This is a genomic window from Flavobacterium sp. UBA7680 (assembly GCF_002482975.1).
In the GTDB taxonomy this organism is placed as follows: Bacteria; Bacteroidota; Bacteroidia; order Flavobacteriales; family Flavobacteriaceae; genus Flavobacterium.
The window spans coordinates 10,408-92,244 of sequence record NZ_DLHA01000019.1; the positions used below are offsets into that span (position 1 = coordinate 10,408).

Genomic DNA, 81,837 nt, shown 5'->3' on the forward strand with positions numbered 1-81,837 from the left:
GTTTGAATCCAGTCGAGGTCACTACTCGGGACAAAAGAAAAATATCATCTTTTGTCCCGTTTTTTTTTGCCCGCAATCTATTGTTTACCAGATAGATACAGTTAACTATTTCATTGACTCGGGCGGTGCGGATTTTCTGATCTTGAAATGTGAAATTTTCGGGAAAAATTAAACCAATTAATTCTCTAGAATCAGCTAAAGTCCCACCATCAAAGGCTTCACCTAGCTTTAAAAGGTTTTCCAATCCAGTCGTCGTTAAATGCTCTATACTTGCCCTGTCGTCCTCTACATTACCCATCTCTTTTTCCAGATTACTGATAATCTCATTGTATTCGGTTTTCATGAGATTGTAATCTTCAGCATCGATTTTCTCGGTAACTAATAAATTTCTGGCCACAGATAATTTCTTTTCATAAACTGCAATCTGGTCAAGGGACTTCTTTTTTTCGTTTGCTATTACTCCAGTATGCTCTCTATAACCTTCAAGTAAAACTGCGGTATATAGCTTCTTAACTTCTTCTAAAGGTTTAAATTTATTTAAATGTTCTTTAAAAATCTTGTTAGCTATTTCAGAATTCACTCTCCATTTACATACTTTATCACAGTGATAATAGTAGTAATATTTATTCCTTCCTTTACATTTACTTCCTGTTAACTTCTGACCGCACTTTGGACAAAGAAAAAAACCTCGCAAAGGAAAATTCTCAATAGTTTTAATTTTCGGCCGGTAGGTTCTTGCTTTACTATCAAGAACGTCTTGAACCCGATAAAATAATCCCTCACTGATAATTGGCTCATGCTGTCCATTGACCCACCTTTCCTCTTCATCTCTGTACTTAGGAACAACAATCTTTCCACAATAAAGTGGATTTCTTATGATAAGCCACAAGTTATTCTTAGAAATGTCAAAACCTTTTTCTTTGGCCATTTGATAAATTGATTCAGTACTAAAAATATTTTTAGCAATCTGCTCAAAAATCCATATAACTTTTACAGCTTTAACCGGTACAATGGCAATATACTTTTTCCCATCCTCAGTTATTTTATTAGCGTAACCATAAGGAGCCATTCCCATATGCCTCCCCTCTTTTTTGCCACGTCTAAGTCCCTGAAAGGTATTTAATGCTCGTCGATCATTTTCAACTTCGGGTGCAGCCAGGTAAAATGCCAGCATCATTTTGTTTTCCGGTACACTTAGGTCAAGTGGCTGTTCTATAGCCTGCGGCTCCACACCAAGTTTTCTTAATACATTAATCATTTGGTAAGCATCACCGGCATTACGACTAAACCTGTCCCACTTCATAAAGAGAACCAGATTAATTTTATTTTTGTGTTTTTTTACTTCAGCCAGAAATTTTTTCCATTGTGGCCTGTTAAAAGTCTTTGCCGAATGATCTTCATAAATTACATTACGTATCTGTATTTGGTTTATACTGCAATATTTTCTTAACATCTCTTCCTGATTACGCTGCGAGAAGCCTTTTTCTGCCTGCTCATCGGTACTCACTCTAATATATAAGTCGGCTATCTTACTCATTTTCTTTTATTTAAATGTTTCAACACAGCGATATTAGCAATTATTCTTAAGAAATACAAGATTTCCTCTGCCTGTTCAATAGTAACATCTAACCCCTCAGATCGAAGCATTTGCAAAGCTTTCTCCGGGGTCAACTTTGAATTACTGTACTCAATATCTTTCTCCATAATCACACTTTTGAAAATTCAAAAAATGTAATTTAAATACAGAAATGCTTTTAAAATGCTGACTGAGGATATTTGGCATTAATTGGAAGTTTATTTCCTCATTAAGTAAAAATTGCATTAGTAAAATACTATATTCACTACATTAAAATCGATGGTATTCCAGAATTAAAAAAATCTATTATTTTTAATTCTTTTGTCCAGTAAATTTTATTTAAAACTTTGATAAATTAATTGATGCTTAAAATAAGTTCTTGTCTTTGAGATCTGGAAAATGATCCGGCACGAAATACACCAAATTATTCAAAAAATAAATATAAATTCTCTCAACCTAAAATGTTTTACAATTTTAAAATAATGTCTTTACTTTTTTGTAGTGTTTTATTTGATAACTTAGGAACTTAAATCACCTTAAATATGTCTGAATCAATTCTACCTAAATTGGAAGCATCTCGTAAAGAACTTTTAGATCTTGGATTGCGTAATACATTACTTAATTATAAGACTTCTAAAGTTAAAGGATTGCAGATTGTGCAAGAACAATCCTCATCCATTTATGACATTTTAGTGAGACAGAACAAAGGAATGACTTTTTTAGGACGCCCAGGCAAAGATGACGATGATGAATTATTAGAACTTCCGGAACTTACTGAACCGGAAATACAAGATGCTTATAATGATACCAGATTACAGACCAATGAAACAGAAGCCAAGCTTCAGAATAAAATACTAAATACGTATTATTTTGCTAGAACGAGTATTGAAGAGCAAGGTGTCAACATGTTATATCTTGCATTAGGAATACTGAATTGGTATGAAAAAGGAAATAGTGAAGATACAAGAAAAGCACCATTAATTTTACTTCCTGTAGTTTTGGAGCGTTCCAGTGCAAATGAACGTTTTCGTTTAAGGTACAGTGGTACTGAAATTGGAGCAAATCTGTCATTGCAGGCAAAAATGATGGTAGATTATAACATTACTATTCCTGATCTCCCGGAAGAAGAAGAACTGGATCTTAAAACATATTACAACATTATAAAAGAACGGATCAGCCACATTGAAAATTGGAAAGTTGAAGAGGATGCTATAGAATTAGGGTTCTTTTCTTTTGGTAAGTTTATGATTTATCATGATTTAGACAGTGAAAAATGGCCAGAAGATAAAAAACCATTCAACCATAATATTTTACAATCTTTATTCAATACTGGATTTAATGAGCCTCAACCATCAATTGGTGAAGAACATCATCTTGACAATGATACGAATGCGGATGAGCTTATGCAAGTCGTAGATGCCGACAGTTCACAAGTTATTGCAATGCTTGCTGTGCATGAAGGGCGTAACATGGTAATACAAGGCCCGCCAGGAACAGGGAAATCACAAACCATTACAAATCTTATAGCAAATGCTGTCGGAAATGGAAAAAAAGTGCTTTTTGTTGCTGAAAAAATGGCTGCTTTAGAAGTTGTAAAACGACGCTTAGACAGTGTTAACTTAGGAGAAGCTTGCTTAGAATTACATAGCCATAAAGCAAACAAAAGAGAATTACATAATGAATTAAAACGAATACTTGATTTAGGCAGGCCAACAATGACTCGTTTGGAAGAGGAAATTAGATTTCTTCATCCTATGATAAACGAACTTAATCAATATTGTGCTTCGGTAAATTCTGAAATTTCAAAAAGTGGTTACTCAGCACAAGAAGTGATGGGGAATTTACTAAAGATAACAACTCATAATAAAGATTATAAATTTCCTAAAATACACGTTGAAAATATTAGCGTATGGGATTCTATAAAGATGAAAGAAGTTGAACAGATGGCTGAAAAAATACAGGTAAGGCTAGAAAAAATTGGACAACCTGAAAACTTGCTGTTTTATGGAACTAATATAAAAATTTTCCTCCCAATAGATGAAGAAACCTCAAAAGATTTATTAGAAATTGTACTTAAAGATACAAATGAAGCAATAACTCTTATTACTTCTATTTCAAATTATGTTGAAATTAATCCGTCCACAGAAATAGATGATGTTAACCTATTATTAAAAACTATAAAAACTGCATCTGAGAATCCAGGTCTCACATCCATGAATATAACCGATTCTGCTTGGCTCAATAATCAAGCTGATATTGCTGAATTATTAGAAACTGGAATTCGACTACAGGAGCTGCATACACAATATGATAATTTAGTTATTCCAGAAGCTTGGGATTATGATCTGCTTGAAATCAGGCAAAATTTAATTGTACATGGCAGTAAGTGGTATAAATTTTTAATAGGAGATTATAAAAATAGTGTAAAAAAATTGTCGGCACTTCTCACAACTCCTGTTCCTTCAGATTTAAACACAAAATTAGAGCATGTTAATGCTTTAATGGAAGGAAAGCGTCTTACAGCCTCTCTCCTATCTTTAGAGCCTTTAGCGCAAAAATTATTTGATAGCAGATATCAAAAGAAACGAACAGATTGGGAAACTGTTAAAAAAGCAGTTCAATATCTACAAGGGGTACACCTCCTTATTCAGGATGAGGTAATATCAAACACGTTTCTATCATTTCTTAGCAAAAACCAGGAGTCTTCTATTGCGGCTGACTTTTTAATTGATTTAGAGAATGCTTTAGAAAAACAAAATATTTCATTAAAGTCACTTTTAGAAAAACTGGATTTAAAAGATAATCAAATACTAAATACAAGTTTATCCAAACAGCAAGGCTTAATAAAAAAATGGTTCGAAAACCTACCTGAGATACATCAGGCAGTATCTTGGAACGTAATGAAAGAAGAGATTGAAAGAAATGGAGCCGATTATTTGATTAGAGCAGTTTATAACTGGCCCGACGCTGCTTTGCATTTAAAAACAGCTGTACAAAAAACTTGGTATGAACATTTGATTGAGCAGGCAATGACTAATAGTGTAGAGCTTCGAAAATTTGAAAGATCAAGTCATGAGGAAGTCATTGAAAAATTTAAACGACTCGATGTACTTAATCAGTTCTATAATCGCGCCAAAGTTGCTCTTAAACATTGGGAAAGTTTGCCAAAACAGGAAGGTGGCGGACAAATTAATGTACTTAAAAGCGAATTCAACCGCAAAGCCAGACATATGCCGATTAGGAAACTTATGCAGGAAGCAGGATTGGCAATTCAAGCAATTAAACCTGTTATAATGATGAGTCCAATGTCAATTGCAAATTTTCTCCCTCCAAATAGTATTGATTTCGATCTGGTTATTTTTGATGAAGCCAGCCAAGTACGTCCTGTTGATGCTTTGGGTGCTATTTTACGAGGAAGACAAGTAGTTGTTGTTGGGGATACAAAGCAAATGCCTCCAACAAGTTTTTTTGACAAACTAAATACCGATACTGAAGATGAAGAAAACGTAACTGCTGATATGCAGAGCATCCTTGGAATGTGTGATGCTCAAGGTGCTCCTCAACGTATGCTGCGCTGGCATTATCGCAGTAGACATGAATCCTTAATTAACTTGTCAAACCAGGAGTTTTATGAAAACAAATTAATAATTTTTCCAAGTCCCGGATCTAAAAGCAAAATGGGTTTAGCATTTAATCACCTGCCAGATACTTATTATGACAAAGGTAAAACACGTACCAACCCTAAAGAAGCAGAAAAAGTTGCGGAAGCTATAATTAGCCATGCTTTACACAATGCAAAACTAAGTCTTGGAGTTGTAGCCTTTAGTACTGCACAAATGCAGGCTATTCAAAATGAACTTGAAGTAAAAAGAAGAAAAAATCCTGAAGTTGAAAGTTTCTTTAGGAGCCACCTTACCGAACCTCTTTTTATCAAAAATCTTGAAAATGTTCAAGGAGATGAACGAGATGTCATTTTTATTAGTATTGGTTATGGAAGAACAGAAGACGGTAAAGTACCTATGAGCTTTGGACCTCTAAATAATGAAGGGGGTGAACGAAGACTAAATGTTTTAATTACAAGGGCAAAAAGCAGATGTGAAGTATTCACAAATATTACAGCCAATGATATGAATCCTGGACCAAATGCAAAATTTGGTATTCGGGCATTAAAAAGTTTTCTTTATTATGCACAGCATGGGAAGTTTGAAAGCGACAAGGAAGAAATAATAACTAAACCCCAGCCATTTGAGGAAATTATTGCTCAAAGTCTTCGCGATAATGGTTATATCGTGAGAGAAAAAGTCGGCTCAGCAGGATTTTATATTGACTTGGCAATAGTGGATAGTGATAATCCTGGAAGATATATTCTTGGAATATGCTGCGATGGAAAGTCTTATGAAACTGCAAAATCAGCTCGGGATCGAGATAGATTAAGAACTATAGTCCTTGAAGGCATGGGCTGGAAATTATTTAATGTATGGAGCACTGATTGGTTCCGCAATCCCCAAGGAGAGCTAAGACTCTTACTAGAAACTATTGAAAATGCTAAAAATCAAGTTGAACATAATGATGCACTTGAAGAAGAATTAATGGACGATTTAAAAAATCTTGTCCGAGAAGAACCTAAATAAATTGATAATTCAATCCCCCGTTATATAAAAGCTTCTCTTCCGATTGAGGTTTGCCATCAAGAAATTCATACTTATTCCCTTGGAAAACTTGGAGCATGGATACATGAAGTCGTCAAAGTAGAAAGTCCTGTTCATTTTGAAGAAATGGCTCGTCGAATTGCAGATGCAAATGGCATTTCAAAAATTGGAAGTCGTGTCAGAGCATCTATTACAGATGCATTAAACTATGCAATTAGAACTGGCTTAATTAAAAAGAAAGATGAATTTCTTTGGCATTTTGAAGATCATTTACCAGTAATAAGAGATCGTAGTTTACTTAGTCCAAATTCAAAAAAATTAATTCTTATTTCTGATGAAGAGATGAACTTGGCAATCATTAAAATTGTTGAAAGTTCTATCGCTATTCAGCCAGATAATGCTGTTACCTTAATTGCGAAACTTTTTGGATTTGCAAGAGTTACAGAAGATATGCGAAAACATATTTTACAATCCATTAAAAAAGCAGTAAAATCTGAAATTGTAAAAAAAGATGGAGAGTTTTTAAAATTGATATAACAATTTAATTTAAATCTTACAAACAAATGCAAACTAGAATCAAATAAACTGTAACCTAGATTATCGACTTGTAACATTAACACCACTTTAATTTATCAAATATCATCTTACATTTCACTTACTCCGGCAATGTTAATTAATTCTTTTATATTTGTCTAACTTATTAAATTTAATAATGAAAATCTTTATTTCTCATTCGTCAAAAAACGCGAATTATGGACAAGCACTCGTAGATTTGTTGATAGCGGTTGGTGTTAATAACGAACAAATTATATTCACCAGTAACGACGCATTTGGAATTCCTACTGGTCAGAACATATTTAATTGGTTGAGAGCTAGAATTACTGAAAAGCCATATGTAGTTTATCTCCTTTCTTCAGAGTATTATTCGAGTATTGCCTGCTTGAATGAGATGGGAGCCGCTTGGGTTGTCGAAAATGAACATACAATTATATTCACACCTGAATTCAAAGCTTCAAGCCCTGAATTCCAAAGCGGAGCTCTCGACCCTAGGGAGATGGGATTCAAAATAAATAATCACGATAGAGTAACAGGCTTTATTGAAACTCTTCGCGTTTTATTTCCAATTTCGACCAAAGCCGTTTTTGTAAGTCAAAAAATACGAGAATTTATCGAAAAGGTCAATTCGTTCGAAGTTCCCAAACAAAGTTTACCAATTACACAAATTGTAAAAAATGAGAACCGCGTAAATCCAATTTTAACAACCATAAAAGAAGAAAAAATAATAGTTGAAAATTCTCCAAATAAAATAGTTGACAGCAACAGCAAAACTTCCCAAGTTGATAAGCTATTTAAGGATCTACAAGAAGGAAAGTTAAAGGATGAGGAGATAATCTTACTTCATTATTCTATTGACACCGCAAGATTCAAACTAGGAGTTGGATGGAAAAGTTCAGGTGAAATTGAAAATATCAAAACTTGGGAAGATGTTAATTCATTAAATTCAAAATTATCATTAGGATATGACGAAGTTATACGTCGTTTCGAGTTAAAAAAGTTAACTAAAGTTACTGAACTAACAAGTAGCAATAACCCTAGAGAGGTTGCGTTTATATCAGATTTAACAAATTTATTACTTGGACTACCTGAAGAAGGCAATTTAAAAATTAAAGAAGCTTTAGCGAGAAATGAAAGTGTAATTCCAAAATCGTGGAATATTTTTGAAAAGAAAGATGATTTACCTTTTTAAATAGAAATTGCCTATAATAACACCTAATAGAATTACCAGTCTTGCATATTTAGCTTGATATAAATTCGGATTATATTTATGATTTTGTTGAGTACAAAAATGATAAAAAACCTTCTCTGAGGAAATTCTTTTATAATTGGTTAGTATAAAAATGAAAACGATTGTAGAAAAGTATATTATTTTGAACTATCAGGTAAAGATGAAAACTTTTAAGCTCGTGAATATTATTACATTCCTCCACATAGAATAACTCTAGTCAAGCACTAAAGATTACAATAACGAAATATGCTAAATCATATTAGCCTAATCTCGCCATTTTGCCAAATGTCTGTTGTGTGCCGTTGCATTATTTCCATTTAAAATCGTCATTAATCACATAATGAACAGAATCAGCATTTAAAGATAAGCAGTAAACAGACGCTAATATTAATGCATACTCATATTTCATTCTTTCACCTTTAATCAAATACTCCTGTGTTTCTACACTCATTGTAGTTTCGTTATATGAAATAAAAGCAATATCATTTGCCTTATCCATACCAATTTCATTAATTTGAAGTAATATGTAGTTATTACTAATTGGTATATTATTAAATACAAAGCTGTTTTCAGCTATTTTAATAACTTCTTTCTGAAATATAGGCAAAAGAGAAGTTCCAATATCTTTAAAACTAAATGGAGAAGGAATTTTACTTAGTTCTTCTTTTGAAACTTTTATCGCTACTATTGGTTTTAAAAAATCATCATTTTCAATTCTTTCCTTTTCTATACATTTAAGGTAATCCTCCAAATTATTTTTAAGCAAATAACTATCAAAAACATTAATGTTTTCTTTAACAAAATTATAGCTCTCTAAATCAAAGATAGGCATAACAACTCCAACTGGAGGACATGATTCCATCCCTGTTGTGTCAAATCTAGGCCTTCCTTGTTTTCCATAAAAATTAGATTCTTTTCCCCATTGAATATGAGGTTTTACATATCTAATATTATTTAACTCAAAATAAATATCTTTAATGGGTGGCTTCGTTCTTTCTATTTCATTACTTACGATTTGTAGTGTCATATATTCATTAACCTTCATATTCCAAGCCTCTCTTAATTTATCAATAAAATCAAGAGGCTTTTCTTTATTTTGTATTTCAACATCTTTAAACACCGCTGTTGCAATTGTTTCAAAGCCGTCTGAAAAATGATAAATTCCACAAATAATGAGCAGGTCAATATTTGATGTGTCATTTTTTGCTCGCCTAACAGCTATGTCAAAAAACTCATCAGGCATGGTCATCGATAAACCATTATTCACAATTATAGTAATCTTATATTCGCCATTTTCTGACGAAATCCTGAGTTGTTGAGATGCTTTTTTTATTGCAGTCTTAATAGGCGTAGAAAGCTCATTGTAATATTTCTTTTTGTTTTCAAAATCAAGGTCTAATGGATTTATAATTACCGTTTTTATATCAGACCGAAACAACGCAGCTAGTTTATTTTGTTTTGATTGCTTTTCAATAGGCTCCTCCTCAATGATTTTTAGTTCAATAAGAATATTTCCATATTTATAATCGCAATTTTTAGTTTTAATTGATGGATCATATGTAAACCTTTCACCATCGACCATGGCAATTATATCATCGAAGTCGTTTTCATTTAAGCGTGAAAAAACTAAATATTCCATATGTTGCATTTATTTATTGGTGGTGGTTTCGCATGGAAATCAACGTTCTGGCACTTGGAGAGGTTGGCGAATAAATACGCAATATTTTTCGATTAAAAACAAAATAAATATAAAAATATCTTTAAATTCAGGCTTAAATCCCAATCTCGCTAAACGGCTTTAGCCGACCTATTTTTAACCAACTATTCTTAATTGTGCATGTACTTTTTGATCAATAAGCTCAGGATATTCTTCCTCGAATTTTTCCTTAACGGATTTGTCTTTTATTGTCAATTGTTTATGTAAATATCCTAATTTTCTTTTATTCAATTCAATAATTTCAGACCAAGTCATAACATAAACTTCTATGTTTTTATCTGTTTTTTTATCAAATAAAAATGGAATTTCTTTATAAATTTCTCTTTGCGATTTTACCTTTGACTTTGCATATGCATTTAACTTTGAAGATATAAGAATTAGTTTGTATTTAACTTTTTCGGCCGGTAATGCTGAATGTTGTTCAAGTGTAAAAGCATATCTATCTATTTGATTGATTTCTTTCAATCCTATAGCGCATTTAGGTGATTTTAGTTCTACAACCATTATCTCACGCTCATCTGAATCTGTTATTTTTTCATTGTAAAAAAACAAGTCTGTTATATCATCTAGATTATTTTCTTCGATTAAATTTTCGTCTTCTTTAGTTGGTTCGTAATTTAAAAATGTATCGTGAAGTTGATTTAAGATATTTCCAATTTTTTTATCTGACCAAAGGTGAGGTGTTCCATTGTAATTTTCACCGAAAACCCATAATTCATTTTCAATTATTTTATGTAATTGACTTCTTTCTTTGAGAACTTTAGAAATTTCACCATATGCTAATTCATGTAAAAAATTTAAAAATTCTAATTTTTCACTTACTTGAGATGCAAATTGAATTACATCTTCAAGATCCGTTTTCTGTAATAACGAATTGAATTTTAGTAAACTTTCATCTGATAGTTTTAAAATTTTACTAAATAGATATTCAATGTTTCCATCAGAAATAGCTTTGTCTAATAGTGGATATAAAAAATTTCTAATTTTATTATCTTCCTTTATTAAGTGATGTTCGTCTTCTAATAAATATGCAATTTTTTTAAAAACTACTTCTTGTGAGGTTGATGCTGGTTTTCTTTCTTTGTAGGGGTAGAATTTATCATTCTCTAAGTTGCTGATAAATTTATCAAACTTTTGATTTCTACTTTTGAAAAACTCATTAATAGTGTCTTTTATTTCATTTTTTAGTTTTTTGATTTCTTCTTCACCTAAAGTTTCTAAATCAAGATTTCGAAATAAATCTAAATCAAAAAAATCAGAATCAACATAAATAAACCATGTGCCTAAATCGGGTGTATACCAATCTGATGAATAAGTATATTCATGTGCTACTGATTTTACACCTGCGTTATCTGTTTGAAAAAAAACTTTTACTTTCTTTAAGTTAGATTTTATATTGTAGAAGTAAAAATTTATTAAATGATTAGTTCCTTTTTTGTCTGTGTACGTAATTGTTTTTATTGATGGTTTTTCAAGTACAAAGTTTTCTTTTTCAAGTTTATTTCCATTTACGAAGAAAGAAACAGTATTATTGAATATCTCGTATGGATAGTTCTCAAACAAACTTTGAGCAATGTTATTTTCTAAAAAATTGCTTGTTATTTTATTTTTATTTAATGGCTTCGTTTGAATATTGTGATGAAGATTTTCAATTTCAACTTTATAATATGAATTATGATTCTTGCCATCTAAATAATCATAATCAACTTTTAACTCAACATTTTCTAAAGATATATCTTTCAAATCAGTAGTATCAATACCAAATAATACTTTACTGAATTTATTTTCATTTTCATCAAATGCTACGGTGTCAATTTTCATTAATTCGCCTATTTGAAATGAACTAAACCTTCCAATACCTTGTCCTTTTTCTTTTACATTCGTTCCAATTTCTAAAATAGTATTTTTAAAATTATTCTTTGAGACACCATGTCCATCGTCTATTATGGTAATTTTTTCAATACTGGATTTACAGGTTAATGAGTCGTTGTATTTAATCTCAATACGAATATTTTTCGAGTTAGCTTGAATCGAATTATTTAGTAGTTCTTTAAAAGCTTTAAATGTATCACCATACTTGGTAAAATGACTTTTAATAACTCTTGTATTTGTGGTTATTTTCTCAGATGTTGTTTTCATAATGATTTTTGGTAATATTTCTTCTAAAGTTCCGCTGCTTGGCGAAGTCGCGACATTTTAATAATTTACTCTAAAGATATTAAAACTTCAACTTAATAGTTTCCGGCTAACGAGAAATAAACCAGTCATTTTGCCAAAATGCTATTAACGTATGTTTCTTAACTATTAAACGAATTTGCTAACCTATGATTAATTGTATCTTCATTAGGAATAAATGAATTCATTTTTATTAATAATTTAAAAATCTGTTCTTGTAGTAAAATCATGTCTTCAAAACTTACACTATTTGTTGAACTTATAAGTTTGATTTCCACTCTTTTTTTATTAAATAATGAACTTCTGTCATGAAGTACTAAAGTGCTATCGCCTCTTGTCTGAAAACCTAAACTGTGTATAGTATTCCTTAAATAACAATAAAATGTAAAAAGACTTAAGTCATCGTTAGTTAGATTTGTGAAAAGAGTAGTTTTATTTTGAATTAGTAAATTTTTAAATGTCTCAAGAATAGCTGTTTTATTTATATCACCTCGAGTTCTCTCGTAATTAATTGCAATTTGTCTTAGATGATTTTCAACATTTAGAAAGAAACTATTAAAAAATGCGTCTCTTACAAATCCATTAAAATTATAATTAAATGTTGCTAAATGTACTTTTCGTACATTAGATGAAATTTCTTCTTTACAATAATTTAAGTCTAATAATTTTTTAGAAAGTGTTAAAGAGAAAATGAAATTCTGTACAGTTAATCCTAATGCGTTTATTGATATACTTCTAATATCCTCTTGATTTTGGAAAGTATCATTTGAGACAATGAAATTTGATAACTTCCTTAAAAGGATTATTCTGCGCTCTGTTTTAGTCATATATTCTCATAATTACCTAAAGTTCTTTAAATTTCCGCCAATATTCTGGTTCACAGCGGGTGTGGAATTAAATTAATCCATTATTCAGATTTGTCAAATCATCCCGAATATAAAACCAACTGTACTAATCTACTTGCCCAAATCCGCTATAGCAATTGATGGTTGGTACTTTTATTTATTATTAATTTCGTCAAACACTTCATCTAATTTTTCAAATTTCAAAACACTAAAATTTTTGCTTGGAAGCCACATTCCGTTTTGTTCTTCATAAAGAATTGAAAAATCTTCACTATCTAAGTATTTTTTCAATATTTCTTTTGCTTTACCCCGATTAATTTTCACGGTTTGTTTGTATTTTTCAAAGTATTTTTTCGGATTATCATTAGAATTTGGGACTGAAGTAATCGTTAATTCATTAATGGTTGTTTGAGCAAAAGTTTGGTATGCAACATATATTATATCTCTTTTAACTATTTCATTTTTCACTCTCTCTAAATCATTTTCAAGAACTGGTTTTGAAATTTGAACGTGTAATTTTTTTTCGTCTAATGATATAAATTTTAGTGTTCCACCATCTTCGTTAAAATCGCGCGAATCTGCTAACATTTCTTTTAAAGTTGAAAATTTTTTAAGTGCATTTCCACTTTTACAATTTCCAGTATTTTCTACCGTATTTGTTTCTTCATATTGTGCTTCTTTATTTTCAGTTTTACAACTTACAATTACAATTACAGATAAAATTAGTAATATTTTTTTCATATTTTCTTTTAAGGATATTCTTTCTTACACGGGTTGCAATGCCCACCAACGTTGCGCGGTTTTGCGCGGTTGTGAACTTCTCAGGGAGAATTTTCGGGTAATGTAAAATTTCTTGCAAACGTAAAGACAATTTAACACTAAATTCGTAATCTTGCCAAATGACTTTTATTCGCAGTTATTTTAGTACGTGTACTAAATGATCCTTTATGTCATAAAGATTCATTCCGAAATTTTGAGCGTCCTCGGGTCGAATAGCAATAATCAATTTACTTGAAAATTTATGTTGCAAAGATGCTTTTGCAAATGATTCTGCAATTAAAGCAATCATCTTCTTTCTAGAAATTTTTACCCGCCCTCTACCTGATATTCCTTTTCTCCCTCTTCCCCTTTTAAGATAAGCAGATGGGTGTTCCATTCCCCTACTGCCTCCCTTATGATGGCTACAAGCTTTTGGGCGTACTTTTTTTCGGCTGTCTGGCTTTTTTTTGAAAGCCCCACTTCTATATACTTGTCCAAAATATGCCAATACATACGGGCTTCCTTGCCTGTACTGCGGTGTTTGCTGACAAATTCATTGTAGAGATACAGTATAAACTCAAAATTGTTGCTGTGCTTCCTTGCCATAATTCCTGCGCTTTATGTTATTGAATTGTGCAGATGTCAAGCCCTGCTACCGCATCACTAGCTCCTGATTTTAAAGGCTGTCACAGTTTTGCAACAGCCTTTGGTTTATCTGCCTTGCTAATTCAGGTTAAGGATTTCTGCTCCATCTGCCTGAAAAGCCGTGCACAGTTCAAATGCCTTTTGGGCTTTTCCCTGGGCTGTTCCTCCCATGACAATGGACTGCAGTTTGGCTTCATTGTCCTTGTATTTACGCACATTCTGATAGTAGCCCGTAACTCCATTGTAAGCCCCGAAAAGCGTGCCTTTGGTCGTGTCCATCTGCTGTGATTCGCTTGCCATAGCGTACGCAAAAGCATCTTCTACGGTATTTTTAAACACGGTAGACACTTCATCCTCTGCCCCTTTTTTGATTAAAGCGAGTGTTTCGGTATTGGGACATAACGCCAATTGAATCAGTTTCTTAACTTCTATGTCTGTTACTTTTACTTTAGACCATTCATTAAAGATGCCCTCTAACTGACTACTGAGTCTGTCCGCCAGTCCCATTACTTTATGGGCATCGTCTAAGCGCTGTTTAGCACCTGATGTATGGCGGATGCGCACCACGTTGCTCATAGAGCGCAAAGAAGCGTTAAGAGTGTTTTGGCATACGATGCGGATGGGCGTAAAAGCCGCAGTAATACTTCCGCTCCCGTCGTGGGAGGTGGTCAGGAAAATGTACTTTTCGGTCACATCATCCCCGTTTCCAACACGAATATAGTCAGGGAGTTTGGCGGTAATAAAAATGCGTTCCCCCTGCCCGAGCGCCCCTGCTGTTTCGTACAGTATACCGTCACCCCCGCCTACAATGGCATCAAAAAAGCTGAAAGCTTCACGGTTCTGCACGATTTGGTAGTCTTTCCCAACCACGCCCAAAACGGCATTGCTGTCGGTGCGAATGGTGGCAAAGCAGTCAGGTACTGCCAGTTCAGTACTGCCTATTTCAATACCGCCCGAAGTTTGGATAATGCCTGATGCTTTTGTATATAGAGAGCTTTTAACCACCTCATAATCAAGCCCTGCATGTCTAATGGCTTCTGAGCTTGTCGGGTACTTCTCCACAATCTGCCCGAGCCCGTGCCATGCTTTTTCCTTTACGCTGAAAAAAGAATACTTTCCTGTCTCGCTGTTGTAATTGATATTATGTGCCATGATATTTGATTTTAAAAGTTTGAAAATAAAATTATTTAGAACCCTTTAATGCCTGCTCAAAACGGGATGTCGTCCTCAGGCTCTTTTAAGGTGGCTTTTTTGTTTTCTCCCTGCTCTGCAGTCTGCCCTGTTTTCACCGCCTGCACCCCTTCGGATTTCTTCCCGCCCCCGTGCAGTTTGATATTCGAGGTATTGAAGTTCAGCCCCGCGCGAGGCTCACCGTCATTCCCTGTCCATGCCCTTGCGCTTACCATACCAGTGAGCTCCACCACCGTGCCTTTGGTCAGCCACTCGGCAACCCTTGGGCTTATCCAGTAAGCGCACTCGAAAAAGGTGGTCTGCTCCACCTTGTCGCCTTTTTTGTTTTTGTAGCTCTCGTTGATGGCTACTGAAAAATTTACTACCTGTCTGCTGTCTGACAATGTGCTTACTTTCGCATCTTTTGTCAATCTTCCTGTAATATTCATGATTTCTAGTTTTTAAAATTTTTACTTTATTTTTCCCGTCCCGCATTTTTACTTTTTACTTTTTTTTACTTTTCTTTTTTTTTGAAATTTTATTCGGCAATGAGAGCAGGCGCTGTTTTGTTTCATCATTGCTTTTTTCAATATTTCAATTCTCATTTCTGACATTTTTTTTTATTCGTCTAAAGAGCCGCAGTATGCTATGTTTTGTTTCATGAGCATAAAAAGGTGAGTGTCCGGCAAAAGCAAGGCTCTGGCAAAAAATACAACCCGGAGGGGGTGGAGATTTTTTGGCAAGACCTGAAAGGCCCGGCCTTGCTTTTGCTAAAGGACACGGACTACCTTTGCTCCTGAAATAAGACAAAAGCATACAGGGTCTTTGATAAAAACTAAAAGGGAAGCAACAGGGATATTATGGATAAAAAGCCGTTAGGAAGAAAAGCAAACAGCTTGGGGATGAATTCTAAAAAGAATTATTAAATTAATTCATTAAAATAAATTAAAATACTTTATTTCTTTTATCGAAAAACACGTATATATACCTACCCCTTTATACAACATAATTGATATTTTTGAGAAAATATGTAGAAAGAAATATGGTTTTCCGTAAAATAAGTACAAATCAATCCTGCACCTTTGTTTTGGAATTTGTAGTACTGATTAAACATTCAATATGTTGTGTTACGCAAATTTGCCTTGAAATATTATTAAAACGATCTGATACTCAATTATTAATAACTAGGAATCAATAATTTAACTACTTTTATTACTTGTTTACATACCAACAATTTCAAATTGATCTCCTATTTTATTAATCATCAGCTGTCCCAGTTATATTTTTTCACATTGATAAAAACATTTTATAATTATGAGTGGATATAATATTGTTGATCATCAAATGATTGATAAACACATAATTTTTATTCGTATTAATCCCACTGAGATCGCATTAACCTTGAAAGAAGTTTTCGATTCACTTTCGGACTTGGCATGGATAAGTGCATTTGACGGACATTATCTGCAGACTGGTTATAAGACCAGGGCAGAACTCTCCATTGCTTATATCGCCGCAAATATTATTGGTCCACATGATGATGCAGTTACATCTGAATCAGGAGAATATGTTGTGTCAGAATTGGCACGTAAGACAGTTGTAGATTATTTAAAATACTTGCACATTCCATTAGGTGACTTAATAAAAGAAAAAGAAGCGGTTAACCACGGTTTTGATTTTTTTTCAAGAAATCTAAATGAAGTGCTCCTGTTTGGAGAAGCTAAATATAACAAACGCGATAATGCATATGGTACGTCCTTTGAGCAGATCATTAGATTCGAAAATGAAAAACGTGACCATTCAGACCTTATAGATATCGATAGATTTTGCTGTGAAAATTCTAAAAATAATTTTTCAAAAGGGATGAAAGGTTTTATTGCGGCATTTGCCAGCAAGAAAACAAGCACGCCAAAATTAATCGCAGGAATTAAAAAAAATCGCCATTTTATAGCCGCATCAAAGTTTACGGAAGTAATTTGTATTGCCGTTAACATATGAAGGATGTCATTAAAAATATTCAGAACAACGTTGATATTGACGGGATTTTCAGCTTCGTTTTAAATAATCTATATCGAAATGGGCCCGTTTCTGTTACTGATATGGAAATTTTAACTTATTTATCATTATACCGTCCTGAAGAATTTAAAACTCATACTAATACCATATTAAATTATATGGCAATTTTTTATAAAGAGACAGAACGCAATACGCTAAAGGAAGTAGTATTTGGTCAATACAAGCGTTACATTATTGATACCTATCACAAATCATATACTCCAATTCAAGCCGATATTGTAAAAGGGATCAACTCGAATAAATGTTTTAGCTTTTCGGCGCCTACCAGCACAGGAAAGTCTCATGTATTTATGAATTTAATTCAAGATTGTAAAAATGATATCGTTGTAATTGTGCCTTCAAGGGCATTGATTAATGAATATTATTTAAGATTGAGCAGTGCAATTTTAAACAAGGAGGTTAATATATTAACTTTTATTGACAAGATAAATACCAACTTTGCTACTAAAAATATTTTTATTGTTACCCCTGAGAGATGCAGGGAGCTATTTAGACAGAAAGAATTATTCAATATTGATTTGTTCTTATTTGACGAAGCACAATTAAGCAATGAGGATTCTAAGCGTGGATTGTATTTTGACAGTATTGTACGACGATGCTATAAAGCTTTTCCTGACTCTAAATTTGTTTTTGCTCATCCATTTGTAAAAAATCCTGAATCACAAATCGAAAAGAATCATTTTAATAGGGAAAGTTCCTATTCAATTCAATATACTCAGAAAAACGTAGGACAAATGTTTTTATGTAAAGATGCAAATTGGAATTTTTACCATTTTGGTATTGATACTGCAGTTATGGGAGCGAGAAAACAACTTGCAGACTTTGATCCAATCTCAAAAACAATAAAAAACGGAGGATCGGTTCTATTTTATGTGTCAAAAGCTAAAATTTATAAGGGAGGCATATTAACCAATTTTAGCAGATATATTGACCTTTGTCCTGAGATTAAAGGTAGTAAAATTGATTCTTATATTGAACGGTTAAGCCACTATACAGGCGGTGAAACTTCGCCAAATAAAAGCCATTATTCATTACTTCTGGCTCTTTTAAAAAGAGGAATTGTCATTCATCACGGTTCTCTGCCACTGCAGACGCGGCTTATAATTGAGGAATTTACAAAAGAAGGTCTATGCAAAATGTGTTTTGCAACATCCACCCTTGAGCAAGGAATTAATATGCCTTTCGATGTTGTATTTTTGGACAGGATGGAAAAAAGCAAACCGCTTTCTGTAAAAAATTTAATAGGGCGCGCTGGAAGATCATCAATTGATTCAAAATTTGATTATGGCTACGTTATAGTTAACTCACCATCGCGAATGGGAAATTTTAGATCCATAATGTTACAGGACGAGATACTGGATCGGGTATCTTCTCTGGAAAAATCAGATAAACATGATGAGGATTTCAACGAATTTAAAGAGGCCATATTAAATGACACTTATTCTGATGAATATAACCTGTCTGAGAAAGATCTTGAAAAGTTAACTTCAATCAACATAGAGAAGATAATAAATGAGATATTAGATTCACTCTTTTACGGAAATAATTTAATTTCCCTATCAGATATTAATGAAGACAATAGTTTCAAAGTATTATTGTATGACAGATTTGAAACACTATATTCTATTTATCTTGGACGCGATTTAGAACGTGGTGAAAGCAATGTATTAAATACCGCAATTAAAATAATTTTGTGGAAAATCCATGAAAAAACCTTCAAGAATATCTGCTGGTACAGATATGCATATGCAAGTAAGTCACATGAGCGGGAGATTTTGAAAAAAAACGGGATGCTTACAGACGATATAGAAGCCGCTTTTTTTACTGAATATAGCGACATACCCAACAAGAATCATCCAGTATATAGCTTGTTCCCGATTGGCACTAAAGCGAAAGATGTTTCTTACGATCTTATAATGTACGATACTTATGACTATATTGACAAACTTATCGGTTTTAAACTAAGTGATATTTATTATGCGGCACTTTTAAAATTCTATAAAAAAAATGGAGATGAAAGATCCAATAAACTAGCAAAATATATCAAATATGGAACAGATAACGATCGTCATATATGGATGTTAAGATATGGTCTTTCATTCGAAGATATCGAGATACTGGATGAACATATTGAGCGAATTGGCTCTGATCAAATTACATTTAAAAGTTCAATTATAAATGTTCCAGACATACAAAAAGAGTCTGTTCAAAGATTTTTAAATTAATAAACTAAATATATGCTTGAAATTTTAAATAAAGCAATTGGCTTTATAAATACCTACGGATTGGCGTCAGTTATAATATTAATGATTATTGCTCTGTATAAAATTTACGTATCAAGAATAAATTTGTGGGCCAAAAGAGAGGAATACTATAAAATTATGCTAAATAATTTAGGAAGGTGGAGTGAAGGGCTTTCTATAGGCCTAGAATATTTTATAGAGCCTGGCTCAGAATATAGTAATGATTATAGAGATAGTTATAATTGCAAAAAATGTAATGAGAATAGTATCCCAGCACGGCAAGAACTCAAAGATAATATGCATTTCGGTCGTCTTTTTTTATCTGTAGCAGCTACAGAAAGTATTGATGAATTGTTAAGTGAGGAATGGCACCTGTCCAATTTTGGTTCAATTTGTGAAAAGGACTATTTAGAATCTACTCTGAAAATTGTAACCAAGACTTATGAATTGATTCTAAAAGATGCGAGAAATGATTTGAAAAAGTCGCATACTAGGGAATTAATAACTGGGCTATTTAATAGCTCGTCAAATTAAATTATCTTATTATTAACTCGCTTAAAAAGCGTACTGAAAACGACACGTGAATCTACTTGATACAAATACCAAAATTGAAAATAACCTAAAGCAAATTGAATTTTATCAATCGCTTTATCAAAAAATACAGAGCAAGTTTTCATTCTTAATTGTTGTATATTCATTTATTGGACTTTACATTGTTGAAATAATCAAATTTCCATTTAGAAAGTTTGATTACACTTATGTAATTTTTAGTATTATATTTATAATAACCTTGGCAATTTCATTATACCGAACGTATTGTTTAGTTCAGCCTGAAAATGTTTCATATTTAAATGAGCCAAAGTATTTTTACAATGATATTCTGAATGATTATCAAGAGAAATTAAGAACAGATGATGAAGAAATTCTGAACGAATATTTAAAAGTTACCTACCTATTAGAACTTGAGGATGTGTTAGAAAATAACACGAAAGTATATCGAAAGAAAAGTAATGATTTTTATAAAGTGTTTAAAGTACTAATTCCAACTTTAATTCTTTATCTAGGCTTATCAAGTTTTGTAATAATTCAAAAAAAGGAAGAACAAAACAGTATTTCAATTCAAAACTATAAAGAGATTTTAAATTATATAATAGAAAAAAATATGAGTGAAGATAAAAAGCCTGCTGATAAAAAGGTTGAAAAACCTAAAATCGACCTTAAAATGGTCATAAAAACAGCACCAATAGTTGTAAAAGAAAGTGTAATGCTGAATAAACATATTAGTGATAGCAAAGATAAGGGTAAGAAAAAGTAGTTGACATAGTTTGCATTTTGAACTGTGCTTTAATAAGCAGTCAGGAAGAAAAGCAGTGGACATCGTTATGAATTCGAAAAACAGTCCTCTAAACCTAGTTATTACTGTAGAAAAAGCCCGCTAGAATTAATTAACGAAGCCACTGCTGTACAGCTGAAAAGATTTGGTATTTATTCTTATATTCGCCTAAAAATCTTACTAATACACAAAGCCAGCTAGAAAAATCCGTATTGTCGCCATTGTATGTCTAATATAAATTAGCCAGCGGCGAGTGTATAAAGACAATAACAAATAGAAAACGATGAGCGAGTTATTCAGAAAATATTATTTAGGTGATTTTGTAAATGAATACAGAAAATCGCTTTTTGAACGAATTGACAAATTGGAAATAACTGATAATACAAATATTTCCGAACTTGTTGAAATACTAAAATCTGAATTCACTATTTATCCAATTGTTATAGGGCAGCCAGAACCTTCACCACCTAGAGAAACAACCAAACAAATGTACAATGATTGGGGCCAATTGTATAACCAAAAAGTTCTCGAGATTACTGTTACGATTCCATTTGAAGGCAACTATAACTTGTTTTATTGTATACCGTCACGATCCACGATAGTATATCTTGAGGATAATGTTGTCATTGGTCAGTCTAATATTAAGGCGATAATCACATTGACGCAGTTTGACCAGAACGCTTATTTTTCAGAAGTAAATGAAATTATCAGCACTGTAAGCACAAACTTACCTACAATAAATGCTGAAACTAAACCTTGGAATGACAGACTTGAAAATTTAATTCAGCAAGCCTTAGAAAACAGAAAAGGAATTGTGTCAAAGAAGTTTGATTTTATGGAAAAAATTGGATTGAAAGTTAATCCAAAATCTACAGAATATTTAGTGCCGCCAACTATTACAAAAAAAGCAATTCCAACCCCGGCGACAGAAACAAGTAAAACAGTAGCAAAAGAAAAAGTTCCGATACTTCAACAAGAAGTTTATACAGATATTAGAGAAGTTTTATATAATGTCGGAAAAGCAATTGAACGAAAACCTTCATTATACAAGGATAAGTATGAAGAGGATTTACGAGATATTTTCTTGTTGTTTCTTGAAACAAGATATGAAGCTACAGCCGGTATTGGCGAAGCTTTCAATAAAAAAGGGAAGACAGACATTCTTCTCAAGTACGCAAAAGACGGAACTAATCTCTTTGTTGCCGAATGCAAGTTTTGGAAAGGACAAAAAAAATTAACTGAAGGCATAGACCAATTATTAGGTTACTTGACACATAGAGACACTAAAACAGCATTAATATTTTTTGTAGACCAAAAAGAAATGACAACTGTTGTAAGCACAATAAAAACTGAAATTATTAAGCACGAAAATTATAGCAGACATATCAAGGACACATATGAACATTCCATTAATTACGAATTTACTTTACCTGACGATAACGACAAGAAAATTCAAGTCGAAGTAATGCTTTTTCACTTTCCTAAAGTATAATGAATAAAACACCGAGCCCCTACCAGATACTACAAAGGATTTGGGCATTTGATTTAAATGGAAAGTTGGGTTTGTATTTGGAAGATTTGGGTTTAACCGAAAAATGCCGCATCTTTATTCCCCAAACCCGCCAAGCTCCAGAACGTTAGGGGTGATATCCCGTGTTGACAATAAAAATTTATTTTAAAATGAAGTATAAATTAAACAAAAAAGAGTTAGTTTTTATTAGTGTAGCTATTTGTTTAATAGCATTTTTATTTCCTTGGTTATTTATTGAAAAGGGAAATATCCTTTCCGTTCTTTCTACCGCATTTACAGCACTTGGGGCTGTAGCGACAGTTTTCACACTTTTTATTGCATTATCATTATATCAAAAATTTGGATTGGAATCACGCTTTAAAGAAAAACAAACAAATAAAGTATTTGAGCTAATTAATCATCTAAAAGGAAGGGTTTTATATTTAAAAACTACAAAATTTGAATATTTCTTGAGATTTAAAGTTGACGATATAAAAAGATTAGAAATAGAACCATTTTATAATTATATGAAAGGAAAAACCATTATAATTAAACGATCAGGTTTTGAAAAATTCACCAAAAACATTTTGGCACTTCAGTCCAGTTATTGGTTACCGCCAGAAATTGAATCTAAATTAAAATTTTTAGACATTGCTGGCTACCTTTCGAATGTTGAAAATGCAAATGACGAGCAATATGCGAGATTAGATTTTGGTTCTCCAAAAGACGAAGAATATGTTGCTACTTTTCCTAATCAATTTTCTGTAGAAGAATTTATTAAAAATAAAAATGAACTTATTATGGAAATTGAAAAATGGTTATCAAAACATTCTGAAATTAAAGTCAATCTAAAAATGGATATTGGTGAAATTGAATTAAAGGAAAATTGATGCCACCGCAGTTGATGGCAATTCAAAAAAAGAAAGAAAAAATTGAAATTTGTTTAAAAAATTTAATTCACATTTAATTCAGAATAAATTAAAGGATGACAGAAATTCCATATAAAGAAATATCACTATTAATTTTAGGTACATTAAGTACATTTTTGATTTGGAGAATTCAGTATCAAAAGGATAAAATTAAGAATATTGAAAGCCAACTTTCAGATAGAAAATACAAAATGTATTCAGAACTTATTTACTTAATTTTTGACATAACTAATGCTGAAAAATTAGGCGAAGAAATAACTCAACAAGATATATTAAAACGAATTTTAGGTATTAAAAGAGATATGTTTTTATATGCCCCAGATGAAATGTTCAAAACATTTACAAATTGGACACTTGATCTCAAAAATCAGACAAATGGGACAAGACATTTTAAAACATATTTTGAGTTAATGAAATTAGCAAGAAAAGATATGGGGCAAATAAAAACAAAAATAAAGTTAGACGATTTTATGCTTTTTTATATGCAAGATGAATTAGCATATAAAGAATTTAAAAGAATAAATGGTTGGTAAAAAGAACTGCCACCCAAAGCCGCGACAAGAGATTTGGGTATTTAGCTTAATTTAAAATGGATTGTACTTGGGAAATTTGTACATAATGAAAAAACTCTCATCTTTACTCCCAAACCTAGCGTAGTGCCAGTAGGTTGCTAGCTATTGTAAAAAACCTTGAAATTAATAACATTCTCCGATGAAAGTATTATATATATTATTTTTTATCATTCTTATTGCTTGTAATTCCAAAGAAACTAATCTTAAAAATAAAACAGCAATTATTGACTCCATATCAACAGATAACACTAACTCTCTTGGTACAAAATTATTTTTAGATTTCCGCAAAAATATGTCCCCAGAAGAATATTTCAAGTGTGTTAATAATTTAGTTCAGCAAAAAAAAATATCTAGTGAAAGTGGTTCTCAATATTACTTAACAGGGGATTGTAAAACATTCCTAAAACCAGTTTTTGAAAATAATATTTTAAAGCGAATTGAACTTGGAGGAATTGAATGTATATATCCGCAATATGTTAAGAAGTATGGAATTCCAAATATGATTTCCAAAAACCTTACTGAAGAATACATAGAAAACAATCCTGATTACAATCCACAATTCTTTTACGTAGATGAAAAAAAACAAACTATAAAATTACCATCCGCTTTTACTGATAATGCACAAAAAATTAAGCCAGGCGAAAAAATTCTTTTACAAAATAATCAAATGACAAAAGTACTTGTTAAAGATAAGATTGAAATTTTAAGAGATTCAATAGCAATAATAATTGAACAAGAATTTTCTGAAAATCCCATTGGAAATTTCGAATCCTATTCTTTGTCTGAAAGTCCTGAAATATTAGAATATCAGAAAAGTGAAATTGGTAAGAAAAATATGGGGATGTTCGGTATTGAAAACAAGTTCATACAGTCAAATTCTAAACTTAAACATGTAATAAGAAATCCATTTTTGTTAACAAAAATAATTTATATCGCACGTGAAGATTATGTTACTGAAAAACAAAAATCAGATACTAATGAGAAGTTACAGCAAGTAAAGGAAAAAGAAAAGGTGAAACGTAATTCAAATGTGACTAATGAAATATAAAAACAACAGCTGGTAACAGCTATTACAACATTAGCGGTAATGCAAAAACAGCACTCAATTTAAATTCAACTATGGAAAATAATTACGAAAATTTCCTTCAAGAATATAACTTATTTCAAGCGAATAGAGAAATACTTCGAAATAGAATATTTGATAATTTTGAAAATGAAATCGAATTAGAAAGACTTCAGAGAATTTTTTATGAGTATCAAAATTTAGACGTTAAAATAAGGTTGGCTTTTGGCATTAGAGAAATAAGACTAAATAATTTCTTTGTTTCTGATAAAGAAAATGATTTAAAACTTTGTCATTTACTATATTATAAATTAGCTGACCTTTGGTTTGCTTATGAAACTTACATAAAATTTTATACGGAAACGGTTGGTGCATCAAAAAACAAAATCGAATGGATAGATAGTATTATTCATTTAAATTATGCTCAATCAATCGAAATTTCTCATTCGCTAGAGTTAATACAAGAAAAACTAAGTGAGATATATTCTATCCAAGCAAAAAGAGAATTGCTAATAGAATATTTAAATTATTCTTTAGAAAACTCAATTCATGGTCAACGAAGAAGATTAATTGAAATTATTGAGAAAGTAGAAAACTCACAGTTTAACTTAACAAATAACGAAATTTTGACGATTATTTATGCAGTACGGAATAACTTTGTTCATAATGGAGAAACAACTGTTGTTCCTGAAATATTTGGTTATCAAAACAAAGTAGAACTTCTTAAAATTTTATATCCATATTTAGCGGTTTTTACTTTGAAAATAAGCAATTTGACTTTCGCAAGAGTATAATGCTTTACCGCTAAAAGCCACTACAACGGATTTGTGCATTGTGCTTAATGGTAAAATGTTTTTTGTATTTTGTAGTTTTGGCATAACCGAAAGACTACGCATTTTTTAATCCAAAACCCGCTATAGTGCCATAGCGTTAGGTACAATGGCAAAAAAACGAATTTATAAATGACAGTAACTCGAAAATACTATGAAAGTTTAATTGGACTATTTGCAAAGATAAATTCGGTTAAGCACAATGAAGTTGAATTGTTTTTGGAAACAAAAACTGATTTATCTAATCTAATTGATAGGATTGTAAAATTTAATTTATTTCCATTAAGTTTTACAAACTTGTTTTTTGAAACACTCCATAAAAGAACAATTGAAAACTTCTCAAAAGAAAAAATAATATTGTCAAATGAACTGCATTATGAACTTAATGAATGCCTTTGGACAACTAGATTAAGATATGGTGGAGAATTATTATTTTATATTTATGAAATAAGAATTGCCTACTTGAATCTGTCGATTGAAGAAATTGATGAGTTTGAAAAAGATAAAAAAGAGCCAATCCATTATTTTATGCCTGAGGTTTTAAAATTTAGAAATCTCAAAGAAAAAACAGCAAAATTTGAAGAAATTAAAAAAACTCAAAAAAATAGTATTGTCAAAAAAGAAAAAGTAATTATTAAAAAATCTGATTATGAAATAATTGATGGGAAACTTCAGATGCATTTTTCAGATTACAAAAATTATATCTCAACAAACTATCCATCAATTTGTGACTCTTTTTCATATTATGGAAAAAATGTTAGAGCATATATTACAGAAGCAATTTCCAATGATATTTTTGAACTAAGGGTTCATTCTTATAAATCTGACAGTAAATCTTCTATTACTTTAAAAAATGAATACTATAATTTTTATCCAGCTTATTTCTATAATTTAGAAGAAATTGCAAATGAGCAAATCGATGCGATGGCCTTAACTTTGGTTAGGTCAAATTTTATTTTTAAAAACCCATTTTCAATAGAGAACATTCATTACGCGCTGGTGAGAATTTTTATAGAAAATTCAACTGAAATAGTGGCTATTAATTTTGCAAAATTTTTACTCAAATGTGAAGGCTATAAATTTATAGATACAGAAGATTCACAAAATCAAGGATTTGATTTATTAGGAGAAAAATCTAATGAAAAAACTCAATTTGAAATCTACCATCATAAGTCTAGGAGTTCAAATAATTTAGTTGAAAAAGCAACTAAATTCTACAATACAAATTCAATAGAAACAATTTTTGTTTTTACAACATTTCCGGGAAAAGACACAATTGACTTATTAAAAACATATAATATTTCTTCGTTATTTTTATTTGATTTAATTGGTAAGTATTTTGAAAATGAAAACACTGACGTTTTAAGTTGGTATATAAAATCAAATCTAAATAGTATTAAACCCAAAAAAATAAATAAAAATTTTGAAGCATTAATACTCATAAATAGATTAAAAAATTGCCCAACAGGCAATAAAGATTGGGCCGACTATGAAACAATCGGTGCAGATATTTTTAGATTTTTATTTGAAGACAATTTTAAATCATATATAGCCGAAGAACAATTTGAAACCGATTTAAAAAATCACCGTCGTGATTTAATTGTTAGTAATTATCCAAAAGATTCAACTTCTTTTTGGGCAGAAGTAAAACAAGAATATAAATCAAAAGCAATAATAATTGATTTTAAAAATTACTCTGAAAAATTAAATTCTACAACGTTGTTTAGTGTTACAAAATACATAACAAAAAAAGTCGGTAATTTTGCGATAGTATTTTCTAGAAAAGGTATTGACAATACAGCAGTTAATGAACAAAAAACATTACTTAGCAGTGATAAACTTGTAATAGAATTTAATGACAACGAGCTAATTGAAATGATAAATGAGAAAGTACTAGGAAAAGACCCACTTGATAGATTGAAATCAAAAGAATTCGAATTAATAAGACGATAAACTATTTTACTTAATGGCCTTTTGGCAAAATTGGGGTTTACGATTATGGAAGTTGGTATTGCATTTTAAAATTTGTGTATAACCGAAAAACATCCCTCTATATTCCTCAGCTTCGCCAAACGCCAGAACGTTAGCAACAAGTATATGAAAACAGAACAACACATAAAACTCGGACGCTTAACAGTACTTATTTCCTTCTTGCTGGGAACAGCTATTTTTATTCTTTACTTCCTGACTTCTTCCTTTGAAATACTTACTCTTGGCCAAAGTTTTATAGCACTTGCAGGTTTGATAAATGTTGGAATTTTAATTTCTATTTTGTTTAAAGCAAACAGAGACAAAGACAATAGAGCACAATTATTTACGACTTGCGGACTTATGCTGCTCAATATTCCAGTACTATTTTTTTACTGTTGGGTAACTGGAATTCTGCTCAACACCATGAGAATTACTTTCACAAACACGACAAAAATCACATTGACAAATATAAATATAGTGGGTTGTGGCGGTGGACACATTGAAAAATTAGAAAATGGGGAAAGTGAAACGGTGTGGGTTGACATAACTGGCGATTGTTCACTAGGTATTAATTATTTATCCGAGGGACAAAATAAAGAAGAAAATGTTGTAGGCTATGTGACACCCCTTATGGGCCAGAAAATGAAACATAATATTGGGGGAAAAAACGACAAACAATTTTGATAACAAGGCTGAAAAATGAAGTAATTATTTATGAAAGACTTTAATTCTGATGAATTTCCAAGAAACTTAAATGATGAGGAAATTGAAATATTATCCCAACTAGTTATTAAAAATCCAATATCAGATTTGTGGAAACAAATTGCCGTTAAACTAACTTCTGAACAAAAAGTAAGAATCAATAAAAAAATTGAAAGTAAAAAATATTCTGAATCAGAAAAACTACCCTCATTTAATAAAAAAGAAGTGAATGACGAGGAATGGGAAAGGTTAGCTAAGGAAAAAGAATTGGAAAAATTTCAAGGCAATATGGTGAAGTTTGGATTATGGGAAGAAGGATTTGACGAAGAAAAGAAATAGAAAATCAGATACAATGGCTGACAGCCGTTTGGCGAGATTGATGTTTTATGCTTAATAAAAAGTTTTATAGTTAGGATGATTTACTTAGCCTGTTGCTAAGGCTCGGTTGTTTGGCTTGTTTATCTCTCAGGTAGAAAATCTAATAATAGAGCTTATTATAGTTCAAAGCCCGCTGTAATCCCAGAAAGTTGTGCGATACTACCCTAGCCCCGATAGCAGTGGAAATCCTTTTGTGCCGGGGTTCGGCACAAAAGATTGGAACGGATAGCGGGAAAAAGCTCCAAAAAATAAAACTATATACAATTCACTAAGTACAAAGAACAACCCCGGACAACTACGACCATACCACCCAGCCTGCCCCGGGGCACCCCTTTAAAAAAAAACAACAGCAATAATCCAATTCAAAAAATAAAATTACAACTTCCCATACAACCAAAAATTACGATCATGAAGACCGTAATTCCCAAAACCCGATCAAAGACCCAAAACGCGCAGCCAAAAACACCCAGCCCCTATGACCCGCAGAACCCTTATAAGGAACCCCAAAGCGGCCCCAAAGACATAACGGTGAAGGACATAGAAAAGGACCTTATAGAGAATGACCCATCAAAAGGGGTCTCAAACCGATATGGATACTAAAAAGAACAATCAGGATGAAAATGATTCCTTTGAGACCATAGCGCCCGAAAAGGATAATGCCGTAAAGAGGGAATTCGAATTTGGGCAGCTTGGAAATGATGAGCTTAAAGAAGATGAACTTACCTTTAAAGTCAACCAAAGTTATATCTCTTTTTAGGAACTGTCCTGTGATCATATTGGCCCCTGTGCAGTTTTAAATACTCCGACGGCGCCGCTCCAACATGCCTTATAAAGGCTCTGTGAGCGGTAGCCCTGGAATTAAACCCGCAGGCCATTACCATTTGCTCGACTGTCAAATCTTTCCACCCAAAATCATTCATTTTTTCTTTGAAATACCCGATTCTCATTAAATTTATATAATTCTTAAAATTTTGATTGGTCTCTGAATTAATCAGGTGCGAAAGCGTGTGGAGATCAATTCCTGTATCTTGCGCCAGGTCCGGAAGAGATAAATCACATCTAAGAAAGAGCTTTTTAGAAACTAGTGTAATTTCTATTTTTGCCATATAAACCTGTTTTTGGCTCTGTGTTAGTTTTTTAAAATCCATATTTATATCCCCGAGCCTTTATTTAAAAATCGATACACTGTCCTGCAGCTCTTCCCTTGCTATAAAGGCATTGATAAATTCCTGCACTTCGCTGGCTGTCCCTGTCTCAATATCAAAAAAATTGATATGGAACTCCTCATCCTGGTCCGCAATGTGTATGATCTGGGTATAGCCCCTTGAGATTATACTGCCTTTTAATTTAATGATATTGGACTGCTGTCTGCCATCGAGCTGTTTTCGGACCTTTAGTTTCATCCCCTTTTCCATTACCAGTAATTTAAAATAATATGCTTTTTTTATTTCCTATCAAATATAAAAATTATTAAATACTATTTAGTCTAAATGCGGGACTTTAACCTGATTTTTTTGTGATCAAGATCAAGCGCGACCGCATTGCAGCCTGCTCTAATTTTGCACAAAAAAATCAAGGCTGTTTTATAATTCCTTTTACAGCGGGAATAGCTCCCAAAAAAATAAACACCAATACTATATATACACCACATCCATAAAACAAAAAAGGCACCTCTAACGAGGTGCCTTTAAAAGTTAACTGTGAAGAGTATATTATGCTACAACTACGTTTACTGCGTTTGGACCTTTACGGCCTTCTTCTACGTCGTATCTTACTTCATCATTTTGACGAATTTCTTCTGACAGACCTGAAGCATGAACAAAAACCTCGGCCCCACCATTGCTTGGAGTTATAAATCCGAACCCTTTTTCTTCATTGAAAAATTTTACTGTACCTTCTTGCATTTTAATGTATTTAAGGGCGTAAAGGTAGCTTTATTAAATGAGAAGCGGCTGAATTTGAGTTTTTTATTTTATTTAATTTAAATTCAGGTATTCCAAAACAAAAAAGCTCCGGATTTGCCTGAAGCTTCTGCTGTCTGAGCAGCAGCCCTAGCCCCGATTGCTTCGCCAGTTCGCTTCGCTCGTGTGGAGTGAAAATCCTTTTGTGCCGGGGTTCGGCACAAAAGATTGGAACGGATAGCGGGAAAAAGCTCCTGAAAATAATATTAAACCTAAAAAATAAAACGAAATACAATTGACCCAGACTTGGCACAAAAGAGCTCCAAAAAAACAGCATTATTTTCCAGGCAGTACTAATTATTTAAATAAATCATTGCTGCTAAACTGTACTTATCCCCATAGAGCATTTAAAAAATTCTATTGGAATTATGAAACATTCTTTTATATTTACATAACACACTAAAATTAATTACATCTACTTTCGTTAGCATCTAAACCACTCACCGATGTACGATAATCTATTGCTTTTAAAAGACATTGTAGATCATACCCCTCTGCCTATAGCAGTCTATACGGGCCCTGAGCTAAAAATAGAACTGGCCAACCCCGCTATGATAAAGGCCTGGGGCAAAGGGTACCAGATTATTGGAAAAAACTACCTGGATGTACTTCCTGAAACCCAAAACCAGCCGTTTTTTGAGCAGGCACTCCAAGTGCTCAAGACCGGGACTGCTTTTCATGCCAAGGATAAAAAAGTGGAACTGGTAGTTGAGGGCGTAATGCAGACCTACTATTTTAACTACAGCTTTATCCCTCTTTTTGATAAGCAAGGCGCGGTCTATGCGGTGATGAATACGGGCGCGGATGTCACCGAGCTGCACCTGGCAAAACAGCAGACCCAGAGTGCCGAGCAAAGGCTCAGAATGGCTATTGAATCCTCAGGGATGGGAACCTATGAGATAGACCTTGCCACCAAAAAAATAAAAACCTCTGGAAATTTCAATACCATCTGGTCCATCCAAGGGGAAATAGCCAACGAGCAGCTTATTTCAAAACTGCATCCCGAGGACCAAAAACTCCGTGAAGAAGCACACCAAAAGGCGCAAAGCACAGGGAAAATGTGCTACGAGGCGCGAATCATAAACGATGACGGATCACTCAAATGGGTGAAGATTAACGGCAGAATTATCACCGACGAAAATGGAACCCCCAACACCCTTATCGGGATCATACAGGATATCCACGAGCAGAAAGAATTTGAGCAGGAGCTTAAAAAACAAGTGGCCCAAAACACGCAGGAACTCCAGCGCTCCAATGATGACCTTATGCATTTCGCGGGTGTGGTGAGCCATGACCTTAAAGAGCCTGTGCGAAAAATAAAAACCTTCAACAGTCTTCTGAGAAACGAACCGCACACCCCTTTTAATGAAAATGCAGAAAAGTACCTGAGCAAAATAGACCAGTCCGCCCAGAGAATGCAGACGATCATTGAAGGCATCCTTGCCTACTCGACACTGGATAAAAGGTCGCAGCCTGTTGAGAAAATAAACCTTGACCTGGTCATTGAAAATATCAAAACCGATCTGGAACTGATCATAAATGAAAAAGGAGCTATTCTGGTGATAAGTGAGCTTCCCCATATTGAAGGGGCACCTATCCTGATCCACCAGCTTTTTTACAACCTGATACATAACGCGCTGAAGTTCTCAAAGACCGATGAGCCGCCCAGGGTGATCATCACTTCGAATATTATAAAGAATCCAGAAGGCATTGAGGTGCTGGAAATAAAAATAAAGGACAACGGCATTGGACTGGACCCTGTTTTTGCCGAGAAAATATTTGATGCCTTTGAAAGGCTGAACTCCAAAGACCAGTTTGAAGGAAACGGGCTCGGCCTTGCCCTGTGCAGAAAAATAGCCAAAAGGCATAATGGTGCTATTACAGCGGCGGGTGAGAAAGATAACGGCGCTGAATTTACAGTGACCCTTCCTTTAAAACAGTCCGATCCTTATCTTTAGCACCTTGTAAAAAAATAAATAAACTAAGAGATTCTTATCGCCAATGTGTTACTGCAAATTGTGAAGTTCAATTTGGCAAATATTTCAGTATACAATCAAAAGTTTTAAGTAAACATAAAATGGAAGATTATGTTTATGGACAGCCCGCCCTGTACTTAATTGTATGGGGCGGGTTTATCATTTTGATTTTCAAAAAAATTAAGTGATGCTTAAAAAATTCAATGATAAGATGTGCACCTTTACCATAAATTTTTAAATGCATTTGATACAGTAATTGCGCTGGAATATGCATCTCTCCAAAACAAAAACAGGGCTCATAAGCAGCCCTAGCCCCGATAGAAGCGGAAATCCTTTGTGGCGGGGTTCGCCGCAAAGATTGAAGCGTATAGCGGGAAGAGCTCCTAAAAAATAAATACTATACTATTGATAAAAAACAATTTTACCTCTTAAAGATTCTGCTGAAACCCTTTAGTTTTTTAAGGTTGAATCCTTTTGCTGGTGCAATACATTTTCTGATGAATTTAAAACCTATTTACTACCCACTGTTTTTACTGCTGTTGGAAAACAAATTCAATCGATATTCCACAACCGTCAAAGGCATCGACCTCACGCGTGATGATCTGGCCAACCTTATTGGAACATCACAGGAGAGTCTTGGCAGAAGCCTCAAACAATTTAAGGAACAGGGCTGTATTGAAACAGATAAACGAAATATTTACATAAAAGACCCCAAACAACTCGAGCAATTACTTCAGGTAAAAATATAACAACCATACATGTTGCAAAATGACGAGCGTTACCTTTCAGGGTGATGCTTGTCATTTTTGTTTTTTACAACACCGCTTACCTTGCTGGTTGATATCTAAATAATTCTCCCAATGCAGGTAAAAAAGAAGAAAGTAGCCCTAATTACAGCACATCCTGACGATGAGACCCTATGGGCCGGCGGCATGCTGCTAAATAATCCTCACTGGGACTGTTTTATCGTATGTCTCTGCCGACGACATGACCCGGACAGGGCTCCCAAATTTAATAAAGCCCTTGAAATACTCAACTGCAAAGGCAACATGGGGGATCTGGATGACGGGCCGGATCAGACTCCACAGAACCAAACCCAAATTGACCGCCTTATACTGGAATTATTACCTATAGCTCATTACGATCTCATTATCACCCATAATCCGCTTGGTGAATATACCCGGCACCTGCGGCATGAAGAAATCGGCATATCAGTGCTAAATCTATGGCATGAAAATAAAATTTCATGCACCGAGCTATTGGTATTTGCCTACCAGGACAATCACAAGCAGCATTATCCTAAAGCTGCAAGCTCAGCAGACTTTTATTTTGAACTGTCCACTGCGCTGTGGCAAAAGAAATACGCCATTATTACCCAAATATACGGCTTTGCCCCAGAAAGCTGGGAGGCAAAAACAACACCCCAGCTGGAAGCATACCGGAGATTTACAAACAAAGATGACGCCTTGGAATGGCTTAAAAAAATAAAATTATGAAAGTGCTTGTCTTATATGATTATCCGCCCACGCCCGGTGGCCTGGCTACACAGGGAGATCTTCTCTACAGAGGACTATTGACCAATGGTGTGGATGCCCATGCCGTTCATCTTGAATCGGCACTTGAAAAGCAGTGGTACTATAACTGGTACAAACCTGACGTTGTGGTAGGTACAGGTTACTGGGGACATACCCCCCAGCTGGTACTGCATCCTCAAAAAAATGGCATGACCGCTGTTCCGTGGCTGGTTGCCGACGGCTATATTGCCAATTATCAAAATGTTCTCAACGAGCTGCCCCTGATCCTTGTCACTTCGCATTGGGTAAAAGAAATGTATGTAAGGGACGGCATTAGCGGTGATAATATTGAAGTACTCCCGGTTGGCTGCGACACCGATGCCTTCAGGCCTTATCCTAAAGATGACCCAAAAGTACTGGCTGCCCGCAAAGCCCTTGGAATAGCACCCCAGGAGCAGCTGCTGCTGACCATTGGCGGTGATGCCGCATCCAAAGGTGCCCGTGAGGTAATGGAAGCCCTTGCCATAGCAGGCAAGGATTTACCGCCGTGGAAATATGTCTGCAAGGTATGGCCCCAGCCAAGAACTGCCCTTCAGAGTAATTTGGACCAAAAGCTGGCCGAACAGCTGGGCATCAGCAGCAACGTAATATTCCAAACCAGCATTATCTCCCGGGATTTCATTCCCTATATGTTAAATGCATGCGATATCTATGCAGCCCCTTCCCGCCTTGAAGGTTTTGGAATGCCCCAGGTCGAGGCAGGATCCTGCGGAAAACCCGTAATTGGGATAAAGGCAATGGGGATGCTCGATACACTTATAGATAATCAGACCGCCTTACTGGCCGGTGTAGGTCAAAAGATAGTGGTCAATGAAGTAACCCTTGGATCGGAATCAGGCTATGAGGAAAACAGGCGTATCGTATTTGAGCAGCCGCGCACGGTAGATTACCGCGCTGATGTAACAGATATTAAAGATGCCCTTATAAAACTGATGAATTCCACAGAGTTGCAGCAGCAATTGGGAAGTGCAGCCAGAGAGCGGGTGATTGAAAATTTCGACTACAGGATTGTGGCGGCCAAATTTGTAAAAATTATAAATGAAAGACTTCAAATATACTAAATAGCACGTATCATGGATAGAGACTGGAAAGAAATAGAACAAGCTAAAAGTGCTGCCCTGGATGTGCTCTTGTACAATGTGGAAGGCCCCTTTGACGGGCTTCCAAGAACTGCTGCATGGGGATATCCAGAACCTTACACCCGTGATTTGATGATCTCTATCCTGGGGGTTGCGGTATCAAAAAATGAACAGTTAGTAACTGCAATGGAGAAAACGCTTCATACCCTTTCCAGGAATCAATCACTCAGGGGAAACATCCCTTCGTTAGTGCATGATCCTGATAACCGCGGGGCAAGTGATACAACACCTTTGTTTCTATTGGCAGTGGGGATCTTTAGAGAACTAACCGGTAAAAAAGATTTTCTGGACCAGGCGGTCCAAAAAGCTTTAACCTGGATGGAATACCAAAGCCCTTCTGACGATTTTCTTGTTGCCCAGCAGCCTACCAGTGACTGGCGTGATGAGCAGTGGGTACTCGGGTACGGCCTTTACGTCAACACCCTTACCTACAGCTATCTTAAAATACTGGGCTATGATCAAAGGGCGGCAGGATTACAAAATGCAATGGAGCATTTTACTATTACTACCCCGACCAATCCGGCCCATCTCCATGAGGGAATGCTTCTGAAACATAAACCCTACTATGCCTTATGGTCCTATAAAATATACAATAGTGAGCGATTTGATCTCCTGGGCAACAGCCTGGCTGTTCTCTCAGGTCTTGCCTCAGAAGAACGAGCAGAAGAAATTGTGAAATGGATAGAAAATTACTGCGAAATTATGATACGAAATAATGATCTTGCCCTAAAGCTGGCCCCTAATTTTTTTCCTTTTATCCTGCCGGACGATCCTGACTGGATCTCCAGGTATGAGCAGTTTAATCTGCCCGGAGACTACCACAATGGAGGAATATGGCCTTTTATCACGGCCCTTCACATAGCAGCCCTTGTAAGGGCCGGCAGGCGTGAACTGGCAAAAGAAAAATTATTCCTGCTTACTGATTTGATTAAAAAATCAAGAAACAAGGATCTTGAATATGGCTTTAATGAATGGTATAAAGCACAGGATGGCGAGCCCATGGGTCAGGACTGGCAAACCTGGTCTGCCTCCTTATATCTTTATGCGGCAGCTTGCGTAGAGACGAATACCACCCCGTTTTTCCTATTCTAACTTTCGCTGCATAACCTTTACGTGTCTCTAGATTGAGGCGTTTATAATTCACTGGTTTTTAGCGCTGTTTCACTGTACTTGAGCCCTTGAAATTCAGCAACAGCCTAAGCATGATTCTCCTAACGGCATTCTGCAGGTACCGGTTTTCATTTTTTTCCTGACAATACCTCTTCTGAAAAGTGTCTCACGTCACTTTACACTGTGCCCCCCGTCATTTGCCGGCTCCTCGGCTAAGTGCATCTTTACATTATAAAATTTAATACCAAAAAAATGAAAATATCCCTCACAATGCTTTGCATTAGTTTGTCGGTACTGCTCTTTAACTGCAATAAAGCTGCAAATAGTGAAACTTCTGATGCGCAATACAATCTTAATAAAGCCAATCGCGATCTGCAGCAGGCCTCAAAAGATTCCAGGCATGATGCCAAAGAAAAAACAATAACGGAGTGGAAAGCTTTTAATGAGAAATCCGAGAAAGTGGTTTCAGTTTTGAATGACCAGCTCAAAGAGTTTCAAAGAAAAATCAATACAGCTGGTCAAAAGGACGATACAGGGTTGAAAAAGGAAATAATCAGGAATCGTGAAAAACTTAAAGCCATGAGAACCAAGCTGCGGGAACGCAATATGGAATTTGAAAACGGCATGCTAAAGCTTGATGATTCTCTTGCATTTAAAAACGAATCGTTTCAAAGAGAATTCGACTATGATATGGATCAGCTCGATAAAGCATTCAAAGATCTCTTCAAAAACAATCTAAATTAAATAAGATAAAGACATTATGAAAACAAACGAAGAATTACAAAAAGACGTGCAGGATGCCATTAAATGGGAACCACTTTTACACGCGGCCGAGATAGGGGTTACTGTTAAAGACGGGGTGGTAATCCTCACTGGAACTGTAGATAACTATTATAAAAAAACTGAAGCTGAAAATGCAGCTAAAAAAGTAGCCGGGGTAAAAGCTGTAGTGGAAAAAATTGAGATACAGGACGCGCGCCATTTCATTAAAAATGATATTGATATTGCTACAGACCTTGTAAAATGTTTTTCAGATAACATTTTCCTTCCAAACAACAATATAACACTTAAAGTTGACGATGGCTGGGTGACCCTGGAAGGACAATTGGGTTGGAATTACCAGAAAGAAATGGCACGAAGAGCTGCCACGCAGCTTCCTGGAGTTAAAGGTGTTATTAATAATATCGGCGTTCAGTCGGAATCAAACGCTGCCATCGAGAAAAAACATGTGGAAAATGCATTAGCCCGCCACTGGGCGATGAACGCCAAAGACATTCATGTATCGGTCGCAGGAAGCACAGTTACCCTTTCGGGAAATGTTACTTCGCTTTACCAAAAAGAGGAAGCTGCAAGAATTACCTGGAATACTCCCGGGGTTGCTTTTGTGAAAAATGAACTGGAAGTCGATTACAAGTATGCCTTTTCAGAGTGAGAAAATGCTAGTGGTGCAAAGCTGCAATACAAATGCTTCCTGACATAAAGTGAAAATGGGAAAAGTCTATTTATAATATAACGACGGTCACTTCTGCCAATGATGGTTGTCATTTCTAAACACAGTATGATAACGCAGCTTTGCATGAGAAATAATACAAATATCTAAAATTCAAACTAATGAAAAATTATAAAATTTTACTAGCCGTTGCAGCTCTTGCAGCAGGACTGAATGCCAGCGCACAGATTCAGGAAGGAAACATTTTAATTGGAGGAAATCTTGCCAATGTTAATCTTGGGCTGAACGGCTCGAAGATATTAAGCGCCGAGATTACCCCTAAAATAGCATGGTTCATAAAAGACAATATTGCTCTTGGAGGTTATATCGATCTGGGGATTCAAACAGCTAAAAATTCCGGTACCACCACCAGTTATGGCATCGGTGCTCTTGGTCGTTACTACACTGGAAAAGATAAGGAAATCATAAAACACAGCCGATTTTTTGCTGAAGCTACCGTAGGTCTTGGAGGTGTAAATGTAAGTGATGCCGATAATACCAATGGAATTAACATCGGTGCCGGTCCGGGATTTGCTTATTTTATCACGCCAAACATAGGCCTGGAAGTGCTGTTAAAATACAATAACCTCATTGGACTGGGAAGTACCCCTTATCAGGGAAACCTTAATGCATCATTTGGTTTTCAAATCTATCTGCCGGGAAAAAGCACTGCCAGAAAAGTTCAAAATGATCTGCAGTAAATATAGAAGATATTCAATTTTATAGTGGTCAAGAGAAGAAAATTCACCTGTAACAGCAAGATGCAGGTCCTAACCCAATAAAATTGTTTTTCACATCAAAATTAAAACTAAATCTCAGCAAATGACAGCCATCATAAAAGAGCAGCTCACCCAGGCTGGAAATTTCTCATTATTCATTGGACGTTTTTTTAAAGAAATATTCGTTCCCCCTTTTCAAATTAATGAGTTCCTGCGCCAATGTTACGCCATAGGGTGTAAATCACTTCCGCTGGTAAGCATTACGGGGTTTATCATGGGGCTTGTGCTGACGATTCAATCCAGGCCGACCATGACAAAATTTGGAGCCGAATCCTGGCTGCCCAGCATGGTTTCACTTTCTCTGATAAGAGAAATTGCCCCTGTGGTCACGGCACTTATCTGCGCCGGAAAAATTGCCTCGGGAATTGGCGCCGAACTGGGATCGATGAAAGTTTCCTCCCAGATTGATGCTATGGAGGTATCTGCCGTTAATCCTTATAAATACCTGGTGGTCACCAGAATATTAGCCACCACGCTAATGGTGCCGATGCTGGTTATTTTTGCAGATTTCGTCGGCATTTTCGGAGGCTATATCGGTTATAACGTACATAGTACGATTACGGTACGACGTTACTTCTCTGAAGTGATTGAACATCTGGATTACTTAGATGTACTGCCTGCTGTGATAAAAACATTCTTCTTTGGATTTTTTATCGGTGTGATCGGGTGTTATAAAGGTTTTAACGCTTCAAGCGGGACGGCAAGTGTCGGACTTGCCGCAAATTCAGCAGTAGTAACGGCCTCACTTTCTATTTTTATCATCGATATGCTGGCAGTTCAAATCACCGATTTATTTTTCTAAACCATGAAAGAACAACCCATCATAGAGATCAAAAACCTGCATAAGGCTTTTGGAAAAAACAAAGTACTAAAAGGAATAAGCCTCAGGGTAAACAAAGGTGAAGATCTGGTTATTCTTGGGCGTTCAGGCTCTGGAAAATCAGTAGCAATTAAGTGCCTTGTCGGTCTGCTTGAAACAGACAGAGGGAAATTGGAAATCTTTGGAACAGATATAACCAGACTGAATTATGAAGGACTTAACAAAATAAGGCTTAAAATAGGTTTTATGTTCCAAAATGGTGCTTTATACGATTCCATGTCAGTTCGTGAAAACCTGACTTTTACCTTAAAGCATCATACCAGGCATTTAACAGAAGAAAATATCGAGCAGCAGATTCTCGAAGCCCTGGAGAGTGTGGGACTGCAGGATGCAATTGATAAAATGCCCTCGGAATTGTCAGGGGGCATGATCAAACGAATCAGTCTGGCAAGAACTATAATTATCAAACCGGAAATCATATTTTATGATGAACCCACTGCGGGACTTGATACCATAACTGCACAGGAAATCAGCGAACTCATACTATCTGTCCAGAAAAAATACAAGACCTCCTCGATTATCATTACCCATGATATGATCTGCGCCAAGATGACCGGCAATAGGATCATCATTATAAAAGAGGGTTTAGTGCATGCAGAGGGAACCTATGAGGAACTCGAAAACAGCAGCGACCCTTGGGTAAAATCGTTCTTTTTTGCAACCAATCAATACGCAACGGGCCCAGCCCCTACTGTTTAAATAATAACATCATGAAGAAAAAATCAGATTATATCTGGAAATTGGGACTATTTGTCATTGCAGCTATGACGATTCTTCTCGTTGCTGTTTATTTCATTGGCAAAAGCCAAAACCTTTTTGGGGATACCTTTAATTTAAAAGCAAAATTCAAAAACGTCAGCGGATTAAAAAACGGCAATAACGTGTTATTGTCGGGAATCACTATTGGTACCATAAAAGACATATCGTTCATTTCAGACTCTACCGTTGTAGTGAATATGATAATCCGCGAAGAAGTGCATCAATACATCAAAACAGATGCGATGGCCAGTATCGGCTCCGATGGACTAATGGGTGATAAAGTGCTCACGATTTCTCCCAGAAACGGCCTTGCTTTAATGGTAAAAGATGGTGACATGATCCTCTCCAATGAAGCGGCCGCTCTGGAAGATTTAATTTCCGGACTTAAAAAAAGTATCGATAATGCGGAGATTATTACCAGAGAGCTGTCTGAATTCAGCTATAAGATTAATAATGGAAAAGGGGCATTGTCTAAAGTGCTGACCGATGAGAATTTTGCAAAAAGCATTGACGTGACAATGAATAACCTGAAAGCCAGCTCTAATGAATTTGCCGTTTTTACAAAAAAGATCAACGATAAGGATGGGACACTATCAAAACTTATGACTGATCCTTACTATGCCAACAGTATCAAAAAATCATTATCCGGATTTGAGAGCAGTGTTTCTGATTTAAATGTTTTTACTGCAAAACTAAATACAGGTAAAGGCATACTGCCAAAACTCATCAACAATGAAAGATTAGCCAATTCACTGGACTCGACTTTAACAAACTTGCAGACAGGCTCTGAAAATTTAATTGAAATAGAACAGGCTGCAAAGCAGAATTTTCTGCTTAGAGGTTATTTCAAGAAAAAGAAAAAACAGGAGGCAAAAAAAGCATCAGAATTGCAGAAAGCAGTAAGTGATACTGAATGACCTGAAAGTAAATTGACAATAATTCAAAAAAAACGGTAAGAAAAAGTGCCTCTGCTTGGGAAGTATCAAACATTCTATTAGTAATAAGTAACAACCATCATTTATTTACGTGCGGGCTATCATTTTCCTCTGCCTTTAATTCCTGCAGCTTTGCAATGAAAAATCCCCCTTAATAGAATCCAAATGACAACAACCACTTCCAAAAGAGTCCTTATTAAAAAACTTTCCAATAAACTCTCGAGTATCCTTTGTGATGAGTACATTCTTTTGACCAAAACCAAAAATGCCAAATGGAACCTGCAGGGTATTGATTTTCAAGATGAATATCTCTTTTTTAACGCTCAATCCAGTGAAATTGATCTCATAATTGACCAGATCGAAAAACGTGTTCATGCTTCAGGGCATTACACAGATGTCATGTTAAAGGCTTTTTTAAAAGTTAACCGGTTCAATAAAAGAAAAAAGAAAGTAAATGATCGTGCGGACTGTCTCACAGAATTGCTGGGTGACCATGAAAATCTAATCTCGGTTCTTAAAACCAATACGTCGCTGCTGGAAACTGCAACTAAAGGCAGCCAGACTGACGATTTTGTTACAATATTGACCGAAAGTCACCAGAAAATGGCCTGGTTTCTTCGCTATTACCTCAAATAAATAATTTAAACAAATAAAACGCCGCAATGAAAACTAAAATAATACTCAAGGTACTGCTAGCAACGATAATCTTCTTAGGCATGAATCAGGCGATTCTGGCACAATCTAATTTCAAGATTGGAAAATCCACAGCCAATGAAATGAATATATCGGGTACCTCCTCCTTCCACGACTGGAAGATGAAAACTTCGAATTTTTCAGGAAAAGCTGCATGTACAATCGGTGCCGATAATCAAGTCTCAAAATTAAGCCTCCTGGAATTCAGCTTACCGGTGCTTACCCTTAAAAGCGGGCAAAAAAAATTAGATAAAAATGCCTACAAGGCACTCAAAACTGAGCAGTTCAAAGAAATTCTGTACAAACAGACCCAGGCTAAAGTAATGAGTTTCACTAATTCCAAATCACATATAAAAACAGAAGGAAAGCTGACCGTGGCAGGTGTAAGCAAAGATGTCATTATTGATTTATACTGTTTTGAAAAAAAGGATGGAAGCATGAGCTGTGATGGAAACTACCAGATCAACATGAGCGATTATAATGTTACTCCGCCTGTATTTATGGGAGGAATCATGAAAACAGGAGAAGCGATAACCCTTGCGTTTTCTCTACAGTTTGAAAAATATTAATTACTAAACATTACAAATGAAAAATATAGTATTGCTGCTGTGTCTTTGCACAGCATTAGCTCAGGCACAAAAAAAAACTATGCAGTACTTTAGGTACAATGACCAAAGAGGCATCAATGTTTTTGAAACCACCAAGCAGGACAGCTCCTCTTTTGAAGGCTTCACGGTTAAAATGGGCGGAAATTTAACACTGGATTTTCAAGGGTTAAACCATCAAAACACCGCATCTGCTGTACTGGTTGATAATGTAAACAGCAATGAACTTATTGCTATTACCAATGGATTCAACCTGGCTATGGCCAATCTGAATCTCGATACCCAGCTCGATGACGGAATCCGAATGAACCTTACCGTTTATTTGTCCTCAAGGCATCACGAGGAAACCTGGGTAAAGGGGGGGTATATTCAATTTGATAAACTCTCCTTTCTAAAAAGCAGTTTTATAGATCAGGCTATGAAGTATATAACCCTTAAAGTAGGCGCCTATGATGTAGATTATGGGGACCAGAACTTCAGGAGAAGTGACGGAGGCAATGCCATTTATAACCCTTTTGTTGAGAACTACATCATGGATGAATTTGCTACTGAAATTGGAGGTGAAGTATATTACCATGACAATTCAGGGATCATGATCATGCTGGGGCTCACAAATGGCGCCCTTAATCCAACTGTGGTGGTTTCTACCAAGATAGATGCGGCAACGGGAGAACCCAATAAGCCCACACCGGCATTGCATGGTAAAATTGGTTATGACAAACAATTCGACAAGGATTTACGCCTGAGGCTTACCGGTTCGTTCTACCACGTAAAAAGTGCTTTGAATAATACCCTTTTTGCAGGTGACCGAACCGGTTCCCATTATTTTTATGTCATGGAAAATACGGCCGCTACAGCAGTTGCTAATTTCAGATCAGGACGATACAATCCTGAATTCAGCCAGCAGGTAACCGCACTTATGTTTAATCCTTTTTTGAAGTATAAAGGTTTAGAGGTTTTTGGGACCTACGAAGTTGCTAATGGCAGAAAAATTACCCAGGCAGATACCCACCAGATAGTACAGTCTGCCGTTGATTTGATCTACAGGTTTCCTGCCGTAAAAGAGAATTTCTGGATTGCAGCAAGGTACAATACCCTTACTGATTCACCTCTTGACCAGAATGACCAGAAAGTAAATCGTGTGACCGCCTCTGCCGGCTGGTTCTTGACTAAAAACATCCTGATGAAAGCCGAGTACGTAAATCAGAAATATAAAAATTTCCCCGATACGGATATTAGGCATGGCGGACAATTCGACGGCTTTATGCTGGAGGCTACCGTTGGATTTTAAAAGGGTACCCCCCTATTTTTATAAAAAGAGACCATGCTTGGCATTTAAACTAATATGCAAAAAATGAAATACAGCTATTTATTGACTCTGTTAATGTACAGCTCCTGGCTTATGGCCTCTGTAAGTCCTGCTGCTTTTGTTCCAAAACATTTGCATGCAGGTTACACAGCGCAGATAGATACCACTAAAATCCCTGCTTTTTTTGAAACATATCCTAAATTCAAGCCTTATGAGGCTCAGGTAAAACTGCTTTACAAAAAATATGGCAATCATACCTGGTACGATCAGAAAGGACTTATTGAATTTACATTTGTGCTGTACAAACAAGTACAGCAAATCAGGGACGAAGGGGTTCCTCTCACCATACCTTATGAAATGGAATTCATCAAAATCTTTGAAAAAGGGGCCAGTACAGTTCCAAACCTGCAGACAGAGCTGCTAATCAGCTGTATGTATTTTTTCTATACCTCTAAAGTTTTTACTGGCTTTACCATTGGTAAGAGCCAGGAAACGGGCTGGTATCTTCACAGGGAATTATCCAATACAGCTGATCTGGACTCGCTGATGCAAGTTATTTCTTTAAAAAAAGAATTTAAACATGAATACTTCAGTCAGTATTATCCGCTTAAGGAGTCATTAAAAAAATACTTGGAAATTCAAAGAAACGGCGGATGGAAACCGGTGCAGCTCGAAAAAGGCATTAAATCACTGCAAAGCAGTGATTCTTCTCTTACCGTTCAGCAGATCAGAACCCGATTATTTGTGGAAGGTTATATAAATCAGGATAGCGGATCCCTTATTTTTGATCAGTCAGTCTCTGATGCGATCACTGCATATGGAACAGCTCAAAATCATGATTTTAACAACAAAATCACACCCCGTTTAATTGAAATGCTAAACATTTCTGTGCAGAGCAGAATTAAAACCATATCGGTTAATATGGAAAGATGCCGCTGGATAAATCCTAAAATTAATGCGGCACAGGAATATATCGCAGTGAATATACCTTCTTTCAGGCTCCTTTATTTCCGTGAAGGAAAACCATTGCTTACTTCCAAAGTAGTAGTTGGAAAGGAATTTCATAAAACTATTGTTTTCAGTGGCAGCATAAGTTATATTGCTTTCAGCCCCTACTGGAATGTACCCTCCAGCATCCTTAAAAAGGAAATACTGCCAAAAATAAAGAAGAACCCCAATTATTTGAAAAATCAGAATATGGAATGGCATAACGGGCAGGTCAGGCAAAAACCCGGAGGCAGCAACGCCTTAGGCCTTGTGAAATTTATGTTTCCAAACTCCCATAACATTTATCTTCATGATTCGCCTTCCAAATCTTTTTTCAACATGGACAAAAGAGCCTTCAGCCATGGGTGCGTCCGGGTAGAGAAAGCACGTGATCTGGCAATTGCCATTATGGAAAAACAAGCCAATTGGAACAGCTCCAAAGTAGATGCTGCCATGCATTTGGGAAAAGAAAATACCTATGTACTGGAGAATAAAATCCCTGTTTACATTGCTTATTTTACTGCATGGGCTGACGGCAGCGGTAATATTGCATTTTATGATGATCTCTATAATCGTGACAATGCTCTTGCAGCGGTTCTTTTCCAGAATTAATTCTTCATCTTGCTTATTTTCATATAATCAAGAATTTTTAACTCGCTGCCCTTTTTTTCGATTAATCCTTCATTCCTAAATTCTGTCAATGTTCTGCTTACCGTTTCAGAGGCAGTCCCTGACATGGCAGCCAAATCATCCCGGGTTACATTAATACTATCCCCTTTTACTGCTTCTTCCTGACGAAAAAGCCTAAGTAAGGATTCCGCTATGCGCTTTCTTACCGATTGATAGGCCAGCTGAAGCAGATGATTGTCTTTGGACCTGATTTCATTTGAAAGGATTTTAATGAATTTTTCTGCCACATCAGGGTATAGTCTTAGTAATTCTTTGAGTTGTTCTTTTGGAAAAAAACATACCTGACTGTCCTGCAGAGCAGTTGCAGTATCTGTGTAAGTTTCATCAGAGAGAATGGTGTTTACTCCGATAAAATCATTGGGATGATACATCCCTGTCATAAGTTCACGCCCGTCTTCAGACATCTTGACTGTTTTGATTTTACCTGAGATCACAAGATAAATCCCAATCGCCCGATCGCCTTCGTAATGAATAATCTGGTTTTTCTTAAAAGGCCTGTGAACATGCTCTTCTATCATTTTCCTGAGTTCCGTAAGTCCCTCCTTATCCCCCACTAAACTCTCCAGATGCCCCAGGGACTGACTGTAGAAATCTTTTTGTGAGTTCTTTTTATTTAACCTGCTTTCTATGGCATGCAAAAGCTCCATATCATCAAAGGGTTTGGTCAGGTAATCATCCGCCCCCATTTCCATTGCCTTTCGCAAATCCGGCCTTTCGGATTTTGCTGTTATGAAAATAAAGGGAATGTTACTTGTTTTTGGGTTTTTATTTAGCATATACAATACACCATAGCCATCAAGTTCGGGCATCATGATATCGCACAGAATGATATCGGGCAGGTTCGCAACAGCAGATTCGACACCTACTTTACCATTATTGGCCTGATAAACCGTATACTGGGCCAGATTAAGGATCTCTACAATATTTTCCCTAATGTCATTATTATCTTCAATAATTAGTACTTTGCTCATGATATGGGAAATGTTAAGGTGAATAATGTTCCTTCTTTTTCATTACTGTTAAATTCTGCAGTCCCTCTCATCAGGGTGACATATCGGTCCACTATATTTAAACCCAGACCGGTACCAGGGATACTGCCGGTATTATGTGCCCTGAAAAAAGCCTGAAATAGATGTTTTTGTTCCTCCAAAGGAATTCCTATACCATCATCATGAACCGACAGAATACAGCTTAAATCATTAATTTCTGTCGTAAAATCAATACAGCAGTTATCACCCGAATACTTTATGGCATTTCCAATTAAATTAATGGCACAATTCTTTAATAGATTAGCATCCAGATATATCATCGTTTGGATCCCTACATGCCGGCAGACAATATTTTGACTGGGCTTGGCCAGAAGCTGCATCTCTTCACTTATTTCCTCTGCAAATTTAACCAGGTCAAAGCAGGTATAGCTGGCTTTTACTTTTCCTGTTTCCAATTTTTCAACATACAAAAAATCATTAAGGATAGCCGTTAAACTCATCACTGAGTTTTTAATTTTGCCAATATGCTTTGCTATCTGCTCACTGCCAAAAGGTATAGCATATTTTTCAATTAGTGAGGCCGATAACTGCACGGTGCTGAGCGGAGTACGAAATTCATGCGAGGCCATGGATAAAAAACGGTTTTTCAATTTATTGAGTTCTTTTTCCTTCTCCAGGGAAATACTCACTTTCTCTTTCGCCTTTTCCAAAGCAAAAATGGTGTCATTTAAGGATTTTGTCCGCTCTTCTACAAGTTCTTCCAAATGTGCTGCGTAATCTTTAAAGCGCTCCTCATCTACTTTTTGCTGCGACAGATCATGAATAAATCCCGCATAGATAGTCCTGCCCGAATATTTTACCTCACTGACCCCTAATTTCATCGGAAACACATAACCGCCTTTACGAAGCCCAGTGAGTTCGCGTCCAATACCAATTATGCTCGCCTTTCTAGTTGCTTTATAATTACCAAGATAGTGATCATGTTTCTCACGGTCAGGTGAAGGCATTAACATAGAAATATTTTTGCCTATAACTTCCTCTTGCTTATAATCAAATAGCTTACATGCTGCAGGATTCATGGATTCTATGGTCCCTACGTCATCAATAGTAATGATTCCATCCAGGGCATTTTGTACAAGTGCATATAATAAGGCCGCATTATCCATTACCAAAGTGATCAAATTAGGATGATCCTTATAAAGGTCGGCTATTATAAGCGGCAAATAGCTTTTAATGTGAATATTATGATATAATTATCACATTATCATTCATTTAACAGTATAATGCACTATCAAAGCAATTTTTTACGCAATACAACCATTGTTCTGAATACTGTGAAAAAAATGAATTCCAGTTAAATTCTGCAGCAAAGTGACACAAATCATTATTTATCATGCTTTAACTCATTTGCATTTAGTGCCATATATTGCTTCTTTGTCATCAAAACCAAAACCGACTTCTGATGCAAAACAAAAACAGGCGCATGCTGCTTATAAAAGACGATTCTAAAACAACAGATGTATTTTATGCCGCTTTGAACAATTTAGAATCAAGGCATCCCATTACTGTATTTAAAAATGTAAAATTATGCCTGAAATTTTTAAACCAGGAGTCTACCGCTGCTCCCATGCTATTTTTTAATCTAAGCGAAAACAGCTGTAAATGCCTTGATGAAATAGTATCTCTCAGAAATGATAGCAAAAACAAAGATTTGCCTATTGTAGTTTATGATCCACTGGCAAAGCTTAGTGATGAAGCTATTTTCATCGCAGGGGCGAACATCTACATAAAAAAATCAAAGGATCCCTTAGAACTTAAAAAGGTGATAAAAAAAGTAATCAATCTGGACTGGCAGTTTGAATCGGGAAAATTTAATAGGGAAACCTTTTTTGTTTCAGTTTAATTCAATATTCCACCCTACCATTAAAAGTGCCTTACATCATTTTTATCCGGGAGTTTTGTCATTTCCAATTTTAAACTGTTAGTCCAACTTTGTAGTGGAAATAAAAAACGGAACAATCCCTGGCTTGCTAAATTTTAAATGAACAATGATGAAAAAAAATGAAATTTTACAACGAGATGTTCAGGATGCTTTAAACTGGGAGCCTGAGTTAAATACAGCTCAAATTCAAGTCAGTGCCAATAACGGCTTAATTACCCTGAGCGGCTTTGTTGATTTACCCGAAAAAAAAACAAAAGCCAGAAATACAGCAAAACAGGTTCCCGGAGTTTTAGGAGTTCTGGAAAATATTAAAATAAAAACCAACAGCTGGGAATATCAAAACGATCATGATCTTGCCCAGACAATAATAAAAGCTTTCAAATGGAATTGGAACACGGTAAATGACACGATTCAGGTTCAGGTAAAAAATGGGCATGTAACACTTACCGGCGAGCTGGAATGGCATTACCAGAAAGAGGGCGCTACAAAAGCTGTCAACAATGTAATTGGTGTTAAGGGAGTAGATAATAATATTTGCATAGAATCAGGACTTAATGCAACGATTACTAAAGATAGCATCAAAGGCGCTCTGCAAGGCCATATAGCAATTGATCTGGAAGGAATTGTAATACAAGTTTTCGAAAATGAAGTAATCCTTGAAGGCAGAGTGGATTCGAGATATCAGAAAGAGCTGGCTGCAAAAATTATATGGAAAACACCCGGAGTGCGTAATGTAGTAAACAATCTTAAGATAATCCATGAAAATACAAGACTAACACTGGGGCTTTTTTATAAACAGCTCGCTAAATTATATTAATATGAAAAACACAAATACACTGGTTGCGTTTTATGCTACTCACCTTAAGGCTGAAGCAGCTATTAAGAAACTTGAAAAAAGCGGATTTGATATGACCCAGCTATCCATCATGGGATCGGATTACCATTCTGAAGAGACCGTAACGGGTTACTACAACGTAGGGGACCGCATGAAAAAATGGGGCAGCTTTGGTGCTTTTTGGGGAGGCTTCTGGGGTTTGTTATTTGGATCTGCTTTCTTTTTTATTCCCGGACTTGGTCCACTGCTTGTCGCCGGGCCTCTTGTTTCTGCCATTATAGGAGCACTTGAAGGGGCAGCATTACTGGGAGGTACCAGCGTTATTGCCGCGGCACTGGTAAGTCTGGGGATTTCAAATCATGAGGTTATAAAATATGAAACGCAGATCAAAGCAGGTAAGTTTATGCTGGTTGTACACGGAAGTAAAGCCAACACTGAGAATGCGCGCAAAGTACTGGGAATTCATATTCCTAAAGAAAATGGCATACATAAAAAAAATGATATTTCTGCTCAGGAAATGGAAGCATCCACAATGTTATAAGTAAAATAAGCAATAAAAATCACACCCTAAAAAAATGAAAACTATAAAACAATTAGGCATTTATTTAGATCATGCTGCTGCAAATTTAATCGATTTCCCCAGTAATGATAAAGAGCCACAGTCTATAATTTCTGAATTTGATAATCAGGACAAACATGAAACGCTGCAAAGAAGCGAAAATGAAATGCACCACAAAGAGCAGGACAAACAAAGGGCTTACTTTAAAAAAATTGCAGCCATTGCCTCACACTCCAGTGAACTGCTATTATTTGGTCCCACTACAGCAAAAACTGAATTACTGCACTTTTTGCAAAAAGACAATAGTTTTGGCAAAATTAAAATCGAGACTGAAAACACCAATAAATTGACAACGCACCAGCAGCAGGTATTTGTTCGGGAACATTTTAAAAAGTTCGACTTTAAAAATGGTTTAAATGGAAAAAATACTTTTTAAAATAAACTGCCATACCATACAAAGGGAATTGCAATTAAAACCATTGCCCATTATCAAAGCATTTAATAGCATCTGGGAATTGAATTTGCCATATAAGAAATAACGCGAGGAGCTTGCTAAAAATAAATTATAAATTTAAATATGCATATTATGAGAACCAACGAAGAATTACAGAAAGACGTTCAGAATGCGATTAAGTGGGAACCGCTTTTGCATGCAGCAGAAATTGGAGTAATAGTTAAAGATGGTGTGGTAACCCTGTCGGGGATTGTAGACGGTTATTACAAAAAAAAGGAGGCTGAAACCGCCGCCAAAAACGTGGCAGGCGTAAAAGCTGTTGTGGAAGATATAGAAATCAAATACTCCAATAACCTTACCAAAACAGATAATGATATTGCCAATGAAGTCTTAAAAGCCTTAAAAGACAATTGGGCTGTATCGGAAGATCATGTCAAGGTAAAGGTAGAAGATGGCTGGGTTAATTTAGAAGGTGAACTTACGTGGAATTTTCAAAAACAGGATGCTAAAAATTGTATCAGTTACCTTCCGGGAGTAAGAGGTGTCACCAATGATATTAAAATCAAATCCGATATTACCAATGCCATCGAAAAAAAGGATATCGAAAAAGCACTGCAAAGAGCATGGGGAGTAAATGAGAAAGAGATTACGGTCACCGTAGAGGGTACCCATGTTAAGCTGACAGGTTTTGTTGATTCTATATTCCAAAAAGATCAAGTAGAACAAATCGTCTGGAAAACTCCGGGTATTTGGTCCATTGATAATGATCTTGTTATAGAATATGATTATGCCGCATTGTAAAATGAGAGAAAAGAAATAGAGGCCAATGTCCTCTATTTTTATTTACATCTGTGGGTAATTGAACCATTATAATAAAATAAAGCGTCCTGGTAGATTGCTTTAAATACTTTAAGATCAGCATTATGATATCGATAAAAAGAGAAGGAATTATACTTGAGAAAACCGAACTTCTCTTTGAGAATGAGGGTGTGATGAATCCTGCAGTTGTCAAAAGCGGAGATTTTCTTCATCTTTTTTATCGCGCTGTAAGCAAGGGCAACCATTCAACAATCGGCTATTGTAAACTAAATGGCCCTTTGAGTGTTATACAGCGTGACAGCATACCTATCCTTTCTGCTGAATTTAATTATGAAAGTCATGGACTGGAAGATCCGAGAATTGTAAAAATAGAAGGGTTGTACTATATGACCTATACCGCTTTTGATGGCGTAAATGCATTAGGCTGTCTGGCAGTTTCTAAAGATTTAATTCATTTTGAAAAAAAAGGTATAATAGTACCCACTATAACCTATAAGCATTTTAGTGAGCTGACCAACTCCAAAAAAAACATCGACAGCAAATATTTCAGATACAACCAGCAAAATGGAATTACTGAAAAAGAAGGTAAAAAAATACTCCTGTCGGATAAAAATGTAGTTTTCTTTCCAAGAAAAATAAAGGGTAAATTCTGTTTTATGCACCGCATTAAACCAGAAATACAGATTATTGTTGCTTTTAAGTCAATCAAAGATCTAACAGCTGCATTCTATGAAGACTATTTTCGGAATTTTAATGATCATATTTTGCTATCACCAAGATACGATCATGAATCCAGTTATGTTGGCGGCGGATGTCCGCCCATAGAAACACCAAAGGGATGGCTTATTATTTACCATGGCGTCAGGGATAGTATAAAAGGACGCATATATTCAGCCTGTGCCGCTCTGGTAGATCTTGATAATCCACAGATCGAAATAGCCCGCCTCCCCTATCCATTATTCAGCCCAAAAAGAGATTGGGAACTGGAAGGAGAAGTAAATAATGTGTGTTTCCCCACAGGAACAGCTATTTTTAAGGATACTTTATATATTTATTATGGTGCTGCAGATGAACACATAGCCTGCGTATCGGTTAGCTTATCGGGTTTGATAAATGAATTAATACTTAATACTAAAAAAAAATGATAATTAATATTCCTTCTCGCAGCCATAGCACTCTTTTGTTAAAAAAAGACAATACGCTTATTTCAGATGAAACAAAAGCTGATAAAACTCCTGAAATTATCTTTATAACCTCATATCCTTCAAGGGAATGTGGCATTGCAACCTATTCTGAGGACTTAATTGCTGCTTTAAACAATAAATTTGAACAGTCTTTTATCATAAAGGTTGCTGCGCTGGAATCAAGTAACGACAACTACACTTATGGTGCTGCCGTTGATCAAATTCTCAAAACCGACCTTCCTGATTCCTACCTTAAGCTTTCTGAGCGCTGTAATGCTGATAAAGCAGTCAAACTGCTTTTAATACAGCACGAATTCGGGCTGTTTAAAAACAATGAGGCCGATTTAATCCAATTCTTAAGCTCATCGATAAAACCTGTTTTAATCGTACTTCATACTGTTTTGCCTAATCCTGATAAAGAGATAAAACAAAATATTGTCGAAATGGATGAACTTATCGACGGATTTATTGTCATGACCCAAAGATCGGCTAAAATACTAAATAGCGACTATGGCATTGCAATGAATAAAATTACCGTTATTGCTCATGGAACCCATTTGGTTAAACATGGGGAAAAAGAAACATTAAAAAAAATATATGGTCTTTCAGGCAGAAAGGTAATTTCCACCTTTGGGCTCCTTAGTTCTGGTAAATCAATTGAAACCACCTTAGACGCATTACCTGTTATTGCCAGCCAAAATCCTGATATCTTATTTCTGATTATTGGAAAGACGCATCCCTCAGTAGTTAAAAATGAAGGAGAAAAATACCGTGATTTTCTTAAAAAAAGAGTCGAGGTCTTAGGAATGCAAGCACACGTGAAATTCATTAATTCTTATTTGCCATTAGAGGAATTACTGGAATATCTGCAGCTTACAGATATTTATTTATTTACCTCCAATGACCCGCATCAGGCTGTAAGCGGCACTTTTTCCTATGCTATAAGCTGCGGCTGTCCTATTATATCTACACCTATTCCGCACGCCCTTGAAGTGCTTGAGGATGGAACAGGGATTATTATTGAATTTGGAAATACGGTACAATTGGCTGAGCAGGTCATGATGTTATTAAAAAATTCACAGTTGCGTAAAAATATTTCTGACAACGGTATACATAAAATGGCACCTACTGCCTGGGAAAATTCAGCTATTAAGCATGCGGGCTTATTTAAAAAAACGATCGGAAAAAAAATAGCATTACATTATAAAATTCCGACAATTAACCTGGAGCATCTCAAAAAATTGACCACTTCATTTGCAATGATTCAATTTTCTGTCCTTAACCATCCTGATATAAATACAGGCTATACTTTGGATGACAATGCCCGTGCATTAGTGGCTGTCTGCCAACATTATGAATTAAACAGAAACCCAGAAGATTTAGAGCTGATTGAGAAATATTACAGTTTTATCAAATTTTGCCTTCAGCACAATGGGAGTTTTTTGAACTATGTCAATAAGGAAGAAAAATTTACCATGCAAAATAATGAGAATCTGGATGATTCAAACGGAAGAGCTATTTGGTCCCTGGGTTTCATGCTGTCTCTTTCCAGTATTTTTCCCATCGGATTTACTTCAGATGCAGAAAACACTATCAATAAGGCGTTGACAAGAGTCAATACTATCTATTCAACAAGAGCGATGGCATTTATCATTAAAGGTATTTATTATCGTAACAAAAATAGTGTCAATTTTGAAAATATTGCCTTGATTAAATTGTTATCGAATCGATTGGTGAAAATGTACCGACATGAATGTAAATCAAATTGGAAATGGTTTGAAAGTTACCTGACTTATGGCAACAGCATAATTCCCGAAGCACTTCTTTGTGCCTACCTGGCCACAGGTGAATATCAATATAAAGAAGTTGCCAAAGAATCCTTCGATTTTCTTTTATCTCATATTTTTACCGAGGATAAAATCAAGGTAATATCAAACAAAGGCTGGCTTGACTCTAAAATGCAAAAAAAAGAAACCATCGGTGGAGAACAACCCATTGATGTTGCTTATACTATTCTTGCTCTTGACAGATTTAAAACTGTTTTTAGAAATTCATCCTATTTGGAAAAAATGGAAATCGCCTTTAGCTGGTTCTTAGGGAACAACCATTTAAATCAGATCATATATAATCCATGCACTGGCGGATGTTATGATGGTTTAGAAGAAAATTATATTAATCTCAATCAGGGTGCAGAATCAACCGTAAGTTATTCGATGGCTCGTTTAACGATGGAAAAATATATTTCTGAAAAAGAACTGCATCATAAAAAAACAGCCAAAATCAATCTCCTTGAACCCATTGGAGTGTAATGTATATCATTTATCAAAAATGCTTCTTAAAATAAAAATGAAATTGCAGATACAACAAGGAACTGAAGTAATCAGATTTATACTCTACACTCAAACTGCGATAAAATTTTATTTATGTTAATTTAAAGATACTTAACCCCCGAGAGCTGTAATTGATTGTTAAAATCATATACTCGGGGAAGGCCCGTGGGAATATTTACTTTGACAATATCAATTGGGCTGATGTTTTCGAGATACATCATCAGGGATCTTAGGCTATTGCCATGAGCTACTATTAAAACATTCTGTCCTATTTTTAATTTAGGTTCGATCTGGGTTTTATAGTACGGAATAACGCGGTTGTAGGTCTGTAGTAGACTTTCTCCCCCAGGCGGGCAGACATCATAACTTCTTCTCCAGATTTCCACCTGGGCAATCCCATACTTTTTTGCAGTTTCCTCTTTGTTGAGCCCCTGCAGTGAACCATACATCCGTTCGTTAAAAGCGCTATTTTTTACAGTTGGAATCTTGACATGCATTTCCTTTAGAATAATCTCCAGACTTTCCTGTGCCCTGATGAGCATTGAAGTATATGCCATGCAAAAAACATATCCTTTGAGTTTTTTCCCCGCAGATTTTGCCTGCTCTTTTCCATGCAGCGTTAGGGAAATATCCAGTGTTCCTGTAAAACGGTTCTCCAGATTGTAAAGCGACTGTCCATGTCTGACAAAAATTAATAACGCCATTTTTTTTCTTTAAAAACAATAGTAAAACTACAGTAAAAAAACAGGCTATAAGTGTTGTAAATCACTTATAGCCATGTTTCTAATCATTGATGCACTGGCTTGCTTACACCAAATTTGCAGGAATCAACAAAAGAATTTAATCCTAGTTCCTTAAAAAAATTAAAATAATGAGAACAATTTTCGCGCTTATCGCATTAGCCGCTTTAACAGCAACCATACTTATGGATACTGTAGGCAGAAAAGTCAAAACAAACAAAGCCAATTCCAAACCTTAAAAATCTATCTCAATATGTGTTTTTCTGCTACAGCAAGTTTTAGTGCCGGTATTATCCTGACAGTCATTAGTGCTGTCGCCATAAAAAAAGTACAGCATCCCTCACAGACTATGTTTGCCATGATCCCTTTAATATTTGCGATACAGCAGTTTGCTGAAGGTTTTTTATGGCTATCCATTCCCGATGAGAAATGGTCCTACCTTCAAACCGACATCACTTACTTTTACCTGATTATTGCGCAGATTATCTGGCCCATTTGGGTTCCGCTTTCCATACTTATGCTCGAGAAAGAACAAACCCGAAAGCAGATACAAAAAATACTGGTAGGAATTGGAATACTTGTTTCGGTGTACCTCACCTATTGCCTGTTCAATTTTAATATCAGATCAGAAATTGACTGTTATCACATAGCCTATATCCAGACCTATCCCGAAACTTTCAGGATAATGGGTGGATTTCTTTATATAGTTGCGACAATACTTCCGCCTTTCTTTTCCCATATCAGGCGCATGTGGTGGTTAGGGGTTTTAGTCCTGGTATCTTATGTGATCACCAGCATTTTTTATGAAAGTTATCTTGTATCGGTATGGTGCTTTTTTGCTTCTGTGATTAGTGTGTCAGTATACTTGATCATGTCTGAAATAAGAATGAGCCATCGCGAAGATATATTTCGCGAAAAGAGCGCTCGAACATTACTAAAAAATGAACTGTAAGGGCGACATTTTGTTGTACTCTTAAAACGAATTTTAATTAAGAAGTAACTACAATCAGCTTTGAGAATGACGGGAGTCATTTTCAAATACCACACTTAAGCGCACCTTTACCTTAATAAATTGACATGCAAATGAAAACCAATGAAGAATTAGAAAAAAAAGTCATCGATGCCCTTAATTGGGAGCCTTTATTATTGGGAGCAGAAATTGGAGTGCTGGTCATTGATGGAATAGTTACCCTTACGGGTTCGGTAAACAGTTATGCTAAAAAAGAAGAGGCCGAGAAAGCCGCCAAAAATGTATTGGGTGTGAAAGCAGTAGTAGAAAAAATTGAAGTAGTACTAAACGACAGGACTCATAAATCAGATAATGAAATTGCGCAGGAAATTATAAACACCTTTAAATGGCATTGGGATATTCCAAGTGAAAGAGTCCAAGCGAGGGTAGAAAATGGCTGGGTATACCTTTCAGGTTCACTGGAATGGAACTACCAGAAAGAAGCGGCAAAAAAAGCGGTCAGAGTGCTTATTGGCGTGAAGGGTATTGTAAACAATATTATGATTATCTCTTTATCCAAAGACAGAATCAACAAAAAAGATATTGAAGATGCCATAGAGCGCAACAGGATTATTGGAAATACAGCAATTACTGTGGAAGTTTTAGATAATGCGGTTACTTTAAAAGGAAATGTAGAATCCTGGTTCGAAAAAAATGAAGCAAGCCGTATTGCATGGAAAGCGCCAGGTGTGCTTGAAGTCAAAAATAACCTGCAGGTAGCGCTCGATCAATAACCTTAATGAATCAATATAAAAAAAAATTATGGAAAAAGTAAATATGGACAGCCTGGTCATTGTAATGGCTGAACTGGAAAAACAAGGATTTACCTCCCAATTCGAGATTCATGGAAAGAGTCTGGTATCACTTAAAACAAATAGTTGTTATAGTGCTGATCAGGTACAAATAACACATTTTTATCGTTTTGAAGGCGAATCCAATCCAGAGGACAGTGCTATTATGTACGCAATTGAAACCTTTGATAAAGAAAAAGGTACCCTTGTGGATGGTTATGGAACAGCTGCGGATACTGCAACTGCAGATTTCATACGCAAGGTAAATAACATTCATAAATAATAAAACCATGTTAGCACAGATAAAAAAATCATCCATACCTCTTTATATCATTTTTGTAATATCAGCAAGTATCATATTACTTAACAGATACACCCAGTTTCATATTAATGACTATCGGGTACATTTTTTCTTTCTCTTCTTTGCGATATCCTCACTGGTAATCATTATTGGTCAATTTTTTAAAAAATTACAGAGCAGCTGGTCTATGATTTTAGTTTTTATAAGCATTGGAATACTTTGCGGACTAAAGGCTTTCTTTACATGGGGTGGAGACTGGAAAACACAAACTGTACTTTACAGGAACATTGAAAATAAAAACCAGACTGTCAATTATCAGCTTCGAGGCGACCGGTTTGCATTTGGATATAAAAAACGAATAGTTGGTATCTATTATTTAGCACCTTTTATGGAGTGGACCACCGATATAGACACGCTTTATTTAGATAAATCAAAATGGAAAAAGTTAAATCTGCAGGTCAATGAAATGAAACTGAAATAGAAAAATCTTAACCTAAAAACTGTCGCGATGGAATTTATAGATTATTATAAAACTCTCGATGTGCCGAAAACGGCCAGTCAGGGAGACATCAAGAAAGCCTATCGAAAACTGGCCAGAAAATACCATCCTGATCTGAGTCCCAATGATAAGCAGGCTGAGATAAAATTTAAAGAAATCAACCAGGCTAACGAAGTGCTGGCCAATGTGGAGAACCGGAAAAAATACGATAAGTATGGAAAAGACTGGAAACAGGCAGAAGAGTTTGAAAAATCAGGCTACAATCCCAGCCAACGACAAAACACTGAAAGAAAGCAGTCTGGTGATTCAGCAGGTGATTTTTCGGAATTCTTCCAATCCTTTTATGGAAATGGGAATGCACAGAGAGGATCGTCATCCAGGTTCAGGGGAGAAGATCTCAGCACTAAATTTCAGATGACTTTAAAAGATGCCTACACAACCCATCGTCAGACCATAAAAGTTAACCATAAAAATATCCGGATCACCATTCCGGCCGGAGTTGAAAATGGGCAGGTCGTAAAAATTACAGGTCATGGCGGCAATGGAATTAACTCAGGTCCAAATGGTGACTTATTTATAACCTTTTCAATAGCGGATGATCCCGATTTTAAGCGGGACGGGAATAATTTGTATACAAATACCCCGCTCGATCTTTTTACTGCCGTGCTGGGAGGCGAAATTGCCGTGAATACTTTCGATACAAAAGTAAAACTCAAAGTGCCTGCCGGAACACAAAGCGGGACAAGGATAAAATTAAAGGGCAAAGGTTTTCCTATTTATAAAAATGACAATCATTTTGGAGATTTATACATCACTTACATCCTCAAAATACCCGTGGAGCTTACAGGGAAGGAAAAAGAACTTTTTCTTGAACTTTCCAACTTAAGGAAGTCCAAAGTAAGCTAAAATAATTATTGAAGTTTAAAAGTAAATACCATGAAAAAAATACTCGTTACCACAGACTTTTCAAATATCTCAAAAGCAGGGATACGATTTGCTATTCAGTTTGCTTGCCAGACACCTTGTGAACTTATATTCTACAGTGTCAATACAAAAGAGCTGAGCGATAGTATTGAAAACTATTATAAGAAAACCACGCAGGATTATAAACTTAAAAAATTCATACTTTCCATCTACAAAACAACTAAAAAACTGGTTGGCAAGGCAGAATTCGTTACCGAGAACCAGACTCACGTGGCTAAGTCCATTATTGCTTTTGCTCAAAAATACAAAGTAGATTACATCTGTATCAATACATCAGGCCCCGGCATTTTTAATCAGCTTATTGGAACTACGGCCTCACAATTGATTACTACTTCCCCTATTCCACTTCTGATTGTACCTTATACCTATCGCATGAGGCCGCTGAATCATTTATTATATGCCTCGGATCTTGCCAAAATTGGTGTTGAACTTCCATTAGTAAAGAAATTCGCCGTTCTATTTGATGCCGATATTGCAGTTTATCATTACAGTGAATTTCTTGATCAGGGCAATTTTAAGAACGATTTTAATGCCATAGCCCACAACTATCAATCTGATAAAGTATCATTTAACTTTAAAAAATTAAATATCGAATTTTCTTTACTGAATCATTTAGAAGTGGATATGCGGAAAATTAGACCATCAATCATTGTCATGTTTACCAAACAGAACCGTGACTGGTTTGAACGTCACTTTCTTTCCAGTAAAACCAAAGAGTTTGGTTTTGACAGCAGTACTCCAATACTTGTTTTCAGAAAGTAAATAAAACAATGAAAGCACACCACAACTAAACAACAATGACTGAAAATAAATTCCATACGGACGGTTTAACCACTGCACAAGTCCTTGCTGCGAGGAAAAAATATGGGCAAAATATATCGTCCTACAAAAAAACGAACCGATATACTGCTGCGATGCTACGCATGATCAAGGAACCGATGATGATTTTATTAATGGTAGCATCAAGTATTTATTTTATTAGCGGCAAAACTGCTGATGGTATATTTTTAGCATCCGCAATTGTCTTGATTGCAGCGATTTCTTCCTATCAAAATGCAAGGAGCCGAAACGCCCTGGAGCAATTAAAAAATTACACGAAGCCTAAATGCAAGGTGGTCAGAAATGGAAACGTTGTGGAAATTAAAACAGAAGATATTGTTATGGGCGACAGCCTTCTGGTTGAAGAAGGTGCTCTGGTCCCTGCAGATGGAATCATCAGTCATTCCAATGATTTTTCTGTAAATGAATCGATTCTAACCGGGGAATCAATGTCAGTCAGCAAAGATAAATCTACCAAAGACAATACTATTTATCAAGGCACCACAGTTGCAGCAGGACTGGCCATCGCCACTGTAAGTGCCATTGGAAGCGATACCGGCCTGGGAAAAATAGGCAAAAGCCTTGAGGGAATAAAAGAGGAAAAAACACCTTTAGAGATTCAAATCGGCAGTTTTGTTAAAAAAATGGCCATTGTCGGCGCACTTGTTTTTTTGATTGTATTGGCAATCAACTATTTCCATTCCTATAACATATTTGACAGCTTACTTAAAGCCCTCACCCTGGCAATGAGCATTCTGCCTGAAGAAATCCCTATTGCTTTTACCACTTTCATGGCTATTGGTGCCTGGCGCATGATGAAAGAAGGAATTATTGTCAAACAGATGAAAACAGTTGAAACTCTGGGAAGTGCCACTGTAATCTGCATTGATAAAACAGGTACCATAACTGAAAACAAAATGAGCCTGGCCAAGATTTTTTCTTTAAAATCTGCTAAAATTACCGATATCGAAGACCCATTGTCCCAAGAGGAAAAAAAGTTAATTTCCTTATCGATGTGGGCAAGCGAGCCTATTGCTTTTGATGCTATGGAAATTGCCCTGCACGAGGTGTATACAAAAGTGGTCCAAAAAGACGAACGTCCTGATTTCAAATTGGTACATGAATACCCCCTGTCAGGAACACCTCCCATGATGACCCATATTTTTGAAAATAAATCAGGCACCAGAATCATTGCTGCCAAAGGAGGCAGTGAAGCACTGATGCAGACAGCTGCACTGAGCGCAGAGGAAAAGAAGATGATCCTAAAAGCAATAGAGGAACTGTCCATTGAAGGTTACCGCATACTGGCAGTAGGCGAAACCCGTTTTGCCTCTGATAATTATCCTAAAACCCAGCAGGAATTTAAATTTGAATTTATCGGTCTTCTCGCTTTTTATGATCCTCCTAAAAAGAACAGCAAACTGGTTTTACAGCATTTTTACAAAGCCGGCATACAGGTAAAAATCATCACTGGTGATAATGCCCTGACAACCTCCTCCATTGCAGAGCAGATAGGTTTCCGGGGATATGACAAAAGTATTTCCGGTGATGAACTGATGAAACTCACCAAGAAGGAGCTCAAAAAAAGGGTTATGGATACCAACTTATTTACCCGAATGTTTCCCGAGGCCAAATTAAAAATTATAAATGCGTTGAAAGCAAATAAGCAAATTGTGGCCATGACCGGTGATGGCGTAAACGATGGTCCGGCATTAAAGGCAGCGCATATCGGAATTGCGATGGGCAGAAAGGGAACGGAAATTGCCAAACAGGCGGCATCCCTTATACTAATAAATGATGACCTCTCGAGAATGGTGCATGCCATTGCAATGGGAAGGAAAATTTATGCCAATATTAAAAAATCAATTCAGTTTATCATTTCAATCCATATTCCTATCATATTTACTGTCTTCATTCCGCTGGCACTGGGCTGGAGATATCCCAATATATTCTCACCGATCCATATTATTTTCCTGGAACTCATCATGGGCCCTACCTGCTCTATCGTATATGAGAATGAACCTATGGAAAAAAATACCATGGCGCAGAAGCCCAGAACTTTCACATCAACATTTTTCAACTGGAAGGAACTCTCCACCAGTATTGTTCAGGGAATCGTAATTACCATTGGAACTTTATTTATCTACCAATACTGCATTTATCAGGGGTATAATGAACAGCATACCCGAACCATGGTTTTTGTTGTACTGGTAACGGCCAATATCTTTCTAACCTTGATGAACCGTTCTTTTTATTACTCTATTTTTACCACGCTGCGCTATAAAAATAATTTAGTTCCTATCATTATAGGAACTACCATTTTCGTTACGGGTTTACTGCTTTATGTAAAACCGTTTGCGGCATTCTTTACATTTGAGCCTCTGCAGGCCCTTCCTTTAGGCGTCGCAGTGGGAATTGGCTTTTTATCTGTAATCTGGTACGAATTGGTAAAACTATGGAAGCGTAATTTTAAAGAATTTAAACCATGAGAATTTCCCTTAGCCAAATAATAAAAAAACTGTTTCTCTTGTTTTTAATTTTAACAGGATTGTATTTTGCCAAAGACCTTCTGATTCCCTTGAGTATTGGAGGGATTCTGGCGGCCTTATTTTTGCCGCTCTGCAATTGGATTGAAAGTAAAAAAATATCCCGAAGTATTGCTATCTTGTTTTGCCTGCTAACATTCTTATCTGTAATTTTTATGGTCATAACGATATTAGGCTTCAAAATTTCGGAGCTTTTAATGGATTTAGCCTTTATCAAGCAAAGGGCAATTGAATCGGGAACCCATATACAGAAATATATTTTTGATCATTTGAATATTTCTGTGGATGAGCAATTTATTATCCTGAAAAATGAACAGCCTTCCTATTCTAATATACTGCAGAGCGTCTTAGGATCTGCCACCTATTTTTTTACGACTTTTATTCTGGTGCTGGTCTATTTTGTTTTTTTACTGCTTTACCGCAATCATATCAAAAATTTCCTGCTCAAAATTACACCGGAAGCGCAACAGCCAGAAATGGAAAATATCCTGCAGAGTGCGGCACATATTTCTTATCAATATTTGACAGGTGTCTCCAAAATGATTTTCCTGTTATGGATTATGTATGGTATTGCCTTTAGTATCACAGGAATTGAAAATGCTATTTTTTTTGCAGTCCTTTGCGGTCTTTTGGAAATCGTTCCATACATCGGTAATATTACAGGTACTGTTTTGACCCTTCTTTTTGCTGCCATAAATGGGGCTCAACCCATCATGCTTGCCGGAATTATAATAAGTTATGGCATCATACAAATTATACAAACCTGGATTTTTGAACCTCTGATTATAGGGCCGCAAGTAAAAATAAATCCCCTTTTTACCATTATCGCACTAGTACTGGGAGAACTTCTTTGGGGAATACCCGGCCTTATTTTGGCAATTCCCTTAACTGCACTTCTTAAAATTGTCTGCGATCATATCACCTTATTGATGCCGTATGGCTTTTTAATCGGCACTATTGAACCCGATGCCCGATCCTAAAACTGCCTGTCTTTAGTATTTATCTTATACCCGTATTTTCTTTCCAATAAGACAATTTCAAACCTGATCCTCTCATATAAAAGACCTGAAAGCAGGGCCGCTGCACCAATGAGCAAAACATGCAGTCCCATACTGGAATAAAAAATACCCCCTGTAATTCCTCCAATGAAAAAAAAGCTGATAATGGTCAACCGTAATTTTATCGATACAAAGAGCTTTTTTCTAAAGAGTTTCTCACTGTAAAAAAACAATTGGGACAATTCAATTCCAAGATCTGTAAAAAGACCCGTCAGATGTGTTGTTCTCACTGTGGCATTTGAGATTTTTGTTACCAGTGAATTCTGCAGGCCCATTGCAAACAATAAGCTATACGCTATAGCATCCGGGCTCCGGAGAATTAGATGTTCTCCAAAGGCTGCAATTCCAAACAAAATCGCACTTTCAATGGCTGTTGGAATTACATAGCTGTATTTCTCATTTTTTCTAAGAAGAAATTCCACAAGCAGGCTCGAGAAAAAAGATCCCAGGAAAAAGAAGAATATGTATAAAAAATAAATAAATCCCTGGGTGAAATCAAGCTTAAAAATTTCATCCACAAAAAAAGCAAAATGTCCTGTAACATTGGTCGTTAATTTTTGAACTGCCAAAAAGCCAGCTACATTTACCAGTCCGGCCACAAAAGACAGCAAAGAGGCAATTTTAAGATTATGTTTTAGATTTCTTTTGCTTCCCTGGTGCTTGAACATTGGTTTTTAATATTTTCAAATTATAATAACCTTCTAAATGTTGTGGTTATATTTTACTCCGATGACTTCCTTTTTCGTATACCTAACCACTTGTTTTTAAATATACAGGCTTACTGAGCAAAATAGTAGTTTTCTATAAATTAATTTTTACTTTATTTTTTTATAATTCACTATCTGCAAAGCCATCTTCCCCTTTTCTTGGCGGCCATGAACCGCAGGATTCCATCCAGCACTCCCGCCCTGTATATTAAATCAACGAGAAAATCAAATAAAATTTTGTTATATCGGAACGATAAATTTGCAGGTTTTATTCATTATTTGGTTGTATTGACTACCTGAACCTTTGTTGGGATTTTATCAATGGTAATAAAAGAATTCAGCAATAAAAGAATAATTGCAATAGAAATGGCAATTGTTGTCAAACCGATGCCCTGATTATACCTTTTATTTGCTTTGAGAGTGGCAAGATTGTTTTTGATATAACATACTTTATTTGCTTCAATTTCATAGTGCAGAATTTCCTTATATGACTTATTGATTAATGCTTCATATTTTGTTACAGATAAAGCCTGGTCAAGTGGTTTATTTCTAAAGATACTCAGCATTAAAAGGATAGAGGTTATAAATAATACAATGGGGACAATGGTAATTAATTGAATAGTTTGATTCCCTCCTTCTAAACTGTTTAAAAAAAAGGGAATAAATAGTACTGTAAAACCGATAATTGTTGCGGCATAGGAATGCTGTTGGCGGTTAGAACCTACCTGCTTTTCGATAATTTCTTTAGAATTCAGGGTAATAAATTCTAAATATCTAAGGTCTTCTTCCATCATAAAAAAATTTTAGGTATTAAAGCTGTAAAAAACTTTTTTTACAGTATAAGCTAATTTTAAACTGGCAGTATCACATGAAATTCTGCCCCAATATTCTCCTTGGCTTTTGCAAAAATAATCCCATTATGATTTTCGATAATTTTCTTTCCAATCGAAAGCCCAATACCTGTACCCTGATAGGCATTACTGCTGTTAAGTCTTTGAAAAATAGTAAAAATTCTATTTTCATATTGTTCATTAAAACCAATACCATTGTCTTTAACAACTATCTCATAGTATTGCAGTTTAAAATCCAATTCGGGATGCTTTTTAATTTGTGTAACGGTTAGTTTTTTGGAACTGATCTCTATTTTGCAAACCCCACCGTCATTTTTACAAAACTTAACTGCATTACTGATCAGGTTATAAAACAGCTGGTTCATCTGCAGTGGAATGCCTCTGATAACGGGCAGCTGACCAACTTTTATATCAAAGTTGCGTTCCTGTACCAAAAGCTCAAAATCAATTAGAATATTTTCCACAACCACATTTAGGTCAACTGCTGAAAACTGCCTGTCGGGGTTATCAAGATAGGAATAGGCCAACAGATCCTGGATCAGCGTATTCATCCTGGCTGAGGACTGGCTGATTTTTTCAAGCAGCAAGAGTGCAGGCTCAGAAATTTTTTCCTCCATTTGCAAAATCCTGCTTATAAACATCAATATTTTGCGCAGTGGTTCCTGCAGATCGTGGCTGGCTACATAGGCATATTCATGTAATTTTTTATTGGCAATATGCAATTGCTGGACAGAGTTTTCTAATTCCTTATTGGCAGTAAGTAAATCCACTGTGCGCTCCTGGACTTTAATCTCCAGATCATCGGACAAGACCTTCAGTTTCTTTTCAACATTACGGCGCTCGGTAATATCTTCAATAGCCAGCAGGATCAATTCTTTTTTACTGGTTTCATTAGTGACCTGTCTGGCATTTAGCAGCATGATACTTTCACCGTATGGCAAAAGATTTATCGATACCTGATAATCATCGAGCTGAATTTTTTCCTCTAGAACCTTCTCCAGCATTTTTCGCATGGGCATATTATCAAAAAGATGATTTTGAATTTCATAAATAAGCCTGCCCGTTGCCTCCTCTTTGGTAATGTTGTATTTCTTGGAAAATGCCCTGTTAATATTTTTTATTATCAGTTTGTTATCCAGTATAACTATTGGTTCACGCAGCGTGGCTACAATAGCCTCGGTATAATTCTTGGAAATATTGATTTCCTGCTGTTTGTTTAAAAGCTCCTGGTTAATCTGCAAAAGTTCTTCATTGCTGGACTGCAGCTCTTCCTTGGAGGACTCGAGCTCTTCATTGAGACTTTGGAGTTCCTCGCTTCCGCTCAGCAGTTCTTCATTTGCGCTCTGCAATTCTTCGTTGGAAGCTTCCTGCTCTTCACTTATTGCATTTACATCATCGTGTATTTTGGCCAGTTCTTTCTCAAGCTGGGCAATCTTTCTTAAGTTAACATTCTCACGTATTTCCTCAGTAGTAAGCTCCATAGTGGCGGGTTGCTGACTGTTCATGTTTTTTTTATAAAATACCACTAAAAAATGAGGTTCCGAGGTATCAGAGAGCGGCCGTATCTCAATAGTAATCTCACTTATACTGCCTTTATTTTTAATCTGAATTCCGTCTTTTATTACAAGTTCCCCGGTTTCTTTGGCATTATGCCATGAATTACGAAGCTCAAAAGCAAGGCCTTTACGAGCCATTTTAAGCATATTAAATGTTGGTTTTCCTACAGAGAGTTCAATAAATTCTGCAATGCTCCCGTTAATGTGTACAATGTCCATATTTTCATTTACGATGGCACTGGCAGGAGTATATTCCAAAAGCAAAATAGATTCGGCGCTTTTTCTAAAATCCTCTTTTATAATTTCCTTTCTTTGAATATCGGATTTAAAACTTTTCAATTTATCACCAACACCCCAGCCCGAACGCAGCAACCTGCCGGAAACCTCTTTTTTTACGTAAATTTTTCCCGCTTTGTCAAATGGCTGAAAAAGATCAGCCGCAGGAACAGTGGTTTCTGATTTTCCCAAAAATAAAAACCCGCTTTCCTTTAAAGCGTAGTGAAATGTGTTTAATGCTTTTTTTTGCAAAAAGGCATCCATATAGATAAAGACATTCCTGCAGGTAATTAAATCCATTCTGGCAAAAGGAGGATCCGCGAGAAAGTTATGAACTGCGAAAACACATAAATCCCTGATCTGTCTTTTAATAGTATACCCACTGCTGCTTGTTGTAAAATATTTAGAAATAACGGCTGGGGAAACATTACGCATTTGAGATTTTATGTAAAATCCAATTCTCGCCTTGGCAATTGCTACTTCTGAAATATCTGACGCAAAAATCTGAATTTCCTTTCCCAGTAGATTCTCTCCTAAAAATTCGTGAAGGGCAATGGCTATTGTATAAGCTTCTTCCCCTGTAGAGCATCCCGCAATCCATACGCGAATTGCGTTACCTTCTGTCACTCTCTCAGCAAGTAAGGGGAAAACTTTTTCCTTTATTATCTGAAAAATTTTAATATCCCTGAAAAACTCCGTTACAGGTATGAGCAGATCATTAAATAAATCTTCGGCAGCCAGTTTATCACCGCGCAAAACTTTAAGGTAGTCCCTCAAAGTAGTGATTTTGCTTAATATCATCCTTCTGGCAATACGCCGGTGTATGGTGGTTTGTTTGTAAAAACCAAAATCAACACCGCTGTGAAGGTGCAGAATTTTAATAATTTCCTGAAAAACTGCTTCATCATTAAGCTGATTATCATCGACTTCAAGAAATTTTTCCTTTGAAATTTCTATTAATTTCTCCACTATTTTATCCGGTGAAAGTATATAATCTACAACACCTGCGCTAATTGCATTCTGCGGCATTTCGTTATGGGAGGCTCCGCTATTCTGAGCAAATGTAATTCCTCCGTGCTTTTTAATTGCTCTAAGTCCAGAAGTACCGTCAGATCCATTTCCCGAAAGAAGTACGCCACAGGCTAAATTAAGATGAATCTCGGCCAATGAAGTAAAAAAAATATCTATTGTCTGATTTTTTGTATCCTTTATGCGCGGACCCAGCTTCAGCACACCATCAAAAGAGGTCAGTATTTTGTTCTCCGGAATAACATAAATGGTATTTGGAGCCAATTGAATCTCATCTGTAATTTCAGTTATTGGAATTTTAGCCACACGGGATAGAAGTTCGGTAAGCATACTGTCATGCGATGGATGCAGATGCTGCACTATAACAAAAGCCATATGAGAATCTTCAGGAATAGCACCAATAAAATCGGTAAAAGCCTCAAGCCCACCTGCAGAAGCACCAATACCTACTATGGGGAAGTCCTGCCTGGTAGCCTTAGGCAGAATATTTTTTATGTTATGCATGACTTGTCTTTTAATTGTTTTTTAGCGCATTTACCTCAAGGCACAGGAATCCAAAAATTTACCTGCTTAAATGCCGAAGTTTAATAAATACTTCGAGGATAAAATAGGTTCGTTGCAGGTAAGTTGGAAAGTCTTAGCTAAGTTTTATAATAAACAGCAAAAAAATAAGATTATATCTTATTCCCAACCAGCTTAAATTGATAAAACCCTACTGATTGTCAGTGAGTACATCCTAGATAATCTGGTAATTACCGTTTATTCATTTACAGGTTTAGTTTCAAATATACGCTTTAATAAATGCTAAGCAGTTTATTTTTTTTAAACAGTGAATCAGGCCTAAAATATCCAATTATGAATTACTTTTTCTGCTATCAATCAAATTCTACAATAAGTTCGTTGTCAACGTACCATACCCCAGTGGTATCCCATGCAATTCTTTCGGCCTCCTCCTTCTGATAAAGCGAACTGACAATACCGCTTAAAAATATAGTTTTGCCGTCTACTCTGACTTTAATATTGCCAATATCAAGAATCCAGCTGAGACTGAGTGCTTTGCGTACAATTTCTTTCTCGATTTCATTATTTATTTCAGCTTCTATCTGTATCTGGTCAATAACTCCCCTAACACCATCCAGATACCGAATAGCATTATCTGCGGCTTTCCTTTGGAAATTCCAATGCAGAATACCTTCCAGTGTGACCCATCCATCGTTCACTGTAACTTTTACCTTGTGATTAGGGACAGCCCACTTTTCCTTTAGTGCCTTAATTACCGAAGCTGCAATATCTTGATCATTTCTAATGGATGAAGCAGAAAGTTTAACCTCTATATTGTCTATAACAGACTTAACCCCCGAAATGTGCTTTACGGTATGCTCAGCCTGCTTTTTATTGTTATAGTTATCAACGGTTCCCGAAAGAGTGACAATACCCTCATGGACACTAACTTCGATTTTACCAGAGTTTAGAAGAGGCTCCCATTTAAGGCCTTCAACAACTTCTTTACTTAAAACATCATTACTTTTTTTCATTAGATTTTTTTTTAAAGTTTTAACCTTTGAAAGGTGCTCATTAAGAAGAAAATCACCTAATTCAACAGGCAAAGATGGCAAATGAAGAAGTGAAAAAAAATGATTTCAGTCCGTATAATAAATGATAAGAAACATCTTTAATATCATTAACCTTTCAATACACAGCTGCCTTAGAAATATGTCGAGAATCATATTTTCAAATGCTGCAGATCATTTTAGGACAGGTTCTTATCAAGCACCTTTGATGCAATATGCTGCCACTGTAGTTGAGATTGTTTTATAGCATTTCGAAATAAAAAGCACTAATGCTTTTTGATACACAAAACCGAAACTTAAAAAAGATGCCGCGTATTTCAAATAATAATCTAAAAGAAAATATTCAGATGAAAAAGAAAGGCCAATTGATACATATTTTATTTCTCTTATTTCTCGCACTAAGTGCAATTGGCGGCGGCATGGCACTGATTATTTCACCTTCCGGTAAATTATTGGGCGGACTGCCTTTATCTATCCTGAAATCTTCCCCTTTCTCTGATTTTCTTATTCCCGGAATTATCTTATTTTTTGTTTTAGGAATTTTCCCAATTTTAATTGTATGGTCTTTGATCAAAAAACCTATTATTCCTTTTATGGAATATTTCAATCTCTTTAAGGATATGCACTGGTCGTGGAGCTGCAGTATCTACGTCGCTTTTATTCTTATCGTCTGGATACAGGTTGAAACATATTTTATCCAAGGAGTAGGCTGGCTACAAATGTTCTATATGCTTTACTCCATTCCGATGCTAATTCTTGCATTATTGCCGCAAACAAGAAATAGCTATGCTCTTAAAACGATTAAATCCCATATTATTAAATCTTATTTATAATGACAATTACATGTAGTATCATTGGAATTATACTACTTATTTTACTTTTGGGAAAAACAAGTATGCATTTCAAATTCAAAAAGCAAGTCTCTGAATTATTAGAGAATGCAGAAACTCTCTCTGATAAAATCTATAACAGCAGTCAACTAACTGGATTACCCTACCCTGTTCAGCAATATTTTAAATATGCCTTGAAAGACGGACAGCATTACATAAGTTCAGTTCAATTAGAACACAAAGGATTATTCAAAACCAATTTGAAAAAAGAGTACATCACTATTACGGGCGAAGAGTACTTTTCTGTTCAGCCGCCACAATTTATCTGGAAAGGCACAACTTCAATGTTCACCGCCATCGACAGTTACATTGCCGATATAGGAAATCTAAAAGTTTCAATAATGAATATTTTTACTGCAGTAGATGGCAAAGGCATTACATTTAATGAAGCTGAGCTGCAGCGCTGGGTGTCTGAAAGCGTATGGTTTCCAACAAATTTATTGCCATCAGAAAAGATACAATGGTCAGCACTGAATACAGATACAGCCAAATTATCGTTCTCTTACAAAGAGGTCTCTTTTGATTATATTGTCACATTTAATGAGGCCGGCCAGATTGTTGCAATGGAAACACAACGGTTCATGACCGTTGCAAAAAGAGAAAAATGGATTTGCAGGATGTCTAACTATAAGGAAATTGATAATATAAAAATCCCCTTTGCAGCAGAAGCATCGTGGAAATTATACACAGGAAATCACAGTTATGCTAAGTTTGAAATCCAAAAGATAGCATATAATAAAAATCATTTCTAATAATGAAACCAGAACAGTGCTGCCTGACCTATATTTTTGATCCCTTAAATTGGTATTTTATCAATAGGAATCTTCAGACAATCGCTTTTATCCTTCTTTGACTTATCTTTGAGCAAATTTTAGAGAAATAAAGAACATTTGCGTTGGACGTTTATCTTAACTGTTTTAAAGCCTCTTCTAACTTAAATTTCTCCTGAAAATAGTCTTCTTTTAAGGAGTCAATTGTGTGCTGTAAAGCCGGATCATATTTTTCAATATGAGTTGCAAATTCTCTAATATATTTTACTTTTTTCTTCAATTGATCAAGATGCTGTTGCGCTTCCCCAATACATGTATTTATGTACTCGCGCTCATCTGGCGGATGTGATTCCACTTCGCTTCTCTGCTGTTGTATAGTCTGCTGTGCCGAAGCCATTATACTGTCTGATTCCCTGTTCATTAAAAACCACTTTCTAACCATCCTTTCACTGATGCCAGAGATCTCAGCTGAATCTGTCTCAATACCATTTTCATTTGAACCTGTCCAATCCTTTTTTTGGCAGGAATATAACAGTACGGCCATGACAACCAATATGCATATCTTTGTTTTCATCTGTTTGTTTGTTAATTTTCCTTTTACAAAATTGAAAATGCTTAATCTGAAGATTTTAAGTTCCAGCTAAATAAATTAACGAGCAGAAAAATGGAACGATAACTGAAATGATTTACGTCTTCTGTAAAGGGAATTAATAAGGGATAAAATTAGACTAAATAGAATTTCAGAAAAATGATATCTATCAATTCAATATCTGATATCAAACAGATTTTATTGTTCACTATTAATTTGATATGCTGCAATGACAATTTCTTTTTAAAACATACGGATCACGAAATTTTATTATTATTGGCAAGCAAATTTTGAAATATTATTTTTTTGAAATTATACCTATTTTTGTCATCTACTGTAGGTTGTCAAGCTGTCTATTATCTCAATTCTCAATATTATTAGTTTTGTGGTAAACTCTTGGCATTAGCTGCGGACCTAATCCCTTTTATGCCACAAAAAATTAAGGCCGTTTTTTTTTTAAAATTTAAGTAAACAAATTAAAATTTTTCAAATCCCATTTTGGTACAAAATTATATACAAACTAAATACATTTTTACTTCAATCCCCAACGGGACATCCAAACCAAATTCATAAAGCCAATGGAAGACAGCTACTACCAGTAGTAAGCCAATCTCTTTAAATCTTCCATAAATTTTGTTGAAATTTGTCCCGTAGAGGTCACAAACAAGCCAAAAGGCGCCAATTGAAGACAATTGGTGCCTTTTTTATATAACCTTTCTAATTTTTATTAGTATAAAGAGCTGAAATATAATTTGTTTTATTATATCAGTATAAAAGCTGAGTGTACAGCAAAGCTGAAAGACAAGTCGCTGTGTTGAATAGAAAGACATCAATTGGGTTTGAATGTACATCTCTCCAACACAAAAAACAGGGCTCTTTGGCAGCCCTTAGCCCCGATAGCAGTGAAATCCTTTTATGCCGGGGTTCGGCATAAAAGATTGGAACGGATAGCGGGAAAAAGCTCCTAAAAAATAATATTATATACAATTGACCCGAGGCTGGGCACAAAAGATTGCTTCGCCAGTTCGCTTCGCTCGGGTGAAGCGGAAATCCTTTTTGGCGGGGTTCGCCGCAAAGATTCAAGCGTATAGCGGGAAAAACTCCTAAAAAATAATTAATATAATAGTGTCTTTTTACAAAATTACCGATTCATTCTGATTTCCATCTTTTTTAATCCATACAGAATCTTATGTGATCTAAGTAAGCTGATGTGCTAAAAAATATTCTATAATATAAACCGTAAATTGATTTTTTTTGATTTAATTTATATTCTCTTCTTTCACCTGTTTATAAACTTCAATTTTTCCTATTACGTCAAAATCCAAAGTATAATTAATAGGGAATTCATAATTTTCATCCATCAAGATTATCATTTCAGCCTGGTGAATCGAATTACCCAAATTCAACTTTGGATTTTTGGATAAAATAAGATAATAGGGCAATGCACTTTGAGATAATTCATTATTGATCAGCATAGCAAAACCTTCTTTTGTGGTTTCTTCAACAAAATAAGAACCGGGAAAGTTAGGTTGATTCTTAGCTATAAAACGCTTAAATAGTTCAAGATCTGATTTATTAAAAGAAAGCGCTTGTAAATTTAAATTGCTAAACGTATCAAGTTTAAACCATTTAATATTTACAATTAACTTTTTAGAATCTAAGTTGTATTTAAAATAGGCCAGCTGCGTATTTATAGTATACATGGATAATATTTCTAATTAAATTACTACAGGATAAGTTTATTGGTAATGCTATGTAATTGGGCATGTAATCTTGTAAAAGCTGATAAATAAAAAATAAGGCATTTTTTTAACAGTTGTTTTTATGCAACGGCTAATTTAGTGTGAATTGAAATAAAAAAACAATCAAATTTAACATTTAGAACCATTCTAATGAGTAAGAAAAAACTTAATGATAAGTCTTTATTTATCTTTCTGCTTATAATAGTTTTTTTACTCCTACTAGCACACCTAAAAATGTCCTAAATGTACACACATACTATTTACAACATTTCTAAACAAGTAGTTACCTGAAATATCATAAGAATATTAGTTATCTTTGAATTGTGAAAAAATACCTTTCCATATTATTTTTATCGGTCTACCTGCTTTCTATAACGCAGTTGGTAGAATTTATAAAGCTGCCTATAATGGTAGAACATTATGTGGAACATAAAGAACAAAATCCTGCCTTAACAATTCTTGAGTTTTTATGCATTCATTATCAGGGACCAGATGTATATGATGCCGATTATGCTAAGGATATGAAGTTACCTTTTAAATCACACACCAATATCAGTTCTGTTGTATTTTATCCTTTAATACAAGAATACAAAACCATACAAAAAGTGAATTTTACGTATAAAAAACAAAATTTATATACGTATTCTTTTGCCTATTCTTCCATTTCACTTTCGTCTATCTGGCAGCCACCCAGAAACTGTTAATCGTTTTTTATTGGCTTAAAACTTTCACGTCAAATGGCGCGTGTTTTTGCTATTCCTTATTTTTTTATAACGACGATTAACAAAACAAACTTATGCTTACTAAAATAATTGAGTTTTCCGTAAGGAATAAACTCATTGTAGGGCTTTTTATAATTGCCCTTATTGGCTATGGATCCTATGAGGCCACTCGCCTGCCTATTGATGCAGTTCCGGATATCACAAACAACCAGGTACAAATTATAACCATAGCCCCTTCATTTGGAGCCACTGATATTGAACGCCTGGTCACTTTTCCTATAGAACAGGCCAATAGCAACATCTCCGGTATGAAAGAGATTCGCAGCTTTTCCAGATTTGGACTCTCTCTGGTCACTATTGTTTTTGATGATGATGTTGATGTCTACTGGGCCAGACAACAAGTTGCCGAACGCTTGCAGCAGGTACAAAATGAGATTCCGCAAGGCATAGGTACACCTACACTCGGGCCAATATCTACAGGACTTGGCGAAATTTACCAATATGTGGTGAAACCCAAAAAAGGGTATGAACAAAAATTCAATGTAACGGACTTAAGAACGATTCAGGACTGGATTGTAAGACGACAACTACTAGGTGTTAAAGGAGTGGCCGAAGTGAGCAGTTTTGGCGGTAAACTCAAGCAATATGAAATCAGCATTAGTCCTGATAAACTCAATGCTTACGGGATTACCATTAATGATGTTTTTGCAGCGGTTCAAAACAACAATCAAAATACAGGTGGTTCGTATATAGAAAAAGGACCAACCGTGCTTTATATCCGCAGTGAGGGCCTTATTGGCAATATTGCCGATATAGAGAATATCGCCATTGCCAATAAAAACAATGACACTCCGTTGTTTATAAGAGATGTAGCTCAGGTAAAAACCGGTTTTGCCACACGGTACGGGGCAATGTGTTATAACGATCAAGGCGAAGTTTCCGGAGCAATTGTCATGATGCTTAAAGGGGCCAATAGTAGTGAGGTGATTAAAAATGTAAAAGAAAAAATTACCCAAATACAAAAAACACTTCCTGTGGGCGTTGAAATTGAACCTTTTCTGGACCGAACAAAAATGGTCAATAATGCCATTGGTACAGTGGAGAAAAACTTACTCGAAGGTGCTTTAATTGTGGTGTTTGTTTTGGTACTCTTTCTGGGGAATTTTAGGGCAGGTTTACTCGTTGCATCGGTAATTCCCCTGGCCATGCTCTTTGCTATCTGCATGATGAATCTCTTTGGGGTAAGCGGGAATTTAATGAGTCTTGGAGCGCTGGATTTTGGATTAATTGTAGACGGTGCCGTAATTATTGTTGAAGCCATCATGCATCATCTCTCCAGTAATAAGGCCTATAAGGAACATGCCTCACTTACTGCTGATCAAATGGATAAAACCGTTACAAGTTCAGCCAGTAAAATGATGAACAGTGCCGTATTTGGACAAATCATCATATTGATCGTTTACCTGCCTATTTTTACGCTGCAGGGAATCGAAGGCAAAATGTTTAAGCCTATGGCACAAACAGTTGCTTTTGCTCTGCTGGGGGCTTTTATTTTGTCTCTGACTTATATTCCGATGATGAGTGCTTTTTTTCTAAGCAAAAAAACAAAACACAAAGAGAATCTTTCAGACCGGGTAATGAAACGCCTTGAAAACAGCTATCAAAATACCCTAAAAAAGATACTTCGTTTTCCAAAAGCCGTATTAGGTTCTGTCCTACTGCTTTTTGTATTGGCTGTTATAACACTTACTACTTTGGGAGGCGAATTTATACCCGCTCTTGAAGAAGGTGATTTTGCAGTAGACACGCGAGTGCTTACCGGCAGTAACTTAAATACCACTATAGAAAGCACCCAGAAAGCGGCGCATATACTCAAGAGCCAATTTCCGGAAGTATTAAAAGTAGTGACCAAAATAGGCAGCGGGGAAGTTCCTACAGATCCAATGCCAATGGAAGCCAGTGATATGATGGTGATTTTAAAAGATAAAAAAGAATGGACTTCTGCTAAAACTTTTAATGAATTATCGGCTAAAATGAGCAAAGCCCTGGATGATGTTCCAGGAATCACGACAGGATTTCAATTTCCGGTACAAATGCGTTTTAACGAACTTATGACGGGAGCCCGACAAGATGTTGTGCTCAAAATATTTGGAGAAAACCTGGATACATTAGCCCTGACGGCAAACAAACTGGGCAAAATTATTAGCAAGGTAGACGGCACTGCCAATTTATTTATAGAACCCGTTGGCGGTATGCCACAAGTAATTATATCCTATAACCGGCCAGCAATTGCCCAACATAATTTATCAATAGCTCATATTAATAAGGTTATTAATACTGCTTTTGCAGGACAAAGCACAGGCTTGGTGTTTGAACAGGAAAAAAGGTTTGATCTGGTGGTACGCCTGAAGGCCAATGAGAGAAAAGATATCCAGAATATTCGAAATCTGCTGATCCCATCATCAAACGGAAGTCAGATTCCTTTATCGCAACTTGCTACTGTAGAAATTAAAAATGGTCCCAATCAAATACAGCGTGAGGACACAAAACGCAGAATTGTAGTAGGTTTTAACGTAAAAGGCAGAGATGTACAAAGTATCGTAAATGAATTACAAGCCAAAGTACACAAAGAACTAAAATTGCCTACCGGATATTATGTTACTTATGGCGGTGCATTCGAGAATTTAAATCAGGCCAAAGACCGCCTTATGATTGCCGTTCCTGTTTCACTGGTACTTATTTTTATTTTACTCTTCTTTGCGTTCAATTCCGTTAAGCATGGACTGCTTATTTATACCGCAATTCCGTTATCGGCAATTGGAGGAATATTCTTCCTGGCCTTACGTGGTATGCCTTTTAGCATTAGTGCCGGTGTTGGTTTTATTGCTTTGTTTGGAGTAGCCGTTTTAAACGGAATTGTATTAATAGCTGAATTTAACCGACTTAAAAATAACGGAATGAAAAATCTCGCCCAAATTGTTTTAACAGGAACAAAATCAAGACTTCGTCCTGTATTAATGACAGCTTTTGTCGCTTCGCTGGGCTTTTTGCCAATGGCTTTAAGCAACGGCGCAGGTGCAGAGGTACAACGCCCTCTGGCAACAGTGGTAATAGGCGGTTTGTTAGTCGCTACGTTTTTGACCTTATTTGTATTGCCCCTGCTCTATATCTTGTTTGAAAAAGGCTTTAAAATAAAAAGTTTAACTCAAAAAGCAGCGTTTGTTCTGATTTTCTTTTCTGTTTTTTCAGCTGTAAATGCGCAGGAAAAAATAAGTCTTGAGACAGCATTAAAAATGGCAACAGAGAAAAACAATAGTATAAAAAACGAAAAACTTAGAACGGCTTACACGCAGGCGCTCATTAAATCCGGAGCTGATATTCCTAAAACAACCGTTTTTGCAGAAGCAGGACAAATAAACAGTGCTTATGATGATACCCGCTTTGGGATTTCACAGACTATTGCCTTTCCTACGATATATAAAAAACAAAAACAGCTGTTATCAGAACAATGGAAAACTTCGGCATTAAATACTTCATTAAAGGAGCAGGAAATTAAAAAGACCGTAACAGAAGTTTTTTATACCTTTCTATATTATAAAGAAAAAGAAAAACTGCTGCAAGAGGCCGATACCCTTTTCAATGATTTTTATGCCAAAGCAAACCTTCGATTGCAAAAAGGAGAAAGCAATATTCTGGAAAAAACCACTTCCGAAAACCAAAGGGCTGCCATTGCGATACAATTGATGCAGCTAGAGCAAGAGATGCAGACCACCTTATTAGAGCTTCAGGTGCTTTTGAATTCAGAAATGCCTCTTGTTCCTGTAGAAAAAAGCTATAAATGTCCTCTTGTTCCCATGAATAATGGAATTGAGAATAATATCCTTTTAAAACTCGCGCAGCAGCAAAAGAATAATGCTGCAGCACAAACGCAATTAGAAAAGTCAAAATATTTGCCGGATCTCACTATTGGCTACTTTAACAATAGTTTTAAAGGCATAGGACCTGACAATAACTATTATGACGGAAGCAATCGCTTTAGCTCAGTACAGGCCGGACTGGGAATCCCTATTTTTTCAGGAAGCCAAAGTGCCAAAATAAAAGCATCTAAGGTTGGAGAAAGTATTGCAGAAAATGAATATCAAATGCAATTGCAGCTTTTACAGAATCGATATAAACAATTAATGGCTGCTCATAAAAGCAATACCGAAATAACGCAATATTTTGAAGACTCAGGCTTAACAAATGCCACACTGATTAAAGAAACAGCTAATAAACAATTTAGTAACGGTGAAATTAATTTCCTGGATTTTGTAATGGTAATCCATCAGGCCATTAACATACAAAGCAATTATTTAGAAGCTGTAAGAGCACTAAACCAGAGCAGTATCGAACTTAATTTTATTACTTCAAATTAACAATTAAATGAAAAATATATCCTTGTTTATAAGCATGCTTTTTATACTAAACGCATGCAAAAACACGACCGAAGAACAGGCCGTAACAGAAAAACCTGTGAACGAAAATAGTGTAATACTTACTGATGCGCAATTCAAAAATGCAAATATCAAAACTGCCCAATTAACACAGAAAAATATTGCTACGGTTATAAAATTAAACGGAAAAATAGATGTTCCGCCACAAAATTTAGTATCTGTAAATGCTCCGCTTGGAGGATATTTGATAAACAGTAAGCTCTTACCCGGAATGCAGGTAAAAAAAGGTGAAGTCATTGCTACTTTGCAAGATCAGCAATATGTTCAGCTACAGCAAGATTATCTTATGGCAAAATCCAAACTGCATTTTGCAGAGTTGGAATTCACACGCCAAAAAGATCTTAATGAGTCTAAAGCCAGCAGTGATAAAGTAACACAACTAGCAGAATCTGAAGTAAGTAATCTTCGTATAACAGTAAACGCTCTATCAGAAAAACTCAAACTGATTAATATCAATCCGAATCATTTGTCAGCCAATAAAATTTCTAAAAGTATCAGCATTTTGAGTACCATAACGGGTTTTGTCAGCAAGGTCAACATTAATATAGGGAAATATATCGCTCCGGGTGAAGTAATGTTTGAGCTTATAGATCCAAGTGATATTCACTTAAACCTTAATGTTTATGATACCAATATTGCAGAGCTTGCTATAGGGCAAAAAGTGATTGCCTACAGTAATGCAGCGCCCAATAAAAAGTACGAATGCAAAATCATACTTATCAATAAAGACATTAACTCTAACGGAAACACAGAGGTACATTGCCATTTTGTAAAGTATGACAAATACCTTTTACCGGGTATGTACATGAATGCCGAAATAGAAACAACATCGGGCTTAGCCAATGCATTACCTGAATTAAGTATTGTAACCTTTGAGAGTAAAGACTATGTTTTTACCCAAACCGGAAAGCAACAATATGAAATGACAGAAGTTACCGTGGGAGCCAAAGAAAACGGCTATTTGGAGATTTTAAACCCTGAAAAGTTCAAAAATAAAAAAATTGTTACCAATGGAGCTTACACCCTACTAATGAAAATGAAAAATAAAGAGGAATAAAAAATTAATAATTTAAAACAAAACATTATGAACGGAGCACATTATCACTTAGTATTGAACCACTTGCCTATTATCATACCCGTTGTAGGTTTATTGGTACTCATTGGCGGATTTATAGTAAAATCTGAAATTGTAAAAAGAACGGCTTACTGTATTTTTATACTGGGAGCAATAACGGCATTTGCGGCAATAGCAACAGGCGATGGCGCCGAGGACGTGGTAAAGCAAATTGACGGAATCTCTAAAAGTTTAATCCATGAACATGAAGAAAAAGCAGAAGTATTTGCTTTACTATCTTATGTATTGGGTTTAAGTTCGATAGTCGCTTTATGGAGCAATTGGAAAAAGAAATCCTATGCTAATTATATTGCTTTGGCTATACTGGTATACTGTCTGGCTGTTTTATACTTTGGTCAGCAAACAGGCACTACAGGGGGAGAAATCAGGCATTCTGAAATCAGGTAATGTACTTTGATCATCTCATTTAAAAAGCTGTTTAAAAAAAATATAATCCGCAGTGGTCTCAAAAATTTCTACTGTGGATATCGTTAATAAAACAGCTTTAAAAAGTTTCATTGAAACACTAACCAAAAATTGTATACTAAAATTTAGAATCATTCTCCAGGTATTAACATATTATTTTACAACAGGTTACTGTAATTTTACAATAAAAACACAAACATTTTTAATATGGGTGTAATTCTCAATGAGGCAAAGTTTCATACTATGCTGGAAGAAATAGATTTAGATATTAATAAACTTAACGACCAAAAAATAATAGCCTTTTTCGAATTTTTAGGATTGAAATACCGTGAGGATATCCCTAAGAATTTTCTTGATTGGGAAAATATACTTGTTGTAGTGCCAAATCGCGAAATGTTAAATGAGATTAAGAAATATAAGGATTCAATATCCCGAATTTCATTTGTTACAAACACAAATGCAAAGCAGATTCATATTTATGATATCAATGACTGTAAAAGTGCTACACAAAATAAAACATCGTTACAAATAAGACAGTTTCTAAAAACTAATTTTGGAGGTGTTGAAAAAATATCTAAAAGTCCGGACTGGATTAAACTAAAATAAATTACGAATTATGGAGACTGAAGTTCATTATATCAATAGAAGCGGGTGGCTCAGGGCAGCTGTCCTGGGGGCAAACGACGGAATCTTATCCACTACCAGTTTAGCCATTGGTGTTGCGGCGGCGAGTGTAACAAGAGAACCTATTTTGCTTGCGGCAGTAGCAGGTTTAGTAGCAGGTGCGCTTTCTATGGCGGCAGGCGAATATGTATCGGTAAGTTCCCAGTCTGATGTAGAAACTGCAGATTTGAAAAGAGAAAAAATCGCTCTTGAAACCTTACCTGAAGAGGAACTGGAAGAATTAACGGATATTTATATTCAAAGAGGATTAAATAAAGAACTAGCCAGACAGGTTGCTGTCGAATTAACGGCTCATGATGCACTTGAAGCCCATGCGCGGGATGAACTCGGAATTAATGAAATCACACAGGCCAACCCGCTTACAGCAGCTTTTGCATCGGCCATATCCTTTATCATTGGAGGTTTATTGCCTCTTTTGGTGGCTATTTTTGCTCCTATCAAAGAAATGGTTTTTTATCAATATGGCTTCTCCATACTCTTTTTGGCATTATCGGGAATACTTGCCGCTAAAGCAGGAGGTTCCCATACTTTTAAAGCTGTGATGCGTATCTGCATCTGGGGTACTTTTGCCATGGCAATGTCAGCACTCGTGGGTTATCTTTTTGGCGTGCAGACTGCTTAGAAAATAGTTTTTTTGATTTAAAATTTAATCTAATCTTAAGCAAGTAAAAAAAATAAGATACCCAACAATTCGTTATTTCATATATACCTAAAAACAAATCCGTAAAATGAAACTAATTACA

Annotated in this window: 75 protein-coding genes (1 of these 75 only partly in view); 54 read left to right on the plus strand and 21 right to left on the minus strand. The window is 35.6% G+C overall.

Features of this window, described 5'->3' with window-relative positions; genetic code table 11:
- Both B3C18_RS04995 and B3C18_RS05000 read right to left on the minus strand, forming a co-directional pair.
- On the minus strand, nt 1-1,537 hold the 5' portion of the coding sequence (locus B3C18_RS04995) for a recombinase family protein (protein WP_291143358.1). The gene continues 44 nt to the left of window position 1, outside the view; the window shows 1,537 of its 1,581 coding nt (coding positions 1-1,537); its start codon is at nt 1,535-1,537; the stop codon falls past the left edge of the window.
- Entirely contained in the window at nt 1,534-1,704 is a 171-nt protein-coding gene (locus B3C18_RS05000; protein WP_291143361.1) for a hypothetical protein, read from the minus strand. Before B3C18_RS05000 ends, B3C18_RS04995 begins: the two co-directional genes overlap by 4 nt.
- A 414-nt stretch (nt 1,705-2,118) precedes the next feature.
- On the opposite strand from B3C18_RS05000, the gene B3C18_RS05005 reads away from it, so the two are divergent.
- The 3 genes from B3C18_RS05005 to B3C18_RS05015 all read left to right on the plus strand — a co-directional run bounded on the left by B3C18_RS05005 (nt 2,119) and on the right by B3C18_RS05015 (nt 7,972).
- Complete coding sequence (locus B3C18_RS05005) at nt 2,119-6,207, plus strand: DUF4011 domain-containing protein (protein ID WP_291143364.1); 4,089 nt, start codon at nt 2,119-2,121, stop codon at nt 6,205-6,207.
- Between the two features lie 63 nt (nt 6,208-6,270).
- Nucleotides 6,271-6,762, plus strand: coding sequence for a DUF3320 domain-containing protein (locus tag B3C18_RS05010; protein WP_291145015.1), 492 nt, complete (start codon nt 6,271-6,273; stop codon nt 6,760-6,762).
- Nucleotides 6,763-6,937: 175 nt separating this feature from the next.
- Nucleotides 6,938-7,972: a toll/interleukin-1 receptor domain-containing protein gene (locus B3C18_RS05015; protein ID WP_291143367.1), complete on the plus strand. Its 1,035-nt coding sequence runs from the start codon at nt 6,938-6,940 to the stop codon at nt 7,970-7,972.
- Between the two features lie 346 nt (nt 7,973-8,318).
- Here the strand turns inward: B3C18_RS05015 and B3C18_RS05020 are convergent, their stop codons facing one another.
- The 7 genes from B3C18_RS05020 to B3C18_RS05050 all read right to left on the minus strand — a co-directional run bounded on the left by B3C18_RS05020 (nt 8,319) and on the right by B3C18_RS05050 (nt 15,771).
- Nucleotides 8,319-9,650: a hypothetical protein gene (locus B3C18_RS05020; protein ID WP_291143370.1), complete on the minus strand. Its 1,332-nt coding sequence runs from the start codon at nt 9,648-9,650 to the stop codon at nt 8,319-8,321.
- Between the two features lie 174 nt (nt 9,651-9,824).
- Nucleotides 9,825-11,867, minus strand: a complete 2,043-nt coding sequence (locus B3C18_RS05025; protein ID WP_291143373.1) for an ATP-binding protein — start codon at nt 11,865-11,867, stop codon at nt 9,825-9,827.
- A 158-nt stretch (nt 11,868-12,025) separates the two neighbouring features.
- The gene (locus B3C18_RS05030; RefSeq protein WP_291143376.1) at nt 12,026-12,730 is read right to left on the minus strand and encodes a hypothetical protein; all 705 of its coding nucleotides are present in this window, start codon (nt 12,728-12,730) and stop codon (nt 12,026-12,028) included.
- A 171-nt stretch (nt 12,731-12,901) separates the two neighbouring features.
- A complete protein-coding gene (locus B3C18_RS05035) occupies nt 12,902-13,489 on the minus strand; it encodes a hypothetical protein (RefSeq protein WP_291143379.1) in 588 nt (195 codons plus the stop codon).
- 345 nt (nt 13,490-13,834) lie between these two features.
- Nucleotides 13,835-14,113, minus strand: coding sequence for a hypothetical protein (locus B3C18_RS05040; protein ID WP_291143382.1), 279 nt, complete (start codon nt 14,111-14,113; stop codon nt 13,835-13,837).
- A gap of 117 nt (nt 14,114-14,230) precedes the next feature.
- Nucleotides 14,231-15,304, minus strand: a complete 1,074-nt coding sequence (locus tag B3C18_RS05045; protein ID WP_291143385.1) for a DUF932 domain-containing protein — start codon at nt 15,302-15,304, stop codon at nt 14,231-14,233.
- A 56-nt stretch (nt 15,305-15,360) separates the two neighbouring features.
- Nucleotides 15,361-15,771, minus strand: coding sequence for a single-stranded DNA-binding protein (locus B3C18_RS05050; protein WP_291143388.1), 411 nt, complete (start codon nt 15,769-15,771; stop codon nt 15,361-15,363).
- Nucleotides 15,772-16,636: 865 nt separating this feature from the next.
- Here B3C18_RS05050 and B3C18_RS05055 point away from each other — a divergent pair.
- The 13 genes from B3C18_RS05055 (at nt 16,637) to B3C18_RS05115 (ending at nt 29,686) form a co-directional block, all read left to right on the plus strand.
- Complete coding sequence (locus B3C18_RS05055) at nt 16,637-17,320, plus strand: hypothetical protein (protein ID WP_291143391.1); 684 nt, start codon at nt 16,637-16,639, stop codon at nt 17,318-17,320.
- Nucleotides 17,317-19,623: a DEAD/DEAH box helicase gene (locus B3C18_RS05060; RefSeq protein WP_291143394.1), complete on the plus strand. Its 2,307-nt coding sequence runs from the start codon at nt 17,317-17,319 to the stop codon at nt 19,621-19,623. Before B3C18_RS05055 ends, B3C18_RS05060 begins: the two co-directional genes overlap by 4 nt.
- Nucleotides 19,624-19,635: 12 nt before the next feature.
- Nucleotides 19,636-20,175 (plus strand): hypothetical protein, encoded by a 540-nt coding sequence (locus tag B3C18_RS05065; RefSeq protein WP_291143397.1) that lies wholly within the window; start codon nt 19,636-19,638, stop codon nt 20,173-20,175.
- Between the two features lie 46 nt (nt 20,176-20,221).
- On the plus strand, nt 20,222-20,956 hold the full coding sequence (locus tag B3C18_RS05070; RefSeq protein WP_291143400.1) for a hypothetical protein: 735 nt from the start codon (nt 20,222-20,224) through the stop codon (nt 20,954-20,956).
- Between the two features lie 301 nt (nt 20,957-21,257).
- Nucleotides 21,258-22,466, plus strand: coding sequence for a hypothetical protein (locus tag B3C18_RS05075; RefSeq protein ID WP_291143402.1), 1,209 nt, complete (start codon nt 21,258-21,260; stop codon nt 22,464-22,466).
- Between the two features lie 188 nt (nt 22,467-22,654).
- The gene (locus B3C18_RS05080) at nt 22,655-23,374 is read left to right on the plus strand and encodes a hypothetical protein (RefSeq protein WP_291143405.1); all 720 of its coding nucleotides are present in this window, start codon (nt 22,655-22,657) and stop codon (nt 23,372-23,374) included.
- A gap of 95 nt (nt 23,375-23,469) precedes the next feature.
- Nucleotides 23,470-23,946 carry a hypothetical protein gene (locus B3C18_RS05085; RefSeq protein ID WP_291143408.1) on the plus strand — a complete coding sequence of 159 codons (477 nt, stop codon included), beginning with the start codon at nt 23,470-23,472 and terminating at the stop codon, nt 23,944-23,946.
- A 178-nt stretch (nt 23,947-24,124) separates the two neighbouring features.
- Entirely contained in the window at nt 24,125-25,033 is a 909-nt protein-coding gene (locus B3C18_RS05090; protein ID WP_291143411.1) for a hypothetical protein, read from the plus strand.
- A 71-nt stretch (nt 25,034-25,104) separates the two neighbouring features.
- Nucleotides 25,105-25,842, plus strand: a complete 738-nt coding sequence (locus B3C18_RS05095; RefSeq protein WP_291143414.1) for a hypothetical protein — start codon at nt 25,105-25,107, stop codon at nt 25,840-25,842.
- A 168-nt stretch (nt 25,843-26,010) separates the two neighbouring features.
- Nucleotides 26,011-27,831: a hypothetical protein gene (locus B3C18_RS05100; protein WP_291143416.1), complete on the plus strand. Its 1,821-nt coding sequence runs from the start codon at nt 26,011-26,013 to the stop codon at nt 27,829-27,831.
- 144 nt (nt 27,832-27,975) lie between these two features.
- Complete coding sequence (locus tag B3C18_RS05105) at nt 27,976-28,533, plus strand: hypothetical protein (RefSeq protein WP_291143419.1); 558 nt, start codon at nt 27,976-27,978, stop codon at nt 28,531-28,533.
- Nucleotides 28,534-28,563: 30 nt separating this feature from the next.
- Nucleotides 28,564-28,890, plus strand: coding sequence for a hypothetical protein (locus B3C18_RS05110; RefSeq protein ID WP_291143422.1), 327 nt, complete (start codon nt 28,564-28,566; stop codon nt 28,888-28,890).
- A gap of 598 nt (nt 28,891-29,488) precedes the next feature.
- Nucleotides 29,489-29,686 (plus strand): hypothetical protein, encoded by a 198-nt coding sequence (locus B3C18_RS05115; RefSeq protein WP_291143424.1) that lies wholly within the window; start codon nt 29,489-29,491, stop codon nt 29,684-29,686.
- On the opposite strand, the gene B3C18_RS05120 is transcribed toward B3C18_RS05115, so the two are convergent.
- The 3 genes from B3C18_RS05120 to B3C18_RS05130 all read right to left on the minus strand — a co-directional run bounded on the left by B3C18_RS05120 (nt 29,661) and on the right by B3C18_RS05130 (nt 30,833).
- A complete protein-coding gene (locus tag B3C18_RS05120) occupies nt 29,661-30,035 on the minus strand; it encodes a helix-turn-helix domain-containing protein (protein WP_291143427.1) in 375 nt (124 codons plus the stop codon). The genes B3C18_RS05115 and B3C18_RS05120 overlap by 26 nt on opposite strands.
- Nucleotides 30,036-30,095: 60 nt before the next feature.
- Complete coding sequence (locus B3C18_RS05125; protein ID WP_291143429.1) at nt 30,096-30,344, minus strand: hypothetical protein; 249 nt, start codon at nt 30,342-30,344, stop codon at nt 30,096-30,098.
- 297 nt (nt 30,345-30,641) lie between these two features.
- On the minus strand, nt 30,642-30,833 hold the full coding sequence (locus B3C18_RS05130; RefSeq protein ID WP_291143432.1) for a cold-shock protein: 192 nt from the start codon (nt 30,831-30,833) through the stop codon (nt 30,642-30,644).
- A 503-nt stretch (nt 30,834-31,336) separates the two neighbouring features.
- On the opposite strand from B3C18_RS05130, the gene B3C18_RS05135 reads away from it, so the two are divergent.
- The 15 genes from B3C18_RS05135 to B3C18_RS05205 all read left to right on the plus strand — a co-directional run bounded on the left by B3C18_RS05135 (nt 31,337) and on the right by B3C18_RS05205 (nt 45,737).
- Nucleotides 31,337-32,848 (plus strand): PAS domain-containing sensor histidine kinase, encoded by a 1,512-nt coding sequence (locus B3C18_RS05135; RefSeq protein ID WP_291143435.1) that lies wholly within the window; start codon nt 31,337-31,339, stop codon nt 32,846-32,848.
- A gap of 515 nt (nt 32,849-33,363) precedes the next feature.
- Nucleotides 33,364-33,615, plus strand: a complete 252-nt coding sequence (locus B3C18_RS05140; protein WP_291143438.1) for a Crp/Fnr family transcriptional regulator — start codon at nt 33,364-33,366, stop codon at nt 33,613-33,615.
- A gap of 111 nt (nt 33,616-33,726) precedes the next feature.
- Nucleotides 33,727-34,362 carry a PIG-L deacetylase family protein gene (locus B3C18_RS05145; RefSeq protein ID WP_291143441.1) on the plus strand — a complete coding sequence of 212 codons (636 nt, stop codon included), beginning with the start codon at nt 33,727-33,729 and terminating at the stop codon, nt 34,360-34,362.
- Nucleotides 34,359-35,501 carry a glycosyltransferase family 4 protein gene (locus B3C18_RS05150; RefSeq protein WP_291143444.1) on the plus strand — a complete coding sequence of 381 codons (1,143 nt, stop codon included), beginning with the start codon at nt 34,359-34,361 and terminating at the stop codon, nt 35,499-35,501. The genes B3C18_RS05145 and B3C18_RS05150 overlap by 4 nt, the downstream gene beginning before the upstream one ends.
- 12 nt (nt 35,502-35,513) lie before the next feature.
- Nucleotides 35,514-36,671 (plus strand): glycoside hydrolase 100 family protein, encoded by a 1,158-nt coding sequence (locus tag B3C18_RS05155; RefSeq protein WP_291143447.1) that lies wholly within the window; start codon nt 35,514-35,516, stop codon nt 36,669-36,671.
- Nucleotides 36,672-36,941: 270 nt separating this feature from the next.
- On the plus strand, nt 36,942-37,433 hold the full coding sequence (locus tag B3C18_RS05160; RefSeq protein WP_291143450.1) for a hypothetical protein: 492 nt from the start codon (nt 36,942-36,944) through the stop codon (nt 37,431-37,433).
- Nucleotides 37,434-37,449: 16 nt separating this feature from the next.
- On the plus strand, nt 37,450-38,121 hold the full coding sequence (locus tag B3C18_RS05165) for a BON domain-containing protein (RefSeq protein ID WP_291143453.1): 672 nt from the start codon (nt 37,450-37,452) through the stop codon (nt 38,119-38,121).
- Between the two features lie 179 nt (nt 38,122-38,300).
- Entirely contained in the window at nt 38,301-38,879 is a 579-nt protein-coding gene (locus tag B3C18_RS05170; RefSeq protein ID WP_291143456.1) for a hypothetical protein, read from the plus strand.
- A gap of 121 nt (nt 38,880-39,000) precedes the next feature.
- On the plus strand, nt 39,001-39,759 hold the full coding sequence (locus B3C18_RS05175; protein ID WP_291143459.1) for an MlaE family ABC transporter permease: 759 nt from the start codon (nt 39,001-39,003) through the stop codon (nt 39,757-39,759).
- Between the two features lie 3 nt (nt 39,760-39,762).
- Complete coding sequence (locus B3C18_RS05180) at nt 39,763-40,536, plus strand: ABC transporter ATP-binding protein (protein WP_291143461.1); 774 nt, start codon at nt 39,763-39,765, stop codon at nt 40,534-40,536.
- Between the two features lie 11 nt (nt 40,537-40,547).
- Nucleotides 40,548-41,513, plus strand: coding sequence for an MlaD family protein (locus B3C18_RS05185; protein ID WP_291143464.1), 966 nt, complete (start codon nt 40,548-40,550; stop codon nt 41,511-41,513).
- A gap of 183 nt (nt 41,514-41,696) precedes the next feature.
- Nucleotides 41,697-42,167: a Dps family protein gene (locus B3C18_RS05190; RefSeq protein WP_291143466.1), complete on the plus strand. Its 471-nt coding sequence runs from the start codon at nt 41,697-41,699 to the stop codon at nt 42,165-42,167.
- Nucleotides 42,168-42,193: 26 nt separating this feature from the next.
- Complete coding sequence (locus tag B3C18_RS05195) at nt 42,194-42,793, plus strand: YceI family protein (protein ID WP_291143469.1); 600 nt, start codon at nt 42,194-42,196, stop codon at nt 42,791-42,793.
- A gap of 16 nt (nt 42,794-42,809) precedes the next feature.
- On the plus strand, nt 42,810-44,120 hold the full coding sequence (locus tag B3C18_RS05200; RefSeq protein ID WP_291143472.1) for a hypothetical protein: 1,311 nt from the start codon (nt 42,810-42,812) through the stop codon (nt 44,118-44,120).
- A 63-nt stretch (nt 44,121-44,183) separates the two neighbouring features.
- Nucleotides 44,184-45,737 (plus strand): L,D-transpeptidase family protein, encoded by a 1,554-nt coding sequence (locus B3C18_RS05205; RefSeq protein ID WP_291143475.1) that lies wholly within the window; start codon nt 44,184-44,186, stop codon nt 45,735-45,737.
- On the opposite strand, the gene B3C18_RS05210 is transcribed toward B3C18_RS05205, so the two are convergent.
- Nucleotides 45,734-46,786: a response regulator gene (locus B3C18_RS05210; protein ID WP_291143478.1), complete on the minus strand. Its 1,053-nt coding sequence runs from the start codon at nt 46,784-46,786 to the stop codon at nt 45,734-45,736. The genes B3C18_RS05205 and B3C18_RS05210 overlap by 4 nt on opposite strands.
- Complete coding sequence (locus B3C18_RS05215; protein WP_291143480.1) at nt 46,783-48,027, minus strand: PAS domain-containing sensor histidine kinase; 1,245 nt, start codon at nt 48,025-48,027, stop codon at nt 46,783-46,785. The genes B3C18_RS05210 and B3C18_RS05215 overlap by 4 nt, the downstream gene beginning before the upstream one ends.
- A gap of 239 nt (nt 48,028-48,266) precedes the next feature.
- Here B3C18_RS05215 and B3C18_RS05220 point away from each other — a divergent pair, with 239 nt between their 5' ends.
- The 7 genes from B3C18_RS05220 to B3C18_RS05250 all read left to right on the plus strand — a co-directional run bounded on the left by B3C18_RS05220 (nt 48,267) and on the right by B3C18_RS05250 (nt 54,906).
- Complete coding sequence (locus B3C18_RS05220) at nt 48,267-48,707, plus strand: hypothetical protein (protein WP_291143483.1); 441 nt, start codon at nt 48,267-48,269, stop codon at nt 48,705-48,707.
- Nucleotides 48,708-48,852: 145 nt separating this feature from the next.
- On the plus strand, nt 48,853-49,563 hold the full coding sequence (locus B3C18_RS05225) for a BON domain-containing protein (RefSeq protein WP_291143485.1): 711 nt from the start codon (nt 48,853-48,855) through the stop codon (nt 49,561-49,563).
- A 1-nt stretch (nt 49,564) separates the two neighbouring features.
- The gene (locus tag B3C18_RS05230; protein ID WP_291143487.1) at nt 49,565-50,122 is read left to right on the plus strand and encodes a general stress protein; all 558 of its coding nucleotides are present in this window, start codon (nt 49,565-49,567) and stop codon (nt 50,120-50,122) included.
- 34 nt (nt 50,123-50,156) lie between these two features.
- The gene (locus B3C18_RS05235) at nt 50,157-50,576 is read left to right on the plus strand and encodes a hypothetical protein (RefSeq protein ID WP_291143490.1); all 420 of its coding nucleotides are present in this window, start codon (nt 50,157-50,159) and stop codon (nt 50,574-50,576) included.
- A gap of 150 nt (nt 50,577-50,726) precedes the next feature.
- A complete protein-coding gene (locus B3C18_RS05240) occupies nt 50,727-51,395 on the plus strand; it encodes a BON domain-containing protein (protein ID WP_291143493.1) in 669 nt (222 codons plus the stop codon).
- A gap of 122 nt (nt 51,396-51,517) precedes the next feature.
- Nucleotides 51,518-52,558, plus strand: coding sequence for a pesticidal protein Cry7Aa (locus B3C18_RS05245; protein WP_291143495.1), 1,041 nt, complete (start codon nt 51,518-51,520; stop codon nt 52,556-52,558).
- Nucleotides 52,555-54,906: a glycosyltransferase gene (locus B3C18_RS05250; protein ID WP_291143498.1), complete on the plus strand. Its 2,352-nt coding sequence runs from the start codon at nt 52,555-52,557 to the stop codon at nt 54,904-54,906. Before B3C18_RS05245 ends, B3C18_RS05250 begins: the two co-directional genes overlap by 4 nt.
- A gap of 122 nt (nt 54,907-55,028) precedes the next feature.
- Here the strand turns inward: B3C18_RS05250 and B3C18_RS05255 are convergent, their stop codons facing one another.
- Complete coding sequence (locus B3C18_RS05255; RefSeq protein ID WP_291143500.1) at nt 55,029-55,631, minus strand: 2,3-bisphosphoglycerate-dependent phosphoglycerate mutase; 603 nt, start codon at nt 55,629-55,631, stop codon at nt 55,029-55,031.
- Between the two features lie 289 nt (nt 55,632-55,920).
- On the opposite strand from B3C18_RS05255, the gene B3C18_RS05260 reads away from it, so the two are divergent.
- The 8 genes from B3C18_RS05260 to B3C18_RS05295 all read left to right on the plus strand — a co-directional run bounded on the left by B3C18_RS05260 (nt 55,921) and on the right by B3C18_RS05295 (nt 63,596).
- Nucleotides 55,921-56,619 carry a DUF6629 family protein gene (locus B3C18_RS05260; protein WP_291143503.1) on the plus strand — a complete coding sequence of 233 codons (699 nt, stop codon included), beginning with the start codon at nt 55,921-55,923 and terminating at the stop codon, nt 56,617-56,619.
- Between the two features lie 131 nt (nt 56,620-56,750).
- Complete coding sequence (locus B3C18_RS05265; RefSeq protein WP_291143505.1) at nt 56,751-57,410, plus strand: BON domain-containing protein; 660 nt, start codon at nt 56,751-56,753, stop codon at nt 57,408-57,410.
- Nucleotides 57,411-57,438: 28 nt separating this feature from the next.
- A complete protein-coding gene (locus B3C18_RS05270) occupies nt 57,439-57,750 on the plus strand; it encodes a hypothetical protein (RefSeq protein ID WP_291143508.1) in 312 nt (103 codons plus the stop codon).
- A gap of 7 nt (nt 57,751-57,757) precedes the next feature.
- Nucleotides 57,758-58,249, plus strand: a complete 492-nt coding sequence (locus B3C18_RS05275; RefSeq protein ID WP_291143511.1) for a hypothetical protein — start codon at nt 57,758-57,760, stop codon at nt 58,247-58,249.
- A gap of 27 nt (nt 58,250-58,276) precedes the next feature.
- A complete protein-coding gene (locus B3C18_RS05280; RefSeq protein WP_291143514.1) occupies nt 58,277-59,173 on the plus strand; it encodes a J domain-containing protein in 897 nt (298 codons plus the stop codon).
- Between the two features lie 30 nt (nt 59,174-59,203).
- Nucleotides 59,204-60,013 carry a universal stress protein gene (locus B3C18_RS05285; RefSeq protein ID WP_291143517.1) on the plus strand — a complete coding sequence of 270 codons (810 nt, stop codon included), beginning with the start codon at nt 59,204-59,206 and terminating at the stop codon, nt 60,011-60,013.
- A gap of 35 nt (nt 60,014-60,048) precedes the next feature.
- On the plus strand, nt 60,049-62,559 hold the full coding sequence (locus tag B3C18_RS05290; RefSeq protein WP_291143520.1) for a cation-translocating P-type ATPase: 2,511 nt from the start codon (nt 60,049-60,051) through the stop codon (nt 62,557-62,559).
- Nucleotides 62,556-63,596, plus strand: a complete 1,041-nt coding sequence (locus tag B3C18_RS05295; protein WP_291143523.1) for an AI-2E family transporter — start codon at nt 62,556-62,558, stop codon at nt 63,594-63,596. Before B3C18_RS05290 ends, B3C18_RS05295 begins: the two co-directional genes overlap by 4 nt.
- Here the strand turns inward: B3C18_RS05295 and B3C18_RS05300 are convergent.
- The 4 genes from B3C18_RS05300 to B3C18_RS05315 form a co-directional block, all read right to left on the minus strand.
- Entirely contained in the window at nt 63,593-64,342 is a 750-nt protein-coding gene (locus B3C18_RS05300; RefSeq protein ID WP_291143526.1) for a YoaK family protein, read from the minus strand. The two genes, B3C18_RS05295 and B3C18_RS05300, sit on opposite strands and share 4 nt — an antisense overlap.
- 314 nt (nt 64,343-64,656) lie before the next feature.
- The gene (locus B3C18_RS05305) at nt 64,657-65,175 is read right to left on the minus strand and encodes a hypothetical protein (protein WP_291143529.1); all 519 of its coding nucleotides are present in this window, start codon (nt 65,173-65,175) and stop codon (nt 64,657-64,659) included.
- A 56-nt stretch (nt 65,176-65,231) separates the two neighbouring features.
- Complete coding sequence (locus B3C18_RS05310) at nt 65,232-68,597, minus strand: CheR family methyltransferase (RefSeq protein ID WP_291143532.1); 3,366 nt, start codon at nt 68,595-68,597, stop codon at nt 65,232-65,234.
- A 371-nt stretch (nt 68,598-68,968) separates the two neighbouring features.
- Nucleotides 68,969-69,628 carry a BON domain-containing protein gene (locus B3C18_RS05315; RefSeq protein ID WP_291143535.1) on the minus strand — a complete coding sequence of 220 codons (660 nt, stop codon included), beginning with the start codon at nt 69,626-69,628 and terminating at the stop codon, nt 68,969-68,971.
- Nucleotides 69,629-70,011: 383 nt separating this feature from the next.
- Between B3C18_RS05315 and B3C18_RS05320 the strand changes: the two genes are divergently transcribed.
- Both B3C18_RS05320 and B3C18_RS05325 read left to right on the plus strand, forming a co-directional pair.
- Entirely contained in the window at nt 70,012-70,497 is a 486-nt protein-coding gene (locus B3C18_RS05320; RefSeq protein ID WP_291143538.1) for a hypothetical protein, read from the plus strand.
- On the plus strand, nt 70,497-71,306 hold the full coding sequence (locus B3C18_RS05325) for a DUF6544 family protein (protein WP_291143541.1): 810 nt from the start codon (nt 70,497-70,499) through the stop codon (nt 71,304-71,306). Before B3C18_RS05320 ends, B3C18_RS05325 begins: the two co-directional genes overlap by 1 nt.
- Before the next feature lie 151 nt (nt 71,307-71,457).
- Here the strand turns inward: B3C18_RS05325 and B3C18_RS05330 are convergent, their stop codons facing one another.
- Nucleotides 71,458-71,898 (minus strand): hypothetical protein, encoded by a 441-nt coding sequence (locus B3C18_RS05330; protein ID WP_291143544.1) that lies wholly within the window; start codon nt 71,896-71,898, stop codon nt 71,458-71,460.
- A 1,274-nt stretch (nt 71,899-73,172) separates the two neighbouring features.
- Entirely contained in the window at nt 73,173-73,616 is a 444-nt protein-coding gene (locus B3C18_RS05335) for a hypothetical protein (RefSeq protein WP_291143547.1), read from the minus strand.
- Nucleotides 73,617-74,062: 446 nt separating this feature from the next.
- On the opposite strand from B3C18_RS05335, the gene B3C18_RS05340 reads away from it, so the two are divergent.
- The 6 genes from B3C18_RS05340 (at nt 74,063) to B3C18_RS05365 (ending at nt 81,716) form a co-directional block, all read left to right on the plus strand.
- Nucleotides 74,063-74,359: a hypothetical protein gene (locus B3C18_RS05340; protein ID WP_291143550.1), complete on the plus strand. Its 297-nt coding sequence runs from the start codon at nt 74,063-74,065 to the stop codon at nt 74,357-74,359.
- A gap of 92 nt (nt 74,360-74,451) precedes the next feature.
- Nucleotides 74,452-78,792 carry a CusA/CzcA family heavy metal efflux RND transporter gene (locus B3C18_RS05345; protein ID WP_291143553.1) on the plus strand — a complete coding sequence of 1,447 codons (4,341 nt, stop codon included), beginning with the start codon at nt 74,452-74,454 and terminating at the stop codon, nt 78,790-78,792.
- Between the two features lie 7 nt (nt 78,793-78,799).
- Complete coding sequence (locus tag B3C18_RS05350) at nt 78,800-79,927, plus strand: efflux RND transporter periplasmic adaptor subunit (protein ID WP_291143556.1); 1,128 nt, start codon at nt 78,800-78,802, stop codon at nt 79,925-79,927.
- Between the two features lie 27 nt (nt 79,928-79,954).
- Entirely contained in the window at nt 79,955-80,392 is a 438-nt protein-coding gene (locus B3C18_RS05355) for a hypothetical protein (protein WP_291143559.1), read from the plus strand.
- Nucleotides 80,393-80,617: 225 nt separating this feature from the next.
- A complete protein-coding gene (locus B3C18_RS05360; RefSeq protein WP_291143563.1) occupies nt 80,618-81,016 on the plus strand; it encodes a hypothetical protein in 399 nt (132 codons plus the stop codon).
- 10 nt (nt 81,017-81,026) lie between these two features.
- Nucleotides 81,027-81,716, plus strand: coding sequence for a VIT1/CCC1 transporter family protein (locus B3C18_RS05365; RefSeq protein WP_291143565.1), 690 nt, complete (start codon nt 81,027-81,029; stop codon nt 81,714-81,716).
- Nucleotides 81,717-81,837 lie beyond the last annotated feature (121 nt).

Excerpts from the sequence above, each read along its gene's own strand:
- B3C18_RS05315 (WP_291143535.1), bottom strand. The coding sequence starts at position 69,628 with ATGAAAAAAAGTAATGATGTTTTAAGTAAAGAAGTTGTTGAAGGCCTT.
- B3C18_RS05055 (WP_291143391.1), top strand. The coding sequence starts at position 16,637 with ATGAGTGGATATAATATTGTTGATCATCAAATGATTGATAAACACATA.
- B3C18_RS05285 (WP_291143517.1), top strand. The coding sequence starts at position 59,204 with ATGAAAAAAATACTCGTTACCACAGACTTTTCAAATATCTCAAAAGCA.
- B3C18_RS05015 (WP_291143367.1), top strand. The coding sequence starts at position 6,938 with ATGAAAATCTTTATTTCTCATTCGTCAAAAAACGCGAATTATGGACAA.
- B3C18_RS05265 (WP_291143505.1), top strand. The coding sequence starts at position 56,751 with ATGAAAACCAATGAAGAATTAGAAAAAAAAGTCATCGATGCCCTTAAT.
- B3C18_RS05350 (WP_291143556.1), top strand. The coding sequence starts at position 78,800 with ATGAAAAATATATCCTTGTTTATAAGCATGCTTTTTATACTAAACGCA.
- B3C18_RS05245 (WP_291143495.1), top strand. The coding sequence starts at position 51,518 with ATGATATCGATAAAAAGAGAAGGAATTATACTTGAGAAAACCGAACTT.
- B3C18_RS05260 (WP_291143503.1), top strand. The coding sequence starts at position 55,921 with ATGTGTTTTTCTGCTACAGCAAGTTTTAGTGCCGGTATTATCCTGACA.
- B3C18_RS05150 (WP_291143444.1), top strand. The coding sequence starts at position 34,359 with ATGAAAGTGCTTGTCTTATATGATTATCCGCCCACGCCCGGTGGCCTG.
- B3C18_RS05095 (WP_291143414.1), top strand. The coding sequence starts at position 25,105 with ATGGAAAATAATTACGAAAATTTCCTTCAAGAATATAACTTATTTCAA.
- B3C18_RS05280 (WP_291143514.1), top strand. The coding sequence starts at position 58,277 with ATGGAATTTATAGATTATTATAAAACTCTCGATGTGCCGAAAACGGCC.
- B3C18_RS05175 (WP_291143459.1), top strand. The coding sequence starts at position 39,001 with ATGACAGCCATCATAAAAGAGCAGCTCACCCAGGCTGGAAATTTCTCA.
- B3C18_RS05140 (WP_291143438.1), top strand. The coding sequence starts at position 33,364 with ATGAATTTAAAACCTATTTACTACCCACTGTTTTTACTGCTGTTGGAA.
- B3C18_RS05135 (WP_291143435.1), top strand. The coding sequence starts at position 31,337 with ATGTACGATAATCTATTGCTTTTAAAAGACATTGTAGATCATACCCCT.
- B3C18_RS05220 (WP_291143483.1), top strand. The coding sequence starts at position 48,267 with ATGCAAAACAAAAACAGGCGCATGCTGCTTATAAAAGACGATTCTAAA.
- B3C18_RS05325 (WP_291143541.1), top strand. The coding sequence starts at position 70,497 with ATGACAATTACATGTAGTATCATTGGAATTATACTACTTATTTTACTT.
- B3C18_RS05005 (WP_291143364.1), top strand. The coding sequence starts at position 2,119 with ATGTCTGAATCAATTCTACCTAAATTGGAAGCATCTCGTAAAGAACTT.
- B3C18_RS05275 (WP_291143511.1), top strand. The coding sequence starts at position 57,758 with ATGTTAGCACAGATAAAAAAATCATCCATACCTCTTTATATCATTTTT.
- B3C18_RS05065 (WP_291143397.1), top strand. The coding sequence starts at position 19,636 with ATGCTTGAAATTTTAAATAAAGCAATTGGCTTTATAAATACCTACGGA.
- B3C18_RS05020 (WP_291143370.1), bottom strand. The coding sequence starts at position 9,650 with ATGGAATATTTAGTTTTTTCACGCTTAAATGAAAACGACTTCGATGAT.
- B3C18_RS05080 (WP_291143405.1), top strand. The coding sequence starts at position 22,655 with ATGAAGTATAAATTAAACAAAAAAGAGTTAGTTTTTATTAGTGTAGCT.
- B3C18_RS05295 (WP_291143523.1), top strand. The coding sequence starts at position 62,556 with ATGAGAATTTCCCTTAGCCAAATAATAAAAAAACTGTTTCTCTTGTTT.
- B3C18_RS05025 (WP_291143373.1), bottom strand. The coding sequence starts at position 11,867 with ATGAAAACAACATCTGAGAAAATAACCACAAATACAAGAGTTATTAAA.
- B3C18_RS05225 (WP_291143485.1), top strand. The coding sequence starts at position 48,853 with ATGATGAAAAAAAATGAAATTTTACAACGAGATGTTCAGGATGCTTTA.
- B3C18_RS05345 (WP_291143553.1), top strand. The coding sequence starts at position 74,452 with ATGCTTACTAAAATAATTGAGTTTTCCGTAAGGAATAAACTCATTGTA.
- B3C18_RS05155 (WP_291143447.1), top strand. The coding sequence starts at position 35,514 with ATGGATAGAGACTGGAAAGAAATAGAACAAGCTAAAAGTGCTGCCCTG.
- B3C18_RS05085 (WP_291143408.1), top strand. The coding sequence starts at position 23,470 with ATGACAGAAATTCCATATAAAGAAATATCACTATTAATTTTAGGTACA.
- B3C18_RS05110 (WP_291143422.1), top strand. The coding sequence starts at position 28,564 with ATGAAAGACTTTAATTCTGATGAATTTCCAAGAAACTTAAATGATGAG.
- B3C18_RS05355 (WP_291143559.1), top strand. The coding sequence starts at position 79,955 with ATGAACGGAGCACATTATCACTTAGTATTGAACCACTTGCCTATTATC.
- B3C18_RS05200 (WP_291143472.1), top strand. The coding sequence starts at position 42,810 with ATGAAAAATATAGTATTGCTGCTGTGTCTTTGCACAGCATTAGCTCAG.
- B3C18_RS05165 (WP_291143453.1), top strand. The coding sequence starts at position 37,450 with ATGAAAACAAACGAAGAATTACAAAAAGACGTGCAGGATGCCATTAAA.
- B3C18_RS05035 (WP_291143379.1), bottom strand. The coding sequence starts at position 13,489 with ATGAAAAAAATATTACTAATTTTATCTGTAATTGTAATTGTAAGTTGT.
- B3C18_RS05105 (WP_291143419.1), top strand. The coding sequence starts at position 27,976 with ATGAAAACAGAACAACACATAAAACTCGGACGCTTAACAGTACTTATT.
- B3C18_RS05030 (WP_291143376.1), bottom strand. The coding sequence starts at position 12,730 with ATGACTAAAACAGAGCGCAGAATAATCCTTTTAAGGAAGTTATCAAAT.
- B3C18_RS05235 (WP_291143490.1), top strand. The coding sequence starts at position 50,157 with ATGAAAACTATAAAACAATTAGGCATTTATTTAGATCATGCTGCTGCA.
- B3C18_RS05045 (WP_291143385.1), bottom strand. The coding sequence starts at position 15,304 with ATGGCACATAATATCAATTACAACAGCGAGACAGGAAAGTATTCTTTT.
- B3C18_RS05365 (WP_291143565.1), top strand. The coding sequence starts at position 81,027 with ATGGAGACTGAAGTTCATTATATCAATAGAAGCGGGTGGCTCAGGGCA.
- B3C18_RS05050 (WP_291143388.1), bottom strand. The coding sequence starts at position 15,771 with ATGAATATTACAGGAAGATTGACAAAAGATGCGAAAGTAAGCACATTG.
- B3C18_RS05185 (WP_291143464.1), top strand. The coding sequence starts at position 40,548 with ATGAAGAAAAAATCAGATTATATCTGGAAATTGGGACTATTTGTCATT.
- B3C18_RS05100 (WP_291143416.1), top strand. The coding sequence starts at position 26,011 with ATGACAGTAACTCGAAAATACTATGAAAGTTTAATTGGACTATTTGCA.
- B3C18_RS05255 (WP_291143500.1), bottom strand. The coding sequence starts at position 55,631 with ATGGCGTTATTAATTTTTGTCAGACATGGACAGTCGCTTTACAATCTG.
- B3C18_RS05195 (WP_291143469.1), top strand. The coding sequence starts at position 42,194 with ATGAAAACTAAAATAATACTCAAGGTACTGCTAGCAACGATAATCTTC.
- B3C18_RS05250 (WP_291143498.1), top strand. The coding sequence starts at position 52,555 with ATGATAATTAATATTCCTTCTCGCAGCCATAGCACTCTTTTGTTAAAA.
- B3C18_RS05130 (WP_291143432.1), bottom strand. The coding sequence starts at position 30,833 with ATGCAAGAAGGTACAGTAAAATTTTTCAATGAAGAAAAAGGGTTCGGA.
- B3C18_RS05125 (WP_291143429.1), bottom strand. The coding sequence starts at position 30,344 with ATGGAAAAGGGGATGAAACTAAAGGTCCGAAAACAGCTCGATGGCAGA.
- B3C18_RS05340 (WP_291143550.1), top strand. The coding sequence starts at position 74,063 with ATGGTAGAACATTATGTGGAACATAAAGAACAAAATCCTGCCTTAACA.
- B3C18_RS05230 (WP_291143487.1), top strand. The coding sequence starts at position 49,565 with ATGAAAAACACAAATACACTGGTTGCGTTTTATGCTACTCACCTTAAG.
- B3C18_RS05120 (WP_291143427.1), bottom strand. The coding sequence starts at position 30,035 with ATGGCAAAAATAGAAATTACACTAGTTTCTAAAAAGCTCTTTCTTAGA.
- B3C18_RS05360 (WP_291143563.1), top strand. The coding sequence starts at position 80,618 with ATGGGTGTAATTCTCAATGAGGCAAAGTTTCATACTATGCTGGAAGAA.
- B3C18_RS05115 (WP_291143424.1), top strand. The coding sequence starts at position 29,489 with ATGACCCATCAAAAGGGGTCTCAAACCGATATGGATACTAAAAAGAAC.
- B3C18_RS05075 (WP_291143402.1), top strand. The coding sequence starts at position 21,258 with ATGAGCGAGTTATTCAGAAAATATTATTTAGGTGATTTTGTAAATGAA.
- B3C18_RS05305 (WP_291143529.1), bottom strand. The coding sequence starts at position 65,175 with ATGATGGAAGAAGACCTTAGATATTTAGAATTTATTACCCTGAATTCT.
- B3C18_RS05190 (WP_291143466.1), top strand. The coding sequence starts at position 41,697 with ATGACAACAACCACTTCCAAAAGAGTCCTTATTAAAAAACTTTCCAAT.
- B3C18_RS05205 (WP_291143475.1), top strand. The coding sequence starts at position 44,184 with ATGAAATACAGCTATTTATTGACTCTGTTAATGTACAGCTCCTGGCTT.
- B3C18_RS05170 (WP_291143456.1), top strand. The coding sequence starts at position 38,301 with ATGAAAAATTATAAAATTTTACTAGCCGTTGCAGCTCTTGCAGCAGGA.
- B3C18_RS05040 (WP_291143382.1), bottom strand. The coding sequence starts at position 14,113 with ATGGCAAGGAAGCACAGCAACAATTTTGAGTTTATACTGTATCTCTAC.
- B3C18_RS05180 (WP_291143461.1), top strand. The coding sequence starts at position 39,763 with ATGAAAGAACAACCCATCATAGAGATCAAAAACCTGCATAAGGCTTTT.
- B3C18_RS05145 (WP_291143441.1), top strand. The coding sequence starts at position 33,727 with ATGCAGGTAAAAAAGAAGAAAGTAGCCCTAATTACAGCACATCCTGAC.
- B3C18_RS05290 (WP_291143520.1), top strand. The coding sequence starts at position 60,049 with ATGACTGAAAATAAATTCCATACGGACGGTTTAACCACTGCACAAGTC.
- B3C18_RS05090 (WP_291143411.1), top strand. The coding sequence starts at position 24,125 with ATGAAAGTATTATATATATTATTTTTTATCATTCTTATTGCTTGTAAT.
- B3C18_RS05335 (WP_291143547.1), bottom strand. The coding sequence starts at position 73,616 with ATGTATACTATAAATACGCAGCTGGCCTATTTTAAATACAACTTAGAT.
- B3C18_RS05320 (WP_291143538.1), top strand. The coding sequence starts at position 70,012 with ATGAAAAAGAAAGGCCAATTGATACATATTTTATTTCTCTTATTTCTC.
- B3C18_RS05330 (WP_291143544.1), bottom strand. The coding sequence starts at position 71,898 with ATGAAAACAAAGATATGCATATTGGTTGTCATGGCCGTACTGTTATAT.
- B3C18_RS05000 (WP_291143361.1), bottom strand. The coding sequence starts at position 1,704 with ATGGAGAAAGATATTGAGTACAGTAATTCAAAGTTGACCCCGGAGAAA.
- B3C18_RS05310 (WP_291143532.1), bottom strand. The coding sequence starts at position 68,597 with ATGCATAACATAAAAAATATTCTGCCTAAGGCTACCAGGCAGGACTTC.
- B3C18_RS05300 (WP_291143526.1), bottom strand. The coding sequence starts at position 64,342 with ATGTTCAAGCACCAGGGAAGCAAAAGAAATCTAAAACATAATCTTAAA.
- B3C18_RS05160 (WP_291143450.1), top strand. The coding sequence starts at position 36,942 with ATGAAAATATCCCTCACAATGCTTTGCATTAGTTTGTCGGTACTGCTC.
- B3C18_RS05210 (WP_291143478.1), bottom strand. The coding sequence starts at position 46,786 with ATGAGCAAAGTACTAATTATTGAAGATAATAATGACATTAGGGAAAAT.
- B3C18_RS05240 (WP_291143493.1), top strand. The coding sequence starts at position 50,727 with ATGAGAACCAACGAAGAATTACAGAAAGACGTTCAGAATGCGATTAAG.
- B3C18_RS05060 (WP_291143394.1), top strand. The coding sequence starts at position 17,317 with ATGAAGGATGTCATTAAAAATATTCAGAACAACGTTGATATTGACGGG.
- B3C18_RS05270 (WP_291143508.1), top strand. The coding sequence starts at position 57,439 with ATGGAAAAAGTAAATATGGACAGCCTGGTCATTGTAATGGCTGAACTG.